The organism is Pseudoduganella sp. HUAS MS19, assembly GCF_053615455.1.
Genome location: NZ_CM132133.1, coordinates 3,633,363 through 3,748,705 on the forward strand (window position 1 = coordinate 3,633,363; position 115,343 = coordinate 3,748,705).

A 115,343-nucleotide genomic window follows, 5' to 3' on the forward strand; every position below is an offset into this window, starting at 1 on the left:
CAGCCTGCTGGGGCTACGGGAGGCGATCGTCAACGGCATTCCGCGCTCGCTGCGCATTGCCATCACGGTCGGCCTGGGCCTGTTCCTCGGCCTCATCGCGCTGAAAAGCGCCGGCATCGTCGTGGCGAACCCCAACACCATGGTCACGGTGGGCGACCTGCACAAGCCGCCGGCCTTGCTGGCTATCATTGGCTTCCTGCTGATCGTCACCCTGGACCGGCTGAAGGTCAAAGGGGCGATCCTGATCGGCATCATGGTGGTCACGGTATTGAGCTTCTTCTTCGCCGGCAATCAGTTCCGCGGGGTGTTCTCGGCGCCGCCTTCGCTCGACGCGACTTTCCTCAAGCTGGACGTACCGGGTGCGCTGGGCGTCGGGGTCCTGAACGTGGTGCTGGTGTTTTTCCTGGTCGAACTGTTCGATGCTACCGGCACCCTGATGGGCGTCGCCAGCCGCGCCGGCCTGCTGGTCAGCGGCAAGATGGAACGCCTGAACAAGGCGCTGCTGGCCGACAGCACCGCCATCGTGGCCGGATCGGTGCTCGGCACTTCCAGCACTACGGCCTACCTGGAAAGCGCCTCGGGCGTGCAGGCCGGCGGCCGGACCGGGCTGACCGCGCTGGTGGTGGCCGGCCTGTTCATCGCCGCCCTGTTCATTGCACCGCTAGCCGGCGTGGTGCCGCCATACGCCACCGCACCGGCGCTGCTGTTCGTCGCCTGCCTCATGCTGCGCGACCTCGGCGATTTCGACTGGAACGAAACCACGGAATGCATCCCGGCTGCCATCACCGCCCTGCTGATTCCCTTCACCTTTTCGATCGCCCACGGCATCGCATTCGGCTTCATCACCTATGCGGCACTCAAGCTGCTGACCGGCCGCTACCGCGAAGTGAAGCCCATCGTGTGGGTGATCGCCATCGTCTTCGGCTTCAAGTACGCCTATATCGGAGCGTAGGCGCGCGCCTGCACCCGAATCTTCAGGACGCCAATCAGGTTACACAGGCGCATCCGGGCCAGCACCAGGGCATCTTCGCCCTCGGCCGCCACATCCAGGTCCAGGTTCATGCCGTGTACGCCCGGCGCCATGCGCATCGCATGGAGCTGGACGCCGCCGCGGCGCAGCGTCGCCAGCACCGCCTCCGCGGCATCCATGGCGGAGCAACGGTCAAGGCGCAGGCGGAAGGTTCTCTGTTCGGTATTCATGTGGAGATTATCCGGCTGGCGCGCCGGAATAGGCATCCAAAATTTGCCCCGGAAACCGTGTAAAATAGAAGAATATTCTTCAGTTTGACGAAAACATGGAACACCTTGATGAATTGGACCGCAAGATCCTGCGCGAGCTGCGGCGGGATGGCCGTTTAAGCAATACCAAGCTGGCCGAAACCGTGGGCCTGTCCACCACGCCTTGCTGGAACCGGGTCAAGGCATTGGAGGAGCGCGGCGTCATCGAAGGATATACTGCGCTGCTCAACCAGCAGGCCCTTGGCCTGCCGGACACCGTCATCATCGAAGTCACGCTGGATCGCCACGATGACGACATGCTGCACAAATTCGGCCTGGCGCTGGCCGACCTGCCCGAAGTCATGGAAGCCTATCTGCTGACCGGCGAATACGACTACCTGATCAAGGTGGCGGTGGCCGGCACAGCGGGGTACGAAGAGTTCCTGCGCCGGAAACTGTATAAACTGCCCGGCATTCGCCACAGCCGTTCGACCTTCGTGTTGCGCTGCCTGAAGCGGGCACATTCCGTAGAGCCCTGATAGAATTCAGTTATGAATTACCTGATACCCCTGATTTTTGCCTCCGGCCTGGCCGCTGGCAACGCACTGGCAGAAGATAACGAAGTCGATCACACTGGGAATGTGATGCTGTCCGCCGAAATCGGCGCCATCACCACCAGCGGCAATACCGCCGGTACTTCCGTCACCGGCAGGTTCGAGATCCTGCAGGACACCCTGCGCTGGAGCAACGAATACACCGGCAACGGCTACTTCAAGGAAGACCGCGCCCGCGTCGACGGTGAAGAAACCAAACAACGTTCGGCTGAACGCTACCAGTTCGGCGCCAAGGCCGGTTACAAGCTGCTGGAAGAAAATTCCACCCTGTTTGCCCTCGCCGCATTCTCGGAAGACCGGTTCGGCGCCTATACCCGCAGCGCCAGCCTCGGCGTCGGTCATGGCTTCCGCGTTTACCAGAGCGATAACAAGACCCTGGATATGGAAGCCGGCCCCGGCTTCTTCAAGGCGACCCGCGCCAACGGCGAGGAAGACCGCGGCCTGGTGCTGCGCGGCCGTGCAGCCTTCCGCTGGAAACTCAGCGACAGCGCCACTTTTGCCCAGATGCTGACAGTGGAACGGGCGGCCTGGAACATGCATTCAACTTCCGAGACCTCACTTAGCGCCCGCATCAACGGATCGATGCACATGAAGGCGGCCTTCAGCGCCATCAATGACTCCACGGTTCCGGTCGATAAGCAGAACACCGACACCCAGACCTCGGTGACCCTGGTCTACTCGTTCTAAACCAGCCGCAACAACGCCAGGCCGGCCAGCGCCTGCAATACGGCGCAGTGCCACAGCAGGATCGTGTTGTCCAGCGTGGCGCGGCTGGCCGCCCTCAGCTTCCCCCTTGCCGCGACGTATACCGCCGCCGGCGCCAGTACTGCGGCATGCAGCCCCTGGTAAGCCAGTAACGCTGCCACGGCAGCACTCCAGGCATTCTGGGACGGAGACAGTCCCGCATACCGGTGCGCGCCAAGATCGGCGGCGCATGCCGCCAGCAGGCATGCGCCGGCCGCCAGCATCGGCCACCATTGTGCCGGACGCCGTCCATTCCACCAGGCCAGCGCCGAGCTGGCCGCCAGCAATGCCGCCGGCAGCCAGGGCCAGGGCGCATCTGGCAGCTGTGCACCCAGCGGCGGGCACACTTCCAGCCGCATCGACAAATGCACCAGGGTGAAGGCGAACGAGGCGAAAATCGCGCCATCCACCACGACGAGCACCCAGGTCGCCCACCAGGAATGCGAGGCAGCGCGCTCAGCGCCGACTGGTAGCGCGACGCCCTCGGCGACCAGTGCCAACGGCACCGTTTCCTGCGCACCTGCCTGCTGCGGCGCTTGCGGTGGCAGCGGCCGGTCCGCCTCCCATAGCCAGGCCACGAGCGTCGCGACCGCAAGGGCGCCGCACAGCCAGGCAGCGATCGCCTGCTGCACCGTCATCAGCAGGAAGAAGCCCGCAGTACCTAGCGCACAAAGGAAGGGAAGCCAACCATCGCCCGGCAGCACAAGAAGATGGCGGGGCCGGGCGTCGCGCCACCCGGTGACCAGGGTCTCGCGCATGCCGGTCACGCTGCCCGGAAGCCAATGCATGCCGCTTTCCACTTCCTGCGCAAGCAGCGGCTGGCGCCACAAAGGTTCTGCCGAGCGCACTTCCGGCTGGCTGCGCGTCCCATACTCGTCCTGCGGCAACCATTCGAGCGAACTTGCTTTCCAGGGATTGCCGTGCGCCCGCTCCGGTTTGCGCAAGGTGCGCACCAGATCGATCGTGAACAAGGCTACGCCCGCAGCAAGAAGCAATGCCCCGACGGTGCTGGCAAGATTCAAGCCCGCCCAGCCCATTTCGGAGCCATAGGTATAGACCCGGCGCGGCATGCCGAGCAAACCCGTCGCATGCATCGGGAAAAACGCCACATTGGTGCCGACGAATATCAGCCCGAAGACCCAGCGCGCCCAGGACTCGGACAGGCGATGTCCATTAAAAAGCGGCATCCAGAAATAGGCGGCCGCGAACATGGGAAACACCAGGCCGCCAACCAGTACGTAATGCAGGTGGGCCACGATGAAATAGCTGTCGTGAGCCTGCCAGTCGAACGGGACCGCCGCCACCATCACGCCTGTCAGGCCACCCAGCACGAACACCAGCAGGAAGCCGATGACAAACAGCGTCGGCGCATTCAGTTCCACCCTGCCCCGCCATAAGGTAGCGATCCATGCGAAGACTTGCACCGCGGTCGGGATCGCAATAGCCATGCTGGCGGCCGACACCAGCGTGGTTTCGAGCTGGCCGAGTCCGGCGGTGAACATATGGTGCATCCACAAGGCGAAACTGAGGACGCCCACCGCGGCCAGGGAAATGACAACCGCCCGCCGCGCGACCAGCGGCGTGTGCACCAGCGCCGGAAGCATGGACGACACCATGCCGGCGGCTGGCAGGAAAATGATGTACACCTCGGGGTGCCCGAAGAACCAGAACAGGTGCTGCCACAGCACGGGGTCGCCGCCGCGCGCCGGGATGAAAAACGGCCAGTCGTAGGCCCGTTCCAGCTCCAGCAAGGCTGTCCCCGCGATAAGCGGCGGGAAAGCGAAGACCACCATCGCAGCCACGACCAGCATCGACCAGGCAAACACCGGTATCCGCCATGGCGTCATTCCCGGTGTGCGGGTGAACAGGATCCCGATAATGAGCTCGATAGCGCCGGCAATCGCGGATATTTCGATGAAGCCGATACCAAGCAGCCAGAAGTCCGCGTTCAGGCCGGGCGAATACGCCTTCCCCGTCAGCGGCGGGTACATGAACCAGCCGCCGTCCGGCGCGAGGCCAAAGGCCAAAGTGACGATGAAGCCTGCACCGCCGAAGGCATAGGCCCAGTAGGCGTAGGCCGACAGGCGAGGAAAAGGCAGGTCGCGCGCGCCCAGCATGCCGGGCAGCAGGAAGACCGCGATGGCCTCCACCATCGGTATGGCGAACAGGAACATCATTACCGTGCCATGCATGGTGAAGAACTGGTTGTAGGTGCCCGGCTGAAGCAGGCCGTTGCCGGGAACGGCCAGTTGCAGCCGCATGGCCAGCGCCAGGACGCCGGCGAACAGGAAGAAGGCGAAGGCGGTTCCCAGATACAGGCGGCCAATGCGGGTGTTGTTGACGGCGGTCAGTGCGCGCCAGCCGCTCGGTTTGCGCCAGGCACGTTCAAGCCTTTCGAACTCTCCCGGCGGGCGCGGGAGGCTATTGGGCGTGTGGCGGTTGGCGCTCACCGAAGCGTCTCCAACCAGCTTGCGAGCGCCCGCAGGTCCTGCGGCGGAAGGCTGCTGGGCGGCATGCGGGCGCCCGGTTTGGCAGCCTGTGGATTGGCGACCCATCCGGTCAATGCGGCGTGGCTGAACGGCAAGGCGCCGGCGGCAATGCGCTCGCGGCTGGCGATGTGGGTCAGGTCCGGGCCGAGCGTGCCGCCGTCGGCAACGCCGCGCACTGCGTGGCAGGCGTTGCAGCGCGCTGCAAGAAAGACCTCCACGCCACGGCGTGCCGCGTCCCCTCCCCCAGCGTCCACCGCCAGAAGGCCCGGCGCACGCGCAACGGCATTCGGGGACGCGGCCTCTGCCGCTCCGGCCCTGGCGAGTCCGGTCATCACGGCAGGCGCGGCCTGGTGTTCGAGCCAGCGATCGAATTCCTGCGGTGTGACCGCCACCACGTCGAGCGCCATGGCGGCATGCTGGATGCCGCAGTACTCGGCGCATTGGCCCCGGTACCGGCCAGGCCGGCCGGCGCGCAGGGTCAGTCCATGCAAGCGGCCGGGCACCATATCCACCTTGCCGGCCAGCGCCGGAACCCAGAACGCATGCAGCACATCGGCAGACGCCAGTGCAAGATATACGCGTTCTCCCAGCGGCAATCGAAGTTCATTCGCCAGCACCGCTTCGCGCCCGGTCGCCGTGTCACGGTAGCGCACCTCCCACCACCACATATGCGCGGTCACGGTGACCTGGATGCGCGTTCCCGAGAACGGCCAGGCCAATTGCGATGCTTGCCAGCCGGACCATGCCATAAGCGCCGCCAGCAACGGCACCGGCATGAACAGCCCCCCGCCAACCACCAGCCAGCGCGACCACGACCTCCTACGTTTTTGGGCAACACCCAGGACAACAAGAACGACAACCAGCAGGAATATGACTGAGCCGCCCGCAAACAGCAGCCAGCCGAAACGGCTAAGAAGCACAGCATCCGGCCCGGCAGGCGACAGGACCGATTGCAGCGCCGGGCTCATTTGAGCGAGTAGAGGTATGCAGCAATGTGGCGGGCATCCTCGGCGGAGACACCCATATCCGGCATCAGCGTCGAAGGATCCATGCTGCGTGGGGCCGAGATCCAGCGCACCAGATTCGCCTCCTGGTTCGGCCAGCGCCCGGCGATATAGCTACGCAAGCCGAACTCCGCCAGCGACGGCGCGGCCTTGCCGCGCGCGGCTTCCACGTCGGGGATAAAGTGGCAGCTTCCGCACTGGAATTGCGCCAGCAGGGCCTTGCCGCGCTGCGGGTCGCCGCCGTGACTGAGCGGCGGGTAAGGCTTGCGCGGCTGGCAGGCGCACAGTGCCAGTGGCAGCAGGAACAGCGCCACACCGGCACGCGCCGTACACCGGTTTTTCCGCAAACGCATAGTGATTGCTTTCACGAATCGTCCCGGCCTTCCCGCTGCCGAGCCCTATAATTCACGCAAGACATCATCGCCTTTTTCCCGATTGTGCGTCGCCTTATTGCTACCGCCGCTGTGAGCTTATGCCTGGCCGGCCTGGCCGGAATCCTGGCGGCCACCCTGGTGCTGCAGGCCGGCTGGTATGACGTATCGGCAGTACGGCCGCATTTCCAGTTCGTGCATACCCTGATCGAACGAGGCATGCAGCAGTCGGTGCGCTTCCATGCGCGCGACATCGTGGTGCCGCTGGCTCCCGCAGGTGCTTCAGCCCGCGGTGCCGTCCTGTTTCGCCGCCATTGCGAACAATGCCATGGCGGACCTGGCGTGGCGATGGGCCTCATCGGTTTGGCCATGCAGCCGGTGCCGGGCCCCCTGGCCGACGCGGCCCGGCGCTGGAAGCCGCGCGAGCTGTACTGGATCACAGCCAACGGAATTAAGATGAGTGGTATGCCCGCATGGCGCTTCCACCTTGGCGAGCAGGAGATCCGGGACCTCGTTGCCTTTCTGGGCGCGCTGCCTGCGATGACACCGGCGCAGTATGCGGCGATGGGCCAGGCGGCGCCGGCCCGGACCGAACCGGACGCGGCGCCGGCCCGTGTGCCCGATCGCGACCGCGGCCGGCTGGCACTGACGCAGTTTGCCTGCCAGTCCTGCCACCACATCCCCGGCGTGACCGGCCCGCTAACCTATGTCGGCCCGAACCTGGATGGGCTGGCCCAGCGCAGCTTCATCGCCGGCAAGCTGCCAACGACGCAGGAAAACCTGGTGCAATGGATGCGCGAGCCCGGGCGGATCAAGCCCGGCACTGCCATGCCGCAACTGGGCGTGCCGGAGCACGATGCACGGGACATGGCGGCCTACCTGCTGCAGGCCACCCGCTAGTTACTGGTCCAGTTGCTTTTGCGTCTGGTACAAGCGCGAATAGATGCCGCCCTTCGCCAGAAGTTCTTCATGGCTGCCCTGCTCCGCGATCGTCCCCGCTGCCATCACCACGATCCTGTCGGCGTTTTCAATGGTGGACAGGCGGTGTGCGATCACCACCGTGGTGCGGCCTTCCATCAGCTTTTCAAGCGCCGCCTGCACCTGGCGTTCGGACTCGGTGTCCAGCGCACTGGTGGCCTCGTCCAGGATCAGGATAGGTGCGTCCTTGTACAGGGCGCGGGCAATCGCCAGGCGCTGGCGCTGGCCGCCCGACAGGCGCATGCCGTTCTCGCCGACTTCGGTCTGGTAGCCCTGCGGCTGGCGCATGATGAAGTCGTGCGCATACGCAGCACGCGATGCCGATTCAACCCGCGCCATGTCCGGAGCCGGGTCGCCGTAGGCGATGTTGGCTGCCAGCGTATCGTTGAACAGCACCACGTCCTGGCTCACCAGGGCAATCTTGCTGCGCAACTCAGGTAAGCGGTATTCGCGCAAGTCCACGCCATCCAGCAGGATGCGGCCGCTGCCGACATCATAAAAGCGCGGCAGCAGGCTGGCCAGCGTCGTCTTGCCACTGCCCGAGCCGCCGACCAGCGCCACCGTCTCACCGGCCGCGATATCCAGCGACACGGAACGCAGCGCCGGCGCTGCCTCAGGATCGTCCACGTTGTAGTGGAAGCGCACGTCCACCAGTTCGATGCGGCCCTTGACGTTCTCCGCGGTGCGGGTGCCGGTATCGGCCTCCATCGGCGCATCGATCAGGCCGAACACCGATTCGGCGGCTGCCAGGCCGCGCTGCAGGGGCTCATTCAGCTTGGTCAGGTTCTTGATCGGACCCTGCAAGGACATCAGGCAGGTGATAAAGGCAACGAATGCACCTGGCGTCAAGGCACCCGCCTGGGCCCGCAGCAAGGCGTAATAGATCACTGCCGACAGCGTGGCGCCGACCATCAGCATGATCAGGCCCGAGTTCATGGCCGCGGTCGAGGCGTGCTTGACGGCCAGCTGACGATTCAGCTTGACCACCTCGTCGAAACGCTTTTGCTCATAGGCCTGGCCGCCGAAGATCTTCACCACCCGCTGGCCGCCGATGCTCTCGTCCAGCACGCGCGTCAACTCGCCCATCGCGTGCTGGGCGCTGGAGCTGAGGCGGCGCATGCGGCGGGCCGCAATGGTCACGACCAGCGCCACCAGAGGCAGCAGCACCAGGCAGAATAAGGCCAGCTTCCAGTCGATGTCGAACAGGGAAGCCAGGAAACCGATCACCGCGACCGTGTCGCGCACGGCGATCGTCAGCACGCTCAGGCCGGCCTGCGTCACTTGGGTCGCGTCGAATGCTATGCGCGACAGCGTGGTGCCGGTCGACGACTGGTCGAAGTAGCGGTTGGGCAGGCGCAGCACACGGCTGAACATCTTCTCGCGCACATTGGCCTGCACGCGCTGGGTCAGCCACGCCGAGCCATAGTCGCCGGTAAAGGTGCTGACCATGCGCAGCAAAGCCAGGGCCATGATCAGGGCCGGGATCGCCCATAACGCGGCGGCGCCAGGATCGCTCGGCAGGAAGCGCTCCAGCCAGCCATGAATGGTCGCCAGCGCACCGCTTTGCGCCGCCGGGCCGGAGGCGCCGCCCGGCTGCACCGCATCGACCACGTTCTGCAGCTGGCGGATCAGCAGCACGTCGGTCAGCGAAGCCACGCCCACGCCGATCAGGGTCACCAGGGCGGCCCACTTATAGGGGAGGAATTCCTTGAGCAGGCGGACGTAGAGTTGGCGGCTTTGCACTATGGTGTTGAGAGTAATTGGCAACGCCGAATTGTACCAAAGCAGGAATGCTGGAGCCGTGGCAGAATGGCCTGCTCCCCAATCTTAAGGAAAAAACCACATGCGCAACGACACCCAATTCCACGCGCTGCACCAGGATGGCATCCTGCTGTTGGCCAATTGCTGGGACGGTGGCACCGCCCGCATCGCCGCCCTGGCTGGCGCCCGCGCGCTTGCCACCAGCAGTGCTGCCGTGGCCTGGGGCCACGGTTATGGCGACGGCTCCCAGCTGCCGACGGCCCTGCTGCTGGAAACCGTGCGCGACATCGTCCGCGCCAGTGCGCTGCCGCTGACGGTCGATATCGAGGACGGCTATTCTGCCGACCCGGAAGTGGTGGGACAGTTGGTCGGACAACTGGCACTGGCCGGCGTGGTGGGCATCAATATCGAAGATGGCGGCTCGCCGCCCGAACTCCTGGCGCGCAAGATCGGCGCGGCACGCGCCGCAGCCAGGGCAGCCGGAATCGACGTCTTCATCAACGCCCGTTGCGACGTCTACCTGCGTGGCCTGGCCGAGCCAGGTGCGCGCGTGGCCGAAACGCTGCGCCGGGCCGCCATCTACCAGCAAGCCGGCGCCAGCGGCCTGTTTGCGCCGGGCGTCACCGATGAAGGCGAGATCGCCGCCCTCGCCCAAGGCACTTCGCTGCCGCTCAACGTGCTGGCGCGCCCGCACCTCGCCGCGCCAGCCCGGCTCGCGGAACTGGGCGTGCGGCGCCTGAGTGCCGGTTCGGCGCCGGCGGAGGTGATGATGGGCCGGCTCAGGGTGTATATGGAACGCTTCCACCAGAGCGGCGCCATCGACGATGAGCAGACCTTCAACTACGGCCCGCTCAACCAGCTGATGTCTACTGCACGATAGTTGCCGGCTCGCTCCAGTAGAAGTACAGGTCCTTCGTCCGCCCCGGATGCACTTGCACCTCGCGGCGCTGGACCTGGCCATCGGCCGCGGTGGCCGTCACCCGGTAACGGCCGGGCTCCAGGTTGACGAACATCAGCGGCCCGGCGTCGCGGGCGTTGACATTGGTGTTGCCTTTTGCATCAGAAATCTCGACCTGCACGTCGGAGCGGTACTCACCCGTGCCGCGGGTTGCAAAAGTCATGCGGACGTTGTAATCCGGCTTGGTTGCCAGCATCTGGCCGCGCTCTTCGAGCCCAATGCCGCCAGTGACGAATTGCGGCTCATCGGCCGCTACTGCCGCGCCAACGGCGCCGCAAGCCAGGGTGAAGGCGAAAGTTATGTTTCGTACAAACATGATGCACTCCTTTCCTTTTTCAGGCTTGCCGCCAGTATTCTCCTGTCCCCTTCAAATCGCTATCAGCCTTGGCGTCGTATCTGTGTCGGGGAAAGCCTACATCACCCCTATTTCCTGCGTTGCCAAACTGATAGACTCTTGAACTTTGCTAGCAACAGTTTTAAGCAACGTTGTCAAAACAATCATATATAGCAGGGCACTAGGGGTTTTCATGTCGAATTGCGGGGCGAATCTGCGCCCGACCATGCTGGCGGCCGCCGTCTCCAGCTTCCTTTGCACGCCGGTCCTGGCCCAGCGCCAGACTGATGCGCAGTTGCAGGAAGTCCTCGTGACGGCCCAGCGCGTTGCTGCGCCGGAGTCGCGCACGCCGGTGGCCATGTCGGTGCTCACGTCCGGGCAACTGGACAAGCTTGGCATCGACAATGCGGCCGGTATCGGCAAGCGCCTGCCCAACGTGCACCTGGACGGCGCCCCGGATGGGCTGCGCATCACCATCCGCGGCGTGTCCAATTCCGACGCCACGGAAAAAGGCGATCCGTCGGCCGCCTTCATGCAGGACGGCATCTACATCGCGCGTCCGCAAGCACAGACGCTCAGCTTCCTCGACGTTGACCGCATCGAAGTGCTGCGCGGCCCGCAAGGCACGCTGTATGGCCGTAATACGACGGCCGGCGTGGTGAACGTGATCAGCAACGCGCCGGCGCCGCAATGGGAAGGCGCAGCCAGCCTCGCGCTGGGCAATTTCCGTTCGCGCGTGGCGACCGGCATGCTGAACGTGCCCGTCAACGACAAGCTCGCATTGCGCGCCGCAGTGGCGGTTCACAAGCATGACAGCTACCTGCGCAATGCCCAGGGCACCGGCTTTGCACTGGGGCAGGACCGCGACGACCGGTCCGCGCGCCTGTCGGCCAGGCTGGCGCTGGGCCAGTCGGCTGCGCTGCTGCTGCGCTACGAGCACGCCACGCAGGACGGCAACATCGACAACATCGTCCCGGACACCAATTTCTACCGGGACGTCGAAACGGGCAAACCTGCCTGGTACGCCGCCGGCACCAACGCGCGCCTGACCAACGCTTTCCGGCCGTTCAATACCAAGCTGGAACAAGGTTACAGCCATAAGTCGACAGAGAGCCTCGGCGCGGAGTTGTCGTGGAAGCTCGGCGCGGCCACGCTGGACTACCTGGCCTCCCGGCGCAAGAACGAGCACGGCTTCCTGGCCAATTTTTACTACCGCGTGCAGCCGGCTTTGGCCATTGGCGTGCACGAAGACTTCCGCGGCGAGCAGCGCCAGGATTCGCACGAGCTGCGGCTGTCGACCAATGGCAGCGGCCCGCTGAAGGCCCAGGGCGGCCTGTACTATTTCCGCGAAGAGTCGCACCAGCTCTATGTGTTCCGCGACCTGGAACTGGTCAAGCTGCCGCCCTATTACGTGTTCCCGCATGGGCCCACCGTCTCCCGCAGCAAGGCCGCGTTCGGCCAGCTCACCTACAGCGTCACGCCGGCAGTGCGTGCCACTGCCGGACTGCGCTATACGGACGATGACAAGTCGCGCGTCGGTTCGACGAACTTCCAGCAGGCGCGTGAATTCAACGCGGCCACCGACTTCAAGTTGCTCAACAACGCCGCACTGGCCACCCACAAGCGCACCTGGAAGCTCGGTGCGGAGTATGACCTGGCTGCGGCCGCGATGGCCTATGCCAGCATTGCCACCGGCTACAAGTTGGGCGGCTTCAATGACGGCTGCCTGGCCGGGTCCAGCGCGCTGGGCCTGCCCTGCCCCGCGGTACTCGCCGTCCCGGCCGATACGCTGTTCTACCAGCCGGAAACGCTCAAATCCTGGGAAGCCGGACTGAAAACCCGCTTTTGGGACAAGCGCGCCAGCTTGAACCTGGCCGCCTTCAAGTACGACTACACCAACCTGCAGCTGTCCGGCGTCGCCATCGTCGCCGGCGCACCGCGCTTCGTCACGCAGAATGCCGGCGCCGCCAGCGTCAAGGGCCTGGAGCTCGATGGCCAGGTACGCGCCACTTCCGCCGACAGGCTTACTTATGCCTTGACCCTGCTGGATGCCCATTACGTGAGCTACCGACCCGATGGCGTGGTCTCCTGGGCCGGCGAACCGCTCGACCGCGCGCCGCGCTCGGTGCTGAACCTGGGTTGGGAACATACTTTCCGCCTGCCGGGGGCAGCGCTCGCCGCCGGGATCAGCGCCCGCCGCAGCGCGTCCTACAACATCAGCGTTCCCAGCCAGTTGCTGCAGTACCGCGTGCCGTCCCGTACGGCCAGCGACCTTACGCTGGCATATCTCGCCGACAGCGCCCGCTGGCGCCTCTTGGCGTACGTGAAGAACCTGGAAAACAAGGTGCAGCCAGTGACGATCGACAGCTTCGGCATGGCCGTTCCAAGTGCACCAAGGACCTTTGACATCCGTTTCGACTACCACTTCTAACCCGGAGACTTATGAAGTCGCTGCTGAACCACCTGCCCCGTATCACCCTCGTCCTTCTGGCCGGCTTCCTGATTGCGCTTGCATCGCGCAGTTGGAGCGAAACGACCACGCTGCTGATTGTCAGTTCGGTCCTGATGTTTGCCTGCTGCTGGGCCAGTGCAAGCCATTTCCTTGGCCACGCCCCCGCATTGCGCTTCGTCGTCATCGCCCTGGTGATCGGCTGGTTTGCCGAGGAGATGGGCGCGCGCTACGGCTGGTTCTTCGGTTCCTACACTTATACCGACGTGCTGGGCCCGCGCGTAGGCACAGTGCCATTCATCATTCCGCTGATGTGGTTTGCACTGTGCTATGTCGCCTATGTGATCGGCAACCTGATCGTCTGGCAGTCGCCGACCGACGGCGTGCCATCGACCCTGATGACCTTCATCATGGCCTTCCTCGGTGCCATGATCGTCACCGCCTATGACCTGGGCGCGGACCCTTACATGGTATTCACGCTCAAGGCCTGGATCATGACCAAGACCGACGGCGGCTGGTTTGGCGAAACCCTGCAAGGCTTCGTCGGCTGGATGACCGTTTCGTTTGCCATCATCTACGGTTTCCGCCTCACCCTGCGCAAGAAACCGCCAGTCCCTAGCAGCCGCATCACGCCGCTCTACGCCCTGGTGCCGCTGCTGATCTACGGCGGCAGCATGGTGTTCCAGGCCCTCAAGGGTAATCCGATCGAGACCCGCACCATCGCGCTGTTCGCCATGGGTATTCCAGTGCTGACCGGCCTTTGCGGCTGGATGCGCTGGAAGGAAGCGCAATGAACGCGCCGGTCGCGATAGCGCCGACCCTGCGCGCCGACCCGCTTGCCGACGACACCATCGCAGCGATCCTGCACGGCTACGACGGCAGCCAGTGGGAGGCCATCGCGATCGTGAACCGCCTGCTTGGCCAATGGCAGACCAACGCCATCGTTGCCGGCTGGCGCGCACCGCAGGACACGCCCGCGCCGATCGCCACCGCACTGGAAGCCTACCTTGCCGCCGGCAGCAGCTTGCCCGATTGGGCCGATGCCGCCAGGATCGCGCGATCGGAGGAGCTGTTTTTCGACATGAGCATGCTGTCCTGCAGCCTGCTGTTCTGCGCCAGCCTGCCGGAATGCTATGTCGTGCCGGACCTGGCCGGCGTGCTGCACGTTGCGGGCCAGCTCGAAGCGCACACCGACTACCGCGTGCGCTCCACGGCGGCCATGATCTTCCCGGTCATGATGCGCGGCGGGCTGACCACCCCGGAAGGCGGCGGCATCGCGCAGATCCTCAAGGTGCGCTTGATCCACGCCACCATCCGCCACCTGATCCTGCGCGGCAATCCGTCCGATGCGGTGCTCGATGGCGGCATCGCCGTGGCGCCGCTGGATGCGCCTTGCCGCAACGTGCACGACACGCTGTACAACCACGGCTGGGACGTCGCCGCCAACGGTTTGCCCTGCAACCAGGAAGAGTTGGCATATACCCTGCTTACCTTCCACTACATTTTCCTGCGCGGGCTGCGCAAGCTTGGTCTTGGACTGCCGAGGCAGGACGAGCAAGCCTACCTGCACACCTGGAACGTGGTCGGGCATATCCTGGGCATCGAGTCGAGCCTGATGCCGCAAGACATGGAGCAGGCCGCGGCCAGTTTCGACGCGATCCAGGCGCGCGCCCGGCTGTCGCCCTACCTGCCCGACCCGCGCCCCGAACTCGGCGCCGCGCTGATGCGGGCGATGCAGGCCCAGATCCCGCTGCGCATCCTGAAGCCGTTCCCGATCCTGCTCACGCGCTACCTGTGCGGCAAATCCGCCCGCGTCGACCTGGCGCTCAACCAGCGCGTCAACCTGCTCTCGCGCGCCCTGTTCATCAGCGGCATGGTCGTGGTGCGCGGCGTCGATGCGCTGGTACGCCTGCTCTTCCCCGATTTTTCGATCTGCCGCATGATCACCCGCATCTTCGGCTACCAGTTCACCGTCAAATTCCTGATGGACCAGACCCGCCCCCTGAAACTGCCGCCTGCCGTACTCAACCAGGTTGACAGTGCGGTAAGCGCCTGGGGCCAGGACCCCAAGGCCCCAGCCTGGATGAACACCCTGGAAGCGCGCCTCTCAGGGCGCGCTCCTGCCAAGCCCGCGGGAGACCAGCAGCCATGCTGATGCGGCTTGTTTTCGCGTTGTTCGCCTTGCTTCTTTCGCTGGCTGCAGGCCTTGCCCCTGCCAGTGCGGCAGGGACTTCCGCCATAGCGCCCCTGGTACTCGACGAACACACCGGGTCGCACGACGCCTGGCCGGCGGTCACCATCCTGAAAGACCCTGGCGGCACCCTGCATGCGGCGGAAGTGCTGGCGGCATCGGCCGGCTTCCGCAAACCGCAATCGGCATATGCCACCCTGGGGGTGAACAAAGGAACCGTGGTCTGGGTCCGGATTCCCGTCTTCGTGCCCGCCGATGCCAGCGGCGAATGGACCCTGAACATCGACTATTCGCAGATCAACCGGGTCGACGTGTTCGCCGCCACCGACGGCGCGCTCCACAGCCATACCGTGACCGGCAACCTGCAGCCGGTGGTTGCCGCCGGCGGCGGCGGCCGCACGCCGGCGGCGGCACTGCGCCTGACGCCCGGCGCCGAGCATGTGGTGCTGCTGCGCGTGGAAAACATCGGTTCGATGATCTTGCCGATCCGCTTCTCCAAGGCTTCGGTCTACCATGCCGACGCGCTTGCCGAACAGATGCTGCAAGGTATGCTGATGGGCCTCAGCCTCTGCCTGCTGCTGTACAGCCTGGCGCAATGGGCCAACCTGCGCGAACCGCTGTTCGGCAAGTATTCGCTGCTGATCGCCGGCACCACCTTGTTCTCGTTCGAGTTTTTCGGCTTGGGCGGCCAATACATCTGGCGCGACAACGTATGGATGACGCTGCACGCCGGCGGCCTGTTTGCTCTGATGGCCTCCTGCGGCGGCTACCTGTTCGTTGAGCAGTCGCTGGCGCGCCCCGGCGTTGACCGCACGTTTTCGATCCTGATGAAGGGCGGCGCTGCGTTGACGGCCCTGTTTGCCGTCGCCTATTGCTTCGACGGGATCAGTGTCGAGGTGCTCGTGATCGTCGTCAGCACCCTGGGCCTGCTGCCCATGCTGCTTGGCCTGCCGGGCGCCTACCAGCGCGCCCGCCGCGGCGATTCCGTCGGCATCTACTTCATGGTCGGCTGGGCGGTCAGTTTCCTGTCGTCGGTGGTCCTGAGCCAGGTGATCAGCGGCAAGCTGGCAGCCAATTTCTGGACCATGCATGCCCTCCAGTTCGGCAATGCCTTCGATATGCTGGTGTTCATGCGCATCCTCGGCCTGCGCACCAAGGCCATGCAGAATGCCATGCTGCGCGCCGAAGCGGCCACCCGCCTGAAGTCGGATTTCCTGGCCAATATGAGCCACGAAATCCGCACCCCGATGAATGCCATCATCGGCATGAGCCGCCTGGCGCTGATGGCCGACCCAAGCCCGAAACAGCGCAACTACCTGGCCAAGATCCTGGGCGCCGGCGAACACCTGCTTGGCATCATCAACGACATCCTCGATTTCTCGAAGATCGAAGCGGGCAAGCTGACATTGGAATCGGTGCCCTTCAGTCTTGACGAAATGCTGGACCACCTGTCGACCCTGACAGCCGTTAAGACCGACGCCCGCAAGGTGGAGCTGGTGTTCCGGGTCGAGCGGGGCGTGCCGCAAAAGCTGGTCGGCGATCCGCTGCGCCTGGGCCAGGTGCTGATCAACCTGACCAACAACGCGGTCAAGTTCACCGAACGCGGCGAGATCGTGGTGGCCGTCAAGGCAGCCGAGCGGTCGGCCGAAGGCGTGGTGCTGCAGTTCAGCGTCAGCGATACCGGTATCGGCATGAGCGAAGAACAGCTTGCCCGCCTGTTCCAGTCCTTCAGCCAGGCCGACAGCTCGATCACCCGCAAGTACGGCGGCACCGGCCTGGGCCTGAGCATTTCACGCCAGCTGGTCGAGCTCATGGGCGGCACCATCAAGGTCACCAGCACGCCGGGCGTGGGCAGCCGCTTCAGCTTCACCGTCCGGCTCGGCGTCGGCGACGCCAGCACCGAACCGGTCGCCTCCCCGACCGCCGGCCTGCATCAGGCCCGCGTGCTGGTGGTGGACGACAGCGCCACGGCCCGCGAAGCCCTGGTGGAAATGCTCGGCAGCTTCGGCGTCGCCGCCCACAGCGCAAGCTCCGGCGAACAATCGCTGAACATGCTGGTGCGCGGGGTCGAAGCAGGCATGCCGTACCAGGTGGTGCTGATGGATTACATGATGCCGGGCTGGGATGGCGTAGAAACCATCCACCGCATCCACGCCGACCCGCGCTTCGCCGCCCCGCCATCGATCCTGATGGTCAGCGCCTGCACCCGCGAAACGGTGCTGCAGGAAGAAGGCGAGCTGCCGCTGCAAGGATTCCTGACCAAACCGGTCGGCCCCGCCCTGCTGTACCACAGCCTGCTGCAGGTGCTGCGGCCGGAAATCGCGCAACCGGCTTCCTTGCAGGGCGACCAGCGCGGGGTACCGGCGCAGGAGCTGGCAAAGCTGCACGGCGCACGCGTCCTGCTGGTGGAAGACAATGCCAACAACCGCGAAGTTGCGGTCGACTTCCTGGAAACCGTGCGCGTGCATGTGGATGTCGCTGTCCACGGTGGCGAAGCGGTGCGGATGGTCCAGCAGGCCGATTACGACCTGGTGCTGATGGATGTGCAGATGCAGGTGGTCGACGGTTTGTCAGCCACGCGCCAGATCCGCGCGATCGCGGCGCTGCGCAGTCTGCCGATCCTGGCGATGACCGCGCACGCCATGCCCGAAGACCAGGCCAGGAGCCTGGAGGCAGGCATGAACGACCACATCACCAAGCCGATCGACCCCGATGTGCTGTTCCGCGCGATGCTGCGGTGGATCGATCCCTCGCGCCTGGTGGGCCGCACCATCCCGGGCGCGCCCGCCGCTGCCAGCAGCGCCGCCCAGGCAGCCGTGGCCTATCCGCCATTGGCCGGGGTGGACTGGCAATACGCCCTGGCCCGCGCCGACCGCGATCCGGCCATCCTCGCCAGGCGCATGCGCAGCTTCTGCAGCGAATACGGGGACGGACCGGGCTTGCTCGGCGCCGCGCTGGCCGGCGGCGACTGGGCCCAGGTCGAGCGCCTGGCCCACAACCTCAAGTCCAGCGCCACCTACCTTGGCGCCCTCGGCCTGGCCCAATTGTCCGACATCGTGGAGGCCGGCATCCGTGACGGCCGCCCGGAACGCTGCAGCAGGGAAGCGGCAGACATGGCGAAGATGCTGGGCATTATCCTGGCAGGCTTTGCCAATGCCTTGCAGCCGTCGCCCGCTGCCGGGGCCGGGCCGGCAGCCGACTTCGGCCGCCTGTTGCGCGAACTCGATGGCTACCTGCGGGCCGACGACGCCCGCTCGGAAGACCTGCTGACCGAGCTGAGCGCCCTGCTGGCCGGTGCCGGCCATGCCGCCCTGCTGGCGCGCATCCAGCGCGCGGTGGACGAAATCGAATATCATGATGCCTTGAAACCGCTGGCCGAATTAGCACAAGCTCTCGGCATCGATATGGAAATGAGTGCATGAGCCAAAAGGTCTTAGTAGCCGATGACGACGGCATCAACCGCCAGGTCCTCGCGACTTTGCTGAAGCCGGAGTACGTGGTGCTGCTCGCCAAGACCGGCGAACAAGCCATCGAGCGCGCCCAGCGCCACCTGCCCGACCTGCTGATGCTGGACGTGATGCTGCCCGACATGGACGGCTACGAAGTGCTGCGGCGCCTGCGCGCCGATCCCGCCACGGCCGACATCGAAGTGATCTTCATTACCGGCATGGGCCGGCCGGAGGACGAGGCGCGCGGTCTCAAGCTCGGTGCTGCCGACTACATCACCAAGCCCTTCAACAGCACCGTGGTGATGGCGCGCGTGGCCACCCATCTGGAAGTCGTGCGCCAGCGCCGCATGCTGGAACACCTGGCCCATATGGACGGCCTGACCGAGCTGCCAAACCGCCGCCGCTTCGACGAGCTCTACGAAAGCGAATGGCAGCGTGCCGCCCGCCACGCGCACCCGATGTCCGTGGCGCTGCTGGACATCGACTGCTTCAAGCAGTATAACGATCACTACGGCCACCCAGCCGGCGACCGCGCTCTGCGCGCAGTGGCCCGCGTGGCGCGCAGTGCCATGCGCCGTCCCTGCGATATCGCGGCCCGCTACGGCGGCGAGGAACTGGTGGTCCTGATGCCCGAAACGGATGCCGCGCAAGCCCTGTACGTGGCCGAGGGCATCCGGGAAGCGGTGGCGCAATTGCTGATCCCGCACGAGCAATCCGCTGCCAGCCCGGTCGTGACCGTTAGCATCGGCGGCGCAACCATGACGCCTGGCAGCGGGGAAACTGCGCCCGTCCTGTTCGATGCCGCCGACGCGGCCCTGTACCGCGCCAAGGAGGCTGGCCGCAACCGCGTCAACTGGAGGATGTGATGGCCAAGCGATTGATGATCGAAGGTCTGGTGCAAGGCGTCGGCTATCGCTACGCATTTGCGGAACGCGCCACCGCGCTCGGCCTGGCCGGGTGGGTGCGCAATCGCGCCAGTGGCGCAGTGGAAGCGAGCGTGCATGGCCCGGACGATGCAGTGAAAGCCATGATCGAATGGGCACATAGGGGTCCCAGTGCCGCCCGGGTCAGCCGCGTCGGCGTCGCGGACGATCTGCAACCTGCCCCGCCCGGCGCCACCTTCGACATCCGGCCCACCGTCTAGTGTTTCCATGCCGCGTGCATGGAGACGTCCTGCGCCGCCCGGCTGGAACTGCCTGGGACGCGCCGCACTGTCATGCCGCCGCTCGCCTGTCACGCGCCAAACACCCTGAACAGCAGCCAGCCAGGCAGAGCCAGGTAAAGTGCGAAATGCCCCAGGCGCTCCATTGCCTGGCGGACCCCGGCCGCATCGCCTGGACGCAACAGCGCCGCCAGCAAGCTTGTCAGCTCGATCAGGGTGCGCAGCAGCGCCGCCCCCAGCATCACCCCGATCGCCCACGCCGCCCACCAAAGCCCGAATGCGCCCAGGTAGGCAGCCAGCCCGAAACTATAGTACTCGCCGAATGCACTGCCATAGGCGATGTGCTGGTGCAGGTGGAAGGCAGGCAGCGCCAGCGCCAGCGGCAACAGGACAAATTTCGCCAGCGGGTGGTCGAGCCGGGTTGCCGGCGCCACCAGCATGCGCAGGAACGGACTGGCCGCCGCCGCGGGCCCGCCGGCCGCCGCCAGCGCCGCCGTGAACGCAGCCGGGTGCGCCAGTGCCAGCCCGTAGCGCCAGTATCTTCCGGAGCGCAGCCGCAGGGATACGCCGGGGCCCGGCAACGGCAAGCGCCACGGTTCGAGCGCCGCCACCTCGCCCAGGGGCAGGGAAAGCGCCCGCGCGCCCCGGGCCAGCACCAGCCGGCCTTCCGCCAGCGAGGCCTGCGCCGAGAATGCCTTCAGCACGCACCAGGCGATGACTTCCGGCAGCAGGAAGAGCGCGGTAAAAATGCGCAACTGTGCCAGGGTATTAGTGCGCAGCGGTTCATTCAGCAGCACGGCCACGCCCATGCCTAGCAGGCCAGCCCGCGAGAGCAGACGAAGCACTCCTGCGGCGATGCGCGCAGCGGGCGGCAGCACTGCCGCCGGCATCGGAAACACCGGCTTCAGCGCACGCGCCATGGCGCCTTCGGCCTGCGGCCGCCAGGCCTGGCTGAGCGGCCTGACGGTCAGCACCAGGAGGAAGGCGCAGCATGCCAGTCCAACCCAATCGCCCCACAACACCGCCAAGGTCGGCGCGGGCGCGCGTACCGGCAGGTCGGCGATCACCAGCGCAGGCTCGCCGATCCTGGTGCCAGCCAGCACATCGCCGCTGGCATCGATCGCGGCGCTGTAGCCATTGCTGGTCACACGGAACTGCGGCAAGCGCGTTTCAATGCTGCGGAACGCGGCCGCCGCCTGGTGCAGCCGCGCCCCCGTCCCATCGGCGCTGAACCAGGAATCGTTCGACATGGTGAGAATCACCTGTGCGCCAAGCCGCGCACCGGCAATGGCCAATCCGGGGTCGACGTCATCCCGGCAGATCAGCGGCAGCACGGGAATCTCGCGCCCATCGGCCAGCCGCAGCGGGAACACCCGCGCCCCGCTGCCCGCCACCCAGTTGCCCGCCCAGGGCAGGATGCGCCGCACGGCCGGCCAGTCCAGCCACACAGGCAGGTACTCGGTCAGCGGGAACAGGCGCGACTTGCGATAGACGCCCGCCAGCCCAAGGCCGGGTTGCACGAAGGCCGCCGCGTTGTACTCGCCCAGGTTGTCCCGGTCGTAGGTCCCGAACACCAGCGGCACTGCAGCGGCGTTCACGTAATCGGTGATCTCACGATCGAATTCCGCACCGGCCTGGCTTTTCGGCTTGCCGAACGTGGTCGGATAGGCGGTCTCGGACCACAGCAAGGCCTCCGCACGCTGGCGCGTCACCGCATCGTGGCCCATCGCAAAATGCCGGTCCAGCACTTCGCGGACCACCGCGTAGCCGCCCCTCGCCCGCCGCTGCTTTTCGTAATCCACGATATTCGCCTGGACCAGCGCCATGCGCAGCGGCTTGCCCGTGGGCGCCGGACTGCCCGGCAATGCCGCGGTCCCATACGCCGCCAGCGCGGCGGGGACCAGCGCGGCCAGTGCCAGCGGCCTGGCCAGTGAGCGCCATCCCTGGCCGCGCCGGGCCAGCCCCGCCGCCACGCCCTCATTGGCCAGGAGCAGCAGCAGCGTCAGGCCGGCCGTTCCGCCCACATCTGCCGCCTGCCGCAGCAAGCGCGAGGGGTAGAGGCCGTACCCCAAGGTATCGCCAAGCATGCGCGGCACCAGCCATTCCAGCGCCACCCAGGCTGCTGCCGCCGCCAACGCACACACGCTCCGCCCATACCAGCGCGCCGTGGCATGGCGCACCAGTGCATAGGCAAGGAATTGCGGCTGGAACAGGGGCGCGGCAAGCAGCAGCAACGCCAGCCCGGCCGCCTCGCCGAGTTGCGTATAGCGCCCGAGGGCGCCGCCAAACCACGCAAAACCGGCCGCCGTGTAAGCAAGCGACATGGCCCAGGCACACAGCAGCGCGCCAGGCAAGCGCCTGCATCCATCGAGCGCCAGCAGCCAGGGCACGAGAAGCACGAAGCCCAGTACCCAGCCCGCGCCACCGCGCGCATAAAGGGCCGTCATGGCGGCACTGGCGAAAATGCAGGCAAGGATCTTCATGGGCCGGGCGATTCGATCGGGGGTGGAATCACGATGCGCCGCAGCGGCAAGCCGGACGGTGCAAGTTCGGGAGGAACGATGCGGTCCTTCGGCATGTCAAGCGGCCGGTTCGCTGCATCGTAAAGCTGGAAATCCGGGGCGAACATCAGCACAGGCTCGATAGTCTGGCCATCGTCCGTCACCTGGTGGTGCCGCACATAGCCGGGCGGCAGAACGAAATCCTTCGGCACCGCCAGGCCGACGAGCGGCGGATTGGTGCCGGGCGGGTTGAACGCGCCGAGGCCGCTATGCACGCCCTGTTCGTGCAGGCGCTTGATCACCTCATTCATGGTCGGCTTTTCACCGCGCATGACATAGCTGCGCAGGTCGCGCGTCGGGTCCGCGTCGCCTTCGGGCACGGATGGCTGTGGGCGCCGCGGCTCGTCGCGCGCGATCGATGACGCGGCAGTGGCGGCCGAGGCTGGTCGTCCGGTAGCCGCCACATGTGCCGGGGCCGGCGTTTGGCCTGCCCCCGCAGCCGCGTCATCGCGCGCAAAATACCAAAGAAAGAAAGCCAGGCTGGCCGCGCCAACGGCCAGCAGCAGCGCCGCCGCCAGGTAACCCGGGCTGGGGCGCCAGGAACTCACGGCGTCGGCGTATTAAAGACCGAAACCGCCCACCCCATGCGCTCATGCCCGAACTGGTTCCAGATCGGGTTCTTTCCCGAACTGAAGGAGGTATAGCGCGGCGCCCCGGTGCCGCTGCTGCCGCCAAACAGGCCCGCAGTGACGGTACTGCCGGTGTATGTCGGGTGGGTGTCGTCCGACTGGATGTAGTCGTAGCTGCTGCCGGCCGAGACGAAGTGCGTATTGGCGTCGCGGATGGTCGGCCGCAAGGTGGACGTGATCCGGTGCACATAGCTGGCCTGGCTCTCGCCCGCCACGTAGCGCAGCGCATCGGAATCGGCGATGCCATCGCCGTTGCTGTCGTAATCGCCGCCCATGTACTGTGCGAAGTTGTCGGCGCACTGGAAGCCTTTCATGCGCGCCGTATCGCACATCATGAAGTTCATGCGCGCCAGCGCAGGCAGGAATTTCTGCTGCATGTTGACGGTGGCGCCGGTGTTGGGGTCCTTGCAGGAACTCTGCACATTGTCGGCCGCATAGCCCGGATAGTGCAGGTTCGAAATAACCTTCACCTTGACGCCCGAATAGGCGTTGGCATTGATGTAATCCATCGCAGCCGCGACGTAGGTCTTGCAGCTGTTCTCGGCAGCGGTCAGCACCGAGTCGTCGCAGGTCCCGGTCTGGCTCTTGAAGGCGGTGCGCGCCTGCAGCCCGTCGTTGCCGCACATTTCGAAGGTGACCACGCGGGTGTTGCTCGCTTGCATGTAAGATCGCTCGGCAACAATCTTGTTGTTGTAGACATCGGAAGCCACGGCGCCGGACTTGGCGCGGCGCACGCTTTCAATGTCGGCATTCCAGGCGGCCGACAGGTATTCCGCATCCACCGTCGGCGCCGAATATTTGGCCGCACTGGTGATGGAGCCGTTATACCCGGCGTAAATCGAATCGCCATAAGCGACCACGCGGTACTTGCTGCTTGTGCCGGCGCGGTCGATGGTCCAGGAAACGTTTTGCGTCAGGGTATTGGCTGCCGCCTGTCCCCCGAGGGTGAAGAAGACTACTGCGGCCAGAAGCGTGTTGCGGATGCGAGTTTGCATAGAGTGTCTCCGATCATTGAAGTCATTTTCGAATCGACCAGCCAACAACTCATCTTAGCGCTGCCCCGCCCAGCCACAAGCTGGTGGCTCGATGGGACAAGCAAATGGCCCCGAAGGCCTTGCCGCCTGTCGCGCGCCGGCCACGAACGGGCGCCGATACGGCATAATATGGCATGCTGAAACTGACCTTCCTTGGCACCTCGTCCGGCGTGCCAACCATCCGCCGCAATGTCACTGCGCTGGCCGTACACACAACAATGAACCGGGACTGGTGGCTGGTCGACTGCGGCGAAGCCACCCAGCACCAGTTGCTGCGCATTCCGCTTACCGTGCACGAGCTGGCGGGCATCTGCATCACCCACATCCACGGCGACCATAGTTACGGGCTGCCAGGGTTGCTGGCAAGCGCTTCCATGAACGGCCGCAAGAAGCCGCTGGTCTTGATTGCGCCCGCTGCCGTCAAGGCCTGGCTTGACGCCACCATGCTGCACACGGAGCTCTTCCTGACGTTTGAGATCATCCACATCGACGTGGCCAGCCAGCGCCTGGTCTTCCAGCACGACGGGCTGAAAATCGAACGCTTCCCGCTCTCGCACCGTGCGCCAAGCTTCGGCTTCAAGTTCAGTTTCGAAAAGACTACCTGGAAAATTGATAGCGACGCCCTGCGCGCGCGCGGCGTGCCGCCCGGTCCGGCCTGGGGCCAGCTGCAGCATGGCAAGGACGTGCGGCTCGACGACGGCTCCGTGCTGGCCGCCGCGCAGTTCCGCTCGGAACATATCGAACGCGCGACCGCCGTGATCGGCGGCGACAACGATACGCCTGCCCTGCTGGCCGAAGCCTGCCAGGATGCGGACGTGCTGGTCCACGAGGCGACCTACACCGAGGCTGTGCTGCAGAAAGTCGGTCCCGGCCCGCAGCACAGCTCAGTACAGCGCACCGCCAGCTTCGCCGCCGCAGCCCGGGTGCCAAACCTGGCCCTGACCCACTTCAGCGCCCGCTACGACAGTGCGGAAGGCATGGCCGAAGTGGAAGCTGAAGCGCGCCTGCACTACAGCGGCAACCTGTTCCTGGCACGCGATTTCGATACCTATGAACTGCATGACGGCACCCTTGCCAAAATGCCGCCCGCTCCCCGCCCGAAATGACGCCATGACAGCAATCACCGAATTCCGCAGCCAGTCCCCGGCCCCTGAATACGACCACCCGCGCGAGGATCGTCGGCTGGTGGGAAACCCCAAACGCACTACCTGGAACCATTTCACCAATGCCAGCGGTGAAGTCCATGCCGGTATCTGGGCTTGCGAAAAAGGCAGCTGGCGCATTGCCTTCGCCCACAACAAGGACGAATATTTCTGCGTTCTCGAAGGCCGCTGCCGCATCGTCGATGAACAGGGCCATGCCGCCGAAGCCGGTCCCGGCGACGCGCTGGTGATCCCAGCCGGTTTCAAAGGCGTGTTCGAAGTCGTCGAGCCGGTTCGCAAGCACTACGTGATCGTCGAACGGCATCAGCCTCGCTGACTTCAACGCGTCCTGCGCCGGACCTGGCTGCCATCGGCGCCGGATTTTCCTCAGCCGGATGGCGCCTGGTCGACCTTGAGCATCCAGTCCGGCTTGGGAATATTGTGCAGGTCATAGAATTTCTGCAGGCGTAAGCGCGTCCGCGCGCCGGCTCGAAGGCCCGCGAAGCCGGCGGCATTTTCGCCGAAGAACCTGCGCGCAAGCTGCCCGCTTTCGACTACATCCTGGAAATCCTTCAGGTAAGTTTCGATATGCCCATGCGCTATCGTCATCTCCCAGTCGGTGCCATACATGAAGCGATTGGCAAGCGAAGCGCTGCCTTTGTCCGCGGTTTCCCGCATCAGCTGCGCAAGCGCTTGCCTCAGTCCATCCTTGTGTTCGACCGCTTCCATGAAGTAGCCGGAATCGGCGTAGGCCTTGCTGCCTGGGCCCTGCGCCTGCATCAGGCCGGCAAACTCCTTCGCCCTTGCGTACGACCCGGCTTCGCTCCCGCCAAACCCGGTGTCGCCGAAATGGCCGAAATTGACGCGCAGGGCCGGGAACTCTTGCAGCACGCGCGCCCAGTATTTCGCCCCAGCCAGGCCTTCAAACTCCTTTGAAGGCCCATTGGACAGAGCCGTATGCGCCATAATGGGAACGTCGTTATCGACGCAGTACCGGTACAGCGAGCGCAGAGCCGCATCGAGGCGACGCCCAAGATCGGGCTTCAAGAGCCGCTTGTCAAACCACTCCCGGCGCCAGAAATCCGGCGACTCTCCCTGCAGTTCCTCGTTCCCCAGGGCGGCAAAGCCCATCGGCGGGTACAGCTTGACCCCGATACATCCCCGATCCAGCGCATCCTTCACCAGCTTCAACGAGCTCGAAGGCGCCAGCCCCATACCGAATGCGGTTTCGCGCAAGGGATCGAAGGGGACGAACGCATGGACCCGGCCGCGCGTGACGATCGCCACCAGCTCCATCGTCTCGACCTGTTCGGCGAGCGAAGATGCGGTTGGGCGGCCGCATGATAACCACCAGTCGTAATCGACCATCATCGGCATCAGCAGGTCGATGACCCGGCGGCCCGGCACGTTATAAAGGCCAAGGTAATCGTGCACGCTCACGTACCGGTACTGGAAATTCTGTATGACAAAGGCGATCGCGCCGCGCGCGCTGATACGGGCCACCTGCGCCAGCCCCTCGCCGGCAGCGGCGCTTCCCAGGTATTTCCGGTATTCGCCGTAGGACGGCAACTTTGAGACCAGTTCGATTTCATCGGCTATTGCGGCTTCCGCCTGGACCCTCGTGTCCGGCGCCAAAGCCTGGTCCCGCGCCCGCAGCCTTGCGCCCTTCAAGGCCGGCGAAGCATTGAACGCCTCGATCAGCTCCCGCACGCCAACCCGGAACGCCCGGTCGGCCATCTCCTGCACCGCAGACGTAATCGCCAGCTGGCCGGCACTGCCGCCACAGGAAGCGAGCATCAGCCTGATCTTTTCGAGTTCGGCCCGCTCCTCACTGGCCTTGGGCGCCCTGGACCACGCTGCCGCCTGCAGCAGCTCCCCGATGATGGCGGCAACGCTTCCCGGCACGCCGGCCTGGCGCGCCAACACAAGCTGGAGAAAGTCCTTGACGGGAAGGTCGGTCCCATTGAAGACATGCGCATGCACATCGATGGTCAGCTCCGACTTCAAGTCGCTGACGGCGCTGCTGCCCGGGCAATAGGGAATAATCTCCCGTGGGCCAAAGAGACAGCAGCCACCGAGCGCCGGGAAGCCCAATGCGCCCGCAAACTTCAGGAAACTGCGGCGACTTTCGATGGCATGCACGATATCCCCTGCCCGAATTATTGTTGAGAAAGGCTAATCCTTAAACGGCATCCCCGCAACAAACCGGTAAATCTTGCGCCGCGAGCTGATGTTTTTTTGCTATCCTTCGCACTTTTCGCCAACAGGAGTGACCATGAAATACGCGTTCAGCGCCATCCTCGCCACCATCTGCCTGACCGGCCATGCCGAAGTGATCCCGCTCAAGCTGGCCCCGGGACTGTGGGAAGAAACCCGCGTTACCCTGATCAATGGCCAGAACGTCGAGGAGGCCATGCGCAAGGGCCGGGAAAGGATGATGGCCCGCCTGACGCCGGAACAGCGCAAGCAGATGCAGGAGCAAATGGGCCACGGCGGCAACGCGGGCGCAACCCGGACCTGCCTGACGCCGGCCCAGGTGGCCAAGGGAATCGACACCGAAGATATCAAGCGCAAGATGGAGCAGTCCTCGCAGGGCTGCAAGCTGGACATCATCTCGGCCAGCAGCTCCGGCGCCCGGTTCAAAGCGGCCTGCATGGGCCCGCAAGGCAACAACTACAAAGGCAGCGGCGAATACGTCGTTGCCAACAGCAAGGAGTGGCGCTTCAAGATGGTCGGCGACGGCAAGGTCACCGGCCCGCACGGCGCCCCCGTGCCGCAGGCAGGCGACTTCCATGCAACGCAGGAAGTGACCGCCCGCTGGAAAGGCAGCGACTGCGGCAAGGTGGCACCGCAGCAGGAAGGTTAAGGCTTGACCGCCACCAGGTTGATCAAGGTCTCCTCACGCACGGCAGGCGGATTGATGCGCAGCACCCGCTCCATCAGTCCCAGGTCCTCCCGGCTCCACCACAGGAACGGGTAGGACACCGCGCTGTCCGGAACACTGAAACCGGCATTGCGCACCATGGCCAGATATTCCGGCGCCGTCTTCTGCACGTCCATCGGATGGCGGAACAGCAGGCGGATGATCCAGGAATGGATATAGCGCTTGGTCGACTCTGCGAACAGCAGCTTGCCGCCCGGCTTGAGGACGCGGAAGAATTCGCGGATGGCGTTTTCCTGGTCCACCAGGTGGTGGAAGGTCTGGTGGCAGAACAGCAGGTCGACCGAATTGTCTTCCAGCTTGATGTTGGAGCTGGAGCAGCAGATGAACTCCGCCTTGATATTGTGGGCCGCCACTTCCTGCGCGGAATGCTGCAGCATTTCAGGGTCGATGTCCATGCCGATCAGGCGCTGCGGCGCAAAGCGCTGGTGCAGCTTCGGCAGGGAACGGCCAAACCCGCAGCCGACGTCGGCCACCACGCCAAAACTGGCCGGTGCATCCGGCATCAGGCGCTGCAAGTCCTTCAGCGCGCGCTCCAGTACGTGGACCGTCCATGTTTCGGTACGCAAGAACCATTTGCCAAATGCCGTCTCTTCAACGTGGACCTCACCTGACGGCACTACTTCTAACCTAGCATTCATATCTTTTTCTTTTCAAGTTGACTCAAAGGGTCTGCAAGAGCCGGCCAGGCAAATCACGTACAATATCGGGCCAACCGAACTTGACGACCCTTCCCGTGCTTCTTCTGCGCCTGCTTCTTGCTGCCTTAACAATATTGCTACTTCCTGCGGGAGCGGCAGCGCAGGCCGACCAAGCCCCTGTGCGCTTCCTGCTCACCTTCGATGATGGCCCGGCGTGGGCGCCCTTCTTCAACCCCACCGTGCGCATCCTTGAAACCCTGGAGAGCAATCCCTACCAGGACAACATCAAGGCCGTGTTCTTCACCCAGACCCGGGCCTGGAGCGGCGGCGGCACCGAACGGGGCCGCGCGCTGATCCGGCGCGAACACGCCGAAGGCCACGTGGTCGCGCTGCACTCCGCCACGACCTTCCATTCCAACCACCGCCTCATGAGCCGCGAGAAGCTCGATGAGACCATGCAGCTGGGCGTGGCCGACCTGCTGGCCGAAACCGGCGTGGTGCCCAAGCTGGTGCGCCCTCCGTTCTGGGCCTATGACGCCGATACGCTGGCGTCCTACCGCGCCCATGGCCTGAGCATGCTGCTGACCGACCTGAGTGCCAAGGACGGCGTCATCTACGTCTTCAACTTCAGCCTGCGCAAGCGCTCCAACATGCTCAAGATGATGGCGGAAACCCGCAAGCGCTGGTCCGACGGCGCCATGCCGGTGGTTGACGGCGTCACTCCGGTCATTGTCACCTTCCACGACGTCAACCGCCACACCGCCAGCCACTTCGAGGAATACCTCGGCATCCTGCTCGACGTCGCGCGCGAATTGGAGATTCCGCTGGCGGCCAAGCCTTTTTACGACAACCGCGAAGAACTCGAACGTGCGGCCATGGCGTCGACCGTCGACACCCCCGATGGCGCCCCGCCCCTGCCCGGCCTCTGGCAGTGGCTGTGGCAACAATAATCAGGGCAGTGTAACGACTACCGGCTGCGGCACGGATACCAGCTCCACCGGGCTGCACAACACCACCGACAGCTCCTCGTGCGGCACGGCGGCGCAATAGCCGCCTACTGCCAGCCCAAGCTTGATGCGCGCTTCCTTCTCGCTCCACAGCCGATAAAATCCTTCGACCCGCTGTGCTTCCTCCCAGCGCCGCATCTGCTGCCAGCGTGCCGCTTCATCGGCATCGAAAGCCTGCCTGGCCAGCGCATCGAGGTCGCGCGACGGGTCGCGCACCTCAATGTCCAGGCCCACCGCATGCTCGCTGACGGCGCAGGCCACCCAGCGTCCGCTGTGGGAAATGCTGAAACCGGGCGCCGCACCGCCTGGCGCCGGCGTCAGCAGGCGCGGCGCCTGCCCGTTGCGTTCTTCCAGCAGCACCTGCTGCGGCGGCACCCGCAACAGCGGTGCCAGTGCCATGCGCAAAAGCACCCGGCCGGCAATGAACTGGCGCCGCCGCTGCTCGCGCACAAAGCGCCCATGGCGGGCCAGCTCGCCCGGCGTCAGCCAGGCAAGGTAACGCTGCAAGTCGGCAGCGCTCGCCGCGCCTGCATCGGCCAGCCAGAGCAAGGTCCCGCGCATTGGCGCCGTCCCGGCTTACTTCGCCAGTCTGACGAAATCACCCTTCAATGCCACGCCCGCCATCAAGGCACCGTCAGCGCACTGGAACTCGGTAGCGCTGGCGAACTCGACATCTTTGAAATTGCTGACGATATTGATGACGGCATCGGCGCCAACGTCTTGCGCGCGCTTCTGCAATTTCAGCATGGCCGACAGGAATACATAGTTGCATGCCTCTTGAGGCGACTTGCCGAAGCCGTTGGTGCGCAGGCTGGTCTTGTCGCTAATGATCTGGCTCGCTACCGGTGGCGTTGGCTGGCCGGCAAAAAAGAACTTGACCGAACCGCCCAGGCGCGCCGCGGCGTCGTTGGCGGCCATCGCGCCTTCGATCGGGAACTTCAGCATGTCGTTGCGTGCCGATGCAGCCGATGAAGCCAATGCGGCGGCGGCCAGTACTGCTACGGAAATCATCTTTTTCATCCAGTCGTCCTCTTATTTGATGTAACGTTTAAAAATCAGCGAAGTGTTGATGCCGCCAAAAGCGAAATTATTCGACATCACGTACTCACAGTCCAGCTCACGACCGGTGCCGGCGATGTAGTCCAGCGCCGCGCATTCCGGGTCGGGTTCTTCCAGGTTGATGGTCGGGGCGAACCAGCCCTCGCGCATCATCTCGATACTGATCCAGGCCTCCAGCGCGCCGCAGGCGCCCAGCGTATGGCCCATATAGCTCTTCAGCGAACTGATTGGCGTGCCGCCGCCAAACACCGCCAGCGTAGCGTGCGATTCGGCGATGTCGCCTTGCGCGGTAGCAGTGCCGTGGGCATTGATGTAGCCGATGTCCGACGGCCGCAAGTCCGCGTCCTGCAAGGCAAGCTCCATGGCGCGCTGCATCGTTTCGGCGTTCGGCTGGGTTACGTGGCAGCCGTCGCTGTTGGTGCCAAAGCCCACCAGTTCCGCATAGATTGTCGCGCCGCGCGCTTCCGCGTGTTCCAGGTCTTCCAGGATCAGGCAACCGGCGCCCTCGCCGATCACCAGGCCGTCGCGCGTGCGGTCGAACGGGCGCGGCGTGGCATGCGCTTCGTCGTTGCGCACGCTGGTGGCAAACAGGGTGTCGAACACCGCCGCCTCGGTCGCGCACAATTCCTCTGCGCCGCCGGCCACCATGGCAAGCTGCTTGCCGCTCCTGATCGCCTCATAGGCATAACCTATGCCCTGGCTGCCCGAGGTGCAGGCGCTGGAGGTGGTGATCACTCGGCCAGTCAGGCCGAAGAACACCCCGATATTGACCGGCGCCGTATGCGCCATCATCTTGATGTAGGTGGTGGCGTTAATGCCCTTGGTGGTGCGCTCTTCCATCATGCGGCCAAAATCGCCGATTGCGCTCGGGGTCCCGGCGGACGAGCCGAAAGCGACGCCCATGTCGCCGCTTTTCAGCAAAGGATGATCGGTCAGGCCGGCATCCTCCAGCGCCAGTTCGGTTGCCCGCGTTGCCAGCAGGGCCACGCGGCCCATGCTGCGGGTAGTCTTGCGGTTATAGCGGCCGGACAGCTCGAACGGCGCCGCCGGCGCGCCCAGACGGGTATTCAAGCCTTCATAGTCTTCCCATTCCGTCATGCGCACCACGGCATTGCGGTACTGCCCGAGGCGTTCACGGATGGCCGCCCAGTCGTTGCCCAGGGGGCTGATGCCGGCCATGCCGGTAATGGCGACGCGGCGGCTCATGCCAGGCCTCCGTTGACGGAAATAACCTGCCGGGTGATATAGCCTGCGTCCTCGCCGACCAGGAAGCTCACCGCTGCGGCCACCTCTTCCGGCTTGCCGACGCGGCGCGCCGGGATCATCTTCAGCGCCTCGTCCATCGGAACCTCTTCGATCATGTCGGTCTCGATCAGGCCCGGCGCAACGCAGTTGACAGTAATGGAGCGCTTGGCCAGTTCCAGCGCCAGTGCTTTGGTGGCGCCGATGATGCCGGCCTTGGCGGCGCTGTAATTGACCTGGCCACGGTTGCCGATCAGGCCCGAAACAGAGGCCAGGGTGACGATGCGGCCCGGCTTGCGGCGCTGTACCAGGGGCATGATCAGCGGGTTCAGCACGTTGTAGAAGCCATCGAGGTTGGTCTGCAGGACGATGTCCCAGTCCTCGCCCGACATGGCCGGGAAGGCGTTGTCGCGCGCCACGCCGGCGTTGCACACCACGCCGTAATAGCAACCGTGCTGCGCGATGTCCGCTTCCAGCGCCGCGGCGGTGGCGGCGCGGTCGCTGATGTCGAACTGCAGTACGCGGGCGGCGCGGCCCATCTGCACAATCTCCTGCGCCACCGTTTCAGCTTCGGCGCGCTGGCTGCGGCAGTGCAGCACCACATCGTAACCGTCGCGCGCCAGGCGCAGCGCGATCGCCTTGCCGATACCGCGCGACGACCCGGTCACCAGCACGCTCATGGACTTGTTCTGATTCATCCTACGTTTCCATCTTTGAGAAATTGATTGACATTATCTGGCTGGAACACCGTCACCGTCGCCGTGGCGGCATTTGCCATGCCCCCCACGATATCGATGCGGCACTCGAAGGCGCCCAGTCCGTTCTCGGACTGCAGTACGCGGCGCACGCGCACCTGCAGCACGCTCCCCAGCGCAAAGTTCGGTATATTGGCTTCGTACTTGCGCGAGCCAAGCAGGAAGCCAACCTTGACCTCCTCGCCCCGCTGCAGCGCAAGCCAGCCTGCGTGCGCGGCAATGGCCTGCGCCATGTATTCGATGCCCACCCAAGCGCCGACGCCGTCGGAGCCGGCCAGCATGGTCGCTTCGTGGATGCGCACTTCGGCGCACAGGTGGTCTGCGTCGGCCTCCAGCGCGCGATCGAGCAGCACCATCTGGCCGCTATGCGGCACCAGTTGCCGGATGTCGGGCATGTTCATGCACACCTCCCCAACAGCAGCACCGCGTTCGAGCCGCCGAAGGCGAACGAGCTGCTCAACACCCGGCGCAGCGGACGACCCAGTGCAGCGCCCGGCGGCACCAGGTTCAGCGCCGGCAGCGCCGGATCGACGGCGCTGTCCCACAGGTGTGGCGGCAGGCGACCTTGCGGATTGTCCTCCTGCATGGCCAGCCAGCACAGGGCTGCTTCGACAGCGGCGGCGGCACCCAGCGTATGGCCGGTAAACGGCTTGGTCGAGCTGACCGGAACCTGGTTGCCGAACAGGGCTTCGATCACGCGCGACTCCATGGCGTCGTTCTGCGGCGTCGCGGTGCCGTGCATATTGATGTAGTCGACCTGGTTCGCTTCGATACCGGCGCGCTGCAGGGCCAGCTCGAAAGCCAAACGCGCCCCGGTGCCTTGCGGATCCGGTGCCGAGATATGGTGGCCGTCCGAGGATTCCCCCCACCCCATCAGCTCGACTGCCCGCGGGCCGGAGGGCGCAGCCTCCATCAGGAACAGGGCCGCCCCTTCGCCGATGTTGATGCCCTTGCGGTTGGCGCTCATCGGGACGCACTGCCCCGCGCTGACCGATTCCAGCGCCGAGAAGCCGGCTACGGTAAAGGCGCACAGCGAATCGGCGCCGCCGGTGATGACTGCATCGCACAGGCCCATGCGGATCATGCGCGCCGCGCTGGCCATCGCTTTGGCTGCCGAAGAACAGGCGGTCGAATGGACATAGGCGGGGCCTTGCAGGCCCAGCTCCATTGCCAGCAGCTCGGCCGGCGAACCCATTTCCTGGGCGCGGTAACTGAATTCGGCCGGCAGCACGCCGTTGACGCCCTGCCGCGCCAGCGCCTGTTCCGTTTCGCCGATGCCGGAAGTGCTGGTGCCGAGCACCACACCGACCCGGCTGGCGCCATGGCGCGCCACTGCAGCCTGCACCGCCGGCCGGATCTGCTCCAGCGCCGCCAGCGCGAGTGCGTTGTTGCGGCTGCGCAGGTGCGGCGCCAGGTGCGCTACCGAAGGCAGTTCGCCCGGCACGGCCCCCAGGGCCAGCTCGCGGCCTTTCGACCAGCGGCCGGTCGGCGCCACGCCCGGCACGCCTGCATACAGGCGCGCCTTGACCTGCTCCTGGCCTTCGCCCAGAGCACAGATGATGCCGCATTCGTTCAGGTAAATTTTAGACATTTCCCGCCCTCGCACTCAATCCGCATTCGCCGCGAACTGGATCGTCAGCTTATAGCGATAGCGCAGGTTTTCCAGCACCACGGTACCACTCCAGCGCTGCGCGTCGCTGTAGGAGATCTGCATGACCGGTGCACCGTCCAGGTATAGCGTGCGCACGCGGCCCTGCTCGGCCACCTGCCAGCCCGCCGGCAAGGCGGCAGCGACGGCTTCGGCCGGCCACAGGGTCAGCTGGATATCTTCCAGCACATCCTCGGCACGCACCTGCGCCGGCAGCATCGCGTGGCGCCACGAGCTCAGCTCCTTGCCGTCGTAATGCAGCGTCAGCACGCGCTGGCCGAAAGCCAGGCCGACCACATCCACCGCTTCCGGTTCGACCTGCAGCGCCACATCCATGTCGTCGATGCGTCCATTGCGTTCCACTTTCAGGTGCTGCTGCACGCTCAGGGAAGTCCCCAGCGCAGCTGGCGGCAGCTTGAGCCCAAGGCGTGCCTGCGGCTGCGGCGGCGTAGCGGCGCAGGCGGCCAGCAGCAGCGCGCAAGCGGCAACGGCAAGACGGCGCAACATCGGGTTAAACATTCTTGCTTTCCTTTACAGTACCAAAACATGGAACCAGCAGCCATACCAGCGTGGTTCCCAACAGCATCGTCAAGCCGAACGCCTGCAGCGCCGGCGTTGCGCTCAGTCCCAGCAAGCCAAACGACAGGATCGTGTTGGCAGCCGACATGCCCACCGCCAGCCACGGCGTGATATCGCTGCGGTGCGGATGCTCCTGCATGAAGATGCCATAGTCAACGCCTACGCCAAGCAGCAGCATCAGGGCCAGCACGTGGAACAGCTGCAGGTTCTGCGATGCAAAGCCCAGCATGGCCAGGGTGGCGATACTGGCCAGCGCGGTCGGCGCCAGCACGCGCCAGGTGCGGCCCCGATAGCGATGGAACAGCAGCACGAACACCACCGCATAGGCGCCCAGCACCACCCAGCCCATATAGGCGCGATAGCGGCCCAGCACGGACGAAATCTCGGCCACCTTGTCGACCCATTGCACGCCCTGCAGGCCGTCGGCCGCCAGCATCACCTGCTTCAATGCCTTGTTGTCCATGCCGCGCAAGGCGACAATGCTGGCGTACACGCCTTTCTGCTCGCCAAGCCACAAATGGCGCCACGGCTCGCTGGCCGGCGAAGCCAGGAACTCATCCAGCATCAGCGGTTGGCCGGCCGCCAGCAGCGCCTTGCGGGTGGCGGCAATCCATTGCCCGTCCTCGCCGGCCTGGGCGGCAATGTCCTGCAGCGGGCCATCGTCGGCCAGGAGCTTTTGCTCCACCAGGGCGCGGCGCGCCGCCTGGGTGCGCGCCGACGGCACCCAGTTCGACATGGCCTGGTAGCCGCTCAGGCGCTGCGCGACAACGTGCTGGTCCAGGCGCGCCTTCAGTACTTCTTCGCGCTGCAGCACCTGTTCCGCCGAATCGCCGCGCACCAGGAAGTACTGCACCGGCGTCGGCGCATCGAGCAGTTTGCCCAGCTTGAGCTGGTCGGCCACCAGGTGCTTCGGCGGATTTTGCAGCAGGCGGATATCGTCGTTGGCGCCGAGGCGGCTGATGCCCCAGGCCGCCAGCATGGCGAAGATTGCGGCAATCGCCAGCGAACCGCGCCCGGCGCGCCACAGCGGCCAGCGCTGCAACGCGGCGCCATAGTATTTCACCAGGCTGCCGCTGCGCAGCGTACGGCCGCTGATCAGGGCCGGGAACCAGAACACCACCGTGAACCAGGCGAACACCAGGCCAAGGGCGGAGAACACCGCCATCTGGCGCAGGCCGGGGAACGGGGTCAGCGCCAGTCCGGTATAGCCGATCACTGCGGCCAGCAAGGTCAGGCCGAGGCCTGGCAACAGGCGCTTGAGCAATGTCGCGGAATCGAGCTTTTCATCGGCGGCCAGGCGGTTGCACAGGAAGTAGATGCCGTAATCCTGCGCCACGCCGATCAAGCTGGCGCCGAACACCAGCGTCAACAGGTGGATGCGGCCAAACAGCAGCCAGCACACCGACAGCGCGCCCAGGCAGCCTATGCCGATCGACAGCAGGATCAAGGCGATAGGTTTGACGGAACGGAAAGTGAACCACGTCAGCAGGATGATGCCGAGCAGTGAGCCGATGCCGATGGTCGACATTTCGCCGCTGGCCTGCGCACTGGCGCTGGCTGCGTGCAGGATCACCCCGGCCTGGATCAGTTCCACTTGCGGCGCAGCCTTGCGCGCGGCCGCTTCGGCCTGCTGCAGCACGGGCAGCACGGTTTCCTGCGCCGTCATCGACAGTGCGGGGACCTTCAGCGTCAGCGGCAGCAGCACGTACTGGCGCTGCGCATCGGCCACAAACAGGTGGCCGTCGCGCGGCCGCACCGGTGTTTCCTGCGCGCGCTCCTGCACCCAGCCGGCAAACAGGCCGTAAGGATCATCCTGCCATGCGCCCAGCTTCGGGCCGCCGAACGGTGCATACAATTTGGCCAGCGCCGACTCCAGCCAGAACTGCGCCGGCTGCTCGCGCAACTGCTGTTCCTGCTGCGCCGTCAACAGCGCCAGGCGATGGCGCTGGAACAGGCCAAGCCAGTCGTTCTGGGTCTGCTCGTTGATCGGGGTGGCCGCGAACAGGTCCTTGCGCGTGTCCAGCACCGCCCGGTAGGCATCGGCGGCACGGCGTGCATCATCCCATTCGGCGGCGCCGGCCAGCACCAGCACCCGCTGCTGGGCCGCGTCGACCATATGGCCGAACGAGGCCTGCAGCACCGGGTCGCGCTCCTGCACCGGCAGCAGCGCCATGATATCGGTGTCGGGCACAATGCGCTGCACCAGCCACAGCGTGGCGTTATGGCCCAGCAGCAGGCAGGCCACCAGGGCCCACAGCCACGCGAATGTTCGGGTTTGCCTCAAAACAGCGCCGCCTCTTCCTTGTTCATCGCACCATCGCCGGTCTGGATGGCGGAGAACACGATGGTGGTACGGTCGCCGCTGGCCTCATTCATCACGATCTGCCTGACGTAAGCGCCGCCTTCGAGCTTGATGGTGCCGATGGCCTTCTCGAGCGCCGCCTGGCGCGGCTTGAGCGCCACGTTCCAGCTATTGGCGTCCACACTGCCCTCGCCGTCGAACAGGGCGTCAAGTTGGCCGAGGTCACCCGACAACAGCGAGAACAGGACATTATTGATCATCCGTACCGTCGGCTCGGTCTTTGCATCAAGGCGCATGGCGACGCGCTCGCCCTGATAGTTGACAATCTCTTCGCGCGTCAGGCGCAGGGTATTGGGGAACGGCTTCAGGGTGCGCCACAGCACGCCCTTGCCGGCGATGACGCAGAAACGCCCCTCCGATGCCAGCGGCTTCTTCATGCCCGCCAGTTGCTTGGTCTGGTCGAAGCGGCCGCACATCACGCCAGGCTTGGCCAGCATTGCCTGGATTTTTGCGCTTGGCACGGCGGCCTGCACGCTGCCCGCGGCGGCCAGCGCCAGGGCGATTGCTAAGATTTTTTTCATGCTGGTTCAATCCCCAGTTTTTCAAACAATACCGGCGGCGAAGCGAAGCACATCTCCTTCGTCGCGATGTCGACCGCGACCATCGTGGTGCTGGCGCGGTTCAGGCGCTGGCCGGTAGCCGCGTCGCTGATCAGGTAATCGATCTTCATCCGGTTCTCCCATTCGACCAGGTCGGCGCGCAGTTTCAGCTTCTGGCCGAATACCGCCGAACCGACATAGCGCAGTTGCATGTCGATCACCGGCCAGGCGTAACCCGATTCCTTCATCTGCGGATAGTTGTAGCCGATCTTGTCGAGCAAGGCGCAGCGCACGATTTCCAGGTATTTCACGTAGTTGCCGTGCCAGACGATTTCCATCGGGTCCAGGTCGAAGAACTGGACATCGATCTCGACTTCCGCAAACCAGCGGCTTTGCTTGTGCTTACGCATACAGCGTCCATGCCTTGCTGCGGATGCGTTCCAGCATCAGGCGCAGGTCCGGTTCCAGGCGGCGGTCTTCCTCGACCGGCGCGATCTCGGCAGCCAGCGCTTCCTGCATCGCAGCCAGCGGGCTGTCCGGCAGCACGCCCTGGTGGTCGCGGCAGCGCAGCCATACGCCCTGGCGCACGGTGACCAGCAATGCCGCCACCACCTGCTCCGTCAGGTCCAGCACGCGCAGGCAGTCGCGCGCGGCGATGGTTCCCATGCTGACCTTATCCTGGTTGTGGCATTCGGTCGAGCGCGAGAACACCGAGGCCGGCATGGTGGCTTTGAGCGCTTCCGCCGTCCATGCCGAAGCGCTGATCTGCAGCGCCTTCAGGCCGTGGTTGATCGGGGCGCGCGCGCCGACAGCGCCGGACAGGTTGGCCGGCAGGCCGTGGTTGTAGCGGGCATCGACCAGCAAGGCCATCTGGCGGTCCAGCAAGTCGGCCAGGTTGGCCACTGCATTCTTCATGCCGTCCATGGCGAAAGCGATGTGGCCGCCGTAGAAATGGCCGCCGTGCAGGATGCGTTCGTTCTCGACGTCCACCAGCGGGTTGTCATTGGCGCTGTTCAGTTCATTCTCGATCAGTTGGCGGAACATCGGCATGGTGTCGGCCAGCACGCCGATCACGTGCGGTGCGCAGCGAATCGAGTAGCGGTCCTGCAGGCGCTTGCCGTTGCGTTCCCACTGGTCGGTCGGCAGGTCGGTGCGCAGCCAGGCGGCTACCTGCTGCATGCCCGGATGCGGCTTGGCCGAGAACAGCACTTCATCGAAATGGTGGGCGTTGCCGTCCATCGCGAACGACGCCATGGCGGTGATGCGGGTGCACAGCCTGGCCAGGTAGTCCGCGCGGTCGTAGGCCAGGCAAGCGAGCGCGGTCATGACTGCGGTGCCGTTCATGATGGCCAGGCCTTCCTTCGGGCGCAGGCGCAGCGGCGTGATGCCGGCTTCCTGCAGCGCCCGCGCGGCGGGCACCTGCTCGCCGTTGCGCCAGACTTCACGCTCGCCGCACAGCACCGCCGCCAGGTACGACAGCGGGGTCAGGTCGCCGGAGGCGCCGACCGAGCCTTCGGACGGGATCAGCGGCAGCAGGCCGGCGTCCAGCAGGCGGGTAATCTGCAGCAGCAGTTCGACGCTGACGCCGGAAAAGCCCTTGCTCAGGGAAGCCAGGCGCGAAGCCAGGATGGCGCGGCTCTGCGCCGGCGTGAAGTATTCGCCCAGGCCCACGCCGTGGTAGGTATAGAGATGGTGGGGCAGGTCCGGCACCAGTTCAGGCGGCACGGTGACGGTGCAGGAGTCGCCATAGCCGGTGGTCACGCCATAGATCGTGCCGTCCTCGCGCAGCAGGCGGTCGAGGAAGTTGGCGCCGCGCTCGATGGCCGAGCGGAAACCGGGATCGTCGGACAGCACGGCGGCGGCGCGCCCTTGCGCGATATCGACGATGTCTTCGATCGTCAGGTTGTCACGGTCGAAGCGCACAGTGCGCTGCGGGGTGTTCAGTTGGGCGATGTCAGCGAGATGCATCGTTGTGTTCCAGTTCAGGTAAATGCCAGAAATCGTAGAAATTGAACCACTGCAGCGGCGCGCGCAGGGTATGGTGTTCGAGCCGGCGGGCGTAGTCGGCGGCCAGCACTTGTAGTGCGGCTTCGCGCCCCTGGCGCGGGATGCGCACCTGGTCGCGGAAGTGCTCGAAATGCACTTCCGAACGGCTGCCCCGGCGCACCGAGAACAACAGGTAAACCGGGCATTGAAGGATGCTGGCCAGCATATGCGGGCCAATCGGGAACGCGGCAGGCGCACCGATAAAGTCGGCCACAGCCACGCGGGGATTCAGGGAAACCGGGATGCGGTCGCCGGCAATGACCACGAACTCGCCGCGCGCGACGCGCTCCGACAGCATCATCGCAGTGGCGGGCGACATCTCGGTCACCTGCAGCAGGTTGAGCTGGCTCGCCGGATTCAGGCGCCCCAGCATGGCGTTGAAGGCCTGCGCATGCTTGGTGTGCACCAGCACCGTCAGCTTGATGTCATGGCGCTGGCGCGACAGCACGCGGCACAGTTCCAGGTTGCCCAGGTGGGCGCACACCAGCAGGCCGCCGCGGCCGGCCGCCACGGCATCGGTAATCAGTTCGCCGCCATGCAGGTCGACCGAGTTGAAGTCGAACAGCCCGCCCCACAGCAGCATCTTGTCGAGGATGCTCTCGCCGAAAGCGCCGAAATGGCGCATTACGCCGGCCGGCTCGGACGACGTATGCCCGGCGACACGGCGCAGGTACTCCTGCGAAGCGCGGCGCGGCAGCGGCTTGGCCATCACGTACCAGGCTAGCACAGGGTACAGCACCAGGCGGAACGGCCAGCGGCCGAACAGGCGGAAGATCCAGAACATCAGGCGCATGCCGGCCACGAAGCTTACTTCGTTGATCGATGCCCAATGCAAGCCGCGCGCGCTCATTGCGACCGCCATTTCCGGGCCAGCAGCCTGGGTATGCGCGGCAGCATGCCAAAGAACAGCACCGTATGCATGCGCGTGATCAGCACGTTATCGCGCCAAACCCGGAAGTGCGACACGCCGTCAACCGGATAGGAGACGCGGGTACCCACGTTCACTACGCGCAGCCCGTCCCAGAACAGGCGCACGATGATGTCGGTGTCGAAGTTCATGCGCGAGCCGATGGCCTGGCGCGCAGCCAGCGCATTGACTGCCGCCACCGGATAGACGCGGAAACCGCACATCGAGTCCCGAATCTCCAGCGACAGGGTATTGATCCAGACCCAGATATGGGTGGCATAGCGGCCGTACAGGCGCGCCTTGGGCACCGAATCGTCGTAGATGGGGAAGCCCGATACCACGGCAGCCGGATGCGCGGCCGCCTGCGCCAAAAACTTCGGCACGTCGCCCGTCTGGTGCTGGCCGTCCGCGTCGATCTGCACCGCATGGCTGTAGCCAAGCTCTCCGGCGCGGCGCAAGCCGGCCAGCACGGCAGCTCCCTTGCCCTGGTTGTGCGGCAGGCGCTCCAGCACGACCCGCTCGCCATGCGCGGATGCCAGCGCATCGAGCACTGCGGCGCAGGCGGCGGAACTGCCGTCGTCGACCAGGATGACCGGTACGCCGTGGTGCAACAGCCCGTCCAGCACGGTGCCGATCGCGTGTTCGTGGTTGTACACCGGCACCACGATGCAGGGTTGGAAATCAGCCATTGCCGCCTCCCAGCGCAATGCGGCCGCTCGAATGCTGGCCAACGGTGGAACTGTAGCTGAAGCGCAGGCTGTGCCTGGCGGCGTCATACGCCAGTTCCAGGTGCACCGGATTTTCCGGGCCGATCACCTGCTGGAACTTAAGCTGGTTCAACCCCTTGAACAGTGGCGGCAGGCCGAAATACTGGCGGCCATAGTGAATCGCCCAGTCGACCTGCACCACGCCAGGCAGGATCGGCGCCACATCGAAGTGGCCATCGAAATACAGCAGGTTCGCCGGCGCCGACAGCTCCAACAGCACACGCCCAGGCTCGTTTTCCAGCTCGCGCACCGATGGCAAGCGCGGGCGTTCGTCGCCAAGCAATGCCAGCAAGGCGGCCACGGTAACCTTGCCTTGCGCATTGACGGGCATCTGTTCCAGGTAACGCCAACGGCGCGGCAACGCCACGGCATCCACCACGCCGGCCAGGACGGCGCGCAGGCGTGCGTTGAGCGCCGGCTTGCCCTGCTGGACCAGCAGGCTGCGGCCGGCGCCAGCCGGCACCACGAAGGCGGCCAGCCGCTGCCGTTCGCCCGGCACCGGCTCGCACAGCGCTACACGCGCTTCGGCCGCAAGCCCGGATGCCAGCAACGCCGCTTCCATGGCGTCCAGCGAGACGCGCTTTTCCTCAATCTTGACGACACGGTCGCTACGGCCAAGCAGGCGGAAGCCGCCATCGATGGCCGCCGCACGGTCTGCCATCGCCAGCCAGTTGTCGTCGGCAAGGTGCGGCGAACGTACTGCCAGCGTGCCGTCGTCGGCGTTGATGCGCCATGCCACCGCCGGGAACGGCTGCCACGCGTCGTCGCCGATGTCGCGGCGCTGGCGCCATGCGATACCGCCGGTCTCGGAGCTTCCATAGACCTCCAGCGGTACCTGGCCAAGCAGTTCTCCCGTTGCCATCGCAGCATCGGCCGCCAGGGGCCCGCCCGACGAGAACACGCCGCGCAGCATGGCTGCAGCAGCGCGCCAGTCCAGATGGGAAGGCAGGCGCTTCAGGTGCGCCGGGCTGGCCACCAGCACGCATGGCGCGCCAGCCATGGCCGGCAGCAGCTCTTCCGGATAGGCGATGCTGGCGGCATGGATTGCGCGCCCGCCAGCCAGCGGCCACAGGACCTTGAACAGCAGGCCATAGATATGCTGGTGCGATACGGTCGCCAGCACCGCCGCTGCGCCGATCCGTGCGCCGAACAATTCTTCCAGTGTGGCGACTTCGCTGGCAATCTGCGAGAGCTTCTTGGGAATGGCCTGTGCCGCGCCCGTGCTGCCGGAAGTAAACACAACCAGGGCCGGCAGGTCCGGGTCCAGCGCAGCGAATGCGGCGCCATCCCCTGCCGCATCCTGCGCAGCCGGCTGCAATGGCGCCAGTTCAGGCGGGAACTCGCCGAGAAAGCCATCGACCGCGCCGCGCAATGCCGCGCAGCTGGCCGGCAGCGTATCCGCGCTCAGCCAGATGGTCTTGCCCGCGTGCCAGGCGCCCAGCAGCGCCGCACCAAATTCAATGCTATCTTCCAGGTACAGCGCAAAATTGCTGCCGGCCCGGACGTGCAGCAGCGCGTGCCAACTGCGGACACGGGCCAGGAACTGCGCATGGGTGACGCCCTGCCCGGCGCGCCAGCCGGCCAGTTCATTGGCCGGGCGCGCCGCCATGGCGGCGTACAGGTTTTCGATACGGTCAGACATTATGCAAGCGCTTGAAACGCAGGCGCACCAGGTACTCGGCGCCAAACAGCAGCGCCATCAGCGCATAGGAAATCACACCGGTGTACAGCGACCAGATCGCCTCCGGTGCCCACAGCGCGGTACCGAAGGCAATCGCGCCGTTGACCAGGAAGAATGCGCACCAGACCTGGGTCACCTTGCGCATATATGCTTGCGCCACCGGTGGGAAATCATCCCCGCGCAGGCGCGCCATGCGTTCGACGGCCGACATGGGCGTAGAAAGGCTATAGGCGAAGCCAGCCAGCAGCGCCGCACTGACCAGCACCGGATACAGTTTCAACGGCAGCAGCAGGTTGCTCCAGATGGCCGCAGCCACCAGGACCAGGGCGCCCGCCACCGACCAGCGCGCAGCGCCGTTCAGCTTCAGCGCTGGCAGCCGCGCGATGGCCGCCGCCAGCAGCAAGCCGGCCAGCCAGCGCGGCTCGATGCGGCCATGGCCAAACCAGATTGCCAGTGGATACAGCAGGGTAATCGCTGCCGCCAGAACGCTCATCCTCACTTACGCAACCTGCTCCGTTTTGCCGGCCAGCGCCTCCACCACGTCGCCGATGGTGCGGATGGTCTTGAACACTTCCGGCTGCAGGCGCTGGCCGGTCAGCTGCTTCAGCTTCACGGCCAGGTCGACCGCATCGATGCTGTCGATATCCAGGTCGGCGTACAGGTTGGAATCGGCGGTCAGTTCCGACTTATCCAGCTCGAACATTTCGGCGAGCAGGTCGACCACCCAGGCTTGCAACTGGTCTTTGCTCATTTCTTTCAGATTAATCATATTTCACCCCTACGTTGTTTTATTTCTGTCTGTGGCTCTCAATCATCGCCGCCAGCGCCTGCACCGAGGCGAAATGACGACGGGTCTCCTCCGAATCGGCGGAGAGTGAGATCCCGTACTTCTTCTGCAGGGCTACGCCCAGCTCCAGCGCATCGATCGAGTCGAGGCCCAGGCCTTCAATAAACAGCGGCGCGGCGCTGTCGATATCATCCGGTGTGATGTCTTCCAGCTGGAGGGCATCGATGATCAGTTGTTTCACTTCGAGTTCAAGCATTGCTTTGGCACTTTCCGGCAAAATAATTTTGTAAGAAGTCGGTTAACTGGCGCGCTGCCATCACATCGCTGGCGCCTTCGGTAAATCGCGCAACCGCGAGGTCGTCCTGCACGTCGATCTGGATCAGGAAGCGGCGCGGCGGAACGCGCCACCACTTTTCGCCTTTGTGCAGCGTGGGCGGATCGCACTGCAGCAGTATCGGGGTAATGTCGCGTCCGCCGCGCACTGCAATATTAGCGGCGCCGCGCTTCATGCTGATCACGCCATCCTTCGGCGTGCGCGTCCCTTCCGGGAAAATGATCAGGTTGTTGCCGCGCTCCAGGGAAGCGATGCAGTCATCCACCAGTTCCGCCCCGCCCTCGTTATTGATGTAGCCGGCACCGCGAACCGGGCCGCGCGTGAACGGGTTGTTCCACAGCGCGCCCTTGACGATGCAATCGGCGTTCTTCACGAAGGCCATCAGGAAAACGGTATCCAGCAGTGTCGGGTGGTTGGCCAGGATCAGCATGCCGCCCCGCTCCAGCTTTTCCAGTCCGCGCACTTCGTAGCGCAGCACGCCGATTACCCGCATCATGTCGATGTAGACGCGGAAGGCGCAGCGGATCACGGTGCGCGCCGCGTTGACGCGGCGTTGCCGGTCGCGGATCGAAAGGTTCATCAGCGGGAAGACGAGAAGCCCCAGCACGATGCCGCCAACGCCGAAGACCACGAAGCTCAGTCCCGTGACAAAAATCCGCCAGTAACGATCAAGCATCGCGGCTCCAGGTCCAGCGCAGGCGGCCATCGCAGCGTTCCAGCGTGCGTGCGCCGCTGGCGTAAAAGGCAGCTACTTCGAGGCTGCCAGGCGTGTTGGCGGCAGGCGTGTCGGCGCATGGCGCCCATTCCAGCCGGATCGCATCGGCGCCGGCCGGCGCCAGCAGCCATGCCCATGCGTGCGGCTGCTCTTCATATTCCTCGAACGGAGCGAACAATTCGGGCAGCGGGCAATCGCATGCCACCAGCAAGACCATTGGCGCCCCGTCAGCCAGCAAGCCGTAGGCCTCGATCAGCGCATGCTCGACCGACGCCGTGCCGGCAGCCAGTGCCGTGTAGTTGGCGCGATCGCCGCGTGCAATGCTGAACAGTCCCGGGATCGCATTGTGTACCGCCATGCCGAAGGCCATCGGCGACAGCGGCTCGCCGCGCGCCAGGTCGGTCAGCAACTCGACCGCGCGCACCACGTCTCCATGGCGCGAGCAGAACACGGTGGGAACATCGCTGCGCCCGTCCATACAATCGTAAGCCACCTCCAGCGCCATCTTGCCGAGGAAGCCGGCGCGGCGGCGCAGCATGGCCGGCATCGCTTTCACGCCCGGCTCTTCGCCGGCGCCGATCGCAAACGGCGCGCGCGCCCAGGCCTGCCAGGCCTCAGCCGTAGTGAGGCCCGGCGCCCATGCGGAATGCCTGAGGATGGAAAAACTGATGCCCTGGGTGCGCACTTTGATGAACTATCGGAAAACTAAAGGAAGCCGGCGATTATAAACGAACAGGGCACCCTAGCGATAGAAACATTATCCCCGGAGCAACACTTTTTTGCATATTTGCACCGTAAAGCCGCAGAACGTCGCTCAAATTCTCACCAAACCTCACATTTCCCTGCTCTTCTTGTCATCATTGCTCGTGATAAACTCCGGTCGAGCTATTTTCAGGAAAGATTTGAATGGCAGTATCGTCGTGGTTTGGCTGGTCTTTGCTGTGGACACTCCCTCTGGTCTGGCGCCTTGTGAAGGTGTTCCTGCTGAAAAGGACGACCTTGCTCGGACAAGGCTTTATTCGCCTGGTGCTGGGCACCCTGCTCATGCTGCTGGCCAGTTCGCTTGCCGCCTCAGCCAGCCGTGCCGCCGGCATGTTCATCATCCTGGCGACCGGGATGGTGGCCATGCCTTGGCTGTTTGGCTATCGCGCCCTGGAATTCCTCGCTTGGTGCGGCCGTGCCACCCGGCGGGTCAGGCGGAGCGCCGGGAAAGAGCGCCGCGCGCCCGCGCGGACCGCGTCCAACGTTTCTGCGCAGTCGGCGCCCCCTCGCAGCAGCGAACGCTTTCCAGAGAAGCGGCCGGCATGGGAAAGCCCGCCAGATGCCGGGCCCGCCCGCTTCTTTGGCGCCGATGCCGTGGAAAAAGCCCGTGCTCCGGCCGCGCGGCCAAGCGCGGAATGGGCGGAAGTCGAAAGCCTGCGGCCAACCCCGGCGATGCTCGCACGCGCCAAGGCCCGGGAAGACGCCGCAGCCCGCAGCCGGCAAGCGCAAACGGTCAGGATCGTGAAATTGCCGCACCCAGCAGAACCGGTGCAGCCCAGCCGCGTCCCGGTGCCCCCGGGCGCAGCACCGCAACCGGCAGTCGTGGCCGTGCAGGTCGTCCACGCTGCGGTCGAAGTCCGCACCATTACGGCTTCGGCGGCCGAACCGGCGTGGATCAACGAGTTGCCGGCTTTGCCGCTCGAGCCGCAGCCGCTGCCTGATGCGCCGCTTGAAGTGGAGTACACGCCGTTTAGGACGGCACCGGCTTTCACGCCTGTTCCAGGTTGGCAGGAGGCCGTTCCAACTGTCCACGCCGAGCCGGTGCCGGGCCCCATGGCGGCGGTCGCTGTGGCACCCGTTGTTTCCGCCGCGCTCCCCACACCGTCGACACCGGTCATGCCGGGGGCACCGCGCACACCTGCTGCACCTGTCGAAGCGGTGACGGTCAGCCCGGAACCGGAGTTCGACGTCGAGCTCCCGGGCCTGGACTTGCTGGACGCCTATTCCGAAGCGAGGTTCGAGGTCTCCAGCGACGAGCTGGAAGAGACGGGACGCCTGATCGAACAGCGCCTGAAAGAGTTCAAGGTCCCGGTCACCGTTCTTGGCGCTACGGCCGGCCCCATCATCACCCGGTTCGAGATCGAACCAGCCGTCGGCGTGCGCGGCGCGCAGATCGTGGCGTTGGTGAAGGACTTGTCGCGCGCACTCGCCGTCACTTCGGTGCGGGTGGTCGAAACCATCCCCGGCAAGACCTGCATGGGCCTGGAACTGCCCAACAGCCGCCGCCACATGATCCAGCTTTCCGAGATCCTGGCCTCCGGCGCCTATCGCGCCTCGCGCTCGCAGCTGACGCTGGCAATGGGCAAGGACATTACCGGCGCACCGGTGGTGACCGACCTGGCGCGCGCGCCGCACATGCTGGTCGCCGGCACCACCGGTTCCGGCAAATCGGTGGCAATCAACGCCATGATCGTATCCCTGCTGTACAAGGCCACGCCAACCGACGTACGGTTGATCATGATCGATCCGAAGATGCTGGAGCTTTCGGTCTACGATGGCATCCCGCACCTGCTGGCACCTGTCGTCACCGACATGAAGCTGGCCGCCAACGCGCTCACCTGGTGCGTCGCAGAGATGGAAAAGCGCTACCGACTGATGTCCGCGCTAGGCGTACGCAACCTGGCCGGCTTCAACCAGAAGATCCGCGACGGCAAAGCTGCGGAAAAATACATCACGAATCCGTTCTCGCTGACGCCGGACGCGCCGGAACCGCTGTCCACGCTGCCAACCATTGTCGTGGTCATCGACGAACTGGCCGACCTGATGATGGTCGCGGGCAAGAAGATCGAAGAATTGATCGCGCGCCTGGCCCAGAAAGCACGCGCAGCAGGCATCCACCTGATCCTGGCGACCCAGCGCCCATCGGTCGATGTGATCACGGGGCTCATCAAGGCCAATATCCCGACCCGGGTTGCCTTCCAGGTGTCGTCCAAGATCGACTCGCGCACCGTGCTCGACCAGATGGGTGCGGAGACCTTGCTCGGCCACGGCGACATGCTGTTCCTGCCCCCCGGTAGCGGCTACCCGCAGCGCGTGCACGGCGCTTTCGTCTCCGACGAAGAAGTGCACCGCGTGGTCGATTACCTCAAACAGTTCGGCGAACCGGAATACGAGGAAGCGATCCTCGCCGGCACCCCGGCCGAAGAGCCGGCGCCGGACCTGCTTGGCGACGTCAGCGCCGGCGAAACCGACCCGCTGTACGACGAAGCGGTGGCCTTCGTCATCCGCACCCGCCGCGCCTCGATCTCGTCGATCCAGCGCCAATTGCGCATCGGCTACAACCGCGCAGCGCGCATGGTGGAAGATATGGAAGCGGCCGGCATCCTGTCGGCCATGTCGGCCAATGGCAGCCGCGAAATCCTGGTCCCTGCCTCATCGGACTGAGCGCCCGGCCAACGGTGCGTCCCTGAACCGGTGCAGTTGCTAAGATTCAGGCAGCGGAGCTTTGCCATTAAAGGAGGCGGTATGGAGCGATTCCTGCTCGTCTATCGCGGCGCACCGGACGGTACGGCCGAGGCCTGGCAGCATGACCCACAGCGCTGGGCAAGCTGGTTCGATTCACTTGGCGCGCGCATGCTGGACCGTGGCAGCCTGTCCCACGCCAGCGTCGATATCGACACCCGCCTGGCCGGTCCCAAGTCATCCGCCAGTTCACTTGCCGGCTACTCGGTCCTGGCGGCCACGGACTTCAACGAAGCCGTCACCTTGGCCGAACAATGTCCCATCTTCGACGAACGCGGCTCCTTGGAAATTGCGCACCTGGCGCATTAGGAATTCACCTGGCGAGGCCGGCAACCTCGGCGTCGGTCAGCGCCGAGCCTTAGATGCGCAAGTCATCCGCCCCCATTAGGGCGATCCCACCGATTGACGCCCGGCGCAGACTGCGCACAGGACGCGGAGTGCCCAATGACCTCTTCCACCGCCGCGATAGCGAATCGCACATGTCATCAAACTGTAATTTTGTTTCGCTATGATCCGGCATTTTGCATGAGTAACCGAACCTACAATGTGCTGTTCCTCAGCACGCGGAACGCGGCCCGCAGCATCATGGCCGAGGCTTTGTTGAATGCTGCTGCCGGCAGCAATTTTCGCGCCTTCAGCGCAGGCACCGCGCCCGCCGGAAGGCTGAATCCCTTCGCCGTTGAACAGATCAAAGGCCTTGACGGAACATTGGCCGGCCTGCGCAGCAAACCCCTGGCCGAATATTCGGCAGCGAACGCAGCTGAAATGGATTTCGTAATCACCATCTGCGACATCGAATCAGGCGAACCATGCCCGAGCTGGCCCGGCCAGCCGGCAACGGCAAACTGGAACTTCCGCGATCCCGCTGCGGTACAGGGGCAGGCAGACGATGTACGCCAAGAGTTCTTCACGGTCTGCCGCGAAATCAAGACTCGCCTGGAAATCTTCCGCAACCTGCCTGGGGAGGCACTTGACAAAATGGCACTGCAACGCAAAATAGCGAGGATTGCTGGCGTCCAGCGATAACCTATCCAAGGCTCCCATCCATGCTTAATGAATTGCGCGCGCTCGCCGCGGCCATCTACTTGTTCTCGCTTGGCGCAGCCCATGCAAGCGGCCTCGAATTCCGTTTCAACGAAGCGCCGGCACGACTGTACAGCTCGGCCGTGCAAAAGGGCGACATTGACGCCGCCACCGCCGAAGCGATTCGCCGCTTGCCGGAAACTGCAGCGATGGTGCGCAAGATGCGATTGAAGGACGCCGATGCCTTTGTCGAACATTTGCGGGGCCTTGCGCGGGATGCGGGGAAAGTGGATCTCGCAAGTCAGCTGCAATCGGAATTCGGCCGCAAAAGCGGCGGCAAATTCTCCCTCGCAGCGACTGAGATCACACGCCAGCTGAAGGCCTATGTACCGCCCGAATTTTCAGCCAGGCTGACCGTGCACTTCGTCTTCGGCGGCCATGCGATGGGCTTTGCTTTCGAAGATAAGCATGACGATGTCTATGTCGACCTGACACGCTTCACCCAAGCGACACCGGAAGAGCTGGCTGAAGTGGTATCCCACGAACTGTTCCACGCAGTGCAGCTGCATGTGATGACGGCGCCGCCGCTCCCTCCTGCCGGCATGGCGCAGTCGGACACCGGCAAAATCTGGATGAGCCGCTTACTGTACGACCTGGTGCAGGAAGGCACGGCCGAAATCTTTTCGCATCCGATTGCCGACCGCCCCGCCACTCCGTTTTCCGCGCGAGGCAAGGAACGCATTGCACGCAACCTGTCCCGCATGAAGAACATTGCAGCCCTGATGGAAACCAGCAGCCTGCGCCTGCTGTTGGCGCCCCCGCGCGACGAGGAACAGTACTACCGCATTTACGGCATGCTCTTCTACGGCAACTTCGACGACATGGGTTACGACATGGGCTGGGTCATGGCCAATGCCATTGAACGCAAGGACGGAAAGCAAGCCATCTACCGCCTGCTGCAAGGCGAACCTAAGCAATTCGTCTTGCGCTACCAGCAAATTGCGGAGAGCGATCCGGCCCTGTTCCGCTTTAACGAAGATTTCCTGAGCGCCGTGCGAGCATTGCCGCGTTAAGAGGCGCTAGAAGAGGCAGCCGGTGCGGGCTGCCGCGCGACAGTGCCGTCCGGCCGAGCTTACTGATTCTTCGGTACGGCCGGCAGTTGCTCGGCCCACTGGCGCGCCGAAATGTCCAGTGCCTGGCGGCGCTCTGCCGTCACCAGTGGGATCAGGCGCGCACGCGACGCGCGGGCGGAAGCGCAGCCGGCAGCGCGGTCGCGGCGACCGAACTGGCGTTTGAGAATGCAGTCGTATTCGTACACGGCAGCCGCGTCTTCATAAGCCGCTTCAACGTGCTCCGGGAGTTCAGCGGAATAACGCACCACCAGTTGCGCCGTCGCGCCCTTGTACCCGACATCGAACGCGCCAGCTTGGCGGCCATACTTCACCGCCTGGTTCAGCGCTTGCCAGGCCGCTGCCTGCTTGCGGATGCCGGTGATAATCGGCGGCAGCTGCGATTCCGACCTGCCGTCGTCCGAGACCATGGTCACGCCCCAGCCTGAGTGACCGGTGAGTAGCTCTTCATGGCAAGCCAGACGATTGTTCGCCTCCGCCGCGCGCAAGCGGATGGCGTCGCGGTTGCCCGCTTCGGCTTCTTTCTGGTTCTCCTTCATCCATCCTTTGTAGGCTGCGTTGGACTTCTTGCCGAACAGGACGTCGCAGTCATCCAGCTCCAGTTCCGCGGCATGCACGCTGGTGCAGCTTAGCGCAGCCAGGATGAGGGGGTATAGCAAGCTTTTCATTTCTTCCTTTCGTTTGACGATTCAAACAGCGTTTTCGTAATCCAGCGGCGTGGCCGCGACGGCCGCAATGATAAAGCGGAAACATATATTCCTGGCAACACAATTGAACTGTTGCGTTTTCGTCCAGGACAAACGTGCGGGCATTATTCCCCGGTTAGTATTGCATTCACCTGTCGGGGAGGAACGCAATGAACGCATGGGCCATGACGCTGAAGCTGTTCGCATATCTTGTGGTGCTCCTGGTAGCGGCCGCAATTGCTTACTCGGCAGTGACTGCCATACGTTACTGGCCTGCAATTTCCGTCTAGGGGGGAGGCGTGAACAAACGACAAGCCAGGCAGTTTGCCATTGCCTCAACCCCGGCTACCAGCGCATGCTGAAAGACCTGAAGCCCAGCACGCGCCAGCGGTTTGTCGCGCTCGACTTTGAGTTCCCGCGCCCCGAACGCGAAGCGGCGATCGTCGCCCATGAAGGTGGCGTCAGCCCGGCCGTCGCCCATGAACTGGTCACGCTGGGCGGCAGGATGCGCCAGTTGCGCGAGCGCGGCCAGGCCGAAGTGCCAAGTACCCGGGTGCTGGTCGCAGCCGCGCGCCTGATCGCAAGCGGCATCCAGCAGCGCCGGGCCTGCTATGCGGCGATTGTTGCGCCACTGTCGGACGACCATTCGCTGGCAGGAGCAATGGATGATCTGATACAGGCAAGTTTCATCTAGCGCGATGCCCGAAGCAGAGGACGTCATCACGGACGCAGCACGCTTCGCATTCGATCAGGTGCAGCGCTGGCGCAGCCACAAGCGCGCCGGCGGCCACCATGCAGCCCCCTCTCTGAAATCGTTCGCTGAGCGCCTGGATCTGCTGCTCAACGCGGCATACGGCCGCAGCTTCCGCATTCATCAGGCGCAAACGCCATTGCCCCGCACAATGCTGGCGCGGCTTCTACGGCGTGGCCAGGCGCCGCCGGCAATCGTCGCGGTACCTGCGACGGATGGCTGGGCCATCTGGCTGCCTTCGCTCGAGCACCTCGAACCGGCTGCCGCATTTGAACGCTATCGAACGCTGGCCCTGCTGCAGGCCATGCGGGCGGTTCGCGGCGCACCGGCATTTGGCAGCCGAAGGGACCTGGCCGGCGCCCTGTTCCACGTTTGCGAGGCATGGGTCTCCGCCGCCTTGCTGCAGAACCGATTTCCGGGCCTGCGGCCCGAGCTGGATAGAATCCGCACCGAAGCCCTTGCCGCGCGGCCTGACGCCGCACGCATGCATGGAAGCGTGGCCTGGATCGAGCTCGCAGTGCATCGCGCATTGCATGGCCTGGCTCCGATCGCAGCGCTTACAAGGGAACTGGAAGCGCTTACCTGCACTGCCGTCTTCGAGATCGCTGAACACGAGGCCCGCCAGCAAGCGCCAGCCAATGGAGAGCTCCTGCAAAAGGATCTCTGGCTGGGCGACTTCAGAAATGCCGACGGCGCGCCGCCGCCCATGCCCGCCGACGGCGGCACACAGTCCGATACGGACAGGAAGCCCCGCCGCGCCACCTTGGCCAGGCGTCCGGATACAAGGCCCGCGCGCGATGGCGAAGACGGGCAAAGTACTGCGGGCGCCTTTGTCCTCCAGACCGCGCAGCCCCATGAAAAGGCGGAGGATCCCATGGGCCTGCAGCGCCCAGCCGACCAGGACAATTCTGTGCCGGCAGACGATTTGGGCGATGCCCTGTCTGAGCTACCCGAAGCAAGGCTCGTCTCGATGACCGCTGCACCTGCGGAGGTCCTGGCGGGCGAAGAGCCCTTGACGGGCCGGGGCGCCAGCCAAGGCCTGCGCAAAGGCGGCCAGGCGGGCATGTATTTCAGCTATCCGGAATGGGATTACCGCAGCCAGGATTACGCCGCCGCCGGCAGCATGGTGCTTGCAACGCAAGCCGGGCCGGGCGATCCCGCCCTGGCCGAAAGAATTGTGCGAGAACACGCAGCGTTGCTGGATGCGGTGAGGCGGGGATTCCAATTGCTGGGTTCAAGACGTTCGCGCTTTCGCCGCCAGCTTGAGGGGGATGACATCGACATTGAGGCCTGGGTGGAGACAGAATGTGGCCGTCGCGCTGGCGCCGATCCCGACGGACGTGTTTTCGAAACGCAGCGGCAACAGCGGCGCGACCTTGCGCTGCTTGTGCTGGTTGACATCAGTGGCTCCACCGACGGCTGGATCAGTGGCCGGCGCCGCGTTATCGACGTCGAACGCGAGGCCCTCCTGCTCCTGTGTCACGCGCTCGACGCGCTTGGAGATCCGTTCAGCGTGCTGGCATTCAGTGGCGAAAGCCGGACAGGCGTGGTGGTGCGCGAGATCAAGGGATTTGCGGAGGCTTACGGTGAACCGGTGGCATTGCGCATAGCCGGCATCGAGCCCGAACAATACACCAGGACCGGCAGCGCGGTCCGCCACGCGACCTGCTGTCTTTCCGTCCAGCCGGCCAGGCACCGCCTCCTGCTCTTGCTGACCGATGGAAAGCCAAACGATATCGATCTTTATGAGGGCAGATACGGATTGCAGGACCTGCGCCAGTCCATCATGGAGGCTCAACAGCAAGGCATATCGCCATTCTGCCTGGCGATCGATCACCAGTCGCCCCACTACCTCGGCCAGATATTTGGCACGCACCAGTTTGCCATCCTGCCGCGCACCGATTTGCTGGCCGCGGTTTTGTTGTCCTGGCTGCGCAAGCTCATCACCTGACGCCCCACCGGCGTCTCATTCTTAACACTTTTGCCCAATATTTCCATTTTCGAACAGTTCAGTGATTTTAAGTGACTATTTATAAATTGCATTTTACAAAATATAGACAAATTAATATAAAACTTCATTGACACCGCCAGGACTGCCCGATATCTTTCCGTCACCGTTGGATTATGCAGGGTTAACGTCAGGAGTTTTGTATGAATACCGCTTACAGAAGCTGGCTGTGCTCCTCTCCTTTCCGGGGGAATCTACTTCAGCGCACTATTCAGTGCTGCGCCGATATTTGCGCCTTTGACCTGGAAGATTCGGTTCCACAACATTTGAAGGCGACTGCGCGCGAAGAGCTTGTATCGCAGATGGGCGCTGCCAGCGACAAACGCTATTCCTTACGGATCAATGCCTTATCGACGCGGAACGGCTTGCTGGACGTCATGTTGCTGGCCGACAATGATTTCGATGTGGATATTATCCAGCTACCCAAGGTCGAATCTGCTGGTGAAATTCGCATGCTTTCTCACTTGCTAAATGAAATGGGCAGGAAAGCGGAAATATTCGCCATAATCGAAACGCTTGCAGGATTAAAGGCAATTGATGAAATTTGCGGCGTCGGCGGTCGATTACGCGGTCTAATTCTGGGCTCCGCCGATATTTCATCTGAAATTGGCATCCAGGTTAATAATAAAGGCCGCATGCTGGGCCAGATCAAATATCAGATCGCCGTGGCCGCGCTGCGCAATGGGCTCGAGGCCATCGATTCGCCCTGCTTCGCGATCGACGACGCAGCCGCGTTGCGGGACGAACTGGAAATTGCGCTCGACCTCGGCTTTAGCGGCAAGATCGCGATCCATCCCTCCCAAGTCGCGGCCATCAACCACGCCTTCTCGCCATCCGAGGCGGCGCTGCGCGACGCCATCGACGTAGTCCGTTCAGTCGACGGTGCCGCCCATGGCATCGCCTCTTTACAAGGCCAGATGATCGGCCCGCCTTTTGCCAAATACGCGCAAAAAGTCATTCAAAAAGCAGGTCTAACCACGGAGCAAGCACGTCAATGAAAAAGAGCATCAGTGTCCTGGAACATATCGAAGGCCAGCGCTACCGCGAATCGCATGGCATGTACTACGAGGATTTCGACGTTGGCGATATATATGAGCACCGCCCCGGCCGCACCATTTCCGAGGCCGACAACACCTGGATGTCCCTGCTGTGCATGAACACCCACCCCCTGCACATCGACGCCGCGTATGGCGAGCAGACCGAATTCAAGAAACCGCTGGTATCGAGTCTCATCACCTTCGCCATCATTGGTGGCCTGAGCCTGGCCAGCACCAGCGCGCGCGGCGTGGCAAACCTGGGCTGGAGCAATGTGCGCTTCATGTCGCCGGTATTTGCCGGCGACACCATCTACGCTGAAACGCGGGTGGTGGCCAAGCGCCAGTCGGACTCCCGGCCCGGAGACGGCATCGTCACGGTGGAAACCAAAGGCTTCGTGCATCCGGACCGGCAGTTCATGGTCTGCGAACGCAGCTTTCTGGTCCCGATGCGTAACGCCCGGCAGTAAGGCCGTCCATGCGTATCATCAATAGCAAGGATGTGCGGTCCCTGGTGACGATGGCCGACGCCGTGGCGGCGCTGCGCACGGCTTACCGTGCCAGCGTGGCCGAGCCGGCGCTGGTACCAGCACGTACCATCATCTCGCCGCCGGGCAGCCACGCCTACCTCGGCGCCATGCCGGCCTTCGGCGGCGCCGCAGGCAAATTCGTGGTCAAGGTGGCGGCCTTGCACCTGAAGGACCCGGCCCCCGCCACCATGCATTCCCTGGTAACGGTGCAGGATGGCGCGACCGGTGAGTTCCAGGCCCTGATCGAAGGCAACAGCCTGACTTCGCTGCGCACTGCCGCCACCGCCGCGCTGGTGACGGACCTGCTGGCTCCGCCCGATGCCGACACCGCGGCCATCATCGGCAGCGGCGCGCAAGCCCTTGCCCAGCTAGAAGCCATGTGCGCGGTGCGCCCGATCCGCCGCGCACAGGTCTACTCGCGTGACGCCGCCAACGTACAGGCATTCATCCGCCGCTGCGCCGGCGTGAAAGGCATCACCTGCGAACTACTGGCGGCGCCGGGCCTGCGCCAGGCGCTGGAAGGCGCAGCGATCGTCTGCACCGCGACGACTTCGGAGACCCCGCTGTTCGAGGCCGATGCACTGGCCGCGCGCTGCCACGTCAACGCGGTCGGCAACCACACCGGCGACAGCATTGAAGTCGGGCGCTCGGTGCTGGACCAAGCCTTCCTTGCCGTGGAAGAGCGCGCAGCCGCGATCCGCGAAGCGGGCGACTTCAACCGCCGCGCATCCGAAATCGGCGAACTGCTGAACCTTGCCAAGCCGCCCGCGCCGCCCCGCCACAGCGTCTTCGTCTCGGTCGGCACCGCCTTCCAGGATCTATGTATTGCCACTCTGCTCCAGCAGCGCGCCGCCGAAGCGCAGGCTGGACAACTGATCGAGTTTGCTTGAAGTATCCAATACCAAAGGAAAGAACATGCCCGACGATTTGATTGCTCCACGCAGGAACCAGTTTATGAACAACGAGAAGGCGGTCGCCATCGGCTCCCGCTTCTGGGAAGAGACCGCGGCCCACGGACTGGCCGGCATTGTCGCCTCGCTCGGCAAGGACGGCTACTTCACCACCGATACCGGCCATCGCTTCGTCAACCTGAGCTGCTGCTCCTACCTGGACCTGGATTCCCATCCACATATCATCCAGGGCGCCATCCGCGCACTGGAGAAATACGGCGTGCTCGATCACTGCATCTCGCGTGTGCGGGTGCAGATGCCGGCCCTGCTGGAGCTGGAAGACAGCCTGTCCTCCCTGTTCAGGGCCAAGGTCGTTACCGCTATTTCGGCCAGTGCCGCCAGCGCCGGCATCCTGCCGCTGATCGCCTCCGGCCACCTTGCCAATGGCGAAAAGCCGGTGGTGGTATTCGACAAGAACGCCCACTTCTCGATGAACCTGTACAAGGCGGTGTGCGCCGACGAAACGGAAGTGCTCACAGCGCCGCACAACGACATGAACTTCCTGGAGGACGTCTGCAAGAAGCATAAGAATGTGGCCTATATCTGCGACGGCACCTACAGCATGGGCGGCCACGCCCCAGCCGAGGAACTGCTCGCACTGCAGGATAAATATGGCCTGTTCCTCTACTTCGATGACTCGCACTCGCTGTCGATCGTCGGCGAAAAAGGCGAAGGCTATATCCGCTCGAGCATTCCAGAAGTGAACGAGCGCACCATTATCGTGGCAACGCTGAACAAAGCTTTCGGCGCAGCCGGCGCGGCCATTATGTTCGGTCCTAAACGCATGGACCAGGCGCTCACGCTGGAGCGCTTCGGCGGCCCGCTGGCCTGGTCGCAGCCGATGAACACGGCAGCCATCGGCGGCGCCCTGGCTGCGGCTGAAATCCACAACAGCCCGGAACTGAAGGAGCGCCAGGACAAGCTGCAGCGCAATATCAAGTTGTTCGACCAGCGCATCGACACCGAACAGAAAGGCTTGCGCTTCCCTATCCGCGTGGTGCGCGCCAGCCATGAGAACGTGATCGGCGTCGGCCTCGACCTGTACCGCCAGGGTTTCTACGTCTCGCCGGTGTTCTTCCCGATCGTTGCACGCGACAAGGCCGGATTGCGCGTGATGCTGCGCGCCGGCATGCCGGAGTCGGAGGTGCAGCGCCTGGCCGACACCATCTTGCGCAATAAACTGTTCTGAGCCGGGCACCCATGAACGGCCTGGCCCGCATCCTGCCGCTGGTTTCACTGCTGCTTACCCTGGTCATCTGGGCTTCCGTGCCCACGGTGGCCAAGGCAGCGCTGGCGCATGTCTCGCTGGTGACTTACCTGATGCTGCGCTACACCCTGGCAGGCCTGTTCATGCTGCCCTACCTGAAGCAAACGATGCACGGGGCATCCCGGCTATCCTGGGGAAGCTGGGCCGTGCTTGTGGTCAGCAGCTGCATGATCATCTACGTGCAGACCTGGGCCATCCAACAGGTCACTGCCAGCTGGTACATCATCGTATTTTCCAGTTGCCCGGTGCTGATCGCCCTGCTGCTACGCTACCGATTTACCATGCGCGCCGTGGCCGGTCTGCTGGCCACCGTAGGCGGCCTGGTCCTGTACCTGCAGGACAGCCATTCCTCCGGCACACCGTTCCAGTTCAGCGCCCTGATCGGCGTGCTGACCGGCATGCTGGCCTGGGTGGCCTATTCCGTCATCATCACGCGCTTCCACGCGGTCTATAACGATACCCAGATCACTGCCATCTGTAGTTACATCGGCGCGGTCTTCAGCCTGGCCCTGTTCCTGGCCGCCGGCGACTACAGCGTACAGCAGGCCAACTGGCAGGTCGCGGCCGCGATTGTCGTCAGCGGCGCGCTGATGCCCCTGTCGCTGTGGTGTTATTCGTATTCGATGCGTAAGGCCGAAGCACTCACCATCTTCGGCCAGTACCTGGAACCATTAATCGGCCTGTTCATCGCCTTTCTGGTGTTCGGCGCCGAACTGACTGCTGTAGCCTGCGGCGCCGTGGCGCTGATTCTCGGCGGCACCATCGCCGTTACGCGATACAGCGTAAAGCCGGCCAGCTCCCACTAATTCTATTGGAGGAACCATGCGAACATTGTTGATACTGTGCGCCGGTCTGTGCGCCGGGGCCAGTGCCCTGGCAAAGGAGCCGGTTGTAGCTGAAAGACCGCTGCGCGCCCACCTGGCTTATCTCGCCAGCGACCATCTTGAAGGGCGCGGCACCGGCCAGCCCGGCGCCGAATTGACCGTGCGCTATCTTGAAAAACAGGCCGCCGAGGCCGGACTCAGGCCCCTACCGAACGGCAGCTATCGCCAGGTCGTGCCGATGCTGGGCATGAAGATCCAGTCCACCAGCCAGCTGCGCATCGATGCCAACGGCGGTAGCCAGGCGCTGGAGTTCGGCCGCGACGTCGTCTACGGCTCGGGCAACGGCGAAACCGAACTGCGCGCCGACGTGCCGATGGTCTTCGTCGGTTACGGCATCCGTGCACCGGAAGAGAATTGGGACGACTACAAGGGCGTCGACGTGCGCGGCAAGCTGCTGCTGATGATGCTCAACGATCCGCAACCAACGGCCGAGGAGCCAAACCGCTTCGGCGGCAAGTCGCTGACTTACTACGGCCGCTGGGATTATAAGTTCGAGGAAGCGCGCCGCCAGGGTGCGATCGGCGTGTTGGTGTTGCATACCGATGCCTCGGCTTCCTACCCCTTCTATGTACCGGCCAACGCATATAAGCTCGAACGCGTGCACCTGGCCGGCGGCGGCAATCGCATCGAAGGCTGGCTCGAAGAAAACGCCAGCAAGGCCCTGTTCGCAGCCAGTGGCCTGGATTTGGCCGCGCTGCGCGCCAGCGCCGAGTCGCGCAATTTCCGGCCGGTGAACCTGACTGCCAATGCGCACATTGAAATGTACAGCAGCATGCGCCAGCTGGAACAGTCCAATGTGATCGGCATTATTCCGGGCCGCGATCCGCACCTGAAGCACCAGGCCGTGGTGTATTCGGCGCACTGGGACCACCTGGGCACCGACCTCGCCAAAGACGGCAAGAACCTCCGTACCGGCAAGACCGACCATATCTGGAATGGCGCGGTCGACAACGCATCCGGCGCCGCCGCACTACTGGCCATGGCCAAGGCAGCGGCCAAGAAACCTGCGCGCCGTACCCAGATCTTCTTCTGGCCATGCGCCGAAGAGGAAGGCATGCTGGGCAGCACCTACTACATTCGCCAACCGGCCTGGCCGCTGGCGAAGACCGCTGCCAACCTGAACCTGGACAGCATGAACTTTGTCGGCATCACGCGCGATATGGGTGTACCGGGAAGCGATGCCAGCACCCTGCGCGAAACTTCGGCCGGGGTGGCGAGGAAGATGGGCTTGCGGCTGGTGCCGGAAGTGCCCGATCCTGCGGGCAGCTTTTTCCGCAGCGACCACTACAACTTCGTGAAAGCCGGGGTGCCAGGCATCCGCATCGGCTCCTCCGTGTTCTCGGGCGACGGGCTGTTTGACTTCGTCAACGACCCGAGCGGCTCACTGGCGCGCATCCGTGAATATACCGAGCATTATCATCAGGTATCGGACGAATACAACCCGGCCTGGGACCTGTCGGGCATGGTGCAGCAGGCACAGTTCACGCTCAATCTCGGCTACGCGATCGCCAATGCGGAACGCATGCCGCACTTCAAAGGCCAGCCGCCGCGCTAAAGTCGGTAACCACGAGCAGGGCCTGTCATCCAGGCCTTGCTGCGGGTGCGCTTTTACTACATTCCAGCTTACCGCCTGCTTCCACATATTGATCCAGTGCCGCATCGCCCTCGGCCTCGAACTCGACTTCGAAAGCTGGAGGCGGTTCTGTTGCTACGCTCACATCGGCTGCCAGAAAAGCAGAATAATCTCGAAGTGACGCTTCAACTTGATCGTCTTTCAGGAGCACCTTCAAGTCGTCAGTATGCTCGCAAAGCAGCTCATGAATCAGGCAACAAATTAATAATCGAAATTTACTTCTACTTAGCTACCGTAGTGGTAGGTCATGGTAAACGATTTCCAATCGTCGCCTCGCTTCTTTGCGCCAGCTTCCAAATCATCGATAAGATCACAAAGAACTGCATAGTTAATATCCAGGTTGGCAGCCACCTCATCTTCACGCATCTCTGTTTTCAACTTCGACAAAACCTCGCCATCTGGCCACCCGTGACCAGACCGAGGCTGCCAGGATTGACCGCGCTATCGTGATTGCTCAAGATCTAACAGTGTTTTTCCGTGCTTAGCCAACGCCGTTTGCACAAAGTCCGGATCAAAGCTCATAAGTAGATGAGCGCAATCTGCAATTTTCCAGTGATGTAGATCGGGGTTTAAGAGAATCGCTGTCAGGTGCTCTTTTAACGCAGGTATGTACTCAGTAAACCCTTTGCGCTCGACTAGCTAGAAGAAGCAGGAGATTTCAAATGGCAAAACATTGGCGATCCCAATAATCTTGGTAACTGGTTTGCAAATTCGCTGTCGCGCCGCGTCTCCGTTTCCTGCATCGGACTGCGTTGCCCAAAAGCTTACTATTGCATCCAGAATAAATTTGTAGGTTTCATCACAATTTTTTTGCCGATGTGGCACCCAATTCTCAGTTTGTGGCGGCCGATCACAAACGAATTGCTCCAGATAATCAAAACCTTCACCCCTGCCCCAGCTGCACAATATACGTGCCGCTGTCACCGCAAGATACTCGTCTTGCCCTTGCATAAGAGCATTTAGTTTAGGAATGCGATCTTGCGGAACATCTTGCGCGTCCAATTCGGTCAAATCGGCTGCATAACTTTCCGTCCCTGGGGGCAATTTACACAGCAGATCATTAAGCTCTTGATTCATCGTTTTCCTCAATGTTTGGCTGGCGGCGGCGTTGTCACATTCAGTTTCGGAGCAACGCCATTTGGCCATTTAATGTAGGGCGCTGGAACACAAGGGGAGATCAAGCACTCGCCATCACGCTTTGCACTACTCAGATCACGCAAGGCATGCTCTAAGCGTTTTTCATTCTTTTTGGTTGGATTAGCGTCATATCGTGCCTGTGCCTTATCTACTTTCTCTTGCAATTCAGCTTGCACCTTTTGCGGTGGCACGTATCAAACATTCTTGACCCTACGTACTCCATGGATCTCGGCCAAAGTCTGGCAATGTGGGGCCACCTGTCCGTCGTCCCGGTACTACTGGAGACCCTTTCTAAGATTGCCAGATTCGAAGACTCCCGGCATCTCGTCACCATGCTGTCGCTCATGCTGGAAGCCAAGCCGGGAGAGATAAGCGATGCCGACGGACTCGAAGATTCTGAGGGATATGCAAGCAAAGTCGGCCGTCGAGTCGATGACATTGTGCTCAGGCTCGGAACAAGCGATGCCATTGTGATGTTTGGCGAACTCTTCTCTGTCGGCAAACTCGTCGACGTGATGCGTCGAGCATTAAGCGATGGCACATGGTTCAACCCATACTGGCGGCACAAGTTCGAAGCCACCACGGGCGTGAACTGCTCCGGTTTTTACCGTGACCAGGATCTCCAACCATTGCAAGCCCTCGCCATCCTCGAAGATTTTGAGGACCAAGGGACGGCCGGCAGATTCGTGCCAGGACGCCGCTATTTCTTCGGCCACCCGGTCCCGGATTGAGCCGGATTCTTCCCCGGGCCAGGCCTTCGGCTGAGTAAGCACAATCCGCTCCCAGCTTCTTTTCAACCATAGCATGCCGGTACGAGAATTACTCCCAGGCCCTCGCCTGCGAGCGGTAGGCAGTCCATGTGAAGCCAAAGCCAAGCGACAACCCGCTATTCTTGCGGAACAGGGGGCTGTCGCGGTTGGCCGCGTGCGTGTAATTGTCATAGCGGGTAAAGCCGAAGATGCGCCAGTCTGGCGTCAGCGAGTGCGACAGGCTCAGGCCCAGGCGCGTCATCATCAGGCCCCCTTCCGCCTGGTACGCAGGACGCGAGGCCGTGGCGTATTGCGGCGCCACTTCGTAAAAGTACTGGTTCAGGCGGGCATTCCCAACCACCACACCCACGTTGGCGTCGGCATGCCAGCGCTGGTTGCCGCTGCTGGTTTCGAACACGACGCGCGGTTCAAACACCAGGCCCTGGCGGCGGAACCCGTTGCCGAGTTCGAGCGGCACGCGCAGCGGCAGTTCCAGCCGCACGCGGTTCGGGGCCGACGGCTCGGATAGCATCACTTTCAGGCGCGGACCGAACTCCAGCAGCGAGTTCAGGTCCGGCATGCCGGCACGGGCAGGAACGTCATCGGAACGGGCCGGCAGCGACATCTGGAAGCCAAGGTCCAGGTCCACGCGCTCGGTGTCAAACAGGCGTGCGCTCACACCGGAGCGGTCCGCCCGCAACACCTTGCCGCGATAGATGAACATCGGCAGCACGAGCCCGCGCGTGGAGCGGTCGGCGGAACCGGGATAGGCTGGCGTCGAAGCCGCCCCCCCGAACAGGCCGAGCTCCCATAACGGCAAGTCGGGTTCCGGCGTCGGCGCGGCACCAGCCGGCAAAGCCAGCGCCAACATTGCGATGCCAGCCCACATTCGCTGCTTCATACTCGTTGCTCCAGAAATAGTCGTTGAAAAATGGCATTGATGATACAGCTAAAGGCGAGCGCCAACCATGCCATAATTTCATTTTTCACAAGAACAGGCAGCCATGAAGACCACTTCCATCTTGCCCGCCCTGCTGCTCCTTGCCGCATGCGGCCAGGAAGCCGCATCAAACCAGGGCCGTTCTGCGGCACCGGACAATCGCAACACCATGCGCTGCACTGCAGGCGGCCTCAAACTGGCCGGCACCGGCGCACCCGAGGTCGGGGTGGCCAGTTTCGGTGTCCAGGGCAATACCATCACGGGCTTCGGGCTAAGCCTGAATGTGGAGCAGGCGGGGAAGCGATACGAGGTGTCGAGTTCCCTGATGCCATTGCCGACGCAAACCGGCACCTACCATTTTCCGTCCCTGGCCACGCCGGGCATGTCGCTCGCTTCACTCACCGTCAGGACGCCGGGTGGCGATCTACTCAAGGGGTACAACGGCGGCACCTATAGCCAACAGTTCTCTGCCGTCGAAAACGATCCGGACGCCAAACTCAAGATCCAGTTGAACAAAATGGAAGTTTCGGACGCCCCCCTGGCTGGATTCAAGCGCATCCATGCCGTGGGCAACTTCACGTTCAACGCTGCGGCCCTGCCGGCCGCTTCGCCCAGCGATGCCTGTGTCAGCAATGGCGTGGCCCGTTCCATGGCGGGCCTCAAGGCAGGACAGCGCATGTTGCCGCTTTTCGATGCGACGGTATGCGGCGCCGAAAAGAAGCATGTCGAGTGTGATTTCGATGTCGTGATTGACCTCGTCAAGCTTTAGCAGGAGTCGCCTGGGCGCAATCCGCCCCGTGTCGAACAGCCTTCGGCCAAGGGCGTGCAGGCGGGCACCACGGCCGCCGCCGTGGGTATCACCACCAAATTTTCGGCGTGAAGTCCCGGCCCGCCCCGCACATCGTCAATGATTATGGCGGGGCAGATCCTGCCCCAAGCCACGGTAGGGCACGGCCAGTTCCACGCAGGCGCCTGACTGCAGCTGCCCGACCGTGGCCCGATACAGTTCCTGCCACGGCGTCTGGCTCGGCGGAACGGGGGCCGGCGGCTGCTTCTTGCGCTCCGCAAGTTCCTGTTCGCCGATCAGGACGTCGCAGCGGCCCGTATTCAGGTCGACGCGGATGGTGTCGCCGGTCCGCAGCCAGGCCAGGTTGCCGCCCGCGGCGCTTTCCGGCGACGCGTTCAGGATGGACGGGCTGTCCGAGGTGCCGGACTGGCGGCCGTCGCCCAGCGTCGGCAGGGCCGTGATGCCTTGCCTGAGCAGCGCGTCCGGCGGCTGCATGTTCACCACTTCCGCGGAGCCGGGCCAGCCGATCGGGCCGGCGCCGCGGATCACCAGCATCGTGCTCACATCGATCTCCAGCGCAGGATCGTTGATCCGTGCGTGGTAATCGTCGGAGCCGTCAAATACCACTGCGCGGCATTCGAACACCCCTTCCCGACCGGGCGAGGACAGGTAGCGCTGACGGAATGCCTCCGAGATCACGCTCGTCTTCATGATCGCAAAATCGAACAGGTTACCTTTCAGGACAAGGAAGCCCGCCTGCTCCTTCAGCGGCTGCCCGAACGGACGGATCATCTCCTGGTCTGTCGTGGCGCGCCCTTCCAGATTGGCTGCCATGGTTTTTCCGGTCACGGTGGGACGCCCGGCGCGCAGCTTACCCGCCTGCTGCAGCTCCCACATCACGGCCGGCACACCGCCAGCACGGTGGAAACGTTCGCCAAGATACTTTCCTGCCGGTTGCATGTTCAGCAGCAGCGGTACATCGTAGCCATAGCGCATCCAGTCTTCAGGCGTGATGTCAACGCCCGCATGGCGCGCCATGGCCATGATGTGCGGCTGGGCGTTGGTCGAGCCGCCGATGGCGGCGTTGACCACAATGGCGTCAAGGAAGGCTTCGCGCGTCATGACCTGTGACGGCCGCAGGTCTTCATGGGCCATGGCCACAATACGCCGGCCGGTCTCGTAGGCCATCTGCCCGCGTTCGCGGTAAGGTGCGGGAATTGCCGAACAGCCGGTGAGCGACATGCCAAGCGCCTCCGCGATCGCATTCATGGTCGAGGCAGTGCCCATGGTGTTGCAATGGCCCGCGGAAGGCGCGGACGCGGTAGCGATCTGCAGGAACTTTTCTTCATTGATCTGGCCCGCCGCCAGCATGCGGCGTCCTTTCCAGATGGCCGCCCCCGAACCCACCAGCTCTCCGTCGAACCAGCCATCGAGCATCGGGCCGCCCGACAGCACGATGGCCGGCAGGTCAAGCGTGGCGGCCGCCATCAGCTGCGACGGCGTGCTCTTGTCGCAGCCGGTTGTCAGCACAACCGCATCGATCGGATAGCCGTGCAGGATCTCCACCAGGCCCAGGTAAGCCAGGTTGCGGTCGATGGCGGCTGTCGGCCGGCGGCAATTTTCAAAAGTGGGGTGGACCGGAAATTCCATCGAGATGCCGCCGGCGTCGCGAATGCCTTCGCGCACCCGCCTGGCCAGCTCCAGGTGGATGCGGTTGCAAGGGTTGATATCGCTGCCGCTTTGCGCGATGCCGATGATCGGGCGCCCCGAGCGCAACTCCTCTGCAGTGACGCCGTAGTTCATAAAGCGCTCGAGATATAGCGCAGTCATATCGACCCGCTCGGGATTGTCGAACCAGTCCTGCGAGCGGAAACGCCTCGCCTTGCTGCTTTGCGGCTTATGCGCCATACCATCCTCCATCGACGAAGTATTCGCGCCCGCTGCAGCGCGCCGCATTGGACGACGCCAGGAACAAGGTCAGTGCCGCCACGTCCTCCGGCTCGACGCGTTGCGGCAGGCATTGCGCGGCCAGGATGGCTTCCTCGCTCTCTGGCGTCTGCCAAAGCGCCATCTGGCGCGGCGTGTTGACCGCCCCGGGTACGATGCAGTTGACGCGAATACCCTGCGGGCCGAGTTCGCGGGCCAGGCCGCGCGTCAGGCCCTCGATGGCGGCCTTGGCAGCCATGTACAAGGGCAGTCCGGCCAGCGCCAGATGCCATGAAATCGAACCGAAATTCAGGATGACGCCAGCCCCTTTCGACTGCATGCCGGGCAACACCGCCTGGGCGCAGAAGAACTGGTGGCGCAGGTTGACCGCCAGGCTCTGGTCCCAGTACTGCGCGGTAACGTCCTGCACCTGGTGGCGCTGGTCGTTGGCAGCATTATTGACCAGGATATCGACAGGGCCGTAGTCGCGCGTGATGGCTGCGAAGGCTGCGCCGAGCTGTTCCAGGTCGGTAAGGTCGCAGCGCACGTAGCCTGGCGGATAGGCGCTGCCGGCCAGCCTCGCGGCCAGTTCCCGCGACGGCTCGTCCTGAATGTCGAGGAACATGACCCGCGCGCCCTGTCCTGCGAACGCCTCGACGATGGCGGCGCCAATGCCGCTACCGCCTCCGGTGACAACAACCAGCTTACCCGGCAGGTCCGGATAGCGCGCAAATTCCAATGGAATGCCAGCCATGCTCATTCCCCGCACTCGATGCCGCGCTGCGCCAGGTTGGCATAAAGGGCGCGCACGCCAAAGGTCCAGGGCGGCAGCTGGTCGCTGCGCTGCACGTGATTGACCAGGGTTCCCAGCGCCGGGCTGCTGATGCTGACGCGGTCGCCCAGGTGATGGGTGAAGCCCGCTCCTGCCGCATCGCGGTCCTTGGTCGGCGAGAACATGGTTCCAAGGAAGAGCATGAAGCCGTCGGGATACTGGTGATGACGGCCGCTGGCCTGGGCCACCAGTTCCAGCGGGTCGCGGCTGATTTCGCCCATGCGGCTGGTGCCGGCAAGTTCGAAACCGTCGTCGCCACCTTCGATCAGCAGACTCACTTCGGCGTTGCGAATGGTGTCGATCGTGAAGTGCTGGTCAAACAGGCGGACAAACGGACCGATGGCGCATGATGCGTTATTGTCCTTGGCTTTACCCAGCAGCAGTGCGCTGCGGCCTTCGATGTCGCGCAGGTTGACATCGTTGCCCAAGGTCGCGCCTACCGCCACATGCGCGCTGTTTACTGCCAGCACGATCTCCGGCTCAGGATTGTTCCACCTCGAGTCCGGATGCAGGCCTACCGCATCGCCGTGCCCAACTGCCGACATCGGCTGCGACTTGGTAAACACCTCGGCATCGGCACCAATCCCCACTTCCATGTACTGGGACCACAGCCCGCGCTGCGCCAGGTCGTCTTTCAGCTGCATCGCTGCTTCGGAACCTGGCCGGATCTCGGACAGATTGGCGCCAATTCGCGACTGGATCTCATGGCGCAACTCGGCGGCCCGTGCCGGGTCGCCCTTGGCACGCTCTTCGATCACGCGCTCCAGCAGGCTGACGGCGAACGTCACACCGCAAGCCTTGATGGCCTGCAAATCGCATGGCGCCAGCAGGCGCAGACCTGGTTCGGCCGGATTCCTCATCAGTTCATGCGCCTGGCCGAGCGGCTCGCCGGCCGCCTGTGCCACAAACTGCAGCAGGTCCGGGCGTTCGAACAGGGCCGAGACGGTGGGCGCATGGCGCGTAATGTCGAACACCGCTCCCTGGCGAATTGCCAGGACTGCCGGCCCCACGCCATCACGCCATACCCGCCCTACCAGCAGCGCCCGCTCCAGGTCGGCGGGCAATATTCCATTCGTCACTTGAATCTTCTCCCTGACTGCGTTGGTTGATTTGCGAATGGAATGTTGCCCGCTACCGTTAGTCTCGGCAATTATGAAACTCACCAACTCCGTTCATAATTACTCGTACATCGGGGATCTGCGCCTGACCCTTCCCCTCATATTTCACTGACACGCACCATCGATATCAGTTCGACAAGTGCGTGTTTGAGATCTGTCAGGTGGATCGAAGGCGGCTGGGCCTCACTAATCCAATGCATCGCCAATGACAGGATTGACAGGGTGCTGGCGGCCTTCGCGCGACTGCCGTAGGCGACATTGAAACCTATCTTGCGAGCGGCGAGTCCGATAAGCCAGAGTGCGTACGCGAGCAACGCTCCCAGTAAAAGCAATACAGCCAGGCGTCGCAATGTGTAGGTTTGGCTAAAGCGTAGCCCCATACCCCACTGCGCGTTCTTGAGATCGCGGAAAGTCTGTTCAATCTGCATGCGGCCGGCATAGATGTTTGCCACTTGCTCGGCATTGAGGGAGGCGAGCTTGGGTGAAACGGCGAGCAACCATGGCTCGCGTTGTCCCTTACTATTCTTCTTGCTGCGGCAGCTGCGCGCCAGCTTGCCGATCTTGGTCAGCCGGTGCCGCCCCTTGGCCTGGCGTTTCAATAGGACGAGCCGACACAGGGCAGGATTGGCCCGCGTATAGAAGTATTGACCCAGGTCGCGCGCGTGGGCGCATGCCTGCGCATAGAGTGTTTTGCAGCCAGCCCAGTCAGAACTGTCGTGTGGGCGCACCATGTCCCGATTTCGGATTCTCCCTACCCAGGCAAATCCGAGCTGGTTAAGCAGCTTGAACCAACTGGCGCGAAAGCCGGCATCGGTGATGATGATAGCTCGGCTGCCAGGCGGCAGTATGCTACGCAACGATTGCATGAAGTTTCGGTGCACAATCGGTGAACCGAGCTTGGCACAGGGATGGACTTCTTCATATAACGTGAAAGCGCGGCCCTTGATGATGGCCGCTGCCCGCAGCAACTGAATACTGCTATCGTCGCGTACCGCCGACCAGTCCACAGCAATCTGCACGCCAGGGCGGCGAATCACGCGACGCGCCATCGCGCGGTACACCGCATGCTTTTCCTGCGCCAGATGGGGATTGCTCAAAAGTCGATCGCAGCATTTGATGCGATGACGCAATTGCGTCGCCGAGGCCAATTTCTTGCCCATGCGCACCAGGCTCAGGCCACCATGCAACGCCGCGATTGCCACCTTGGCCAGGCATGCTCGCCGCTTGGCATGCATGTTCGGACATTCCTGCTCCAATAACCCCTGTATGATTGCATGTGCATGCATGGCTTATTCCTTTCCCTCGCAGTTTGGACGCTACGAATGAAAGGGGTGACACAGCCATGCATGCGCCGTTTTTGGGATTGAAAGTTAACAGCTTCCTTAGACGTTTACAACAAAAATATGAGGGGAAGGGTCAGGATCTGCGCCCACGTTGCGCGAGTTGCGCAAGGTACTGGCCATGCTCGGGCATGGCGCCCACCGCCTGGACAATGGTGTCGCGTAAGCGCGCAAAGTGTTCGCGCAGGCGCGCCAGATCAAACAGGTCGACCAGCGGATCGTAGGCATCGGGCACGATCCCCAGTCCCATCAGGATTGACACATGGGATGCCACGCCGAAGCCTTCCCGGTCATAGATGGCCACCCGGCCGGTGGCGCGAAACAGCTCGATCTGGTGCCGCAGCGGGTCCGGAATGGCCATATTGGCACAGTAGCGCCAGAATTCCGAATCGTCGCGCCGCGTGGCCTTGTAGTGCAGGACGATGAAATCGCGTACATGCTCGTAGCGTTGCGCCACCAGGCGGTTGAATTCATCGGCGAGTTCCGGTCTGAAGTCACGGTCGGGGAAGTACTGCAGCAACCACCCAACCGAATTTTCGATGATGTTGATGCTGGTCGACTCAAGCGGCTCCAGGAACCCGCTTGCCAGGCCGATCGCTACACAATTCTTGATCCACGATTTGCGGCGCCGCCCTGTTGTAAAGCGCAGCTGGCGCGGATCGCCGAGTGCCCGGCCATCCAGTCCTGCCAGCAGCACGTGTCGGGCCTCCTCATCGCTGGTAAAACCATTGCAGTAGACGTAGCCGTTGCCGGTGCGGTGCTGCAGGGGAATGCGCCAGGTCCATCCTGCGCTTCTGGCCGTCGACGTCGTGTACGGCGTGATCGCATCCACCTTCTCGCATGGCAGGGCCTGGGCGCTGTTACATGGCAGCATGGCGCTCCAGTCATCGTATCCGGCGTGGTAGACGCCTTCGATCAGCAGCCCGCGGAAACCCGAACAGTCGATGAACAGGTCGCCGCTTACCCGGTGCCCGTCCTGCAGCTTGACGGCGGTGATGAAGCCCGTTTCCGGATGCTGCTCGACCTCTTTGATCGTGCCTTCGATGCGCTGCACCCCGCGCTCTGTTGCATAACCGCGCAGGTAGGCGGCGTACAGGCTTGCGTCGAAATGGTAGGCATAGGTAAACGCATTGGTCGCGCCAGGCTGGGCGCCGACAGGCTCCATGAAGCGGTTATTGCGCGCCATGACAGTCGCAGTCGACCATTCCTCGTAGGACGGCATGTCCTTGCAGGCGCGCGCCAGGCGCAGCCAGTACACCACGGGTGAACGATTCTCGATGGCAGGCCCGAAATCGCCAAAGCCATGGAAGAAGCGATTGCCGATATGTCCCCAGTCCCTGAACTCGATGCCGAGCTTGAAGGTGGCCTGCGTCTTGCTGACGAAATCGGCGTTGTCCAATCCCAGCGCCTGGTTGAAGTAGCGGATGGTGGGCAGCGTTGCCTCCCCCACCCCGACGGTGCCGATTTCCGGAGATTCGACCAGTACGATTTCGCAGGCCCCGCCTAGCTTGAGCGCCAGCGGCGCTGCACACATCCAGCCGGCGGTGCCGCCGCCCACGATGACGATCTTCCGGATCGGGCTACCTGGCATGCCGCCCTCCCCTCAGTAAGTACCAAGGCGGATCTTCAGTACCGTGGGGTTGGCTGTCAGATTGATGCCCCAGTCGGTCTGGTCGCCATTCCAGTTGCGTTCCATGATCCACTTGCCGGCGGTATCAAAACGCCCCTCTTCAACGCGCGCATACATCGATGGCTTGCCGGCATTGCTTCCGGCGCCTTCGAAGGACAACCGAATATTCTGGCCGATCACCACGAATTCGTTGTCACCCACTTGGGCCAGCGCGGCGCCACCATTGGGAACCTCGGTGCCCGGCGGCCGGTCATCCTTGCCGGCATTCCCGAACTGCCATTCGCGGAACGATGCGGTGACCTTCCATCCCCTGGCGTTGACCGACTGCGGCTTACGGTCGTCGCCCTCGGCGATGCCGAATGTGCGCCCATCGAGCGCCCACTGCGCCCATTGCCCTTGCATCGGGCGGAAAACCGCATAGATCTTGCCGAATGGCTCGGCCATGGCCTTGTCCTTCAGCTTCGAACCCAGCGGGTAGTTGCTGTAATCGGCGTAATCGATGCCGAATGGCGCCACCCCGATCGCGCCGCGCCCCAGGATCTGGTAAATATAGCGTGCATAGACCGCCGCATTGCCCATTTCCGGCACAAACAACGCGTTGTCCCGGCGTTGGAACAGCTCCAGGGTTGCACCCAGCTTGCCCGACTCCGGCATGTACAGGTCTGGTGCCGCGATGTCGATATGGGGAGCCGCAGCCTTGTAAATATCGATGACATCGAAGGTTGGTCCGCCGCTGGCGAAGTTGCCCTTCCACGGCGCCATCGGTTCCAGTGGATCGCGCAATGCATTGTTGACGAACATCGGCAGGTCGTACACCGCGCGCCCGGCCTTGGCGAGCGTCTCGATATAGCTGGCGACAGCGTAGGCGTGGAAGTATTCATCTGCATATGGACCGTATACTTCGGCCCAGCTGCCGCTGGCCGCGCCGGCTGCAGGCGCCTTCTTGCGCGCCAGAACCGCCGCCGGCACCTGCTGCCGGAAGGCTTCTTGCGCCCTGGCGCCGAAGTCGCGCACGGTGCCATAGGTGCCCACTTCGTTTTCCACCTGCACCATGACCACCGTGCGATAGGCGGAATCGATCTTCTTCAGGTGCGCCATCAGTGCCACAAATGCCTTGCTGTCGGCCTTCAGGGTCTGCTCGCCGAACGGCGAGAGGCAATAGATCACCTTCCCGTCCTTGTCCACCATGCGGGGGAAGCGCTGGTTGTCGAACTTCACCCACTCCGGCGTGTATTGGGGGCCGGTGTTTTTCCAGGTGCCGAACCACAGCAGGACCAGCCGCATCCTATTCTGCCGCGCTTGCGCCACCAGGGTATCGACATAGCTGAAGTCGAACTTCCCTTCCACCGGTTCCAACTGTTCCCAGGCCACCGGGATTTCCAGCGTGTTGGCGTTGGCATCGCGGGCGGCGGCCCATACCTTTTCCAGGGCAGCAGGGTAGTTGCTGGAATTATGCGCCTGCACGCCAAGCATGGTGAATGGTTTGCCGTCCACCATGAGCGCATAGCGCCCATCCTTGTGCTGAAGCCGCGGTATCGGCGCCGCACCTGCAATCGCGTTCAAGGACAGTACGGCTCCTAAACAAAAGGCCGCCCAGCGGCGGCTCCCACCAATTTTCATTCTTACTCCGATAACGGGAGGCGGCGGTGCACAGGGAAGTGCGCCGCCGCGACGGTTCAGAACGTATATCGCGCCTGCAGCGTGTAGCGGCGGCCTGTGAAGAACGCCGAACGCTGCATCAGGCCGATGCCCTGCTGCATATACTGCTTGTACAACGCATTGTTCAGGTTCTGCCCCTCGAATGCGACACTCAGGTTTTCCGTCACCTTGTAGTGGATGCCCATGTCAAGCTGGCCATACGCACCGCCCCAGGTCGGCAAGGCATAGTTCACCGAATAGGCCTGGCCGAAATTCGGGCTGTCCGGATTGCGATCGATACCGGAACCGTCGGCCGTGCCGTAGGCATTGACGGCCTGCAGGTACTTGCCGCGCCAGCTGTAGGCCAGGCGCGCCGACAGCGGGCCATGATCGTACAGCAAGGCCAGGTTGTAGGCGTTCTTCGACATGCCTACCATCGGCACACCGCCCAGCACATGGCCATCGGTATCGCAACCAGCCAGGTCGCGCGCCAGGTTGGCGTCCAGGGTATCCTTTGGCGTGCACCACAGTCGGGTGACCGGCTGGCTGAACTTCAGGCGGCTGTCGATATAGGTGTAGTTGCCGGACACGCCGAAGCCGGACAACAGGCCCGGCAGCTTGTCGAAGTATTGCTGGTAGCCGATCTCCACGCCACGCGCGCGGCCCCTGGCGTCGTTCACGTTCGAAGTGACCAGGAAGTCATGCGGCTGGCCAGCCAGGTCGTTCAAGGTATAACTCGACGTACGGCCGATGATCACGTCCTTCAGGCGCTTGTTGAACAGCGACAGGGTGAACGAACTGCTGCGGCCAAAGTAGTATTCGCCGGTCAGGTCGAAGTTGTTCGCCAATACCGGACGCAGGTTGGGATTGCCGCGCGCAGTGCCGGTGTACCTGATCGAGTCGAGGATCGCTTCGTTGGTCACTGGATCCTGGTGGGTCTTCACCTCCTGGCTCAGCGTCGTATAGGCCTGCATCTGGTAGAAGTCCGGCCGCGTCATCCCTTTCGAGAAGGCGGCGCGGAACTGCAGTTCAGGCCTCACCTTCATGCGCAAGTTCAGGCTAGGCAGCACATTGGTGTAGCTGTTGTCGAAAGTCTGCCTGTCGGACTGCGCTGGAATCAGCGGCACGCCGGGCATTGGGTTGCTTGGCGGCGTGAACAGCGTATAGCCATCGGCTTCCATATTGGTGTGCACCACGCGTACGCCTACGTTGCCGTCGACCGGGTACGGCAGCGCTTCCTCGAACCCGAAGCGCAGCTGGGTGAACGCCGCCTTGGTGCGCTCACGCTGGACATTCAGGCCCTGGGCGTCGCCGAACTTGGCAGGCGCCCAGTTCACCGTACATGGCGACTTGCACACCAGGTTCGTGTAACCGTGCAGCGTGGCAAAACCCCGCGGTGGCGAGCCCTGGGACCACGACAGGTCCGGAGCCGCGAACTGCGGCGGCGTCGGCATCTTCCCGTCGAAGAAGTTGTTGAAGGTATGCTGGGAGGTGCCGCCGGCAAAACGCGGATCGCTCAGGTAGGCCAGTTGGCTCAGCGGCTGCCAGGAATCGCCGACCGCCCACGGCTGCGTGATCTGCGCCCATTCGCTGTCATGCGTCGAACGGGTCTCCGCCTCGCGGTCGGTGAAACGCACGCCGAAGCGCAGGTCCTGCAGCACCGGGCTGTCGAAGATGTACTTGGCATCCAGGCGCGCCGCGCTCTGGGTTGCCTTGGCCTCGTCGCGGTGTTCCTGCGCGAAGCCCCAGTAATAGTTGGCCGGGTCAGCCAGGAAGGCGCGGTCGCTGTCGTCGAAGGTGAAGCGCGGCGGCGACGTGGTCAGGTCCAGGTTTTCCTTGGGCATGTAGCCGTTCAAGCCGACGGTGTTGTCAAAGCCTGCGGTGGTGGCCTTGATGTGCTGCAAATCGGTGCGGAACACCCAGCGGTCGTTGGCGCGCCAAGTCAGGTTCCAGGCGACATCGCGGGTATCGGCTTCGCGGCCGACGGCGCGGGTGTTGGTGCCGAAGCCCACGCCCTTTTCGGTCGGCGCACGCAGGATACCCGTCAACAGTGCCCCCCGCTCATCGAACGTCGCGCCGGGGTCGAGCTCGATGGTTGCCGGGTTTGCAGACTGGAACAGCGAAGCCTCCGTCGTGTCCATCTGGTACTTCGAGCGGAAGTACGTCAAAGAAGAAGCAAGGGAGTCCTTCTTCCATTGCAGGGCGCCGTAAACGCCCTGGCGGTCACGTTCGAAATCGCTACGGTTCCATGAACCGCCGGTGGTGATCCAGCGCAGCTTGCCGCTGGTGTCTCCCCGTACGGCATTGGTTCGTGGCATGTAAGGCGAAATGGACAGTCCATCGCTGCGCGTGTCGATGCGCGAACGCGCGATGTCGATCAACGCACCAAACTGGCCGAAGCTGGTGTCCCAGCGGTCCGAGTACAGGCCCGAGAACGACGGTGCCGCCTTGCCGCGCAAATCCGAGCGCGACACTTCCATCGATACCGCTGCCTTGCGGCCCTTGAAGTCGAACGGCAGGAAGGTGCGCAGGTTAACCAGGCCGCCCACCGCGCCCTCGATCTGTTCTGCCGAAGGGCTCTTGTAGACATCGATGCCGGCCATCAGTTCCGGCGGCACGTCTTCAAAACTGAGCGAACGGCCGCCATTGGCGGAGAAGGAATCGCGGCCGTTCAGTTCGGAGCGCACATAGCTCATGCCGCGGATCGACACGCCTGTACCTTCGGCAGCGAAACGCATGATGCCGTCGCCAACGCCCTGCTGCGGGTCCTGGCGGTTCATGGTACGGTCGATGGTCACGCCGGGCATGCGCTGCAGTACTTCGGTCACCGACTTGTCCGGCAGCTTGCCCATGTCGTCGGCGACGATCGAATCGACGATTTCTTCCGCGTCCTGCTTTCTCTTCTGCGCCGACTCCAGCGCGGCACGCTGGCCCAGCACCACAACGGTGTGCGAGTCGCCGTTGCCCGCGGGTGCCGTCTGCGCCAGCGCACCACCGCTTGCCAGCAGGGCGATATGCGCCGCGCCCATGGCGATCGCAGTCTTCCTCAATTGTCTCACTCCGAATCCTCTCGTTGTAACTTATACATGCGTACCCACAAGCTGCCCGAATCAATTCTGCCTTTGTACGATTTGAGCAGCAATTGCGAAAATCACCAATACAACAAACGAAAATCTGTAAGCCACCGGCTGCTAGCTGACCTTCAAGGCGCTGGCATACGCCAGCTCCGGCTTGTCGCGGGGCAGCGTCACCTCAAGCCCCGCGGCGCTCTGGCGGAACGCCAGCGGATATCCGTCGGCGACCAGCTCCACCCGGGCAATGCGCTTCTTCAGGTATGGGGTTGCGCTGCGCAGCGATTTGATGGTCACCTTGCCATCTTGCGGCCATCCCATCACAAAGGCATACACGATGTCGCCCTTGGCGGTAAAGCGGATATCGGCCGCGGAGAACGGTTTGCCCTTGCCCTCGTTGAAGCCCGCCCCCGACATTTGCACCGACGCTTCCATGACCGGCCCTTCACCGAAAACCGCCCACGGACGGCTGTCGTAAATCGCCTCGCCATTGCGCTTCATCCAGCGCCCGATCTCGCCGACGATTGCACGTTCCTGCACGTCGATCGAACCATCGCCGCGCACCGGAATGCTGAGCAGGAGATTGCCGTTCTTGCTGACCACATCGATCAGCGTATGCACGACGGTCTGGGCGCTCTTGTAGCCGCGGCGGTCGTAGAGGCGCCGGTCGTAATGCCAGTTGCCGATACAGGTGCAGGTTTGCCATGGCAGATCTTCGATCCGGTTGCTTTGGCCGCGTTCGATGTCCCACACCATGCTGCGGCGCTGCTGCGCATTCAGGATCTTGCCTGTGACGACGGCCTCCAGCTTCCCCCTGGCGGCGATGCTGCGGTTGTACATATGGGCTGCCAGGCGCATGCCGACGTCGCTGACCGGCCACAGCGGCAGCACGGTATCGTCGAAGTACACCAGGTCGGGATCGTAGGAATCGATCAGGTCGCGCGTACGCAGGAAGAACTTCTCGCAGTAGGCCTGGTCCGGAATGGCGGCGCCGCCGCCCCAGTGCCATTGCTCGTGGTGCACGCCGCCGTCGCCATCGGCCTTGCTCAGGGGATGACGTTGCGCATACAGGCCTTGCGGGTCGAGCCCTTCCCACCATTTGCCAAGCCCATCCAGGCGGGTCAGGTTGCCATCGTAGCGCTGCGCCGGCTCGTACCAGGTCCACGCATGCGCTGCATGTACGCTGACGCCAAACCGCAGGCCATTGGCGCGTGCCGCTTTGCTCCAGCCGGCGATCAGGTCCTTGCGCGGCCCGATCCTGGTGCTGTTCCACTCCGGCTGGTAGCGGCTATTGTACAAGTCAAGGTTGTCATGATGGTTGGCCATGGCGACGAAGTAGCGCGCGCCGGCCTTCTTGTACAGGGCCACCAGTTCGTCCGGCTCCCATTTGTCGGCCTGCCATTGATGGATCATATCCTTGAAACCGACCTGGGACGGGTTGCCGTACTTTTGAAGGTGGTGGCGCTGGGCCTCACTGCCTTCTTCGTACATCAAACGCCCGTACCAGTCGCCGAACTCCGGTTGGCATTGAGGCCCCCAATGGGCCCACAGGCCGAACTTGGCATTGCGGAACCAATCAGGAACCTGGTATTTTTCCAACGAATCCCAGGCGGGCGCAAATGGTCCGCTGGCCATCGGCAACGCAGCGCCTGGCGCTACGGCTTCGGCCGCATGCGCCACGCCAGACAGGGCCGCGGCGGCGGGCAAGGCAGATCCCATGCGTTTCAGTAACTCTCGTCGTTTCATCAGGCATCCTAAGGAAAATGGTCGTTCAGCGTGCCAGCACGCGTTGCAGGTAGTCCTCGTGGCGCGGCATTGCCGCGACCGCAGAGGCGATACTGTCGCGCCGGTGACGCAAGGCGCGAAGCGCCTCTTCATGCGGCATGTCGAGCAGGGAGGGATCGGCGCGCTGCGGCCAGTGCCCCATGCCGGCATGGATTGCCAGCCAGCTGGTAGCATCGAAGCCCTCCTCGTCGTACTGGTGCAGGGCGCCTGCCTGGCGCCAGGCGTGAATCTTGAAGGCCAGCGTTTCCGGCAGTTCCATGCCGGCCATGTCGCACCAAAGCTGACTGTCGCGGCGTGCGGTCAAACAGTAGTGCAGGATGATGAAGTCGCGCACCCGTTCGAACTGGCGCCGCATGCCGGTGTTATAGGCAGCCACCGTTTCCGGAGCCGGGCCCGCGCCGGGGAGCAGCACCTCGATCAGGCGCCCCAACCCGCTCTGCACCAGGAAGATGCTGGTCGATTCCAATGGTTCAAGGAAACCGGAAGACAGCCCTAACGCCACCACGTTATGGACCCAGAACCGTTCCCGGTGGCCGGCGGTAAAGCGCAGCAGGCGTGCGTCGCCCAGCGGCGCACCATCCATCTGCTGCATCAATTGCACGCGCGCGCCTTCCTCGTCGATGTAGCGGCTGGCGAAGACATGGCCATGGCCGGTGCGGTTGCGCAAGGGGATGCGCCATGCCCACCCCGCGTCCAGCGCGGTGCAGCGGGTATACGGGGCCAATGCCGGCTCGCTGCGCGTGGCGGGACAGGCCCAGGCCCGGTCCATCGGCAGCCAGCGGCTAAAATCGACAAAACGTTCGTCCAGCGCGCGCCCGAGCAGCAGCGAAGCAAAGCCCGAGCAGTCAACGAACAAGTCCCCCTCCACGCTGCGGCCGTCGGCCAGCAGCAGGTGTGCGATGCCGCCGTCGGGCCGGCGCATCGCCTGGACAATGCGCCCTTCCGTGCGGCGCACGCGGCGCTGCAGTGCCAGCGTGCGCAGGAAAGCGGCATACAACGCGGCATCGAAATGGTAGGCGTAGTTGAATTGCTGTGCGTCGCGCGATGGCACTGCCATGAACCGGCCCTGGCTGGCCATCACGCTGGGCAGGCATTGCTCGTCCAGCGCGCCCAGGCCGGCCTCGCCAACACGGCGGTACTGCCCCCACAAGGCAGAGGGGCCGCTCAGTCCGCCGATATCGCCGAACGTATGGAAATAGCTCTCGCCGCGCTCGCGCCAATCGCGAAACTCGATGCCGAGCTTGAAAGTACCGTTGGTGGCGCGCAGGAACTGCGCCTCGTCGATGCCGAGCAGCCGATGGAAGGCGCGGATGGAAGGAAAGGTGGCCTCGCCAACCCCGACGATGCCGATTTCCTCAGATTCCACCAGCTCCACCGTGCCGGCAGGGAACGCGGTAGCAAGTGCTGCCGCGGCCATCCAGCCGGCGGTCCCGCCACCCACCACCACCATCCGTTTGTATGCGGTATTCATCCTGGTCTCCATTGCGATCTCGTCCCGGACCGGCGCTTCATGCGTCAGGATTTTGCAGGTGGCCCTGGGCAGGTGCAATTGTGAAAAATACCAATACGGGCAATGAAATCTTGCAGAGCGATTGAAGTATCGAAAGGGCTGGCGGAGAATGCGCCGCTATGAAACCTGTCCATCTTCTGATCTCGTGCGCGCTACTCACGCCCGTTGCCGCCGTCGCACAGGCACGCCAGGCGACTCCGCTTGATGCGGATTGGCTCTTCCACAAAGTTGGCGACCATGGCTGGCAAGCCGTCACCCTGCCCCACAGCTACGACAGCTACCGTGGGCCCGCCTGGTATAGCCGCACGCTGCAATTGCCGCGCGTGCGCAAAGGCGAGCGGCACTACCTCGAGTTCGACGGCGCCCTGCTGGTCGCGGAGGCATGGATCAACGGACGGGCGGCAGGCCGCCATGCCGGCGGCTTCGCGCGCTTCCGCTTTGACATCACAGACCTGCTGCAAGCCGGCGAGAACAAACTGGTGGTGCGGGTCGACAATGCGCCCGGTGCCGCCATCGCACCGCTGGCTGGCGACTATACGCTGTCCGGCGGCCTGTACCGCAAGGTGCGGCTTGTGACGACCGGCGATCTCCATTTCGATATGCTCGACTATGGCGGACCCGGGGTGTATTTCAAGCCTTACGCCATTTCGCGCGAGCGGGCTTCGCTGGCCTGGACCGCACGGGTGAGCAACGACCGCAGCCACCCCGTACGGACGGTCGTCACCGCACGCCTGCGCGACGCGGCGCAAAGGGTGGTCGCTACTGCGCGCAAGACAGTCACGATCTCGCCCCGCAGAACGGTTGAAGTCGACTTGCGGGCCACATTGCCGGCGCCCCGGCTGTGGCAGGGCGTACCCGATCCCTACCTGTACACCAGCGAAGCCGAACTGGCTGAAGAAGGCGACGCCCAGGCCCGCCTGCTTGACAAGCTGTCGTTCGCGGCCGGCATCCGGGACATCCAGCTCGATCCACAGCGCGGCCTGCTCCTGAACGGCGCCAGCTACCGCGTGCATGGCGTCAACGTGCACCAGACTTCCCTGCCCGGCAAAGGTATCGCCGCGACCGACGCCGACATCGATGCCGATTACCGCATCCTGTCCGAACTCGGGGTGACGGGCCTGCGCTATGCACACTACCAGCATCCGCAGAGGGCCTACGACCTGTCCGACCGTGCCGGATGGCTGGTGTGGACCGAACTGCCCCTGACGGCAGCTGTCGACGGCGCCGATACCTTCCTCGCCAACAGCACGCAGCAGTTGCGCGAACTGGTGCGCCAGAACAGCAATCACCCCTCTGCCATGGTATGGGGCCTGGGCAATGAGATCTACCGGAGCGACGCGGCCAGTGAGCGCGTGCTGTCGTCGCTGCAGAAAGTCGCACGGGAGGAAGACCCGGGCCGGCCGACCGCCTACGCCAACTGCTGCGGGCCGATCGACGGCCCGCAGGCATCGCACACCGATGCCGTTGGTTCGAACATCTATTTCGGCTGGTACGACGGACATTTCTCCGACCTTGGCCCCTTCCTCGATGCCAACCATGAGCGCCGCCCTGCCACTGCCCTGGCGGTCAGCGAGTACGGCGCGGGAGCCAGCGTGCTGCACCAGGAAGATCCGCCGCAGCGCCCGCAGCCCGGCGGCCGCTGGCATCCGGAGCAATACCAGTCCTTATACCATGAGGCGGCTTGGCCGCAGCTGGCGGCCAGGCCCTGGCTGTGGGCCAATTTCATCTGGGTCGGTTTCGACTTCGCTTCGGCAGGCCGCAACGAAGGGGACACGCCAGGATTCAACGACAAGGGCCTGGTCAGCTTCGACCGCCAGGTCAGGAAGGATGCCTATTTCTGGTACCAGGCCAACTGGACCACGCGGCCCATGGCCTATATCACTTCGCGCCGCCACGCCCTGCGCAGCCAGCCCGCCGCCCAGGTCAAGGTGTACAGCAACCAGGCCAGCGCGCGGCTGCGCCTGAACGGTGTCGACCTCGGCGCGCGGCCAGTCACCGGCCACATCGCCACCTGGCAGGTCGAACTTGCCGTGGGCGCCAACCGGCTCGAAGTCACGGCCGGCAGCGCCGTCGACGCCGTCGACTGGATCTTCCGGCCGACGGCGCCAGTGCCCTGAGGCTCTAACGCTTCTGCACTGGTTCCAGCGTCAACAGCACCACGTCATTGCTGCGCATCGGCACGGTCAGCGAGAAGCTGCCCGACTTGCCGATGCTGACTTCGCGCACCGTTTCGGGCGCGTCCTTGGTCAAGGCAGTAAGCTTGTCGAGCTGCTCCTGGGTGAGCTTGTCCGGCATGCCCATTTCAATATAGGCTGTATGGGCATCGTTGGCGCGGAAGCCGGTGCGGTGCACCTTGACGCGGTACTTGCCGGGTTTGGCGTGGCGCACCGTGAACGCCAGCGGCGCAGACGGCGTGGCTGGCAGCACCTTGGTAAAGAACGAACGGTTGCTGACCGGTTGTTTCGGCAGCTGGAAGTCCCAGGCAACGGCGCGCACAGCCTTGCCGTCGCTGGCCGCCATCACCTGTTCGTCCGCTACCGGAATTTCCTTGCCGCTCAAGGCGTGCAGGTACTTGTAGGAGAAGTATGGGGCCTTGCGCAAGCCCTGCGGGTTCATCAGGCCAAAGCCGCCATCGAAGGGCTTGGTCTGCGGGCCTGGCTCTTCGAACAGGTCGGTATAGGTCCAGTAGCTCATTCCTTGCACCAGGCCCTTCGTGCCTTTCAGCTTGCTCAGGATGTAGGCCGCGCCGATATACGAATCGTGAACCTTGTCGCGCGGGTTGTAGCTGGTGCTCCATTCGGTGAAATACAGCGGCAGGTGCGGATACTTCGATGCCGAAATCTCCTGGCGCACCTTGCGCACGTCGCCGATGATGGCATCCGGCGATTGCGACAGCTTGGTGTCCTCCACGCCCTTCTCGTCGAGAAAGCCGCTATCGACGCCGTAGGTATGGGTGGTCACGAAGTCGACCGCTGCGCCGCTCCTGGAGACATGGTCGAGGAACTCGGGCACCCATGCCGCTCCGGCGGTGGACGGGCCGCCTACGCGCAGCGCCGGATCGATGGCCTTGATCGCCTTTGCCGTCACGTCGTACAGCTCGAAGTAGGCCTTCTGGTCGGCGCGCTCCCAGAATCCATCGAGATTCGGTTCATTCCAGACTTCGAAGAACCAGCTGCGCACTTCTTCCTTGCCATAGCGCTGCTGGCAGTGCTGGATGAATGCCGTGACCAGGTCGCGCCAGCCATTGAGCTCCGGGTGCGAGGTATTACCTTCCCAGTAGAAGATCTTCGCGTTCGAGCTGGCGAGCGCCTTGGGCGTGAAGCCAAGTTCGACGAAGGGCTTGATCTTGCGTGCCAGCAGGTCGTCATACAGCTTGTCGATGCCGGTCCAGTCGTACACCAGCTTGCCGTTCTCCTTCTTCACCGTCTGCAGCACGTCGTGGAAAATGGCATGGAAACGGATGTAGCGGAAACCGGTTTCGTCGACCAGGGTCTTCAGTTGCGCCATGCTGTCGTCGCGGCGCAGGGTCCCCGGATAATCCGAACCCACCGACAGGTCGAAGAAGCGGTCGAGCGTTTGCTCCGCCTTGGCCGCATCCAGCACAACCTGGCGCGCGGCGGGCGTGGCAGGCGTGGCGGCCGTCGCCGCGGTCGCCGATAGGCAGGCAGCGCCCAGCGCTGCGAGGTAGAAATGCTGCAGGTGTTTCATCCGGTCCGGCTCCTCTTGGTTGCTTGTGGTGCGAGCGATGCTAGCACCGGCAAGGCGGCCCGGCTACGACAGCAATGGGGCTTGGAGCAAATCATTCCCGCAGTCGGTGATTTTCATAATTGCAGCACCGCAGCCAGTCTGCAAAGATGGGCCGGTTTGTCAATCATTGGAGAATGCACGACATGCGATCATGGATCCTGGCCTTGCTGTTCATGGCCGCGAACAGCGCCCTTGCGCAAACCGGCATCATTCCGGTCTGGCCCGACGGGGTTCCCAACGCTCGGCCGCTGGCCGGCCCGGAAAGGGCCGACGGCGAGCGCATCAGCAACGTCAGCCAGCCGACCCTGGCGGTATATCCGGCAGCGCTGGACCGGCCCACCGGCACGGCCGTCATCATCTGCCCCGGCGGCGGCTATAGCTTCCTGTCCAACACGCGCGAGGGCCAACAGTACGCCCAATGGCTGTCCGGCCTTGGCATTACCGCCTTCGTCCTCAAGTACCGCCTGGCCGATTTCGGCCACCCGGCGCCGCTGCAGGACGTCCTGCATGCCATCCGCCTGGTGCGCTCGCAGGCGGCGAAATACGGCATCGCCCCCGACCGCATCGGCGTCATGGGCAGTTCGGCCGGAGGCCACCTGGCCGCCAGCGCATCCACCCTCTTCAACCATCCGGCCGGAAAGTCCGGCGATGCGCTCGACGCCGTCAGCGCCCGCCCCGATTTCGCCATCCTGATGTACCCCGTGATCACGATGGAAGCGCCGGCGGTCCACGCCGGTTCACGCGACGCACTGCTAGGTCCCAAGCCTCCGCCCGCGCTGGTGCAGCTGATGTCGGCCGAAAAGCAGGTCAGCGCCGCGACGCCGCCAACGCTGCTGATTCACTCGCAGGACGACGGCCTGGTACCGGCAGACAACAGCATCCTCTACTTCCAGGCACTGACACGCGCCAAGGTACCGGCCGAAATGATCATCTTCGAACGCGGCGGCCACGGCATGGCCATGCGCACCGGTAACGGCAGCGCCACGAACTGGACGCGGCGGGCCGAGGACTGGCTGCGCGACCGCAAACTGATTTCCCAATAAAGGAGTTTTGATGAATGTGCAATGCAAGCGCAGCGCCCTGGCCGCTGCGGTGTCCATGACCGGCCTGGCTGCCGTCCACGCAACGCCAATCGCCACCCTGGACCGGAACGGCGCCTGGGTATCGGTCGAAGCCTACGGGCCAAACGTGGTCCACATCACGATTGCGGCCGACAAGGCCGAAGCGCTGAAGGGCCCCGGCCACGGCATCCTGCCAAAGAATGCCGACAACGCCGCCTTCCGCCACACCAGCGGCAAGGAAGGCGACAGCTTTGCATCCTCGGCACTGAACCTGCGGGTGGCGCCGGCACCGCAGCCGCGCGTGCCAAGCCAGATGGAAAAGTACTTCGCACCGCAGCTGGCGCCTGTCGGGCTGCAGGTGCGCAATGCCAAGGGCGAGCTGGTGCTGGACATGACTGGCTGGGAACTGTCGCCGCACACCGTCGCCGGCGAAAAGACCTACCAGGCCGGCGCCAGCTTCAGCGCGCCGGCGGACGAACACTACTACGGCATGGGGCAGAACCAGGAATCGACCGGCCCGCTCTCCCTGCGCGGCCGTATCCTCGACTGCAAGCACTGGTACGATGCGCCGGCCGGCGAATCGGTCTGCGTGCCGTTCATGGTCTCTTCCAAGGGCTATGGCATTGTCTGGGACAACCCTTCCGCCACGCGCTTCATCGCCGGGGTCAACGGCCGTACCGCCTTCCAGTCCAACGTGGGCGAGCGCGTCAGCTTCTTTGTCATTACCGGCAGCACGCCCGAGGAAATCTATTCGGGCTACGCGCGCGTCACGGGCAAGACCCCGATTCCGCCCAAGGCTGCCTTCGGCCTGATCCAGTCCAAGGCGCGCTACGAAAGCCAGCAGGAGATCCTGCGCGTGGCCAATACCTACCGCCAGAAGAAGTATCCGCTCGATATCATGGTGCTGGACTGGTTCCACTGGACCCGCATGGGCCAGCTCGATATCGACCCGGCGCAGTTCCCGGCCCCCGCCGCCATGAACAAGGAGCTGCACGACCTGGGCATGCAGTCGATCGTCTCGGTCTGGCCCCGCTTTGAAACCTCCGGCCGCTATTTCAACGAACTCGATGCCAAGGGTTACTTCCTGAAGGACAAGGACGGCAAGACTGTCGATGGCCTGCCCTTCCGCTCCGACCGGGTCGGCGCCCTGATCGATTCCACCAACCCGGCCGCGCGGCAATGGTTCTGGGAGCGCATGCGCGACAACATCCTGGCGCAAGGCTTCGACTACCCCTGGCTGGACGAGACCGAACCGGACCTTGTGCCCGATGGCTACTTCTACTCGATCGGCTCGGGCGACCGCTACCGCAACCTCTTCCCCCTGGTTCATACCGAAGGCGTACAGCAGGGCATGCGCGCCTGGAAACCGAACAAGCGCGCCATGATCCTGTCGCGCGCAGCCTACCTCGGTTCCCAGCGCACCGGTGCCCTGTTCTGGTCATCCGACATCCATCCCTCGTGGGAAGCGCTGGCGCGCCAGGTGCCGACAGGGCTGAACATGACCGCTTCCGGCATCGCCTACTGGGGCAACGATATCGGCGGCTGGCAATGGCTGCCGCAATCGACCCGGGCCAGCCGGCAGCCGCTGGTCGACCCGCGCGGGGCGGAGGAAACCGTCGGCCAGAACCACGACTATCCGGAGCTGCTCACGCGCTGGTTCCAGTACGGCACTTTCCTGCCAACGCTGCGCCTGCACGGCGACCGCAAGCACGCCGAGATCTGGGCCTTCGGCCAGCACGCCGAGAGCATCATGGCGCGCTACAACCGCCTGCGCTACCAGCTGATTCCCTACATCTACAGCCAGGCAAAATCGACCTGGGACAATGGCGCACCTTTCATGCGCCCGCTGTGGATGGACTTCCCGCTGGATCAGAACGTGGCCAACATCGGCACCCAGTACATGTTCGGCCCCGCCTTCCTGGTGGCGCCGGTGACGGAACAGGGGCAGACCGAAAAGGAGGTCTACCTGCCGGCCGGCAGCGACTGGTACAACTTCTGGACCAACGAAAAGATGGCAGGTGGCCGCTGGGTCAAGGTGGCCGCACCAATCGACCAGATCCCGCTCTTCGTTCGTGCTGGTTCCATTATTCCATTGGGCGCCGATATCCAGTCGACCGCCAGCAAGCAGGCGATTGCCGAGATCAAGGTTTATCCGGGCCGGGATGGTGAATTCGCACTGTATGACGACGATGGCGTTTCCTACGACTACGAGAATGGCAAGGCCGCGCAGGCAAAGCTGAGATGGGATAACAGCGCCGGCCGCCTGACCGTCAGCGGCGACAGCGACTTGTCGCGCAAGGCGCCTGGCATCACCAGGGTGGTGGGCAAATGAGGCGCGCAAGCACACCGTCCGATCCAACACGCCGCCGCGGCCTGCTCAGGCTCGCACTGGCTGGAGCCGGCGCCGCGGCAGTTCCCCTGGCGCCGCTGGCCGGCGCCGCCGCTGCCGGCGCGCCGGCATGCCAGCCGGGCGCGCTACAACCCGGCTACGGCATCGAGGGCCAGCGCAAGGCCGACCTTGGCAATGGCATGTTCGTCAACCCGATCGTGCCGGGCGACCATGCCGACCCCACCATCCTGAAGGACGGCGACGATTACTACATGACGTTCTCTTCCTTCCTGTCCTACCCGGGCGCCGTGATTTGGCACTCGCGCGACCTGGTCAATTGGGCGCCGCTGGGCGCCGCGCTGACCAAGCCGATCGGCAACGTCTGGGCAATGGACCTGGCCAAGCATCAGGGCCGCTACTTCCTGTACATTCCGGCCGGCGACTCGATCTACGTCATCCACGCCGACAATATCCGTGGCCCGTGGAGCGATCCGGTTGACCTCCGGCTGCCAGGCTGCATCGATCCCGGCCACGCCGTCGGCGAGGACGGCAAGCGCTACCTGTTCTTCAACGGCGTGCGCCGCGTCGCCCTGTCCGACGACGGCCTGTCGACCGCCGGCCCGCTGCAACACGTCTACCATCCGTGGCGCTATCCGGAAGACTGGGTGGTCGAGATGTTCGCGCCCGAAGGACCCAAGATATTCCGGCGCGGAGAATGGTTTTACCTGGTGACCGCCGTCGGCGGCACCTCCGGCCCGCCCACCAGCCATATGGTGACCGTGGCGCGTTCGCGCTCCATCCATGGCCCCTGGGTGGACTGCCCCGCCAATCCGATCGTGCGCACCCGCAGCGCGGACGAACCTTGGTGGTCGCGCGGCCACGCCACGGTATTCGAAGGGCCGGGCGGCGACTGGTGGATGGTGTACCACGGCTACGAAAACGGCTTTCGTACGCTGGGGCGCCAGGCCTTGCTGGAACCGGTTGAATGGACCAGCGACGGCTGGTTCCATCCGCGCGGGGGAACACTGTCCAACGCCCTGCGCAAGCCCACGGGCGGCCGCCCCTCCGCCGCCGGCCAGGCGCTGTCGGACGACTTCTCGGTCAACCGATTCGGCGTGCAGTGGAGCTTCTTTGCCCCCGGCCCCGACGAGATGCAGCGTGCCCGCTACGACGGACAGGGCCTGTCCATCAAGGGTAAGGGCAACTCGCCTGCCGACTGCTCGCCGCTTACCTGCATCGTCGGCGACCGCGATTACGAGGCCTCGGTAGTGCTGGACATTTCGGAAGGGGCTCAAGGCGGCTTGCTGCTGTATTACAGCCAGCGCGGCTTCTGCGGCATCGGATTCAGCCCGACGCAGATGTTCACCTACCACTGCAGCGAAGAGCAAGGTTGGATGCGCGAGCAAATCGCAGCCGGAACCATCCACATCCGGCTTGCGAACCGCGGCAACATCGTAACCTTCCACTATTCGCGCGATGGCGTGGCCTGGATCAAGCATCCGTGGCAGATGGAAGTTTCAGGCTTCCATCACAATGTTTTCGGCGGTTTCATGAGCCTGAAGGTCGGCATCTACAGCGCCGGCAGCGGCGAAGTCAGGGCGCGGCGCTTTGCCTACCGCGGCCTGAAGCCGGCCTAGGCCTCCAGCGAAAGCCGGTAGACCGAGGTCTGCCGGTATACCTGGCCGGGCAGGATCATCATGTGCGGCCAGGCAGCGCTTGCCAGTTCCGGCCGCGCCCTTGCCTCCAGCGTGAAGCCGGCCTGGGCCCCGGCGCAAAACTGCACTGCCGCTTCGGTGGTATACACCTGCAGGCAACGTCCCGATCCGGGATCGACCACGCGGGCAACCTTGCGCAGCGGGCCCTGCCCGCCGGCAAAATGGTCGCGCACGAAAAGGCAGTGATCGAATCCATCCCGCCCGCGAAGCTGGCTATCGGGCCAGCGCAGGCGCGCGCCGATCGGCGCCGGCTGCCGGAAATCGAAGGCCGTGCCGGCCACCGCGGCCACCCCCGCTGGGAGGCCATCGGCATCCGATTCGACAAAATAGTCGGCGTCGATCTGCACCATATGGTCGCCGACGTCGGCCAGGCCTCCGTTCAGGTTGAAACTGGGATTGAACGCCGTTTCGAGCTGGGTCAGGGCCATGGCTACCACTTCATGCTCCACGGTCAGGCTGCCATCGTCGTCCAGGCGGTACTTTGCCAGCTGGGCCATGGCATCGCCGGCATCCATCCGCAACAGCTGCACTCCGCCGTCGGCGTGGCGCCCCTGCCACAGTGCCGGTTTTGGGCTGCGTGCGGGCGCCAGCAGGACATCGCCCATCCGCCCGTAGCGGTCCGGCGCACGCCAGCCGCACAAGGCGGCGCCGCATTCGCTGACCGTCACCACCATATCGCTGGCGTTCCTGAGTGTAAATAAGCGGTATTCGTCCGCCTCTGGCGCTGCGCCGGAAAAATGTTTCGTCATCATTAAAAGATCGGGCTCCCTGTGCACACTTTGGCACCATGCCATTCTGCAATCCGGCGTAGGGCGATTCAATTACTAAAATCACCAAGCCGTCCAACGATTCTGGCGAACTGCCCGGCAAAGGGCTTTTCGCGGGCCCGGATTGGGCAATAATGCAAGCGCAGCAGATTCAGCCGGCCAATACCGGCCAACTTCAATAACAGGGCGCCGCGCAAGCCCACGCGTTCGCGCCCAGAGACAACCCATATTGTGAGCACCGCATGAGTACCTTTTCAACCCTGGACTTGTTTGTCTTCCTGATTTACTTCATCGCCGTGGCCGGCTACGGTATCTGGATCTACCGCCGCAAGCAAAGCAATACCGGCCAGGCTTCGCATGACTACTTCCTGGCCGAAGGTTCGCTGACCTGGTGGGCCATCGGCGCCTCGCTGATTGCGTCCAACATCTCCGCCGAGCAGTTCATTGGCATGAGCGGCTCCGGCTACAAGATCGGCATGGCCATCGCCGTCTACGAACTGATGGCGGCAGCTACGCTGGTCATCGTGGCCGTGTTCTTCATGCCGGTGTACCTGAAGAACCGCATCTATACGATGCCACAGTTCCTTGAACAGCGCTACGGCAAGGCTGTCGCCACCACGATGGCGCTGTTCTGGCTTGGGCTGTACGTGGTGGTCAACCTGACCTCCATCCTGTACCTGGGCGCCCTGGCCATTTCCAGCCTGTCCGGCATCGCCCTGCTGCCCTGCATGCTGTTCCTGGCCGTATTCGCCGCCGTCATCACCCTGGGCGGCATGAAGGTGATCGGCTACACCGACGTGGTGCAGGTGGCCTGCCTGGTGGTCGGCGGCCTGGTCACGACCTGGCTGGCGCTCGACCTGGTGGCCGGCCTGGCCGGCAAGGAAGGCGCGCTGCACGGCCTGTCCGAACTGTTCGGCGCGGCACGCGGCCACTTCGACATGGTGCTGAAGCGCGACGACCCGAACTACATGGACCTGCCCGGCCTGTCTGTGCTGCTGGGCGGCATGTGGATCGTGAACCTGAACTACTGGGGCTGCAACCAGTACATCACCCAGCGAGCGCTGGGCGCCGACTTGCCGACCGCCCGCAAAGGCCTGCTGTTTGCCGCCTTCCTCAAGCTGCTGATGCCGGTGATCGTGGTGCTGCCCGGTATTGCCGCCTACGCGCTGGACAAATCGGGAGCGCTGGGCGACGCCATGCGCCAGGGCGGCGAACTGAATCCGGACCGCGCCTATCCAGTCCTGCTCAACCTGTTGCCATCGGGCCTGAAAGGCGTTGCCTTCGCGGCCCTGACCGCGGCCGTGGTGGCATCGCTGGCCGGCAAGGCCAACAGCATTGCCACCATCTTCACCCTCGACATCTACAACAAGAACTTCAACAAGCAAGCCACCGAGCAGCGCATGGTATGGATTGGCCGCGTCAGCGTGGTGGTGTCGATGGCGCTGGCCGTGCTCATCGCGCCAATGCTGGGCATCGACAAGAAAGGCGGTTTCCAGTACATCCAGGAGTACACCGGCTTTGTGTCGCCCGGCATCCTGGCCATGTTCCTGATGGGCTTCTTCTGGAAGAAGACCACGGCGGGCGCCGCCATGTTCGCCACCGTCGGCGGCCTGGCCGGCTCCATCGTTCTCAAGTTCCTGCCGACCATGATGGATTTGTCCTTCCTGCTGCCGATCGGTTTTGCCAAGGTGACCGAGGCCGGTGTTGCCGAGATTCCATTCCTGGACCGTATGTTCATCGTGTTCTGGTGCGTGATCGCAGGCATGGTCCTGATCAGCAAGCTGGCCGAGGCGCGGCGCGCGGGTGCCGCCAAGCACCTGCACGTGGACACGAGCATGTTCCGCGTCGATGGCGCCTTCACCGTCGGATCGGCCGTCATCGGCGTGGCACTGGCAGCCATCTACGGCTCGCTCTGGTAGCCGCAAGCGCAGTTCCGCGCTCGAGCAAAGGGCCGCCAGGCCCTTTTTTCTTTTCCGGCATTGCGCAATTTCATTCAGCGACTTGGCGGTCTTGACAATTGCCAGCGCCTGCAGTCCCTTGCACAATGCACTGCGCTACGCGGCAAATTCACACTTTGGAAGGGACCATATGAATAAATACAAAATGCGGACGATCGTCCTTGCGATCATCGCCAGCCTCGCCGCGGGCTGCGGTGGCGGCTCGGGAGGCACGGGCAGTGCCCCCGCCACGAATGGCGCCGGGGCCACGCCGGGCACCGGCAGCAGCGGCGGCACCGGCAGCGTGCCTGGCCCGGGTGGCAGCGCCCCCGGCGACACCGGCACCGCGCCCGATCCGGGCAGCGGCGCGCCGGCCAGCAAAGCCACCACCTGGAGCAGCGTTAAATGGGGCGGCGGCGGCTACGTCAGTGGCCTGATCTTCCACCCGTCCACTGCAAACCTGCTGTACGCGCGCACCGACATTGGCGGAGCCTATCGCTGGAATCCGGCCACTTCTTCGTGGACCCCGATCACCGACGGCCTGGGCTTCGGCGCTGCGGAAAGCAAATACCACGGCGTTGAGAGCATCGCCCTCGATCCGAACAACGACCAACTGGTCTACATGGCGACCGGCATGTACACGTTCGAAGGCAACGGGCGCCTGTATATTTCCAGCGACCGTGGCGACCACTGGACGCACGTCGACCTGCCTTTCCCGCTGGGTGGCAACAACTCCGGCCGGGCCATTGGCGAACGCTTGATGGTCGATCCGAACAAGCCCTCGACCCTGTTCTACGGTTCGCGCACCGCGGGCCTGTGGAAAAGCGCCGACTCGGGCAAGACCTGGACCCAGGTCACCGCACTGTCGTCCCTCAAGATGACCCAGGACCAGGTCAATGGCGTCGGCGGCAGCGCGATGGGCGTCGAACTGGTGGTGTACGACACCGGCACCAAGGGCAGCGGAACGACCACCCAAACCATTTACGCGGCCGTCGCCCCTGACTACGCCGGCCTGGCCGGCCTCGGCGCCAACCTGTACAAGTCCAGCGACGGCGGCGCAAGCTGGACGCCGGTGACAACCCCTGTTAGCGGCTACCACATCCCGCACATGGTGCGTGCTGCAGACGGCATGTTCTATGTCGTATTCACCAAGGACGCGGGTCCCGGCGCCGGCGGCCCTGGCCGCCTCTACAGATTCGACGGCAGCAGCTGGACCTTGCTGAAGAGTGAAGACCCGGCGGGCGGCATCAACTTCGGCCTTGGCGGCGTATCGGTCCATGGCAGCGGCGCCACCACCCGCATCGCGCTGGGCGTGACCAACTCCTGGGGCAATTGGAGCGGCCAGCAGATCGTGCAGCTGTCGGACGACGCCGGTCTGAACTGGCGCGAGATCGAAGCGACCATGCCCGGCGAAACCGCCTCGGGCTGGGTCGACGACGTCGAGATCAATCCGTTCAACCGCGACCACATCCTGCACGTCCACGGCGGTGGCATCGTCGAGACCAAGAACGCTTCTTCGGCCACGCCAAGCTGGAACGGCTCAATCGCCAATATCGAGGAAACCGCCACGCTGGCCATCGTCACGCCACCAGCCGGAGCGCCCTACAAGTTCATCAACAGCGCCGGCGACATCGGCACCTGGCTGCAGACCGATGTCACCGCCAAGCCGACCCTGGGTCCCACCACCAACTGGAGCAACGGCAACGCTGCCGACATGGCGTGGGCCGACCCGCTCTTTATCGCCGGCGCCGGCGTTGCCAGCTGGTCCGGTGCTGCCAGCTTCGGCTTCTGGTCAGGCGACGGCGGCAAGACCTGGTCCGACTTCCCCACCCTGCCGGCGGGCGCCCAGGCCAACATCGGCTCCGCCGCCAGCGTGGCGGTCCCGGCCCGCAACAGCATCATCTGGGCGCCAGCCAACTCGGTGCCTTCCTACACCACCAACAATGGCGCCAGCTGGACCGCCACCAACCTGCCGGCACTTCCCGCAGTCGCGCAAGGCTGGGACCGGGGTTATCACCTGGCCGCCGACCGCAAGAACCCGAACAAGGTTTATGCCTACGATTCGGGCGGCGCAACGTGGGGCACGCCGGGCAAGGTCTACGTCTCGAACGACGGCGGCCACACCTTCAGCCTGAGCCAGGGCTCGGTGGCGGCGAACCTCGCGCCAAGCGCCTTCTGGACCACGTCGATGGCGGTCAACCCCAACGCCGAAGGCGACCTCTGGCTGGCCGATGGCAACACCGTCTACCACTCGGTGGATGCGGGCGCGAACTGGACCAGGCTTAATCACTTCGCCGGTGGTGCCGGCACGCAGGGCGCGAGCCTGATCGCGCTGGGCAAGGCGGCCAACGGCGCGAAGTACTCGGCGGCGATCTACGTGGTGGGGACGATCAACGGTGTGTGGGGAGTTTACCGTTCCGACGACGCCGGCGTGACCTGGACCCGCTTTAACGACGATGCCCACCAGTTTGGCGGCATCGGCGTGATGGCGGCTGACCACAACACCTATGGCCGGATCTACATCTCCGGCACCGGTCGCGGCCTGCTCTACTCCAACTAGGGGCGGACGGCCGGGGACAGGCCGCCCGCCGGACAGCGGGCGGTCCGCCGCGGCCAGGGTTTAACGCAGCCGCTTGCCACGCACGTCATAGGTGGCCGCCTGCAGGCGGACGACCTGGCTTAGTGCCTGGCTGCCGGCAGCGTCGGCCGCCAGGACTACCTTGTAATCGCCTGCCGCCACCTGCCAGGTCTTCGATGGGGAGTCATACATCGCCAGCAGACGCGGGTCGACCGTAACGTCCGCCCTTGCGCTGGCACCGGGTTTCACATCGACCTTTTGGAAACCAGCCAGGCGTTTGGGCGCTTCCCAGCGCACCCCGAGCGGGGCCACATAGACTTGCGCCACTTCCTTGCCTGGCACCTTGCCGACGTTCTTCACCGCAAACGATACGCTCAGGACGCCGTCCTTGACGCTCGCTGCCAGGTCGGACAGCGCGAACTCGGAATACGACAGGCCATGGCCGAACGGGAACAGCGGCTTTTTCCCTTTCAGGTCGAACCACTTGTAGCCAACCGCCGCGCCCTCATGGTAATCGACGTCGAAGCGCCGATCCTTTACTTCGGGATAACCGTCAAGCACCGGGCGTGGCAATTGCGCTGCCGAGGCCGGGAAGGTAACGGGCAGGTGCCCGGACGGATTGACTTCGCCGAACAGCACACCAGCGATCGCTTCGCCCCCCTTGCTGCCCGGGTACCAGGCTTCCAGCACGGCCGGCACTTGCGCCAGCCACGGCATCGTGACCGGACCGCCGGTTTGCAGCACCACAACAGTTTTCGGGTTCGCTGCCGCCACTGCGGCAATCAGCGCGTCCTGTTTATCCGGCAGCGACAAGCCGGGAACGTCGAGCGCTTCGGCCGTCCACTGGTTGGCAAACACCAGCACCACGTCGCTGCCGCGCGCCAACCGGGCTGCCCCGGCTATGTCCGTGCCGTCGTGGTATGCCACGGTGGCCGACGGCACACGGTCGCGGATCGCCTTCAGCGGCGAAGAAGCGTAGTACATGACAGGGCCCGGCCAGCTTTTCGGCTCAAGTCCCGGTACGGCATTGCCGCCCTCCGCAGTGACGAGAGAGGAGCCGCCGCCGGCCAGCACGCCCTTGTCGGCATGCCCGCCAATGACGGCGATGCGCTTCAGCGACTTTTTGAGCGGCAGCGCGCCGCCGCTGTTCTTCAGCAGCACCATGCCTTCCTGCGCATCTTTCAGTGAGACGGCGGCGTGCGCCTCGCGGTCGAAGCTTTCCGGCGCCGGCTCGACCGGGCGATCCACCACGCCATGCTCGAACATCGCGTGCAGCACGCGGCGCGCCATGTCGTCCAGGCGCGCTTGCGGCACCCAGCCATTGAGCACGGCTTCCTTCAACGGCGGGCCAAAGTAGTCGGCCAGGTCGAACGGCATGCCCGATTGCTGGTCCAGCCCGGCATTGGCGGCCGGGATGGTACTGTGCACCGCGCCCCAGTCCGACATCACCCAACCCTTGAAGCCCCAGTCCTGCTTCAGCACTTCCGTCAGCAGGTAGCTGTTCTCACAGGCGTGGACGCCGTTGACGCGGTTATAGGAACACATGACGGCGCCCGGGTTCCCCTCTTCCATGGCAAATTGCAGCGCCAGCAGATCCGACATGCGCGCCGCCTGGTCGCCGATCCTGACATTCAGCGCCGTGCGCCCCGACTCCTGGTCATTCAGCGCAAAGTGCTTAAGGGTGGAAATCACATGGTTCGACTGGATGCCGCGGATTTGCGCGCCGACCATCTTCCCCGCCAGCAGCGGGTCCTCGCCGCCATACTCGAAGTTGCGGCCATTGCGCGGTTCGCGTACCAGGTTCACGCCGCCCGCCAGCATCACATTGAAGCCGAAGCCGCGCGCCTCGGCGCCGATCATGGCGCCGCCGCCGTAGGCAAGATCCAGGTCCCAGGTAGCCGCCGTATTCATCCCCGAAGGAAGCGCGGTGGCGGGACGGGCATCCGGCCCGGCCTGGCTGGCCACGCCCAGCCCGGCATCGGTTTGCCACAGGTGCGGGATGCCCAGGCGCGGCACGCCGTAAATGAAGCCGGCGGACTGCAAACGGGATTCGGCCGGACGCCTGGACTTTTTCCATTCCAGGTCGGCGCCCAGGTAACCGTAGACCAGCTTGAGCTTTTCATCGATGGTCATGGCCTGGACAACCAGTGCGGCCCGTTCCCCGGCCGCCAGGCGGCTATCCATCCATGGCTGCCCGCCGGACGCCGGATTGGCCAAGGTGGGACCACCGTGCGCAAGCAGGACGGTACCGCAACATACTGCAGCGGCAAGGAAAATTCTCTTCAGTTTCATATGCTCCTCAGTGTTGAACGCCCCACCCGCACGGGAGGCGAAGGCCGAAAAATGGGAAGGCCCTAAGGCGCCCGCAGGCATTCTGGAATGCTGGGCTACAACGCGGCAATTACGAAAACGGCCAGTCAGGACAACGATTTTTTGCATTTCCAGCTGCGCATGCCGGGTGCTGCTTGTCCGGGCAGGCGAGAGTCCTTATTCTGCTTGTTCCGTTCCCACATCTGAATCGCTATGCAATCCCGCCATCGCCTGCGCCTTGCCGCCGCAACCCTTCTGTCGCTGGTCCTGTCGCCCGCCTGCGCGCAAAAATTCCCCGGCATCGCCGATACCCCGCCAATGGGCTGGAACAGCTGGAACAAGTTCGGATGCGACATCAGCGAAAAGCTGATCCGCGATACCGCCGACGCCATCGCCGGCAACGGCTTGCGCGACGCAGGCTACGTCTACATCAACCTCGATGACTGCTGGCAGGGTCAGCGCGATGCGGACGGCTTCATCCAGCCCGACCCGGTACGTTTCCCATCGGGCATCAAGGCGCTGGCCGATTACGTGCACGAGAAGGGGCTGAAACTCGGTATCTACTCCGACGCCGGCGCCCTCACCTGCGCGAAGCGGCCGGGCAGCCAGGGCCACGAGTACCAGGATGCGCTGCAGTATGCGCGCTGGGGGATCGACTACCTGAAGTATGACTGGTGCCACACCGGCGAAGGCAAGGCGCAGCGCAATCCGCGCGAGGCCTACGCGACGATGCGTGATGCGATCCGCGCCGCCGGGCGCCCGATGGTCTTTTCGATCTGCGAATGGGGCGACAACCAGCCCTGGGAATGGGGCGCCGACATCGGCCACCTGTGGCGCACGACCGGCGACATCACGCACTGCTGGGAATGCGAAGAAGGGCATGGTTCATGGTCATCGCTTGGCGTGCTGAACATCCTCGACAAGCAGGGACCGTTGCGCAAGTATGCCAAACCGGGCCAGTGGAACGATCCGGACATGCTGGAAGTGGGCCTGCTGCCGGCCGCCGGGGAGAACCGCGCCCACTTCAGCATGTGGGCAATGCTTGCCGCGCCGCTGATCTTCGGCGCCGACGTAACGGCCATGCCGGCCGATGTCAGGCAAATTCTTGCCAATCGCGAGGTCATCGCCGTCGACCAGGATCCGCTTGGCATCCAGGGCTTTGCCTTCTTCAAGGCGCGCGGCGTCGAGTATTGGGCCAAGCCATTGGCAGGCGGCGACTGGGCGGTCGCCATCCTCAACCGCACCGATGCACCGAAAAAGATCACCCACGACTGGCGCAAGCACCCCATCGGCGACGACCTCAGCGGCCGCAACGCCGACTTTGCCACGACGGTCTACCAGGTACGCGACCTGTGGGCGGGACGGATGGCGGGAACAACCGAAGTGCCGCTGCAGCTGGCAATTCCGGCCCGCGATGTCGTGATGATGAGGTTGTCGCCACGCTAGCTGGCAGCAAGGACCCGCAGGCCCTTTCGATCATCCGGCGTCCAGCGCCATTGCCCTGTCGCGGTATGCCCTTGGCGTGCATCCCAGCTCACGCTTGAACACCAGATGCATGTACTGGGTCGAGGTAAACCCGCAGCCCAGCGCCACGTCGGCAATGCTGCGCTCCCCGCATTCCAGGCCGGCCTTGGCGGCATCGAGCTTGAACTGCAGGATCACGTCGTGCACGCTGCACCCCAGCTCCTGGCGGAAGTAGGCTTCCAGCGAAGAGCGCGACACGCCAACGTATTCGGCCACCTGATGGGTCTTGATTCCCTGGCAGGCATACTGGCGGATGAAATGCCGCGCGCGAGCCACGTGGGGATGCCGCACCGCCTGGTGCTGGCTCGATGCAAACACATTGATCCCGGACGGCGGCATCAGGATGCGCGTGTTCGACAAGCGCACGCCGTGCAGCATCTGGTCCAGCAAGTGGGCAGCCGTGCGGCCCATCTCCTGCGCGCCCTGGATCACGGAACTGAGGGGAATACGGGTCAGCATGCGCACCAGCGGGTCGTTGTCGATGCCAATCAGCGCCACTTGCTCCGGCACCGCGATGCCTGCGATCACGCAGGCCTGAAGCAACTGGCGCGCCCGCGCGTCCGTTACCGCGATGATGCCGACCGGCTTGGGCAGGCTGCGCAGCCAGGCGATCTGCCCCTCCACCGATTCGTCCCAGGCCGAGGCGCTGGTCTCGCAGCCGCGGAAGATTTCCGCATCCATTTTGTCCGATTCCATCAGCGTGCGGAAAGCATTTTCGCGTTCCTGCGCCCAGCGGTTTTCCCTGGCCTTGGGCAGGCTGAACATGGCAAAGCGGTGCAGGCCCACATCGATCAGGTGGTCGCGCGCCAGTTTGATCAGCTTGAAATTGTCAGTGGCCACGTAGGGCACCCCGCGCGGATATTCCGCTTCGTCGGCATAGGAGCCGCCAATCGCCACTACCGGTACACTGCAGCGCGACAACGCTGCCGCCACGGCCGGATCATCGAAGTCGGCAATAATGCCATCGCCCTGCCAGTCCTCAATGCCCGCCAGGCGCAGGCGAAAATCCTCCTCCAGAAACAAATCCCAGGCCGCGCGCGTGCTGCCAAGATAGGCCGCAATACCGGAAATAACTTCGCGGTCGAAACTCTTGTTTGCATTAAATAACAGGGCAATACGGTGTGCTTTCGAAGTATTCATAATCGCCAATCGCAAATCTGGTTTCGGATGAATACTACGAAGCGTCATTGGATGGCGCGCCGCCTTTTCGGCGCACCTTGCCAATCGGGAGCAGGGAATCGGGCAGTCGCACACTGCCGGCATTAATGCCGAACATTATCTTTTTCATGATGTCTCCAATTAGCCAGGGTGGGCTCCTGGGCACCCCCGGGTCTTCGCATTCAAAAAAAGGTCGCCGGTGACGGCATGGAATGGCTGGCAAAGGACACCTGGCCATGGACCAAGCATAGCAACGGCGCCTCCCGGCACGGTAGCGCGCCGGGAGGAATTTCTATCAATGTGCAGGAAGTGCGATTAGTTGTGCAGGGAGTGCAAGCGTGTCACTCGGTTGCCACACGCTGGGAGGGCTGGCTCTCGGGCAAGGCGGGGGCGGTTTGGAGATCTTGCTGGCTGGCCAGCGAGCGGAAGGCTTTTGGCGTACAGCCATATTCTTCCTTGAACAGCTTATTGAAATAGGAAACGTTGGAATAACCGACCGAATAAGCGATCTCCGAAACCGTGGCCGAGCTTTTCTCCGACAATAACCTGGCGGCCTGGGTCAGGCGCAATTTATTGAGATAACTGGTGAAAGTCATCCCCAATTCGGTTTTTAATACTTCGTTGACTTTATTGCGATTGGTTCCGGTGGCTGAAACCACGCATTCCAGGTCCAGTTCGGGATTGGTATAATTTGTCGCGATATAGCGCAGCACGCTGGCCTTTTCTTTATCCTTGTATGGCTCGAGTGTCAATTCCCGATAGGCGACCAGCGGCAAATCTTCCTTCATCTTCGAATTCAGGCTGGAGGTCAGTGCCTGCGCGTGCGCCCGGAAGAACCACAAGGCGAACGCCAGCCAGCTCGCCAGCAGGATGGCCACCAGGGCTGCAATATATCGGTAGTCGCGGCCATGCAGTGTCAGTTCGCTGATATCCAGATAGGAATCGACGTGTTGCGGGCTTTGGCTGCTGCTCCCGAACACGATCTTCGACACCTTTTTCAGCTCATAGCCCTGGTGCGACAGGTCCAGCTTGACCGAATAGAACCACCAGTCCGGAATCGCAAGCCGCGACAGGTCGAGCGATACCGGGACGCCCCTCGCATTGCAGGAAAAATAAGTACCGGGAGAACGGTATGTCAGGAATTCGCCGACCCGGGAAATGTTGTCGTCGAAGGTCGAAATGCCGAAGATCATCGAGTTCGAGGGGGCGCATTTGGCCAGAAACGAGATCTCGCTGTACCTGGTCCAGTCGGCGTGAGCCACCTGCCCCCCGGCGTCGCGCAGCACCATTCCGGCGGAAGCGAAGGGGTATTGCCCGGCGTTGGTCACCTTGAAGTCGAAGCGCAGCTGTTCGCGCTGCAGGTCAGGTATGCGGGCGCTTGACGTGCCGCCCATGGTCTGGTCGGTGTTGGTCATGTAATGCCAACCCGGGCCGGTCCCGCGCGCCGCCAACAGGGGGATGGACAAATAGCTTTGGTAGATCAGGAAGAACGCCAGCAATGCATCCGCGATCACCAGGCCGATCAGTGCCAGCAAGGCCTGCTTGTAGAATTTTTGCATCATTCCAGATGGTTGAACTGTCTCCGTATGCGAAGCCTCTTGCCGGGCTTGCTTATTGCATCATAACAGTTCAACGAGTGAAAGGGGCAGCAATCGTGCCCCCTCCCCTTCATCGCGCCCGGCGCAGCGCTTTGCCGTTCACGTCATAGCTGGCAGCTTCCAGGTGGACCACCGTGCTGACCGCCTGGCTGCCTGCGGCATCGGCCGCCAGTGTCACCTTGTAGTCCCCCTTGGCGACGTTCCAGGTCTTGCTGGCCGAGTCGTACATGGCCAGCAGGCGCGGGTCGACCGTGACCGTGGCCCGGGCCTCGCCTCCCGGCGCCAGGTCGACCTTCTGGAAACCGGCCAGCCGCTTGGGCGCTTCCCACCTGGCTTTCAGCGGCGCTACGTAGACCTGGGCTACCTCCTTACCCGCCACTTTGCCAGTGTTCCTTACCGTGAACGAAGCCTGCAGGGTGCCGTTCTTCACGCTGGCGGACAGGCCCGAGAAGCCAAAATCGGTGTACGACAGGCCATGGCCGAACGGGAACAGCGGCTTCAACCCTTTCGAGTCGAACCATTTGTAGCCCACGGCCGCGCCTTCGCGGTATTCGACGTCAAAGCGCTTGTCGGCCACCTCGGGATAGCCATCCAGCACGGGGCGCGGCAACTGCGCTTCCGACGCCGGGAACGTCGCCGGCAGGTGGCCGGACGGGTTGACTTCCCCGAACAGGATGCTGGCGATCGCTTCGCCGCCGCTGGTGCCCGGATACCAGGCTTCCAGCACGGCCGGCACTTTCGACAGCCACGGCATGGTCACCGGGCCGCCCGTTTCCAGTACCACTACGGTCTTCGGGTTGGCTGCGCTAACCGCCGCGATCAATTCGTCCTGCTTGCCGGGCAGCGACAGGTTGGGCACATCGAACGCCTCGCCGGTCCACTGGGTGGCGAAGACCAGCACCACGTCGCTCTCCTGCGCCAGCCTGGCCGCGGCAGCCTTGTCGCTGCCATCGTCGAAACTCACCTGCGCGCCCGGCAAGCGCTGCTGGATGGCCTTCAGCGGCGCCGACGGGTAGTACATGATAGGCCCAGGCCAGGTCTTCGGCTCCATGCCTGGCACCGCATTGCCCCCGGCCGGATACACCAGTGAAGAGCCGCCGCCCGCCAGCACGCCCTTGTCGGCATGGCCGCCAATCACCGCCACGCGCCGCAGGGACTTCGCCAGCGGCAGGACAGCGCCGTCATTCTTCAGCAGGACCATGCCCTCCTGCGCATCCTTCAGCGACACCGTGCCATTGGCTTTGAAGTCGATCTTGCCCGGTTCCGGTGCGACAGGGTGGTCCACCACGCCGTGTTCGAACATTGCGTGCAGCACGCGTCGCGCCATATCGTCCAGGCGCGCCTGCGGCACCCAGCCGTTCAGTACCGCTTCTTTCAACGGCGGGCCGAAATAGTCGGACAGGTCGAAAGGCATGCCCGATTGCTGGTCCAGGCCGGCATTGGCAGCGGGGATGGTGCTGTGGGTGGCGCCCCAGTCCGACATGACCCAGCCCTTGAAACCCCAGTCCTTCTTCAACACCTCGTTGAGCAGGTAGTTGCTCTCGCAGGCGTAGACGCCGTTGACGCGGTTATACGCGCACATGACGGAACCGGGATTGCCCTCTTCCTTGGCGATCTGCAATGCCAGCAGGTCCGACATGCGTGCCGACCGGTCGTCGATCTTCACATTCAGGGTGGTGCGGCCGGTCTCCTGGTCGTTCAGCGCGAAGTGCTTCAGTGTCGACACGACACGGCTCGACTGCACGCCCTTGATCTGGGCGCCAACCATCTTGCCCGCCAATAAGGGATCTTCGCCGCCGTACTCGAAATTGCGGCCATTGCGCGGGTCGCGCATCAGGTTGACGCCGCCGGCCAGCAGGACGTTGAAGCCATAGCCGCGCGCCTCCGCGCCAATCATCGCGCCGCCGGCAAACGCGGTTTGCGGGTCCCAGGTGGCCACCGTGTTCAGGCCCGACGGCAGCGCCGTGGCCGCGCGTACATGGGGCCCGCCCTGGCTGGCCACGCCGACGCCGGCGTCGGTCAGCCACAGGTTCGGAATGCCCAGGCGCGCAACGCCGTACACAAATCCGGCCGACTGGTTGTACGACTCCTGCGGACGCTTGTACTTCTTGGCGTCATTGTCCATCCCGAAATAGCCAAATACCAGCTTCAGCTTTTCATCCTGGGTCATTTCCCTGATCACCAGTTCGGCACGCTCCGCCGCGCCCAGTTGTGGATTCATCCACGGTTTGCCATCCGACGCGGCCAGCGCAGGTCCGCAGCACAAGGCAACAGCGGCAGACAGGAGACTGATCGTTTTCTTCAATTTCATGGGTTCCTCGAAAAAAGGGGCAGCCGTGGCCGCCCCGAAAACTACCGGAAAAAGGTAGAGGAGACTACAGCTTACAACAACGGCGCCTGGACTCCGGGCGGCACTGGCCGGCCGGCGCGCCAGGAATTCGCGAAATCTCATTTCGATGCATTGACGATGGCGCCGATGACATCGGGGAAGGCTTGCGCACCGGTCGCACGGTCGAAAAGCCCCATCTGGTGATTGCTGGTGTAACCGTTATCCCAATACATTGGCACCACCCCGCGCGTAAATGCCGCGCGCGAGACGTACTGGTCCCACGCCTTGCGATAGCTGCCGCCCGGATCGTGTTCGATACGCAGGATCGCGCCGAACTCGCCCAGCAGAACGGGGATACCCTTGTCGATGAAAGCACTCTTCATCTTCTGCAACTGGCCATCGGTAAAGCTTTCGTTGGCCCAGCCCGACGGATTGGCCGTCTGGCCCCACCTCCAGGTAGTGCTCTTCGCATCCAGCGTGAAGTCGAACGGGTCGTAATAATGCACTTCCATCATCATGCGATCGGCTACCCTGTCGTTTGGCATGCTGGCATTGCAGCTGATGGCGTGGTCGATATTGGTGTTGAAAGCCTGCACTACCAGGTGGCGGCTGGCGTTGTTGCCGCCGGTGGCACGCACGGCCGAAATGAAGGCCTGGTTGAACCCCTTCTGTACGTCGCAGTACTCGGCGCTCGGCGGATTGTAATTGCCGTCCACCATCACCTCATTGGTACCGGCGAACAGCAATGTGTCGTCGTGATTCCTGAAGTTGTTGGCGATCTGCGTCCAGAACTTGCTCAGGCGCGCATTGGCAACTGACTGTTGGGCATACGTCGGCTGCATCCAGCCGCCGTCCCAGTGAATATTGATCATCGCCACCAGCCCGGCATTGCGGGCGTAGTTTGCGACTTCGGTCACACGCTCCATCCACTGCGGGCTGATGTTGTCATTGGCGTCGGCATACTGCTTCCATGACACCGGAATGCGTACGCTCCTGAAGCCGGCAGCCTTGACCGCATTGAACAGCGCCTGGGATGCTTTCGGATTACCCCAGCCGGTTTCATTGAAATTGCGGCTGCCCCAGACATACGTGCCGCCCATCGCTTCCAGCGAGTTGCCCAGGTTCCAGCCCGGCGCCATCTGGGCCGACAACTGCATGCTGGTCTGGTTGCGCATCACGCCAACGCGCACTGCATGCGCCGAACCCGAGCTGAAGCTGCCGCCACCGGCACTGAACTTGATCCAGTACCAGTACACCTTGCCTGCCGCGGCGCTGCGATCGGTATAGCTTGTTGCGCTCTTTCCCAGGATCGCAAGGCGGCTGCGGCCATCCGGATCGCTGTCGCTATCGCGATAAACCTGCAGAGCGCTGACGGCGCCGTTGACGGTCCAGTTCAGGCGTACCTCGCTGCCTGTGCCGCTGGCGCTCAGGCATACCGTCGCGCCGCCGCCGCTGCCACAACGCTGGGCGTGTACGAATGGCGCCGCGCCAAGCGCAAGGGCGAAGACGGTCCTCGTCACCACGGATCTCATTTGCTCTTCCTTTCATTGTTTGGCCCATTGTGTGAGTTGCGCCGGCACGCCGCAATTGCAAAAACCGCCAACGGGGAAAATGAAATTGCGCAGCTCCTGGCCAAAACATTGGCGCGCCGGCAGAGAGCCGCCACAATGGCACGAACGGAAAATCAAGATCAGGGAAGATACCGAATGCTCAGACACAGAATTCTTTCGGCCGCAATGGCCTGCGCTCTCGCCGGCGCTGCCTGGGGCCAGGCTGCGCCGGCTGCCGTCCCGCCAATGCCCACCATCCTGTATGGGACCGCCTACTACCACGAGTACATGCCCTACGACCGGCTGGAAAAGGACGTGCAGATGATGAAAGCCGCCGGCTTTAATGTCGTGCGCCTGGGCGAATCGACCTGGAGCCTGTGGGAACCGGAAGACGGCCGCTTTGAATATGCCTGGATGGACCGCGTCATCGATGCCATGGGAAAGGCCGGCATCAAGGTCATCATGGGCACCCCCACCTACTCGATTCCCGCCTGGATGGCCAAGCAGAACCCGGAAATCCTGGCCCGCAAATTCAACGGGGTGCAGAATATGTACGGCATGCGCCAGAACATGAACACCGACTCGGCGGCCTACCGCTTCTATGCCGAGCGGCTGATCCGCAGGATCGTCAGCCGCTACAAAGACAACCCGAACGTCATCGGCTGGCAGGTCGATAACGAAACCAGCACCTACGGCGCGGCCAACGATGATGTCTTCGTGCGCTTCCAGCACTACCTGGAGAAGAAGTTCGGCACGCCGCAAAACCTCAGCAAGGCCTGGTTCCTGAACTACTGGGGCCAGAACCTGCATTCCTGGGTGGACCTGCCGCGCCCAGACGCCGCACAAAGCACCGGATACAAGCTGGAATGGTCGCGCTGGGGGCAGATGCGCGTGACCGACTTCCTGCACTGGCAGGCGAAGCTGGTGCGCGAGCATGCTTCGCCGCGCCAGTTCGTCACCCACGATTTTGCCGGCTCCATGCACAGCGACGTCAATGAGGAAGCCGTGTCGGCGGCACTCGACATGCCGGCCGTGAACATCTACCACTGGGGCCAGCGCGAACAATACAACGGCGCCGAACAGACCTTGCAGGCGGACTTCACGCGCTCGCTCAAGCGCAACAACTTCCTGGTCACCGAGACCAATGCACAGACAACGGACTGGAGTTCCTCGTTCCAGTATCCGCCCTATGACGGCCAGTTCCGCCAGGACGTCTACACCCACCTGTCCAACGGGTCAAATATGGTCGAGTACTGGCACTGGTCGTCGATCCACGCCAACCAGGAGACCTACTGGAAAGGCGTGCTGTCGCACGATATGGAGCCAAATCGCGCTTATGCCGAGATGAGCCGCACTGGACGCGAGCTGCAGAAGATCGGCCCCCGCCTGGTCAACCTCAAGCTGCACAGCGACGTCGCCATCCTGTGGAGCCGCGATTCGCTGAACGCCCTCAATGACATGCCCTTTGCCAAGGAGACCCAATGGGGCGGTGGCGGCAGCAAGGCCGACTACGGTTCGCTGGTGCGGCAAATGCACCGCGCCTTGTACGACATGAAGGTCGGCGCAGATTTCGTTTTCCCTGAAGTGCAGGACTTTTCCCAATACAAGCTCCTGCTCGTTCCTGCCCTGTACGTGGCGGACGACGCGCTGCTGAAGCGTATCACCGAGTACATCCGCAAGGGCGGCCGCGTGGTCATGACCTTCAAGAGCGGTTTCGCCAACGAGAATGCCGCGGTACGCTGGACGATGGCGCCCGGCCCGCTGCGCGAGGCGCTTGGTTTCCATTACCAGGAGTTTTCCAACCTGGCGCAACCCCTGGCGCTGAAGGGCGATCCGTTCCAGGCCGGCGGCGACAACAAGGTCCAGTACTGGGCCGAGTTCCTGCAGCTCGACAGCGCCAAGGCCCTGGCCTATTACGACCATCACTTCTTCGGGCGCTGGCCGGCAATCACACAGAACGAGTACGGGGCGGGCAAGGTTATCTACCAGGGGACCCATCTCACGGACAAGCTGCAAAAGGCCGTGCTGAAGTCTGTACTGGAAGATGCCGGCCTGTCCGGCCCGGACCAGCAATTGCCGGCGCAGGTACATACCCGAAGCGGCACCAACGGCTACGGCAGGACGATACGCTACTTCTTCAACTATTCCGGCGACGCGGCAAGCTTCAACTACCAATACAAGCCCGGCACCGACCTGCTCACGTCGCGCCCGGTCAAGGCCGGCGACACGATGTCCCTTGGACCATGGGAGCTGGCCATCGTCGAAGAAGCGGCGGGCCGCTAGGGACGAAAGCCGGAGCCCGGGTCCCGGCTCATTTCAGGAGCGCCTCGACATCCGGGCGTAGTGCGCCGGCCAGCACCCGGTAGCCTTTCTCCGAGAAATGCAGGAGATCGGGTTGAAGCTCTCTTGACAGCAGGCCGCTTTCGCCCAGGAAGTATCGGCTGTAATCGCGGAAAAAAACGGTCTTTCCATCGTCCAGCGTGCGTATTCCCTTGTTGAGGGCGACTATGCGCCGGCGCGGCTCCGAATCCGGAGCATCCTCGGGCAGCACGGCGTTCAGCAGGATTCGTGCCTTGGGATACTGTGTGCGCAACTGCGCGACCACCGCCTGGACTCCGGCCAGTACGTCATCCGGGCTCTCCATGCACAGGTTGATGTTGTTAACGCCGATCATGAGGACCACCAGCCTGGGTGCCAGCGACGCTAGGTCCGGCTGCCGCAGGCGCCATAGTACGTTGCCGGTATGATCGCCGCCGATACCAAAATTGGCCGCTTTGATTCCGCCAAAATTCTCTTCCCACAACGCTTTGGGCCACATTTCGGTCAGCGAGTCGCCCACGAACATGACATCGACTCCACCCTGGCCGGCCCGGGCGGACTGGTCGGCATGCATCTGCTCCCAGCGGGCGATCGACATCCATGGGTAGTCCACCTGGCGAGGCGCTGCTGCGGTCGCGCAAGGGGCTGCCGCTGCGGCCTGCACCGCGAAAGCTAGCAGCAGGCTGGCATACATGGCCTTGTACATGGTCGACGTTACCTCCTTATTTCGATAGCAGCTTCTGCAATATTGGTTCGAGGCTGCGCGCCCAGATCTCGTAGCCCTTCTCATGCGGATGCAGCAAATCAGGCATGATATCGCGCGATAAGCTGCCATCCGCATTCAGCAGCGAAGCGTTGATATTGGCGTAGAAGACGTGCTCGCCGTCGGCAAAGCTCGAGATGATCGAGTTTACGCTTTCGTTCAGCCGCCGCAGGAAGGCCGCCGGTTGCTCTTCCCGCGGGAAGATTGCCAGCAGCAGTATCCTGGTGCGCGGCAAGCGCGAGCGCAGTTCGTCAATGATCGCCTTGATGCCGGCAGCCGTTGCTTTGGGGTCATCGTGGCGGTCACCCGCGTTGTTGGTACCTATCATCAGCACGGCCACCTCTGGCGCCAGCCCGTCCACCTCCCCGTGGCGCAGTCGCCACAGCACGTTCTCGGTGTGGTCGCCGCCAAAACCCAGTGCGACGGCATCATGCCTGGCATAATGCCGCTGCCACACTGCGCGCCCCTCCTTTTCCCAGCCCTCCGTGATGGAATCGCCGATGAACACGAGCCTTGGTTTTTTGCCCGCCGCAATGAGTTTGCGGTTCTCCTCGAGCTTCCTTTCATGGCGCTGCAGCCAAGGCACCAGCGACCAGGCATGGCTCAGTGGCTCCGGCGTTGCCGGCTGGGTGCGGTAATCCGGACAAGTCGCGTTCGGCGCACCGGATCTCACCAGCCTGATGTTGGCGAGCGCCGCTTGTCCCGTGCCGTTGGCCTCCAGGGAGAACGGCACCCTCACCTTGCTGAAGTCGTCCTCGCCGCGCATAAAGCACGAGATCGGAAACGACAGGCGCTGCCAGCCTCTGCCCTGCAAAGCCTTGCCCGCCACGACATAGGAAACCTTGCGGTAGCATTCCGGACCGCAGTGCATGGCGAAGTAGATGCCGCCCTGGCTGGAGTCAATCACATTGAGGTCGAATTCGAGCGTTCCGCCAGCGGCGAAAGGCCGCAGATCCAATGGCGGCCCGCCCTCCAGGCGCAGGGCGCTGAACCAGTTGTCCTTCCATTGCAGCGCAAGCGCTCCCTGCCTGCCTTCGACCTCGCCAATGCGCAAGGCGACCGAGGCGGCCGGCGGTGCTTCAAAGCCGCCAATGGTGGCACTCCATGCCGGCGCGGGTTTGCCCGCGAAAAGAACGAACTCGCTCGCGCTGGCCGCACATGCATCCGCGCCGGCGGCCGCCAGGAGCAAGGCCGTGCATGCTCGAAAAGATGTAGTCATGCTGCGATTCTGCCGAGGGCCGCGATGCCGGGCAATTACGAAAACCGCCAGCTGACGGAACGAAATTCAGCAGCCCTAGAACCATTTCCGGTACAGCGCAGCAAATATGCCGTGGTCCTTGACGGTCTCAAGCCCCTTCCGGAAGCGCTCGACCAGATGGTCGTCGGTCTTCGCTCCAAACGCCATGTAGCTGCCCCCGCTCCCGAGCTCCGGCAGATGCAGGGCGCGCACCAGGACGTGTTCCGGGTCGCCACCCTCGCGCCGCACCAGGTCGAGCGCCACGATCTCGCTCATCGCCCACAAGTCGACCCGGCCCAGTTTGAGCTTCTCGTATGTCGTTTTTGGCTGGGCATTGCCATGCAATTGCAGGCCTTTGACGAACCCCTTGGACTCGAGGTATTGCTCGCGCGCGTCGCCATTGATCGTGCCGATCCGGTAATGCTGCGCGTCGCTGAGGCTGTGGATCCGCAGCTTACGCTCGCGCAGGGCGAACAGGTAGGAGCTGTCGGGCGGTGAAACCACGCCAACCCATTTGAACAGTTGCTCGCGCTCTGGCGTGCGCAACATGGAAAAGATCAGCACATTCTCCGCGTGCAGTGCCGTCGAGTAGGCACGCGCCCAAGGCATGACGTGGAAGTCGCACTGCATATCGACTTCCTTCAGCACAGCCTGGATCACCTCCGTACTGAATCCGGTAACTTTGCCGTTCTCCAGGAAATTGACAGGCCGGTTCTCCTCCGTCACACAGGTGAGCGAAGTCACGGCGTGGGCGAAGCGCGCCAGGCAAAGCAAGCCCATCCAGGTCAGCAGGCGAAGCGTTTCCATTGTCCAGACGATGTATGGCCCTGCAAGCATTTTACACAAGACCATCGCGGCACGGGACCGGCCAACGGCTGAGTACTCAGCGGAAAACCAGCTGGGCAAACTGGTAGAGGCCCTCGGCCCAGCTCTCCCGGTCGTGCCCATAACCGTCGACATGCCAGACGTGCGGCACACCACGCCGGCGCAGCGCACGGTGAAATTCCTGCGACACGCCGATCAGCCCATCCCGATTCCCGCACGACAAGTACAGCAAGCGCGGGTGCCCCGCCGCCGGCCGCAACAGGCTCGCGGCAGCCCGCGTGTTGGGCGCCGCCGAGAAGCCGCCCACCCAGGAAAATGCCTCCGGGTGGGCGAGGCCAAAGTTCAAGGCCTGGCCGCCGCCCATCGACAAGCCGGCTATGGCACGCTGCCGTGCCTCGGGCAGTGTCGGATAGGCGCGGTCGATCGCCGGAACCAGGTGCTCCAGCAGGTCGCGCTCGAAGTGGGCAAACCCGGCGACATGCTCCTTCGAGAACTTGACTTCTTCCGGCGCGGGCCGGTCGTCAGGCAGTGCGCGGCCATTGGGCATGACAACGATCATCGGCACCGCCTGCCGGCGGCGATCAACTGATCGAGAATCGGTGCGGCGCGCACATAGGCTGGCCATTCACTGTGCGTGCCGGCCAGGCCATGCAGCAGGTACAGGACCGGGTAACGGCGCTGTTCGGTAAAGCCCGCCGGTAGATACACGCTGGCCAGGCGCCGCGTTCCCGTGACCGCAGAGTCGTACCCGAATTCCACCAGGCTGCCCGCCGCAACGCCCGGGCGGGCCTCGTCGAAACCGGCTGGCGGCGCTGGGAATGCGCGCACCTCGTCAGGCCCGTTGGCGATTGAGCGGGGAGCTATTGCCGTGTGCTGCTCGGGATTGGCGGCGATGCGATGATGCTGCTCCGGCATCGTGCAGGCCACGGCAAGCATGCCAACGGCCATCAGTCGAACAATTCTGTCAAACATTGGAGGCATTCCGGTCAGGTGGGGCGATCGCGCTGCAAGCAGCGATGATTGTCGAGTGCCCGCAACTGCCGGGCAATACCAAAAACCGCCAGCTGCAGCCATGATTTTCAGCAGCTTGCACGGCTTGGCGGATTTCATTGGACGCGTTGGCCGTTTTCGCCATTGCACCGCAGCCGCGGAGTTCGCAACATACACGGATGGAAAATCATATCGTATGCTTCGGCGAGCTCCTGCTCCGCCTGTCCGCGCCGGTCGGCCAGATGCTGCTGCAATCTCCGCACCTTGATACCTGCATCGGCGGCGCGGAAGCCAACGTCGCCGTGTCCCTGGCACGCCTGGGCCATCGCCCGGTAATGGTCAGCAGCTTGCCCGGGGACGCTCTGGGCGCGGCGATGCGTGACGCCGTTCGCGCGCATGGGGTCGATACGCACGCCATCCACTTCGCGCCGGGCCGGGCTGGGCTCTACTTCCTGAGCGCAGGTGCTGTATTGCGTCCCTCCGAGATCATCTACGACCGTGCCGGCTCGGTATTCGCCGAAGCCGAACCGGCCATCTACCACTGGCCGGCGCTGCTGGAAGGTGCAGCATGGCTGCATGTCTCAGGCATCTCGGCAGCCACCGGCGAGCGCGGCGCACAGGCGACGCTGGCCGCCATGCATACCGCGCGTAAGCTCGGCGTCAAAGTGTCCTTCGACGGCAATTACCGCGCCGCGCTGTGGGCGCGGCGCGGCAACGACGGGGCCGGCGTGCTGCACGAACTGATGTCCCAGGCCGACCTCGCATTCGCCAGCCCGCGCGACTTCGCGCTGCTGCTGCACAGCCCCGAGCTTGGCCAATGCAGCCACGCCGAAGCCATGGCGGCGGCATTTGAAGCGTTTCCCCAGCTCGCACTGGTCGCGGCAACGCGCCGCGTCCAGCTGGCCAACGACTGCCATGATCTCAGCGCAACCCTCTCCACGCGCAGCGCCACCCTGCAGGCGCGTAGCTACCAGTTGCGCGGCATCGTCGACAGGATCGGCACCGGCGATGCATTCGCCGCTGGAATCCTGCACGGCTTGCTGCGCGGATGGAGCGAAGACAAGACGCTTGGCTTCGGCCTGGCCGCCGCCGTGGCCAAGCATTCGATCGCCGGCGACTTTAACCTGGCCAACGAGCCGCAGATAGAAGCCATTTGCAGCGGGACGCTTGACGTACGCCGTTAAAATGCACGCCTCCGCAAAAAATGTCTGTTGTATTGGCGTTTTTTGTAATTGCTGGTAAACGCCTGCGCTTGCAACATACGATCTGCTGACACCTGCTTGCGCCACGCGGCAGTGAAGTACAAAAGGATTTGCCGGTGCCACTGGCGCGGCCGGAGGCAAACAACACAGACAGAACGTGGAAGAAAACCATGAGGAGACACGCAATGAGAATCCCTGTATCGATGGCGGGGCTGGCCTGTATGACCTTGCTGGGCGCCTGCGGCGGCGGCGGAGGCAACGACAGCTCGGGCAGCAAATCCCAATCGATCGATTTCCCCTATCCCGGTGCACGCTATCTGGCGACGCCGCCAGAACCTTTGGCCGCGACCGCTTCATCGGGACTGGCAATTACGTTCAGCTCGAACACACCGGAGTTCTGCACCGTGGGCGACGGCAAGCTGGTACCTGTCAAGCCTGGCGAGTGTTCGATCACGGCCAGCCAGGCCGGGGACGCGGCCTACGCGCCGGCCAGCTCGCAACAGCTTTTCAAGATCCTCAAAAAGAAGCAGACCATCACCTTCGAATCGCCCGGCTTCCAAGCCTTCACGGCCCAGCCTGCCCCGCTGGCCGCCACTGCCGACTCCGGCCTGCAGGTCACGTTTGCCAGCACGACCCCAGCCGTCTGCACTGTCAGCGGAACAACGCTGACCCTGGTGTCCAAGGGCCAGTGCGGGCTCACCGCCACCCAGGAAGGCGATACCAACCATGCAGCCGCCCTGCCGCAGGTGGTCTCATTCACCGTGGGCGATGCGCCGCCGCCCGTATTGACATTCCTGTCCGGCTACGCCTCCAGCAGCGCGACCCTGGAAGGCGGCAGCATCAGCACCTTCGCCGGCAGTAACATCGACGGCTGGTGGTGCAGCGACGCCAACTGGTGCGCCGCCAACGCCAGCGCGGACGGCAGCACCTTCAGCTTCCATTACCGGATCCAGACCAAGGACCCCAACCATCCGAACAACGACGGCTGGATCGGCGGCTATGCCGGCTTCGGCATCCTTGCCCCGGGGGTGGGCAGCATCAGCACAACCGGCAACACCACGGCCGGCATCCAAGTCGACAAGCAGACGACCTTGAAGTTCAACCTCGGGCAGAACAGCGAATGGTTCAGCGCCTCGGCCAAGGATATCAAAGTCTCGCTCGTGCTCGGCCACTTCGCCCACAAGGTCTCGGACAACAACAAAGCTTGCAACGTCACCCTGAACTCTGTCTTCACGCCCAAAGGCGCCGCGGTCCAGAAATACGAGCTGCAACTGGCCAGCTTCACGGCGATCAGCGAAACCTGCGGCCTCTCCGGCCTGAATCCCGCCACCGAGCTGTCGAGCTATCCGATCGTCAGCGTGTCGTTCGAGGCGGCGCAGACCAACACCTCGGTGCAAAGCGCCACGGCCAGCAGCCCGACCTATCCAACCGAGATCACCCTGAACGGCGCCATCACCGTCCAGTAAGCGGCTATCGAACTATCTTTCTTGAGGGAGTATGAAGTGATGCGGAGACAAATTAAAAGAACCGCGCTGTCCATCGCGGTCGCACAGGCAGTCCTGGTCGTGGGTGGGGTGGCACATGCGCAGGAGGCCGACGAAGCCACGCCCAAGATCGTCGTCAGCGGCCAGCGTGCAGCGCTGCAGTCGGCGCAGAAGATCAAGCAATATTCCGACGAGATCGTCGAGGCCGTGGTGGCCGAGGAAGCGGGCAAGCTGCCCGACAAATCCATTACCGAAGTGCTGCAGCGCGTCAGCGGCATCACCATCGACCGCAACCGTTCGCGTGGCGACCCTGAGCACTTTTCCGTGGAGGGTTCCGGCATCTCGATCCGCGGCCTGACCTGGGGATCGTCCACCCTCAACGGGCGCGAAGCCTTCTCCGCCGGCTGGCCGGGGCGCGAGCTGAGCTGGGGCGACGTGCCGCCGGAACTGATGTCGGCGGTGATCGTGCACAAGAACCCGCCTGCCAACCTGATCGAAGGCGGCGTCAGCGGCCAGGTCGACCTGCGCACCGCGCTGCCTTTCGACTACAAGAACGAGAAGTTCGCCTTCTCTGCCAATGGCAACTACAACGAGTTGGGCAAGCAGAAGTCGCCCGGCGCTTCCGCGCTGTACTCGAAGCGCTGGGATACCGCCAGGGGCCAGATTGGCGCCCTGATCGACCTGTCATTCAACCGCACCAACACACAAAACGACACGGTGCAGATGGACGCCTTTTATCCGCGCACCGATATCGTCGCCGGCCAGACCGTGTGGGCGCCCAAATCCGCATCGTGGCGCCGCAATATCGGCGAGACCAACCGGGCCGGCATTTACGGCGCCCTGCAATGGAAAAACGACAAGCTGGAAACTGCCCTCACCTATTTCCATTCGGGATACAAGGAACAGAGCGAGGAGTATGCCCTGTACACCGGCGTGGAAAACCCTTACCGCTCCCGGCTGATCGATCCGACCTTCGATGCCAGGGGTGTGCTGCAATCGGCCACCTACACCTACCCGTTCGGCGGGCTGGGGGCCAACAACTTCGCTGCCGGTGGCCTGAATTTCAATTCCAACACCGGCTTCGCCGACCGCCGTTCGCAAACCAGGGAGATCGCCTGGAATACCAAGTGGAAGATCAACGAACGCTGGTCGCTGCAAAATGACCTGCAGTGGGTCCATTCCACCAACAGGAATTTCTCCACCAATATGGCGATGGTCACGTATGTACCGAGCATGGGCATCTCCACCGCCGGCACGCCGCCCAGCATCAGCTTCGACCAATCGGCACGCGACTTTCTGTCCAATCCGGGCAACTATTACCTCGACCACATGATGCCCAGCTTGAGCAAGGCGTCCAGCGACCTGTACGCCTGGAAGGTCGACGCCAAGGTGCGCTTCGACCACCCTGTGCTGCGCGACCTGGGCTTTGGCGTGCGCCTGACCGACCGTTCGGCAACGCGCGTCAACGCCGGCGGCAGCGGCTGGTACAGCGTGGCCGAACCGTGGAATGTCAAAACCACCAGCGTGCCGGGCCGCTTGCCCAACTCGACCGATATGCAGAGCTGGCAGAGCCGGGGCAGCTTCGGCTACCTGAGCGATCCGCGCTATGCGGCGTTGGTGCCGAACCAGCTGTTCAATTTCACCAACTTCTTTAACGGGAAAACCAAGCTGCCGCCGTCGCTGGTGATGCCGACCCTGGCCTTCACCCGCGATTATCCGGGCGCCTATCAGCAGGCAACCCAAATCCAGCAATTGCAATGCCAGGACGGCAACCAACTATACGGCACCAGCAACGATTGCTCGACAGCGGGCAGCAGCTGGAAACCACTGACCTTCGATGGCGACCCGGCCAACACCGGACGCCAGAAGGAAAACACCCAGGCCGGATACGTCTCGGCACGCTTCGCCTTCGACGAATGGCGATTCCCGCTAGAAGGCACGGCCGGCTTGCGCGTGGTGCGCACCAACACCAAGGCCCAGGGCTACACGGTATTCAAGCCGAACTACGGCACCAATCCCCGCCCGGAAGTGCCGCAGTTCGGCACGATCGACGAACCGCTGGCCGCCCAGCACAAATACACCGACTACCTGCCTAGCCTTAACCTGAAGACGGACCTGACCGACAAGCTGCAGGCACGATTTGCCTTTGCCAAGGCGATGTACCGCCCCGGCTTTGGCGACCTGCGCGAATACATCACGCTCAGCCAGACAGTCACCGACAACGATGACCGCAGCGTGAGGAACATCACTTACACCGGCAAGGACGACGGCAACGTCAAATTGAAGCCGATCACCTCCGACAGCTATGACCTGTCGCTCGAATGGTATCCAGGCAATGGCGCCTCGCTGACCCTGGGCCTGTTCCATAAGAAGGTGCGCGACATCATCCTGCCGTCGGCCTTCACACGCAGCTACAAATCCCTGGATGGCAACGAGCAGAGCTTCCTGATCACGGCGCCGAACAATGCCGCCAGCGGTTCCGTGAGCGGAGCGGAAATCGCCGGCCAGACCTATTTCGACCACGTTCCGGGATTGCAGCGGCTGCTGCCGGAATGGGCCAAGGGCTTCGGCATCTCCGCCAACTACACCTACATCAAGAGCAAGCAGAACCTCGACCACCCGTTCGACCTGAAATACTGCCCCTCCGCGAGTTCGTTCAACAACAGCTCGCTGGCCCTGTACGGCTGCGACACCAATGGCCTGCCATTCACTTCGCTGCCGATCATGTACCTGTCAAGGAATGCCTACAACGTCGCCTTCCTGTATGACCGCGGCCCCTTGTCGGCGCGCCTCGCCTACAGCTGGCGTGGCCGCTTCCTGCAGGGCGTGACCGTCAACGGTACCCAGGGCACGGACGCCACCAGCGCCGATCCTGCCCGCCCAGACATGCAGGATGTGGGCTGGGGCTTACCGACCTGGCAGGAAGGCATGGGACAGCTTGACCTTGGCATCGACTACA

Annotated in this window: 93 protein-coding genes and 2 pseudogenes (2 of these 95 cut by a window edge); 40 read left to right on the plus strand and 55 right to left on the minus strand. The window is 63.7% G+C overall.

Features of this window, described 5'->3' with window-relative positions; genetic code table 11:
* Window positions 1-952, plus strand: the 3' portion of a protein-coding gene (locus tag ACWBU6_RS16480) for an NCS2 family permease (protein ID WP_452644496.1). Its footprint begins 347 nt before the window's first position; the window shows 952 of its 1,299 coding nt (coding positions 348-1,299); its start codon lies beyond the left edge, outside the window; it ends in the stop codon at window positions 950-952.
* On the opposite strand, the gene ACWBU6_RS16485 is transcribed toward ACWBU6_RS16480, so the two are convergent.
* Window positions 937-1,200 carry a hypothetical protein gene (locus tag ACWBU6_RS16485; protein ID WP_452644497.1) on the minus strand — a complete coding sequence of 88 codons (264 nt, stop codon included), beginning with the start codon at window positions 1,198-1,200 and terminating at the stop codon, window positions 937-939. The genes ACWBU6_RS16480 and ACWBU6_RS16485 overlap by 16 nt on opposite strands.
* A 95-nt stretch (window positions 1,201-1,295) precedes the next feature.
* Between ACWBU6_RS16485 and ACWBU6_RS16490 the strand changes: the two genes are divergently transcribed.
* Together ACWBU6_RS16490 and ACWBU6_RS16495 are read left to right on the plus strand one after the other, a co-directional pair.
* Window positions 1,296-1,757 (plus strand): Lrp/AsnC family transcriptional regulator, encoded by a 462-nt coding sequence (locus ACWBU6_RS16490; RefSeq protein ID WP_452644498.1) that lies wholly within the window; start codon window positions 1,296-1,298, stop codon window positions 1,755-1,757.
* A gap of 12 nt (window positions 1,758-1,769) precedes the next feature.
* The gene (locus ACWBU6_RS16495) at window positions 1,770-2,519 is read left to right on the plus strand and encodes a DUF481 domain-containing protein (RefSeq protein WP_452644499.1); all 750 of its coding nucleotides are present in this window, start codon (window positions 1,770-1,772) and stop codon (window positions 2,517-2,519) included.
* Here the strand turns inward: ACWBU6_RS16495 and ACWBU6_RS16500 are convergent.
* Genes ACWBU6_RS16500 through ACWBU6_RS16510 form a run of 3 tightly spaced genes read right to left on the minus strand, consistent with a single transcriptional unit; the run spans window position 2,516 to window position 6,422 of the window.
* Entirely contained in the window at window positions 2,516-5,026 is a 2,511-nt protein-coding gene (locus ACWBU6_RS16500) for a cbb3-type cytochrome c oxidase subunit I (RefSeq protein ID WP_452644500.1), read from the minus strand. The two genes, ACWBU6_RS16495 and ACWBU6_RS16500, sit on opposite strands and share 4 nt — an antisense overlap.
* Window positions 5,023-5,985 (minus strand): cytochrome c oxidase subunit II, encoded by a 963-nt coding sequence (locus ACWBU6_RS16505; protein WP_452644501.1) that lies wholly within the window; start codon window positions 5,983-5,985, stop codon window positions 5,023-5,025. The genes ACWBU6_RS16500 and ACWBU6_RS16505 overlap by 4 nt, the downstream gene beginning before the upstream one ends.
* 44 nt (window positions 5,986-6,029) lie before the next feature.
* The gene (locus ACWBU6_RS16510) at window positions 6,030-6,422 is read right to left on the minus strand and encodes a c-type cytochrome (protein ID WP_452644502.1); all 393 of its coding nucleotides are present in this window, start codon (window positions 6,420-6,422) and stop codon (window positions 6,030-6,032) included.
* Between the two features lie 111 nt (window positions 6,423-6,533).
* On the opposite strand from ACWBU6_RS16510, the gene ACWBU6_RS16515 reads away from it, so the two are divergent.
* Window positions 6,534-7,340, plus strand: coding sequence for a c-type cytochrome (locus ACWBU6_RS16515; RefSeq protein WP_452644503.1), 807 nt, complete (start codon window positions 6,534-6,536; stop codon window positions 7,338-7,340).
* On the opposite strand, the gene msbA is transcribed toward ACWBU6_RS16515, so the two are convergent.
* On the minus strand, window positions 7,341-9,161 hold the full coding sequence (msbA, locus tag ACWBU6_RS16520) for a lipid A export permease/ATP-binding protein MsbA (RefSeq protein WP_452644504.1): 1,821 nt from the start codon (window positions 9,159-9,161) through the stop codon (window positions 7,341-7,343).
* A 100-nt stretch (window positions 9,162-9,261) separates the two neighbouring features.
* On the opposite strand from msbA, the gene ACWBU6_RS16525 reads away from it, so the two are divergent.
* A complete protein-coding gene (locus ACWBU6_RS16525) occupies window positions 9,262-10,059 on the plus strand; it encodes an isocitrate lyase/PEP mutase family protein (RefSeq protein WP_452644505.1) in 798 nt (265 codons plus the stop codon).
* On the opposite strand, the gene ACWBU6_RS16530 is transcribed toward ACWBU6_RS16525, so the two are convergent.
* On the minus strand, window positions 10,046-10,453 hold the full coding sequence (locus tag ACWBU6_RS16530; protein ID WP_452644506.1) for a carboxypeptidase regulatory-like domain-containing protein: 408 nt from the start codon (window positions 10,451-10,453) through the stop codon (window positions 10,046-10,048). The two genes, ACWBU6_RS16525 and ACWBU6_RS16530, sit on opposite strands and share 14 nt — an antisense overlap.
* A 211-nt stretch (window positions 10,454-10,664) precedes the next feature.
* Here ACWBU6_RS16530 and ACWBU6_RS16535 point away from each other — a divergent pair, with 211 nt between their 5' ends.
* From ACWBU6_RS16535 to ACWBU6_RS16560, 6 genes are read left to right on the plus strand one after another with little or no spacing between them, the layout of a single operon-like run.
* Window positions 10,665-12,902 carry a TonB-dependent receptor gene (locus ACWBU6_RS16535; protein ID WP_452644507.1) on the plus strand — a complete coding sequence of 746 codons (2,238 nt, stop codon included), beginning with the start codon at window positions 10,665-10,667 and terminating at the stop codon, window positions 12,900-12,902.
* Between the two features lie 11 nt (window positions 12,903-12,913).
* Window positions 12,914-13,714: a carotenoid biosynthesis protein gene (locus ACWBU6_RS16540; RefSeq protein WP_452644508.1), complete on the plus strand. Its 801-nt coding sequence runs from the start codon at window positions 12,914-12,916 to the stop codon at window positions 13,712-13,714.
* A complete protein-coding gene (locus ACWBU6_RS16545; RefSeq protein WP_452644509.1) occupies window positions 13,711-15,075 on the plus strand; it encodes an oxygenase MpaB family protein in 1,365 nt (454 codons plus the stop codon). Before ACWBU6_RS16540 ends, ACWBU6_RS16545 begins: the two co-directional genes overlap by 4 nt.
* Window positions 15,075-18,533 carry a response regulator gene (locus ACWBU6_RS16550; protein ID WP_452644510.1) on the plus strand — a complete coding sequence of 1,153 codons (3,459 nt, stop codon included), beginning with the start codon at window positions 15,075-15,077 and terminating at the stop codon, window positions 18,531-18,533. Before ACWBU6_RS16545 ends, ACWBU6_RS16550 begins: the two co-directional genes overlap by 1 nt.
* Window positions 18,530-19,426, plus strand: coding sequence for a diguanylate cyclase domain-containing protein (locus ACWBU6_RS16555; RefSeq protein WP_452644511.1), 897 nt, complete (start codon window positions 18,530-18,532; stop codon window positions 19,424-19,426). The genes ACWBU6_RS16550 and ACWBU6_RS16555 overlap by 4 nt, the downstream gene beginning before the upstream one ends.
* On the plus strand, window positions 19,426-19,704 hold the full coding sequence (locus tag ACWBU6_RS16560; RefSeq protein ID WP_452644512.1) for an acylphosphatase: 279 nt from the start codon (window positions 19,426-19,428) through the stop codon (window positions 19,702-19,704). The genes ACWBU6_RS16555 and ACWBU6_RS16560 overlap by 1 nt, the downstream gene beginning before the upstream one ends.
* A gap of 89 nt (window positions 19,705-19,793) precedes the next feature.
* Here ACWBU6_RS16560 and lnt read toward each other — a convergent pair whose 3' ends face one another.
* Genes lnt through ACWBU6_RS16575 form a run of 3 tightly spaced genes read right to left on the minus strand, consistent with a single transcriptional unit; the run spans window position 19,794 to window position 23,907 of the window.
* Window positions 19,794-22,205, minus strand: coding sequence for an apolipoprotein N-acyltransferase (lnt, locus tag ACWBU6_RS16565; protein ID WP_452644513.1), 2,412 nt, complete (start codon window positions 22,203-22,205; stop codon window positions 19,794-19,796).
* A complete protein-coding gene (locus tag ACWBU6_RS16570; protein WP_452644514.1) occupies window positions 22,202-22,831 on the minus strand; it encodes a hypothetical protein in 630 nt (209 codons plus the stop codon). The genes lnt and ACWBU6_RS16570 overlap by 4 nt, the downstream gene beginning before the upstream one ends.
* The gene (locus ACWBU6_RS16575; protein WP_452644515.1) at window positions 22,828-23,907 is read right to left on the minus strand and encodes an SGNH/GDSL hydrolase family protein; all 1,080 of its coding nucleotides are present in this window, start codon (window positions 23,905-23,907) and stop codon (window positions 22,828-22,830) included. Before ACWBU6_RS16575 ends, ACWBU6_RS16570 begins: the two co-directional genes overlap by 4 nt.
* Window positions 23,908-24,080: 173 nt before the next feature.
* On the opposite strand from ACWBU6_RS16575, the gene ACWBU6_RS16580 reads away from it, so the two are divergent.
* Together ACWBU6_RS16580 and ACWBU6_RS16585 are read left to right on the plus strand one after the other, a co-directional pair.
* Window positions 24,081-25,052, plus strand: a complete 972-nt coding sequence (locus ACWBU6_RS16580) for a ribonuclease Z (RefSeq protein ID WP_452644516.1) — start codon at window positions 24,081-24,083, stop codon at window positions 25,050-25,052.
* Between the two features lie 4 nt (window positions 25,053-25,056).
* Window positions 25,057-25,425, plus strand: coding sequence for a cupin domain-containing protein (locus tag ACWBU6_RS16585; protein ID WP_452644517.1), 369 nt, complete (start codon window positions 25,057-25,059; stop codon window positions 25,423-25,425).
* Between the two features lie 50 nt (window positions 25,426-25,475).
* Here ACWBU6_RS16585 and ACWBU6_RS16590 read toward each other — a convergent pair whose 3' ends face one another.
* Window positions 25,476-27,230, minus strand: coding sequence for an amidohydrolase family protein (locus ACWBU6_RS16590; RefSeq protein WP_452644518.1), 1,755 nt, complete (start codon window positions 27,228-27,230; stop codon window positions 25,476-25,478).
* 133 nt (window positions 27,231-27,363) lie between these two features.
* On the opposite strand from ACWBU6_RS16590, the gene ACWBU6_RS16595 reads away from it, so the two are divergent.
* Window positions 27,364-27,954, plus strand: coding sequence for a DUF3617 domain-containing protein (locus ACWBU6_RS16595; RefSeq protein WP_452644519.1), 591 nt, complete (start codon window positions 27,364-27,366; stop codon window positions 27,952-27,954).
* Here ACWBU6_RS16595 and ACWBU6_RS16600 read toward each other — a convergent pair.
* Window positions 27,951-28,670, minus strand: coding sequence for a class I SAM-dependent methyltransferase (locus ACWBU6_RS16600; protein ID WP_452644520.1), 720 nt, complete (start codon window positions 28,668-28,670; stop codon window positions 27,951-27,953). The two genes, ACWBU6_RS16595 and ACWBU6_RS16600, sit on opposite strands and share 4 nt — an antisense overlap.
* A gap of 179 nt (window positions 28,671-28,849) precedes the next feature.
* On the opposite strand from ACWBU6_RS16600, the gene ACWBU6_RS16605 reads away from it, so the two are divergent.
* Window positions 28,850-29,620: a polysaccharide deacetylase family protein gene (locus ACWBU6_RS16605; protein WP_452644521.1), complete on the plus strand. Its 771-nt coding sequence runs from the start codon at window positions 28,850-28,852 to the stop codon at window positions 29,618-29,620.
* On the opposite strand, the gene ACWBU6_RS16610 is transcribed toward ACWBU6_RS16605, so the two are convergent.
* From ACWBU6_RS16610 to ACWBU6_RS16700, 19 genes are read right to left on the minus strand one after another with little or no spacing between them, the layout of a single operon-like run.
* Window positions 29,621-30,238 carry a 4'-phosphopantetheinyl transferase family protein gene (locus tag ACWBU6_RS16610; protein WP_452644522.1) on the minus strand — a complete coding sequence of 206 codons (618 nt, stop codon included), beginning with the start codon at window positions 30,236-30,238 and terminating at the stop codon, window positions 29,621-29,623.
* A 15-nt stretch (window positions 30,239-30,253) separates the two neighbouring features.
* The gene (locus ACWBU6_RS16615; RefSeq protein WP_452644523.1) at window positions 30,254-30,697 is read right to left on the minus strand and encodes an excinuclease ATPase subunit; all 444 of its coding nucleotides are present in this window, start codon (window positions 30,695-30,697) and stop codon (window positions 30,254-30,256) included.
* Window positions 30,698-30,709: 12 nt separating this feature from the next.
* Entirely contained in the window at window positions 30,710-31,942 is a 1,233-nt protein-coding gene (locus ACWBU6_RS16620) for a beta-ketoacyl-ACP synthase (protein WP_452644524.1), read from the minus strand.
* Window positions 31,939-32,676, minus strand: coding sequence for a 3-oxoacyl-ACP reductase FabG (gene fabG, locus ACWBU6_RS16625; protein ID WP_452644525.1), 738 nt, complete (start codon window positions 32,674-32,676; stop codon window positions 31,939-31,941). The genes ACWBU6_RS16620 and fabG overlap by 4 nt, the downstream gene beginning before the upstream one ends.
* Complete coding sequence (locus ACWBU6_RS16630) at window positions 32,673-33,134, minus strand: ApeP family dehydratase (protein ID WP_452644526.1); 462 nt, start codon at window positions 33,132-33,134, stop codon at window positions 32,673-32,675. The genes fabG and ACWBU6_RS16630 overlap by 4 nt, the downstream gene beginning before the upstream one ends.
* Window positions 33,131-34,324 carry a beta-ketoacyl-ACP synthase gene (locus ACWBU6_RS16635; RefSeq protein WP_452644527.1) on the minus strand — a complete coding sequence of 398 codons (1,194 nt, stop codon included), beginning with the start codon at window positions 34,322-34,324 and terminating at the stop codon, window positions 33,131-33,133. Before ACWBU6_RS16635 ends, ACWBU6_RS16630 begins: the two co-directional genes overlap by 4 nt.
* Before the next feature lie 15 nt (window positions 34,325-34,339).
* Complete coding sequence (locus tag ACWBU6_RS16640; protein WP_452644528.1) at window positions 34,340-34,900, minus strand: DUF3261 domain-containing protein; 561 nt, start codon at window positions 34,898-34,900, stop codon at window positions 34,340-34,342.
* A complete protein-coding gene (locus tag ACWBU6_RS16645) occupies window positions 34,893-37,244 on the minus strand; it encodes an MMPL family transporter (RefSeq protein ID WP_452644529.1) in 2,352 nt (783 codons plus the stop codon). The genes ACWBU6_RS16640 and ACWBU6_RS16645 overlap by 8 nt, the downstream gene beginning before the upstream one ends.
* Window positions 37,241-37,843, minus strand: a complete 603-nt coding sequence (locus tag ACWBU6_RS16650; RefSeq protein WP_452644530.1) for an outer membrane lipoprotein carrier protein LolA — start codon at window positions 37,841-37,843, stop codon at window positions 37,241-37,243. Before ACWBU6_RS16650 ends, ACWBU6_RS16645 begins: the two co-directional genes overlap by 4 nt.
* Window positions 37,840-38,271: an acyl-CoA thioesterase gene (locus ACWBU6_RS16655; protein WP_452644531.1), complete on the minus strand. Its 432-nt coding sequence runs from the start codon at window positions 38,269-38,271 to the stop codon at window positions 37,840-37,842. The genes ACWBU6_RS16650 and ACWBU6_RS16655 overlap by 4 nt, the downstream gene beginning before the upstream one ends.
* Window positions 38,264-39,829: an HAL/PAL/TAL family ammonia-lyase gene (locus tag ACWBU6_RS16660; RefSeq protein WP_452644532.1), complete on the minus strand. Its 1,566-nt coding sequence runs from the start codon at window positions 39,827-39,829 to the stop codon at window positions 38,264-38,266. The genes ACWBU6_RS16655 and ACWBU6_RS16660 overlap by 8 nt, the downstream gene beginning before the upstream one ends.
* Window positions 39,816-40,757 (minus strand): LpxL/LpxP family acyltransferase, encoded by a 942-nt coding sequence (locus tag ACWBU6_RS16665; protein WP_452644533.1) that lies wholly within the window; start codon window positions 40,755-40,757, stop codon window positions 39,816-39,818. Before ACWBU6_RS16665 ends, ACWBU6_RS16660 begins: the two co-directional genes overlap by 14 nt.
* A complete protein-coding gene (locus tag ACWBU6_RS16670) occupies window positions 40,754-41,503 on the minus strand; it encodes a glycosyltransferase family 2 protein (protein ID WP_452644534.1) in 750 nt (249 codons plus the stop codon). Before ACWBU6_RS16670 ends, ACWBU6_RS16665 begins: the two co-directional genes overlap by 4 nt.
* The gene (locus tag ACWBU6_RS16675) at window positions 41,496-43,223 is read right to left on the minus strand and encodes an AMP-binding protein (protein WP_452644535.1); all 1,728 of its coding nucleotides are present in this window, start codon (window positions 43,221-43,223) and stop codon (window positions 41,496-41,498) included. Before ACWBU6_RS16675 ends, ACWBU6_RS16670 begins: the two co-directional genes overlap by 8 nt.
* The gene (locus tag ACWBU6_RS16680) at window positions 43,216-43,755 is read right to left on the minus strand and encodes a hypothetical protein (protein ID WP_452649576.1); all 540 of its coding nucleotides are present in this window, start codon (window positions 43,753-43,755) and stop codon (window positions 43,216-43,218) included. The genes ACWBU6_RS16675 and ACWBU6_RS16680 overlap by 8 nt, the downstream gene beginning before the upstream one ends.
* Window positions 43,756-43,761: 6 nt before the next feature.
* Window positions 43,762-44,031, minus strand: coding sequence for an acyl carrier protein (locus tag ACWBU6_RS16685; protein ID WP_452644536.1), 270 nt, complete (start codon window positions 44,029-44,031; stop codon window positions 43,762-43,764).
* Between the two features lie 19 nt (window positions 44,032-44,050).
* Window positions 44,051-44,305, minus strand: a complete 255-nt coding sequence (locus ACWBU6_RS16690) for a phosphopantetheine-binding protein (protein WP_057263891.1) — start codon at window positions 44,303-44,305, stop codon at window positions 44,051-44,053.
* Entirely contained in the window at window positions 44,298-45,059 is a 762-nt protein-coding gene (locus ACWBU6_RS16695; protein WP_452644537.1) for a lysophospholipid acyltransferase family protein, read from the minus strand. Before ACWBU6_RS16695 ends, ACWBU6_RS16690 begins: the two co-directional genes overlap by 8 nt.
* On the minus strand, window positions 45,052-45,783 hold the full coding sequence (locus ACWBU6_RS16700) for a beta-ketoacyl synthase chain length factor (protein WP_452644538.1): 732 nt from the start codon (window positions 45,781-45,783) through the stop codon (window positions 45,052-45,054). Before ACWBU6_RS16700 ends, ACWBU6_RS16695 begins: the two co-directional genes overlap by 8 nt.
* Before the next feature lie 1,019 nt (window positions 45,784-46,802).
* On the opposite strand from ACWBU6_RS16700, the pseudogene ACWBU6_RS16705 reads away from it, so the two are divergent.
* From ACWBU6_RS16705 to ACWBU6_RS16720, 4 genes and pseudogenes are all read left to right on the plus strand, one after another.
* Window positions 46,803-48,524 (plus strand): annotated as a pseudogene (locus ACWBU6_RS16705) (DNA translocase FtsK); the annotation flags it as partial.
* A gap of 81 nt (window positions 48,525-48,605) precedes the next feature.
* Window positions 48,606-48,911: a hypothetical protein gene (locus ACWBU6_RS16710; RefSeq protein WP_452644539.1), complete on the plus strand. Its 306-nt coding sequence runs from the start codon at window positions 48,606-48,608 to the stop codon at window positions 48,909-48,911.
* 135 nt (window positions 48,912-49,046) lie between these two features.
* Window positions 49,047-49,628 carry an arsenate reductase ArsC gene (locus tag ACWBU6_RS16715; protein WP_452644540.1) on the plus strand — a complete coding sequence of 194 codons (582 nt, stop codon included), beginning with the start codon at window positions 49,047-49,049 and terminating at the stop codon, window positions 49,626-49,628.
* A gap of 20 nt (window positions 49,629-49,648) precedes the next feature.
* Window positions 49,649-50,698: a DUF5700 domain-containing putative Zn-dependent protease gene (locus tag ACWBU6_RS16720; RefSeq protein ID WP_452644541.1), complete on the plus strand. Its 1,050-nt coding sequence runs from the start codon at window positions 49,649-49,651 to the stop codon at window positions 50,696-50,698.
* Between the two features lie 59 nt (window positions 50,699-50,757).
* Here the strand turns inward: ACWBU6_RS16720 and ACWBU6_RS16725 are convergent, their stop codons facing one another.
* Window positions 50,758-51,423 carry a hypothetical protein gene (locus ACWBU6_RS16725; protein ID WP_452644542.1) on the minus strand — a complete coding sequence of 222 codons (666 nt, stop codon included), beginning with the start codon at window positions 51,421-51,423 and terminating at the stop codon, window positions 50,758-50,760.
* Window positions 51,424-51,796: 373 nt separating this feature from the next.
* Here ACWBU6_RS16725 and ACWBU6_RS16730 point away from each other — a divergent pair, with 373 nt between their 5' ends.
* The 8 genes from ACWBU6_RS16730 (at window position 51,797) to ACWBU6_RS16765 (ending at window position 60,420) form a co-directional block, all read left to right on the plus strand.
* Complete coding sequence (locus ACWBU6_RS16730) at window positions 51,797-52,135, plus strand: CbbQ/NirQ/NorQ domain-containing protein (RefSeq protein ID WP_452644543.1); 339 nt, start codon at window positions 51,797-51,799, stop codon at window positions 52,133-52,135.
* 4 nt (window positions 52,136-52,139) lie between these two features.
* Entirely contained in the window at window positions 52,140-54,143 is a 2,004-nt protein-coding gene (locus tag ACWBU6_RS16735; protein WP_452644544.1) for a VWA domain-containing protein, read from the plus strand.
* Between the two features lie 200 nt (window positions 54,144-54,343).
* Window positions 54,344-55,198: an HpcH/HpaI aldolase/citrate lyase family protein gene (locus ACWBU6_RS16740; RefSeq protein WP_452644545.1), complete on the plus strand. Its 855-nt coding sequence runs from the start codon at window positions 54,344-54,346 to the stop codon at window positions 55,196-55,198.
* Window positions 55,195-55,704, plus strand: coding sequence for a MaoC family dehydratase (locus ACWBU6_RS16745; protein ID WP_452644546.1), 510 nt, complete (start codon window positions 55,195-55,197; stop codon window positions 55,702-55,704). The genes ACWBU6_RS16740 and ACWBU6_RS16745 overlap by 4 nt, the downstream gene beginning before the upstream one ends.
* Before the next feature lie 8 nt (window positions 55,705-55,712).
* Window positions 55,713-56,654 carry an ornithine cyclodeaminase family protein gene (locus ACWBU6_RS16750; RefSeq protein ID WP_452644547.1) on the plus strand — a complete coding sequence of 314 codons (942 nt, stop codon included), beginning with the start codon at window positions 55,713-55,715 and terminating at the stop codon, window positions 56,652-56,654.
* A 64-nt stretch (window positions 56,655-56,718) separates the two neighbouring features.
* A complete protein-coding gene (locus ACWBU6_RS16755; RefSeq protein WP_452644548.1) occupies window positions 56,719-57,903 on the plus strand; it encodes an aminotransferase class I/II-fold pyridoxal phosphate-dependent enzyme in 1,185 nt (394 codons plus the stop codon).
* Window positions 57,904-57,914: 11 nt separating this feature from the next.
* Window positions 57,915-58,787 (plus strand): DMT family transporter, encoded by an 873-nt coding sequence (locus ACWBU6_RS16760; protein ID WP_452644549.1) that lies wholly within the window; start codon window positions 57,915-57,917, stop codon window positions 58,785-58,787.
* Between the two features lie 16 nt (window positions 58,788-58,803).
* Window positions 58,804-60,420, plus strand: a complete 1,617-nt coding sequence (locus ACWBU6_RS16765; protein ID WP_452644550.1) for a M28 family peptidase — start codon at window positions 58,804-58,806, stop codon at window positions 60,418-60,420.
* Window positions 60,421-60,445: 25 nt separating this feature from the next.
* On the opposite strand, the gene ACWBU6_RS16770 is transcribed toward ACWBU6_RS16765, so the two are convergent.
* The 3 genes from ACWBU6_RS16770 to ACWBU6_RS16780 form a co-directional block, all read right to left on the minus strand.
* Complete coding sequence (locus tag ACWBU6_RS16770) at window positions 60,446-60,655, minus strand: hypothetical protein (RefSeq protein ID WP_452644551.1); 210 nt, start codon at window positions 60,653-60,655, stop codon at window positions 60,446-60,448.
* Window positions 60,656-60,723: 68 nt separating this feature from the next.
* Window positions 60,724-60,864: a hypothetical protein gene (locus tag ACWBU6_RS16775; RefSeq protein WP_452644552.1), complete on the minus strand. Its 141-nt coding sequence runs from the start codon at window positions 60,862-60,864 to the stop codon at window positions 60,724-60,726.
* A 273-nt stretch (window positions 60,865-61,137) separates the two neighbouring features.
* Entirely contained in the window at window positions 61,138-61,575 is a 438-nt protein-coding gene (locus ACWBU6_RS16780) for a hypothetical protein (RefSeq protein ID WP_452644553.1), read from the minus strand.
* 281 nt (window positions 61,576-61,856) lie between these two features.
* Between ACWBU6_RS16780 and ACWBU6_RS16785 the strand changes: the two genes are divergently transcribed.
* Window positions 61,857-62,366 carry a hypothetical protein gene (locus tag ACWBU6_RS16785; protein ID WP_452644554.1) on the plus strand — a complete coding sequence of 170 codons (510 nt, stop codon included), beginning with the start codon at window positions 61,857-61,859 and terminating at the stop codon, window positions 62,364-62,366.
* Window positions 62,367-62,454: 88 nt separating this feature from the next.
* Here the strand turns inward: ACWBU6_RS16785 and ACWBU6_RS16790 are convergent, their stop codons facing one another.
* Window positions 62,455-63,285, minus strand: coding sequence for a MipA/OmpV family protein (locus tag ACWBU6_RS16790; RefSeq protein ID WP_452644555.1), 831 nt, complete (start codon window positions 63,283-63,285; stop codon window positions 62,455-62,457).
* A 103-nt stretch (window positions 63,286-63,388) separates the two neighbouring features.
* On the opposite strand from ACWBU6_RS16790, the gene ACWBU6_RS16795 reads away from it, so the two are divergent.
* Window positions 63,389-64,093, plus strand: a complete 705-nt coding sequence (locus ACWBU6_RS16795) for a hypothetical protein (RefSeq protein ID WP_452644556.1) — start codon at window positions 63,389-63,391, stop codon at window positions 64,091-64,093.
* A 135-nt stretch (window positions 64,094-64,228) separates the two neighbouring features.
* Here ACWBU6_RS16795 and ACWBU6_RS16800 read toward each other — a convergent pair whose 3' ends face one another.
* The 9 genes from ACWBU6_RS16800 to ACWBU6_RS16840 form a co-directional block, all read right to left on the minus strand.
* Complete coding sequence (locus ACWBU6_RS16800; RefSeq protein ID WP_452644557.1) at window positions 64,229-66,019, minus strand: IlvD/Edd family dehydratase; 1,791 nt, start codon at window positions 66,017-66,019, stop codon at window positions 64,229-64,231.
* The gene (locus ACWBU6_RS16805) at window positions 66,009-66,797 is read right to left on the minus strand and encodes an SDR family NAD(P)-dependent oxidoreductase (protein ID WP_452644558.1); all 789 of its coding nucleotides are present in this window, start codon (window positions 66,795-66,797) and stop codon (window positions 66,009-66,011) included. The genes ACWBU6_RS16800 and ACWBU6_RS16805 overlap by 11 nt, the downstream gene beginning before the upstream one ends.
* Entirely contained in the window at window positions 66,794-67,948 is a 1,155-nt protein-coding gene (locus ACWBU6_RS16810; RefSeq protein WP_452644559.1) for a fumarylacetoacetate hydrolase family protein, read from the minus strand. The genes ACWBU6_RS16805 and ACWBU6_RS16810 overlap by 4 nt, the downstream gene beginning before the upstream one ends.
* A 137-nt stretch (window positions 67,949-68,085) precedes the next feature.
* Window positions 68,086-69,273 carry an IS4 family transposase gene (locus tag ACWBU6_RS16815; protein WP_452644560.1) on the minus strand — a complete coding sequence of 396 codons (1,188 nt, stop codon included), beginning with the start codon at window positions 69,271-69,273 and terminating at the stop codon, window positions 68,086-68,088.
* A 130-nt stretch (window positions 69,274-69,403) separates the two neighbouring features.
* Window positions 69,404-70,918 carry a tryptophan halogenase family protein gene (locus tag ACWBU6_RS16820; protein ID WP_452644561.1) on the minus strand — a complete coding sequence of 505 codons (1,515 nt, stop codon included), beginning with the start codon at window positions 70,916-70,918 and terminating at the stop codon, window positions 69,404-69,406.
* A 12-nt stretch (window positions 70,919-70,930) separates the two neighbouring features.
* On the minus strand, window positions 70,931-72,520 hold the full coding sequence (locus tag ACWBU6_RS16825) for a GH35 family beta-galactosidase (protein ID WP_452644562.1): 1,590 nt from the start codon (window positions 72,518-72,520) through the stop codon (window positions 70,931-70,933).
* Between the two features lie 113 nt (window positions 72,521-72,633).
* On the minus strand, window positions 72,634-75,654 hold the full coding sequence (locus ACWBU6_RS16830; RefSeq protein WP_452644563.1) for a TonB-dependent receptor: 3,021 nt from the start codon (window positions 75,652-75,654) through the stop codon (window positions 72,634-72,636).
* A gap of 132 nt (window positions 75,655-75,786) precedes the next feature.
* Complete coding sequence (locus ACWBU6_RS16835; RefSeq protein WP_452644564.1) at window positions 75,787-77,412, minus strand: alpha-L-fucosidase; 1,626 nt, start codon at window positions 77,410-77,412, stop codon at window positions 75,787-75,789.
* Window positions 77,413-77,437: 25 nt separating this feature from the next.
* A complete protein-coding gene (locus ACWBU6_RS16840) occupies window positions 77,438-78,922 on the minus strand; it encodes a tryptophan halogenase family protein (protein WP_452644565.1) in 1,485 nt (494 codons plus the stop codon).
* 158 nt (window positions 78,923-79,080) lie between these two features.
* Between ACWBU6_RS16840 and ACWBU6_RS16845 the strand changes: the two genes are divergently transcribed.
* On the plus strand, window positions 79,081-81,078 hold the full coding sequence (locus ACWBU6_RS16845; RefSeq protein WP_452644566.1) for a glycoside hydrolase family 2 TIM barrel-domain containing protein: 1,998 nt from the start codon (window positions 79,081-79,083) through the stop codon (window positions 81,076-81,078).
* Between the two features lie 4 nt (window positions 81,079-81,082).
* On the opposite strand, the gene ACWBU6_RS16850 is transcribed toward ACWBU6_RS16845, so the two are convergent.
* Window positions 81,083-82,669, minus strand: coding sequence for a GH39 family glycosyl hydrolase (locus ACWBU6_RS16850; protein ID WP_452644567.1), 1,587 nt, complete (start codon window positions 82,667-82,669; stop codon window positions 81,083-81,085).
* A 182-nt stretch (window positions 82,670-82,851) separates the two neighbouring features.
* Here ACWBU6_RS16850 and ACWBU6_RS16855 point away from each other — a divergent pair, with 182 nt between their 5' ends.
* From ACWBU6_RS16855 to ACWBU6_RS16865, 3 genes are read left to right on the plus strand one after another with little or no spacing between them, the layout of a single operon-like run.
* Window positions 82,852-83,751, plus strand: coding sequence for an alpha/beta hydrolase (locus ACWBU6_RS16855; protein WP_452644568.1), 900 nt, complete (start codon window positions 82,852-82,854; stop codon window positions 83,749-83,751).
* Between the two features lie 10 nt (window positions 83,752-83,761).
* Entirely contained in the window at window positions 83,762-86,101 is a 2,340-nt protein-coding gene (locus tag ACWBU6_RS16860) for a glycoside hydrolase family 31 protein (RefSeq protein WP_452644569.1), read from the plus strand.
* Window positions 86,098-87,735, plus strand: coding sequence for a family 43 glycosylhydrolase (locus ACWBU6_RS16865; protein WP_452644570.1), 1,638 nt, complete (start codon window positions 86,098-86,100; stop codon window positions 87,733-87,735). The genes ACWBU6_RS16860 and ACWBU6_RS16865 overlap by 4 nt, the downstream gene beginning before the upstream one ends.
* On the opposite strand, the gene ACWBU6_RS16870 is transcribed toward ACWBU6_RS16865, so the two are convergent.
* Window positions 87,732-88,565, minus strand: a complete 834-nt coding sequence (locus ACWBU6_RS16870; RefSeq protein WP_452644571.1) for an aldose epimerase family protein — start codon at window positions 88,563-88,565, stop codon at window positions 87,732-87,734. The two genes, ACWBU6_RS16865 and ACWBU6_RS16870, sit on opposite strands and share 4 nt — an antisense overlap.
* Window positions 88,566-88,822: 257 nt before the next feature.
* On the opposite strand from ACWBU6_RS16870, the gene ACWBU6_RS16875 reads away from it, so the two are divergent.
* Window positions 88,823-90,499: a sodium:solute symporter family transporter gene (locus ACWBU6_RS16875; protein ID WP_452644572.1), complete on the plus strand. Its 1,677-nt coding sequence runs from the start codon at window positions 88,823-88,825 to the stop codon at window positions 90,497-90,499.
* 169 nt (window positions 90,500-90,668) lie between these two features.
* A complete protein-coding gene (locus tag ACWBU6_RS16880) occupies window positions 90,669-93,077 on the plus strand; it encodes a dockerin (protein ID WP_452644573.1) in 2,409 nt (802 codons plus the stop codon).
* 60 nt (window positions 93,078-93,137) lie between these two features.
* Here ACWBU6_RS16880 and ACWBU6_RS16885 read toward each other — a convergent pair whose 3' ends face one another.
* Complete coding sequence (locus tag ACWBU6_RS16885) at window positions 93,138-95,387, minus strand: glycoside hydrolase family 3 C-terminal domain-containing protein (protein ID WP_452644574.1); 2,250 nt, start codon at window positions 95,385-95,387, stop codon at window positions 93,138-93,140.
* Window positions 95,388-95,618: 231 nt separating this feature from the next.
* Here ACWBU6_RS16885 and ACWBU6_RS16890 point away from each other — a divergent pair, with 231 nt between their 5' ends.
* Entirely contained in the window at window positions 95,619-96,851 is a 1,233-nt protein-coding gene (locus tag ACWBU6_RS16890; protein ID WP_452644575.1) for a glycoside hydrolase family 27 protein, read from the plus strand.
* Window positions 96,852-96,881: 30 nt separating this feature from the next.
* Here ACWBU6_RS16890 and ACWBU6_RS16895 read toward each other — a convergent pair whose 3' ends face one another.
* The 4 genes from ACWBU6_RS16895 to ACWBU6_RS16910 all read right to left on the minus strand — a co-directional run bounded on the left by ACWBU6_RS16895 (window position 96,882) and on the right by ACWBU6_RS16910 (window position 103,534).
* Window positions 96,882-98,069, minus strand: coding sequence for a XylR family transcriptional regulator (locus tag ACWBU6_RS16895; RefSeq protein ID WP_452644576.1), 1,188 nt, complete (start codon window positions 98,067-98,069; stop codon window positions 96,882-96,884).
* A gap of 359 nt (window positions 98,070-98,428) precedes the next feature.
* Entirely contained in the window at window positions 98,429-99,649 is a 1,221-nt protein-coding gene (locus ACWBU6_RS16900) for a helix-turn-helix domain-containing protein (protein ID WP_452644577.1), read from the minus strand.
* 106 nt (window positions 99,650-99,755) lie between these two features.
* Window positions 99,756-101,996, minus strand: a complete 2,241-nt coding sequence (locus ACWBU6_RS16905) for a glycoside hydrolase family 3 C-terminal domain-containing protein (RefSeq protein ID WP_452644578.1) — start codon at window positions 101,994-101,996, stop codon at window positions 99,756-99,758.
* Window positions 101,997-102,133: 137 nt separating this feature from the next.
* The gene (locus tag ACWBU6_RS16910; protein ID WP_452644579.1) at window positions 102,134-103,534 is read right to left on the minus strand and encodes a cellulase family glycosylhydrolase; all 1,401 of its coding nucleotides are present in this window, start codon (window positions 103,532-103,534) and stop codon (window positions 102,134-102,136) included.
* Window positions 103,535-103,720: 186 nt separating this feature from the next.
* Between ACWBU6_RS16910 and ACWBU6_RS16915 the strand changes: the two genes are divergently transcribed.
* Complete coding sequence (locus ACWBU6_RS16915; protein ID WP_452644580.1) at window positions 103,721-105,847, plus strand: beta-galactosidase; 2,127 nt, start codon at window positions 103,721-103,723, stop codon at window positions 105,845-105,847.
* Between the two features lie 28 nt (window positions 105,848-105,875).
* Here ACWBU6_RS16915 and ACWBU6_RS16920 read toward each other — a convergent pair whose 3' ends face one another.
* From ACWBU6_RS16920 to ACWBU6_RS16935, 4 genes and pseudogenes are all read right to left on the minus strand, one after another.
* Window positions 105,876-106,589 carry a GDSL-type esterase/lipase family protein gene (locus ACWBU6_RS16920; RefSeq protein WP_452644581.1) on the minus strand — a complete coding sequence of 238 codons (714 nt, stop codon included), beginning with the start codon at window positions 106,587-106,589 and terminating at the stop codon, window positions 105,876-105,878.
* A 16-nt stretch (window positions 106,590-106,605) separates the two neighbouring features.
* Complete coding sequence (locus ACWBU6_RS16925; RefSeq protein ID WP_452644582.1) at window positions 106,606-107,865, minus strand: GDSL-type esterase/lipase family protein; 1,260 nt, start codon at window positions 107,863-107,865, stop codon at window positions 106,606-106,608.
* Between the two features lie 75 nt (window positions 107,866-107,940).
* Window positions 107,941-108,690: a substrate-binding periplasmic protein gene (locus tag ACWBU6_RS16930; protein ID WP_452644583.1), complete on the minus strand. Its 750-nt coding sequence runs from the start codon at window positions 108,688-108,690 to the stop codon at window positions 107,941-107,943.
* Between the two features lie 76 nt (window positions 108,691-108,766).
* Window positions 108,767-109,818, minus strand: a pseudogene (locus ACWBU6_RS16935) (alpha/beta hydrolase).
* A 59-nt stretch (window positions 109,819-109,877) separates the two neighbouring features.
* On the opposite strand from ACWBU6_RS16935, the gene ACWBU6_RS16940 reads away from it, so the two are divergent.
* The 3 genes from ACWBU6_RS16940 to ACWBU6_RS16950 form a co-directional block, all read left to right on the plus strand.
* Window positions 109,878-110,882, plus strand: coding sequence for a sugar kinase (locus ACWBU6_RS16940; protein ID WP_452644584.1), 1,005 nt, complete (start codon window positions 109,878-109,880; stop codon window positions 110,880-110,882).
* A gap of 203 nt (window positions 110,883-111,085) precedes the next feature.
* The gene (locus ACWBU6_RS16945) at window positions 111,086-112,366 is read left to right on the plus strand and encodes a hypothetical protein (protein WP_452644585.1); all 1,281 of its coding nucleotides are present in this window, start codon (window positions 111,086-111,088) and stop codon (window positions 112,364-112,366) included.
* A 39-nt stretch (window positions 112,367-112,405) separates the two neighbouring features.
* On the plus strand, window positions 112,406-115,343 hold the 5' portion of the coding sequence (locus tag ACWBU6_RS16950; RefSeq protein WP_452644586.1) for a TonB-dependent receptor. 152 nt of this gene lie beyond the right edge of the window; the window shows 2,938 of its 3,090 coding nt (coding positions 1-2,938); the start codon lies at window positions 112,406-112,408; its stop codon lies off the right edge, out of view.

Coding starts and splice junctions, on each gene's coding strand:
- ACWBU6_RS16485 (WP_452644497.1), bottom strand. CDS start 1,200: ATGAATACCGAACAGAGAACCTTCCGCCTGCGCCTTGACCGTTGCTCC.
- ACWBU6_RS16490 (WP_452644498.1), top strand. CDS start 1,296: ATGGAACACCTTGATGAATTGGACCGCAAGATCCTGCGCGAGCTGCGG.
- ACWBU6_RS16495 (WP_452644499.1), top strand. CDS start 1,770: ATGAATTACCTGATACCCCTGATTTTTGCCTCCGGCCTGGCCGCTGGC.
- ACWBU6_RS16510 (WP_452644502.1), bottom strand. CDS start 6,422: ATGCGTTTGCGGAAAAACCGGTGTACGGCGCGTGCCGGTGTGGCGCTG.
- ACWBU6_RS16525 (WP_452644505.1), top strand. CDS start 9,262: ATGCGCAACGACACCCAATTCCACGCGCTGCACCAGGATGGCATCCTG.
- ACWBU6_RS16530 (WP_452644506.1), bottom strand. CDS start 10,453: ATGTTTGTACGAAACATAACTTTCGCCTTCACCCTGGCTTGCGGCGCC.
- ACWBU6_RS16535 (WP_452644507.1), top strand. CDS start 10,665: ATGTCGAATTGCGGGGCGAATCTGCGCCCGACCATGCTGGCGGCCGCC.
- ACWBU6_RS16540 (WP_452644508.1), top strand. CDS start 12,914: ATGAAGTCGCTGCTGAACCACCTGCCCCGTATCACCCTCGTCCTTCTG.
- ACWBU6_RS16545 (WP_452644509.1), top strand. CDS start 13,711: ATGAACGCGCCGGTCGCGATAGCGCCGACCCTGCGCGCCGACCCGCTT.
- ACWBU6_RS16550 (WP_452644510.1), top strand. CDS start 15,075: ATGCGGCTTGTTTTCGCGTTGTTCGCCTTGCTTCTTTCGCTGGCTGCA.
- ACWBU6_RS16555 (WP_452644511.1), top strand. CDS start 18,530: ATGAGCCAAAAGGTCTTAGTAGCCGATGACGACGGCATCAACCGCCAG.
- ACWBU6_RS16560 (WP_452644512.1), top strand. CDS start 19,426: ATGGCCAAGCGATTGATGATCGAAGGTCTGGTGCAAGGCGTCGGCTAT.
- lnt (WP_452644513.1), bottom strand. CDS start 22,205: ATGAAGATCCTTGCCTGCATTTTCGCCAGTGCCGCCATGACGGCCCTT.
- ACWBU6_RS16575 (WP_452644515.1), bottom strand. CDS start 23,907: ATGCAAACTCGCATCCGCAACACGCTTCTGGCCGCAGTAGTCTTCTTC.
- ACWBU6_RS16580 (WP_452644516.1), top strand. CDS start 24,081: ATGCTGAAACTGACCTTCCTTGGCACCTCGTCCGGCGTGCCAACCATC.
- ACWBU6_RS16585 (WP_452644517.1), top strand. CDS start 25,057: ATGACAGCAATCACCGAATTCCGCAGCCAGTCCCCGGCCCCTGAATAC.
- ACWBU6_RS16595 (WP_452644519.1), top strand. CDS start 27,364: ATGAAATACGCGTTCAGCGCCATCCTCGCCACCATCTGCCTGACCGGC.
- ACWBU6_RS16600 (WP_452644520.1), bottom strand. CDS start 28,670: ATGAATGCTAGGTTAGAAGTAGTGCCGTCAGGTGAGGTCCACGTTGAA.
- ACWBU6_RS16610 (WP_452644522.1), bottom strand. CDS start 30,238: ATGCGCGGGACCTTGCTCTGGCTGGCCGATGCAGGCGCGGCGAGCGCT.
- ACWBU6_RS16615 (WP_452644523.1), bottom strand. CDS start 30,697: ATGAAAAAGATGATTTCCGTAGCAGTACTGGCCGCCGCCGCATTGGCT.
- ACWBU6_RS16620 (WP_452644524.1), bottom strand. CDS start 31,942: ATGAGCCGCCGCGTCGCCATTACCGGCATGGCCGGCATCAGCCCCCTG.
- fabG (WP_452644525.1), bottom strand. CDS start 32,676: ATGAATCAGAACAAGTCCATGAGCGTGCTGGTGACCGGGTCGTCGCGC.
- ACWBU6_RS16630 (WP_452644526.1), bottom strand. CDS start 33,134: ATGAACATGCCCGACATCCGGCAACTGGTGCCGCATAGCGGCCAGATG.
- ACWBU6_RS16635 (WP_452644527.1), bottom strand. CDS start 34,324: ATGTCTAAAATTTACCTGAACGAATGCGGCATCATCTGTGCTCTGGGC.
- ACWBU6_RS16640 (WP_452644528.1), bottom strand. CDS start 34,900: ATGTTTAACCCGATGTTGCGCCGTCTTGCCGTTGCCGCTTGCGCGCTG.
- ACWBU6_RS16650 (WP_452644530.1), bottom strand. CDS start 37,843: ATGAAAAAAATCTTAGCAATCGCCCTGGCGCTGGCCGCCGCGGGCAGC.
- ACWBU6_RS16655 (WP_452644531.1), bottom strand. CDS start 38,271: ATGCGTAAGCACAAGCAAAGCCGCTGGTTTGCGGAAGTCGAGATCGAT.
- ACWBU6_RS16660 (WP_452644532.1), bottom strand. CDS start 39,829: ATGCATCTCGCTGACATCGCCCAACTGAACACCCCGCAGCGCACTGTG.
- ACWBU6_RS16665 (WP_452644533.1), bottom strand. CDS start 40,757: ATGAGCGCGCGCGGCTTGCATTGGGCATCGATCAACGAAGTAAGCTTC.
- ACWBU6_RS16670 (WP_452644534.1), bottom strand. CDS start 41,503: ATGGCTGATTTCCAACCCTGCATCGTGGTGCCGGTGTACAACCACGAA.
- ACWBU6_RS16675 (WP_452644535.1), bottom strand. CDS start 43,223: ATGTCTGACCGTATCGAAAACCTGTACGCCGCCATGGCGGCGCGCCCG.
- ACWBU6_RS16680 (WP_452649576.1), bottom strand. CDS start 43,755: ATGAGCGTTCTGGCGGCAGCGATTACCCTGCTGTATCCACTGGCAATC.
- ACWBU6_RS16685 (WP_452644536.1), bottom strand. CDS start 44,031: ATGATTAATCTGAAAGAAATGAGCAAAGACCAGTTGCAAGCCTGGGTG.
- ACWBU6_RS16690 (WP_057263891.1), bottom strand. CDS start 44,305: ATGCTTGAACTCGAAGTGAAACAACTGATCATCGATGCCCTCCAGCTG.
- ACWBU6_RS16695 (WP_452644537.1), bottom strand. CDS start 45,059: ATGCTTGATCGTTACTGGCGGATTTTTGTCACGGGACTGAGCTTCGTG.
- ACWBU6_RS16710 (WP_452644539.1), top strand. CDS start 48,606: ATGGAGCGATTCCTGCTCGTCTATCGCGGCGCACCGGACGGTACGGCC.
- ACWBU6_RS16715 (WP_452644540.1), top strand. CDS start 49,047: ATGACCTCTTCCACCGCCGCGATAGCGAATCGCACATGTCATCAAACT.
- ACWBU6_RS16720 (WP_452644541.1), top strand. CDS start 49,649: ATGCTTAATGAATTGCGCGCGCTCGCCGCGGCCATCTACTTGTTCTCG.
- ACWBU6_RS16725 (WP_452644542.1), bottom strand. CDS start 51,423: ATGAAAAGCTTGCTATACCCCCTCATCCTGGCTGCGCTAAGCTGCACC.
- ACWBU6_RS16730 (WP_452644543.1), top strand. CDS start 51,797: ATGCTGAAAGACCTGAAGCCCAGCACGCGCCAGCGGTTTGTCGCGCTC.
- ACWBU6_RS16735 (WP_452644544.1), top strand. CDS start 52,140: ATGCCCGAAGCAGAGGACGTCATCACGGACGCAGCACGCTTCGCATTC.
- ACWBU6_RS16740 (WP_452644545.1), top strand. CDS start 54,344: ATGAATACCGCTTACAGAAGCTGGCTGTGCTCCTCTCCTTTCCGGGGG.
- ACWBU6_RS16745 (WP_452644546.1), top strand. CDS start 55,195: ATGAAAAAGAGCATCAGTGTCCTGGAACATATCGAAGGCCAGCGCTAC.
- ACWBU6_RS16750 (WP_452644547.1), top strand. CDS start 55,713: ATGCGTATCATCAATAGCAAGGATGTGCGGTCCCTGGTGACGATGGCC.
- ACWBU6_RS16755 (WP_452644548.1), top strand. CDS start 56,719: ATGAACAACGAGAAGGCGGTCGCCATCGGCTCCCGCTTCTGGGAAGAG.
- ACWBU6_RS16760 (WP_452644549.1), top strand. CDS start 57,915: ATGAACGGCCTGGCCCGCATCCTGCCGCTGGTTTCACTGCTGCTTACC.
- ACWBU6_RS16765 (WP_452644550.1), top strand. CDS start 58,804: ATGCGAACATTGTTGATACTGTGCGCCGGTCTGTGCGCCGGGGCCAGT.
- ACWBU6_RS16775 (WP_452644552.1), bottom strand. CDS start 60,864: ATGCGTGAAGATGAGGTGGCTGCCAACCTGGATATTAACTATGCAGTT.
- ACWBU6_RS16780 (WP_452644553.1), bottom strand. CDS start 61,575: ATGAATCAAGAGCTTAATGATCTGCTGTGTAAATTGCCCCCAGGGACG.
- ACWBU6_RS16785 (WP_452644554.1), top strand. CDS start 61,857: ATGGATCTCGGCCAAAGTCTGGCAATGTGGGGCCACCTGTCCGTCGTC.
- ACWBU6_RS16790 (WP_452644555.1), bottom strand. CDS start 63,285: ATGAAGCAGCGAATGTGGGCTGGCATCGCAATGTTGGCGCTGGCTTTG.
- ACWBU6_RS16795 (WP_452644556.1), top strand. CDS start 63,389: ATGAAGACCACTTCCATCTTGCCCGCCCTGCTGCTCCTTGCCGCATGC.
- ACWBU6_RS16800 (WP_452644557.1), bottom strand. CDS start 66,019: ATGGCGCATAAGCCGCAAAGCAGCAAGGCGAGGCGTTTCCGCTCGCAG.
- ACWBU6_RS16805 (WP_452644558.1), bottom strand. CDS start 66,797: ATGAGCATGGCTGGCATTCCATTGGAATTTGCGCGCTATCCGGACCTG.
- ACWBU6_RS16815 (WP_452644560.1), bottom strand. CDS start 69,273: ATGCATGCACATGCAATCATACAGGGGTTATTGGAGCAGGAATGTCCG.
- ACWBU6_RS16820 (WP_452644561.1), bottom strand. CDS start 70,918: ATGCCAGGTAGCCCGATCCGGAAGATCGTCATCGTGGGCGGCGGCACC.
- ACWBU6_RS16835 (WP_452644564.1), bottom strand. CDS start 77,412: ATGAAACGACGAGAGTTACTGAAACGCATGGGATCTGCCTTGCCCGCC.
- ACWBU6_RS16840 (WP_452644565.1), bottom strand. CDS start 78,922: ATGAATACCGCATACAAACGGATGGTGGTGGTGGGTGGCGGGACCGCC.
- ACWBU6_RS16845 (WP_452644566.1), top strand. CDS start 79,081: ATGAAACCTGTCCATCTTCTGATCTCGTGCGCGCTACTCACGCCCGTT.
- ACWBU6_RS16850 (WP_452644567.1), bottom strand. CDS start 82,669: ATGAAACACCTGCAGCATTTCTACCTCGCAGCGCTGGGCGCTGCCTGC.
- ACWBU6_RS16855 (WP_452644568.1), top strand. CDS start 82,852: ATGCGATCATGGATCCTGGCCTTGCTGTTCATGGCCGCGAACAGCGCC.
- ACWBU6_RS16860 (WP_452644569.1), top strand. CDS start 83,762: ATGAATGTGCAATGCAAGCGCAGCGCCCTGGCCGCTGCGGTGTCCATG.
- ACWBU6_RS16865 (WP_452644570.1), top strand. CDS start 86,098: ATGAGGCGCGCAAGCACACCGTCCGATCCAACACGCCGCCGCGGCCTG.
- ACWBU6_RS16870 (WP_452644571.1), bottom strand. CDS start 88,565: ATGATGACGAAACATTTTTCCGGCGCAGCGCCAGAGGCGGACGAATAC.
- ACWBU6_RS16875 (WP_452644572.1), top strand. CDS start 88,823: ATGAGTACCTTTTCAACCCTGGACTTGTTTGTCTTCCTGATTTACTTC.
- ACWBU6_RS16880 (WP_452644573.1), top strand. CDS start 90,669: ATGAATAAATACAAAATGCGGACGATCGTCCTTGCGATCATCGCCAGC.
- ACWBU6_RS16885 (WP_452644574.1), bottom strand. CDS start 95,387: ATGAAACTGAAGAGAATTTTCCTTGCCGCTGCAGTATGTTGCGGTACC.
- ACWBU6_RS16890 (WP_452644575.1), top strand. CDS start 95,619: ATGCAATCCCGCCATCGCCTGCGCCTTGCCGCCGCAACCCTTCTGTCG.
- ACWBU6_RS16895 (WP_452644576.1), bottom strand. CDS start 98,069: ATGAATACTTCGAAAGCACACCGTATTGCCCTGTTATTTAATGCAAAC.
- ACWBU6_RS16900 (WP_452644577.1), bottom strand. CDS start 99,649: ATGATGCAAAAATTCTACAAGCAGGCCTTGCTGGCACTGATCGGCCTG.
- ACWBU6_RS16905 (WP_452644578.1), bottom strand. CDS start 101,996: ATGAAATTGAAGAAAACGATCAGTCTCCTGTCTGCCGCTGTTGCCTTG.
- ACWBU6_RS16915 (WP_452644580.1), top strand. CDS start 103,721: ATGCTCAGACACAGAATTCTTTCGGCCGCAATGGCCTGCGCTCTCGCC.
- ACWBU6_RS16920 (WP_452644581.1), bottom strand. CDS start 106,589: ATGTACAAGGCCATGTATGCCAGCCTGCTGCTAGCTTTCGCGGTGCAG.
- ACWBU6_RS16925 (WP_452644582.1), bottom strand. CDS start 107,865: ATGACTACATCTTTTCGAGCATGCACGGCCTTGCTCCTGGCGGCCGCC.
- ACWBU6_RS16930 (WP_452644583.1), bottom strand. CDS start 108,690: ATGGAAACGCTTCGCCTGCTGACCTGGATGGGCTTGCTTTGCCTGGCG.
- ACWBU6_RS16940 (WP_452644584.1), top strand. CDS start 109,878: ATGGAAAATCATATCGTATGCTTCGGCGAGCTCCTGCTCCGCCTGTCC.
- ACWBU6_RS16945 (WP_452644585.1), top strand. CDS start 111,086: ATGAGAATCCCTGTATCGATGGCGGGGCTGGCCTGTATGACCTTGCTG.